The organism is Microbacterium sp. NPDC055988, from assembly GCF_042269505.1.
GTDB lineage: Bacteria > Actinomycetota > Actinomycetes > Actinomycetales > Microbacteriaceae > Microbacterium.
The window spans coordinates 1-114,483 of record NZ_JBHJXY010000002.1 but is presented as its reverse complement, the minus strand read 5'-3'; the positions used below and the strand labels follow the sequence as shown (position 1 = coordinate 114,483).

At 69.4% G+C, this 114,483-nt stretch carries 105 protein-coding genes (1 of these 105 only partly in view); 44 read left to right on the top strand and 61 right to left on the bottom strand.

Annotation, left to right across the window (positions count from 1 at the left end; genetic code table 11):
* Positions 1-73, bottom strand: partial view of a MetQ/NlpA family ABC transporter substrate-binding protein gene (locus tag ACFC14_RS17665; RefSeq protein ID WP_376107539.1) — the 5' end (the start) only. 839 nt of this gene lie to the left of the window's left edge; only the first 73 of its 912 coding nucleotides appear in the window; the start codon lies at positions 71-73; the stop codon falls past the left edge of the window.
* Between the two features lie 89 nt (positions 74-162).
* A complete protein-coding gene (locus ACFC14_RS17660; RefSeq protein WP_376107536.1) occupies positions 163-1,131 on the bottom strand; it encodes an NADP-dependent oxidoreductase in 969 nt (322 codons plus the stop codon).
* An 83-nt stretch (positions 1,132-1,214) separates the two neighbouring features.
* Here ACFC14_RS17660 and ACFC14_RS17655 point away from each other — a divergent pair, with 83 nt between their 5' ends.
* On the top strand, positions 1,215-1,637 hold the full coding sequence (locus ACFC14_RS17655; protein WP_376107533.1) for a MarR family winged helix-turn-helix transcriptional regulator: 423 nt from the start codon (positions 1,215-1,217) through the stop codon (positions 1,635-1,637).
* A gap of 38 nt (positions 1,638-1,675) precedes the next feature.
* Here the strand turns inward: ACFC14_RS17655 and ACFC14_RS17650 are convergent, their stop codons facing one another.
* Together ACFC14_RS17650 and ACFC14_RS17645 are read right to left on the bottom strand one after the other, a co-directional pair.
* Positions 1,676-3,445, bottom strand: a complete 1,770-nt coding sequence (locus ACFC14_RS17650; protein ID WP_376107530.1) for a Na+/H+ antiporter — start codon at positions 3,443-3,445, stop codon at positions 1,676-1,678.
* A 40-nt stretch (positions 3,446-3,485) separates the two neighbouring features.
* Positions 3,486-5,303 carry an ABC-F family ATP-binding cassette domain-containing protein gene (locus tag ACFC14_RS17645; protein ID WP_376107527.1) on the bottom strand — a complete coding sequence of 606 codons (1,818 nt, stop codon included), beginning with the start codon at positions 5,301-5,303 and terminating at the stop codon, positions 3,486-3,488.
* A gap of 57 nt (positions 5,304-5,360) precedes the next feature.
* On the opposite strand from ACFC14_RS17645, the gene ACFC14_RS17640 reads away from it, so the two are divergent.
* From ACFC14_RS17640 to ACFC14_RS17630, 3 genes are all read left to right on the top strand, one after another.
* Positions 5,361-6,209, top strand: a complete 849-nt coding sequence (locus ACFC14_RS17640) for a spermidine synthase (protein WP_376107524.1) — start codon at positions 5,361-5,363, stop codon at positions 6,207-6,209.
* 78 nt (positions 6,210-6,287) lie between these two features.
* Positions 6,288-7,694 carry a DUF222 domain-containing protein gene (locus ACFC14_RS17635; protein ID WP_376107521.1) on the top strand — a complete coding sequence of 469 codons (1,407 nt, stop codon included), beginning with the start codon at positions 6,288-6,290 and terminating at the stop codon, positions 7,692-7,694.
* 77 nt (positions 7,695-7,771) lie between these two features.
* Positions 7,772-8,371 (top strand): AAA family ATPase, encoded by a 600-nt coding sequence (locus ACFC14_RS17630; RefSeq protein ID WP_376107519.1) that lies wholly within the window; start codon positions 7,772-7,774, stop codon positions 8,369-8,371.
* Between the two features lie 69 nt (positions 8,372-8,440).
* On the opposite strand, the gene ACFC14_RS17625 is transcribed toward ACFC14_RS17630, so the two are convergent.
* The 4 genes from ACFC14_RS17625 to ACFC14_RS17610 form a co-directional block, all read right to left on the bottom strand.
* A complete protein-coding gene (locus ACFC14_RS17625) occupies positions 8,441-9,559 on the bottom strand; it encodes a sugar-binding protein (RefSeq protein ID WP_136041469.1) in 1,119 nt (372 codons plus the stop codon).
* Positions 9,560-9,621: 62 nt separating this feature from the next.
* Complete coding sequence (gene mmsB, locus ACFC14_RS17620) at positions 9,622-10,989, bottom strand: multiple monosaccharide ABC transporter permease (RefSeq protein WP_136041467.1); 1,368 nt, start codon at positions 10,987-10,989, stop codon at positions 9,622-9,624.
* Positions 10,986-12,506 carry a multiple monosaccharide ABC transporter ATP-binding protein gene (gene mmsA, locus ACFC14_RS17615; RefSeq protein ID WP_376107937.1) on the bottom strand — a complete coding sequence of 507 codons (1,521 nt, stop codon included), beginning with the start codon at positions 12,504-12,506 and terminating at the stop codon, positions 10,986-10,988. Before mmsA ends, mmsB begins: the two co-directional genes overlap by 4 nt.
* A 154-nt stretch (positions 12,507-12,660) precedes the next feature.
* Complete coding sequence (locus tag ACFC14_RS17610; protein WP_376107516.1) at positions 12,661-13,674, bottom strand: LacI family DNA-binding transcriptional regulator; 1,014 nt, start codon at positions 13,672-13,674, stop codon at positions 12,661-12,663.
* A gap of 182 nt (positions 13,675-13,856) precedes the next feature.
* Between ACFC14_RS17610 and ACFC14_RS17605 the strand changes: the two genes are divergently transcribed.
* From ACFC14_RS17605 to ACFC14_RS17545, 13 genes are all read left to right on the top strand, one after another.
* A complete protein-coding gene (locus tag ACFC14_RS17605; RefSeq protein ID WP_376107512.1) occupies positions 13,857-15,341 on the top strand; it encodes an amidohydrolase family protein in 1,485 nt (494 codons plus the stop codon).
* A gap of 142 nt (positions 15,342-15,483) precedes the next feature.
* The gene (locus ACFC14_RS17600; RefSeq protein WP_376107509.1) at positions 15,484-16,872 is read left to right on the top strand and encodes a serine hydrolase domain-containing protein; all 1,389 of its coding nucleotides are present in this window, start codon (positions 15,484-15,486) and stop codon (positions 16,870-16,872) included.
* Entirely contained in the window at positions 16,869-17,780 is a 912-nt protein-coding gene (locus ACFC14_RS17595; protein WP_376107507.1) for a serine hydrolase, read from the top strand. Before ACFC14_RS17600 ends, ACFC14_RS17595 begins: the two co-directional genes overlap by 4 nt.
* A gap of 64 nt (positions 17,781-17,844) precedes the next feature.
* Positions 17,845-19,440: an ABC transporter substrate-binding protein gene (locus tag ACFC14_RS17590; protein ID WP_376107504.1), complete on the top strand. Its 1,596-nt coding sequence runs from the start codon at positions 17,845-17,847 to the stop codon at positions 19,438-19,440.
* 34 nt (positions 19,441-19,474) lie between these two features.
* A complete protein-coding gene (locus ACFC14_RS17585) occupies positions 19,475-20,473 on the top strand; it encodes an ABC transporter permease (RefSeq protein ID WP_376107501.1) in 999 nt (332 codons plus the stop codon).
* Entirely contained in the window at positions 20,470-22,425 is a 1,956-nt protein-coding gene (locus ACFC14_RS17580) for a dipeptide/oligopeptide/nickel ABC transporter permease/ATP-binding protein (RefSeq protein WP_376107498.1), read from the top strand. Before ACFC14_RS17585 ends, ACFC14_RS17580 begins: the two co-directional genes overlap by 4 nt.
* A complete protein-coding gene (locus tag ACFC14_RS17575) occupies positions 22,422-23,465 on the top strand; it encodes an ABC transporter ATP-binding protein (protein ID WP_376107496.1) in 1,044 nt (347 codons plus the stop codon). The genes ACFC14_RS17580 and ACFC14_RS17575 overlap by 4 nt, the downstream gene beginning before the upstream one ends.
* Before the next feature lie 19 nt (positions 23,466-23,484).
* A complete protein-coding gene (locus ACFC14_RS17570; RefSeq protein ID WP_376107493.1) occupies positions 23,485-26,820 on the top strand; it encodes a serine hydrolase in 3,336 nt (1,111 codons plus the stop codon).
* Positions 26,820-27,953, top strand: a complete 1,134-nt coding sequence (locus tag ACFC14_RS17565; RefSeq protein WP_376107490.1) for a M20 family metallopeptidase — start codon at positions 26,820-26,822, stop codon at positions 27,951-27,953. Before ACFC14_RS17570 ends, ACFC14_RS17565 begins: the two co-directional genes overlap by 1 nt.
* 2 nt (positions 27,954-27,955) lie before the next feature.
* Entirely contained in the window at positions 27,956-28,819 is an 864-nt protein-coding gene (locus ACFC14_RS17560; protein ID WP_376107487.1) for a GNAT family N-acetyltransferase, read from the top strand.
* Complete coding sequence (menC, locus tag ACFC14_RS17555; RefSeq protein ID WP_376107484.1) at positions 28,816-29,922, top strand: o-succinylbenzoate synthase; 1,107 nt, start codon at positions 28,816-28,818, stop codon at positions 29,920-29,922. The genes ACFC14_RS17560 and menC overlap by 4 nt, the downstream gene beginning before the upstream one ends.
* Before the next feature lie 124 nt (positions 29,923-30,046).
* Positions 30,047-31,717, top strand: coding sequence for a helix-turn-helix domain-containing protein (locus ACFC14_RS17550; protein WP_376107481.1), 1,671 nt, complete (start codon positions 30,047-30,049; stop codon positions 31,715-31,717).
* A 217-nt stretch (positions 31,718-31,934) separates the two neighbouring features.
* Positions 31,935-32,396, top strand: coding sequence for an Lrp/AsnC family transcriptional regulator (locus tag ACFC14_RS17545; protein ID WP_376107478.1), 462 nt, complete (start codon positions 31,935-31,937; stop codon positions 32,394-32,396).
* A 10-nt stretch (positions 32,397-32,406) separates the two neighbouring features.
* Here ACFC14_RS17545 and ACFC14_RS17540 read toward each other — a convergent pair whose 3' ends face one another.
* From ACFC14_RS17540 to rsmA, 3 genes are read right to left on the bottom strand one after another with little or no spacing between them, the layout of a single operon-like run.
* Positions 32,407-33,339, bottom strand: coding sequence for a 4-(cytidine 5'-diphospho)-2-C-methyl-D-erythritol kinase (locus ACFC14_RS17540; RefSeq protein WP_376107475.1), 933 nt, complete (start codon positions 33,337-33,339; stop codon positions 32,407-32,409).
* Positions 33,340-33,346: 7 nt separating this feature from the next.
* Positions 33,347-34,414, bottom strand: a complete 1,068-nt coding sequence (gene mgrA, locus ACFC14_RS17535) for an L-glyceraldehyde 3-phosphate reductase (protein ID WP_376107473.1) — start codon at positions 34,412-34,414, stop codon at positions 33,347-33,349.
* Positions 34,411-35,271 (bottom strand): 16S rRNA (adenine(1518)-N(6)/adenine(1519)-N(6))-dimethyltransferase RsmA, encoded by an 861-nt coding sequence (rsmA, locus tag ACFC14_RS17530; RefSeq protein WP_136040836.1) that lies wholly within the window; start codon positions 35,269-35,271, stop codon positions 34,411-34,413. The genes mgrA and rsmA overlap by 4 nt, the downstream gene beginning before the upstream one ends.
* A gap of 67 nt (positions 35,272-35,338) precedes the next feature.
* On the opposite strand from rsmA, the gene ACFC14_RS17525 reads away from it, so the two are divergent.
* Positions 35,339-36,604: an MFS transporter gene (locus tag ACFC14_RS17525; RefSeq protein ID WP_376107469.1), complete on the top strand. Its 1,266-nt coding sequence runs from the start codon at positions 35,339-35,341 to the stop codon at positions 36,602-36,604.
* Here the strand turns inward: ACFC14_RS17525 and ACFC14_RS17520 are convergent.
* From ACFC14_RS17520 to rsmI, 10 genes are all read right to left on the bottom strand, one after another.
* A complete protein-coding gene (locus ACFC14_RS17520) occupies positions 36,583-37,476 on the bottom strand; it encodes a TatD family hydrolase (protein ID WP_376107466.1) in 894 nt (297 codons plus the stop codon). The two genes, ACFC14_RS17525 and ACFC14_RS17520, sit on opposite strands and share 22 nt — an antisense overlap.
* 33 nt (positions 37,477-37,509) lie before the next feature.
* A complete protein-coding gene (gene metG, locus ACFC14_RS17515) occupies positions 37,510-39,102 on the bottom strand; it encodes a methionine--tRNA ligase (RefSeq protein ID WP_376107463.1) in 1,593 nt (530 codons plus the stop codon).
* Positions 39,103-39,141: 39 nt separating this feature from the next.
* The gene (locus ACFC14_RS17510; RefSeq protein ID WP_376107460.1) at positions 39,142-40,683 is read right to left on the bottom strand and encodes a molybdopterin-dependent oxidoreductase; all 1,542 of its coding nucleotides are present in this window, start codon (positions 40,681-40,683) and stop codon (positions 39,142-39,144) included.
* A 183-nt stretch (positions 40,684-40,866) separates the two neighbouring features.
* Entirely contained in the window at positions 40,867-42,036 is a 1,170-nt protein-coding gene (locus tag ACFC14_RS17505; RefSeq protein ID WP_376107458.1) for a glycoside hydrolase family 1 protein, read from the bottom strand.
* Positions 42,037-42,071: 35 nt separating this feature from the next.
* Positions 42,072-43,799, bottom strand: coding sequence for an ABC transporter ATP-binding protein (locus tag ACFC14_RS17500; protein WP_376107455.1), 1,728 nt, complete (start codon positions 43,797-43,799; stop codon positions 42,072-42,074).
* Positions 43,796-44,710, bottom strand: coding sequence for an ABC transporter permease (locus ACFC14_RS17495; RefSeq protein ID WP_136040841.1), 915 nt, complete (start codon positions 44,708-44,710; stop codon positions 43,796-43,798). Before ACFC14_RS17495 ends, ACFC14_RS17500 begins: the two co-directional genes overlap by 4 nt.
* A complete protein-coding gene (locus tag ACFC14_RS17490) occupies positions 44,707-45,687 on the bottom strand; it encodes an ABC transporter permease (protein WP_021199908.1) in 981 nt (326 codons plus the stop codon). The genes ACFC14_RS17495 and ACFC14_RS17490 overlap by 4 nt, the downstream gene beginning before the upstream one ends.
* Positions 45,684-47,333, bottom strand: a complete 1,650-nt coding sequence (locus ACFC14_RS17485; protein WP_376107451.1) for an ABC transporter substrate-binding protein — start codon at positions 47,331-47,333, stop codon at positions 45,684-45,686. The genes ACFC14_RS17490 and ACFC14_RS17485 overlap by 4 nt, the downstream gene beginning before the upstream one ends.
* Positions 47,334-47,481: 148 nt before the next feature.
* A complete protein-coding gene (locus tag ACFC14_RS17480) occupies positions 47,482-48,588 on the bottom strand; it encodes a LacI family DNA-binding transcriptional regulator (RefSeq protein WP_376107448.1) in 1,107 nt (368 codons plus the stop codon).
* Entirely contained in the window at positions 48,585-49,412 is an 828-nt protein-coding gene (gene rsmI, locus ACFC14_RS17475; protein WP_376107446.1) for a 16S rRNA (cytidine(1402)-2'-O)-methyltransferase, read from the bottom strand. Before rsmI ends, ACFC14_RS17480 begins: the two co-directional genes overlap by 4 nt.
* Before the next feature lie 35 nt (positions 49,413-49,447).
* Between rsmI and ACFC14_RS17470 the strand changes: the two genes are divergently transcribed.
* A complete protein-coding gene (locus tag ACFC14_RS17470; protein WP_376107443.1) occupies positions 49,448-51,001 on the top strand; it encodes a dolichyl-phosphate-mannose--protein mannosyltransferase in 1,554 nt (517 codons plus the stop codon).
* 4 nt (positions 51,002-51,005) lie between these two features.
* Here the strand turns inward: ACFC14_RS17470 and ACFC14_RS17465 are convergent, their stop codons facing one another.
* From ACFC14_RS17465 to hisC, 3 genes are read right to left on the bottom strand one after another with little or no spacing between them, the layout of a single operon-like run.
* Positions 51,006-51,488, bottom strand: a complete 483-nt coding sequence (locus tag ACFC14_RS17465) for an Lrp/AsnC family transcriptional regulator (protein WP_376107441.1) — start codon at positions 51,486-51,488, stop codon at positions 51,006-51,008.
* Between the two features lie 3 nt (positions 51,489-51,491).
* Positions 51,492-52,883: an amino acid permease gene (locus tag ACFC14_RS17460; protein ID WP_376107438.1), complete on the bottom strand. Its 1,392-nt coding sequence runs from the start codon at positions 52,881-52,883 to the stop codon at positions 51,492-51,494.
* Positions 52,880-53,947: a histidinol-phosphate transaminase gene (hisC, locus tag ACFC14_RS17455; RefSeq protein WP_376107435.1), complete on the bottom strand. Its 1,068-nt coding sequence runs from the start codon at positions 53,945-53,947 to the stop codon at positions 52,880-52,882. Before hisC ends, ACFC14_RS17460 begins: the two co-directional genes overlap by 4 nt.
* Before the next feature lie 193 nt (positions 53,948-54,140).
* Here hisC and ACFC14_RS17450 point away from each other — a divergent pair, with 193 nt between their 5' ends.
* Complete coding sequence (locus ACFC14_RS17450) at positions 54,141-54,359, top strand: hypothetical protein (protein WP_376107432.1); 219 nt, start codon at positions 54,141-54,143, stop codon at positions 54,357-54,359.
* 2 nt (positions 54,360-54,361) lie between these two features.
* Here ACFC14_RS17450 and ACFC14_RS17445 read toward each other — a convergent pair whose 3' ends face one another.
* The 4 genes from ACFC14_RS17445 to ACFC14_RS17430 all read right to left on the bottom strand — a co-directional run bounded on the left by ACFC14_RS17445 (position 54,362) and on the right by ACFC14_RS17430 (position 58,934).
* Positions 54,362-56,164: a thioredoxin domain-containing protein gene (locus ACFC14_RS17445; protein ID WP_376107430.1), complete on the bottom strand. Its 1,803-nt coding sequence runs from the start codon at positions 56,162-56,164 to the stop codon at positions 54,362-54,364.
* 33 nt (positions 56,165-56,197) lie between these two features.
* Positions 56,198-56,767, bottom strand: a complete 570-nt coding sequence (msuE, locus tag ACFC14_RS17440) for an FMN reductase (protein WP_136040848.1) — start codon at positions 56,765-56,767, stop codon at positions 56,198-56,200.
* An 89-nt stretch (positions 56,768-56,856) separates the two neighbouring features.
* The gene (locus tag ACFC14_RS17435) at positions 56,857-57,693 is read right to left on the bottom strand and encodes an aldo/keto reductase (protein ID WP_376107425.1); all 837 of its coding nucleotides are present in this window, start codon (positions 57,691-57,693) and stop codon (positions 56,857-56,859) included.
* A complete protein-coding gene (locus ACFC14_RS17430; RefSeq protein WP_376107423.1) occupies positions 57,690-58,934 on the bottom strand; it encodes a heparan-alpha-glucosaminide N-acetyltransferase domain-containing protein in 1,245 nt (414 codons plus the stop codon). Before ACFC14_RS17430 ends, ACFC14_RS17435 begins: the two co-directional genes overlap by 4 nt.
* A 28-nt stretch (positions 58,935-58,962) precedes the next feature.
* On the opposite strand from ACFC14_RS17430, the gene hrpA reads away from it, so the two are divergent.
* Together hrpA and ACFC14_RS17420 are read left to right on the top strand one after the other, a co-directional pair.
* The gene (gene hrpA / locus ACFC14_RS17425; protein WP_376107934.1) at positions 58,963-62,937 is read left to right on the top strand and encodes an ATP-dependent RNA helicase HrpA; all 3,975 of its coding nucleotides are present in this window, start codon (positions 58,963-58,965) and stop codon (positions 62,935-62,937) included.
* 39 nt (positions 62,938-62,976) lie between these two features.
* Complete coding sequence (locus ACFC14_RS17420) at positions 62,977-63,921, top strand: zinc-binding alcohol dehydrogenase family protein (protein WP_376107420.1); 945 nt, start codon at positions 62,977-62,979, stop codon at positions 63,919-63,921.
* 21 nt (positions 63,922-63,942) lie between these two features.
* Here the strand turns inward: ACFC14_RS17420 and ACFC14_RS17415 are convergent, their stop codons facing one another.
* The 8 genes from ACFC14_RS17415 to ACFC14_RS17380 all read right to left on the bottom strand — a co-directional run bounded on the left by ACFC14_RS17415 (position 63,943) and on the right by ACFC14_RS17380 (position 72,862).
* A complete protein-coding gene (locus tag ACFC14_RS17415) occupies positions 63,943-64,551 on the bottom strand; it encodes an alkylhydroperoxidase domain protein (protein WP_376107418.1) in 609 nt (202 codons plus the stop codon).
* Complete coding sequence (locus tag ACFC14_RS17410; protein WP_376107415.1) at positions 64,548-65,165, bottom strand: CMD domain protein; 618 nt, start codon at positions 65,163-65,165, stop codon at positions 64,548-64,550. The genes ACFC14_RS17415 and ACFC14_RS17410 overlap by 4 nt, the downstream gene beginning before the upstream one ends.
* Positions 65,162-66,214 (bottom strand): putative FMN-dependent luciferase-like monooxygenase, encoded by a 1,053-nt coding sequence (locus ACFC14_RS17405; RefSeq protein ID WP_376107412.1) that lies wholly within the window; start codon positions 66,212-66,214, stop codon positions 65,162-65,164. Before ACFC14_RS17405 ends, ACFC14_RS17410 begins: the two co-directional genes overlap by 4 nt.
* Positions 66,211-67,848: a dipeptide ABC transporter ATP-binding protein gene (locus ACFC14_RS17400; RefSeq protein ID WP_376107409.1), complete on the bottom strand. Its 1,638-nt coding sequence runs from the start codon at positions 67,846-67,848 to the stop codon at positions 66,211-66,213. The genes ACFC14_RS17405 and ACFC14_RS17400 overlap by 4 nt, the downstream gene beginning before the upstream one ends.
* Positions 67,845-68,741 carry an ABC transporter permease gene (locus ACFC14_RS17395; protein ID WP_376107406.1) on the bottom strand — a complete coding sequence of 299 codons (897 nt, stop codon included), beginning with the start codon at positions 68,739-68,741 and terminating at the stop codon, positions 67,845-67,847. Before ACFC14_RS17395 ends, ACFC14_RS17400 begins: the two co-directional genes overlap by 4 nt.
* A complete protein-coding gene (locus tag ACFC14_RS17390; protein WP_376107403.1) occupies positions 68,738-69,706 on the bottom strand; it encodes an ABC transporter permease in 969 nt (322 codons plus the stop codon). Before ACFC14_RS17390 ends, ACFC14_RS17395 begins: the two co-directional genes overlap by 4 nt.
* A 16-nt stretch (positions 69,707-69,722) precedes the next feature.
* Complete coding sequence (locus ACFC14_RS17385) at positions 69,723-71,357, bottom strand: TIGR04028 family ABC transporter substrate-binding protein (RefSeq protein WP_376107932.1); 1,635 nt, start codon at positions 71,355-71,357, stop codon at positions 69,723-69,725.
* A 107-nt stretch (positions 71,358-71,464) separates the two neighbouring features.
* Complete coding sequence (locus tag ACFC14_RS17380) at positions 71,465-72,862, bottom strand: NtaA/DmoA family FMN-dependent monooxygenase (RefSeq protein ID WP_376107400.1); 1,398 nt, start codon at positions 72,860-72,862, stop codon at positions 71,465-71,467.
* A gap of 106 nt (positions 72,863-72,968) precedes the next feature.
* Here ACFC14_RS17380 and ACFC14_RS17375 point away from each other — a divergent pair, with 106 nt between their 5' ends.
* Complete coding sequence (locus ACFC14_RS17375; protein ID WP_376107397.1) at positions 72,969-73,955, top strand: Gfo/Idh/MocA family protein; 987 nt, start codon at positions 72,969-72,971, stop codon at positions 73,953-73,955.
* A gap of 2 nt (positions 73,956-73,957) precedes the next feature.
* Positions 73,958-74,938: an NYN domain-containing protein gene (locus tag ACFC14_RS17370; protein WP_376107394.1), complete on the top strand. Its 981-nt coding sequence runs from the start codon at positions 73,958-73,960 to the stop codon at positions 74,936-74,938.
* Here the strand turns inward: ACFC14_RS17370 and ACFC14_RS17365 are convergent.
* Positions 74,928-75,113 (bottom strand): hypothetical protein, encoded by a 186-nt coding sequence (locus ACFC14_RS17365; protein ID WP_376107391.1) that lies wholly within the window; start codon positions 75,111-75,113, stop codon positions 74,928-74,930. The two genes, ACFC14_RS17370 and ACFC14_RS17365, sit on opposite strands and share 11 nt — an antisense overlap.
* Positions 75,114-75,290: 177 nt before the next feature.
* Between ACFC14_RS17365 and ACFC14_RS17360 the strand changes: the two genes are divergently transcribed.
* Entirely contained in the window at positions 75,291-75,656 is a 366-nt protein-coding gene (locus ACFC14_RS17360) for a hypothetical protein (protein WP_136040466.1), read from the top strand.
* Between the two features lie 36 nt (positions 75,657-75,692).
* Positions 75,693-75,893 (top strand): hypothetical protein, encoded by a 201-nt coding sequence (locus tag ACFC14_RS17355; RefSeq protein WP_376107388.1) that lies wholly within the window; start codon positions 75,693-75,695, stop codon positions 75,891-75,893.
* A 59-nt stretch (positions 75,894-75,952) separates the two neighbouring features.
* Here ACFC14_RS17355 and ACFC14_RS17350 read toward each other — a convergent pair whose 3' ends face one another.
* The 8 genes from ACFC14_RS17350 to ACFC14_RS17315 all read right to left on the bottom strand — a co-directional run bounded on the left by ACFC14_RS17350 (position 75,953) and on the right by ACFC14_RS17315 (position 84,201).
* Positions 75,953-76,246, bottom strand: coding sequence for a Dabb family protein (locus tag ACFC14_RS17350; protein ID WP_376107385.1), 294 nt, complete (start codon positions 76,244-76,246; stop codon positions 75,953-75,955).
* 19 nt (positions 76,247-76,265) lie between these two features.
* Entirely contained in the window at positions 76,266-77,273 is a 1,008-nt protein-coding gene (locus tag ACFC14_RS17345; RefSeq protein ID WP_376107382.1) for a sugar phosphate isomerase/epimerase family protein, read from the bottom strand.
* Positions 77,270-78,133: a sugar phosphate isomerase/epimerase family protein gene (locus ACFC14_RS17340; RefSeq protein ID WP_376107381.1), complete on the bottom strand. Its 864-nt coding sequence runs from the start codon at positions 78,131-78,133 to the stop codon at positions 77,270-77,272. Before ACFC14_RS17340 ends, ACFC14_RS17345 begins: the two co-directional genes overlap by 4 nt.
* Before the next feature lie 78 nt (positions 78,134-78,211).
* Positions 78,212-79,420 carry a substrate-binding domain-containing protein gene (locus ACFC14_RS17335; RefSeq protein ID WP_376107378.1) on the bottom strand — a complete coding sequence of 403 codons (1,209 nt, stop codon included), beginning with the start codon at positions 79,418-79,420 and terminating at the stop codon, positions 78,212-78,214.
* Positions 79,421-79,422: 2 nt separating this feature from the next.
* The gene (locus tag ACFC14_RS17330; RefSeq protein WP_136040591.1) at positions 79,423-80,457 is read right to left on the bottom strand and encodes an ABC transporter permease; all 1,035 of its coding nucleotides are present in this window, start codon (positions 80,455-80,457) and stop codon (positions 79,423-79,425) included.
* Entirely contained in the window at positions 80,454-81,560 is a 1,107-nt protein-coding gene (locus ACFC14_RS17325) for an ABC transporter permease (RefSeq protein ID WP_376107375.1), read from the bottom strand. The genes ACFC14_RS17330 and ACFC14_RS17325 overlap by 4 nt, the downstream gene beginning before the upstream one ends.
* Positions 81,557-83,083 carry a sugar ABC transporter ATP-binding protein gene (locus tag ACFC14_RS17320; protein ID WP_376107372.1) on the bottom strand — a complete coding sequence of 509 codons (1,527 nt, stop codon included), beginning with the start codon at positions 83,081-83,083 and terminating at the stop codon, positions 81,557-81,559. The genes ACFC14_RS17325 and ACFC14_RS17320 overlap by 4 nt, the downstream gene beginning before the upstream one ends.
* Before the next feature lie 8 nt (positions 83,084-83,091).
* Positions 83,092-84,201 (bottom strand): Gfo/Idh/MocA family protein, encoded by a 1,110-nt coding sequence (locus ACFC14_RS17315; protein WP_376107369.1) that lies wholly within the window; start codon positions 84,199-84,201, stop codon positions 83,092-83,094.
* Between the two features lie 113 nt (positions 84,202-84,314).
* Here ACFC14_RS17315 and ACFC14_RS17310 point away from each other — a divergent pair, with 113 nt between their 5' ends.
* Complete coding sequence (locus tag ACFC14_RS17310; RefSeq protein ID WP_376107366.1) at positions 84,315-85,508, top strand: ROK family protein; 1,194 nt, start codon at positions 84,315-84,317, stop codon at positions 85,506-85,508.
* A 31-nt stretch (positions 85,509-85,539) separates the two neighbouring features.
* On the opposite strand, the gene ACFC14_RS17305 is transcribed toward ACFC14_RS17310, so the two are convergent.
* Together ACFC14_RS17305 and ACFC14_RS17300 are read right to left on the bottom strand one after the other, a co-directional pair.
* On the bottom strand, positions 85,540-86,670 hold the full coding sequence (locus ACFC14_RS17305) for a Gfo/Idh/MocA family protein (protein WP_376107364.1): 1,131 nt from the start codon (positions 86,668-86,670) through the stop codon (positions 85,540-85,542).
* On the bottom strand, positions 86,670-87,476 hold the full coding sequence (locus ACFC14_RS17300; protein ID WP_376107361.1) for a sugar phosphate isomerase/epimerase family protein: 807 nt from the start codon (positions 87,474-87,476) through the stop codon (positions 86,670-86,672). The genes ACFC14_RS17305 and ACFC14_RS17300 overlap by 1 nt, the downstream gene beginning before the upstream one ends.
* Positions 87,477-87,583: 107 nt before the next feature.
* Between ACFC14_RS17300 and ACFC14_RS17295 the strand changes: the two genes are divergently transcribed.
* From ACFC14_RS17295 to ACFC14_RS17285, 3 genes are read left to right on the top strand one after another with little or no spacing between them, the layout of a single operon-like run.
* Positions 87,584-88,201, top strand: coding sequence for a TetR/AcrR family transcriptional regulator (locus tag ACFC14_RS17295; protein ID WP_376107359.1), 618 nt, complete (start codon positions 87,584-87,586; stop codon positions 88,199-88,201).
* A 9-nt stretch (positions 88,202-88,210) separates the two neighbouring features.
* Entirely contained in the window at positions 88,211-88,864 is a 654-nt protein-coding gene (locus ACFC14_RS17290) for a DUF4166 domain-containing protein (RefSeq protein ID WP_376107356.1), read from the top strand.
* On the top strand, positions 88,861-89,832 hold the full coding sequence (locus ACFC14_RS17285; RefSeq protein WP_376107353.1) for an epimerase: 972 nt from the start codon (positions 88,861-88,863) through the stop codon (positions 89,830-89,832). Before ACFC14_RS17290 ends, ACFC14_RS17285 begins: the two co-directional genes overlap by 4 nt.
* On the opposite strand, the gene ACFC14_RS17280 is transcribed toward ACFC14_RS17285, so the two are convergent.
* From ACFC14_RS17280 to ACFC14_RS17270, 3 genes are read right to left on the bottom strand one after another with little or no spacing between them, the layout of a single operon-like run.
* Positions 89,829-90,221: a PLDc N-terminal domain-containing protein gene (locus ACFC14_RS17280; RefSeq protein WP_376107351.1), complete on the bottom strand. Its 393-nt coding sequence runs from the start codon at positions 90,219-90,221 to the stop codon at positions 89,829-89,831. The two genes, ACFC14_RS17285 and ACFC14_RS17280, sit on opposite strands and share 4 nt — an antisense overlap.
* 51 nt (positions 90,222-90,272) lie before the next feature.
* Positions 90,273-91,202 (bottom strand): aldo/keto reductase family oxidoreductase, encoded by a 930-nt coding sequence (locus ACFC14_RS17275; protein ID WP_376107348.1) that lies wholly within the window; start codon positions 91,200-91,202, stop codon positions 90,273-90,275.
* Positions 91,203-91,231: 29 nt separating this feature from the next.
* Positions 91,232-91,441 (bottom strand): XRE family transcriptional regulator, encoded by a 210-nt coding sequence (locus tag ACFC14_RS17270; RefSeq protein WP_376107346.1) that lies wholly within the window; start codon positions 91,439-91,441, stop codon positions 91,232-91,234.
* Between the two features lie 115 nt (positions 91,442-91,556).
* On the opposite strand from ACFC14_RS17270, the gene ACFC14_RS17265 reads away from it, so the two are divergent.
* From ACFC14_RS17265 to ACFC14_RS17255, 3 genes are read left to right on the top strand one after another with little or no spacing between them, the layout of a single operon-like run.
* Positions 91,557-91,931, top strand: coding sequence for a helix-turn-helix domain-containing protein (locus ACFC14_RS17265; protein WP_240745025.1), 375 nt, complete (start codon positions 91,557-91,559; stop codon positions 91,929-91,931).
* A 42-nt stretch (positions 91,932-91,973) separates the two neighbouring features.
* The gene (locus tag ACFC14_RS17260) at positions 91,974-92,366 is read left to right on the top strand and encodes an ImmA/IrrE family metallo-endopeptidase (RefSeq protein ID WP_376107343.1); all 393 of its coding nucleotides are present in this window, start codon (positions 91,974-91,976) and stop codon (positions 92,364-92,366) included.
* Between the two features lie 8 nt (positions 92,367-92,374).
* A complete protein-coding gene (locus ACFC14_RS17255; RefSeq protein WP_376107340.1) occupies positions 92,375-92,977 on the top strand; it encodes a GNAT family N-acetyltransferase in 603 nt (200 codons plus the stop codon).
* A gap of 39 nt (positions 92,978-93,016) precedes the next feature.
* On the opposite strand, the gene ACFC14_RS17250 is transcribed toward ACFC14_RS17255, so the two are convergent.
* Positions 93,017-93,220, bottom strand: coding sequence for a hypothetical protein (locus ACFC14_RS17250; protein WP_136041432.1), 204 nt, complete (start codon positions 93,218-93,220; stop codon positions 93,017-93,019).
* A 90-nt stretch (positions 93,221-93,310) separates the two neighbouring features.
* On the opposite strand from ACFC14_RS17250, the gene ACFC14_RS17245 reads away from it, so the two are divergent.
* Positions 93,311-93,922 (top strand): flavodoxin family protein, encoded by a 612-nt coding sequence (locus tag ACFC14_RS17245; RefSeq protein WP_376107336.1) that lies wholly within the window; start codon positions 93,311-93,313, stop codon positions 93,920-93,922.
* A 6-nt stretch (positions 93,923-93,928) separates the two neighbouring features.
* Here the strand turns inward: ACFC14_RS17245 and ACFC14_RS17240 are convergent, their stop codons facing one another.
* The 6 genes from ACFC14_RS17240 to nrdH all read right to left on the bottom strand — a co-directional run bounded on the left by ACFC14_RS17240 (position 93,929) and on the right by nrdH (position 99,502).
* Positions 93,929-94,429: a GNAT family N-acetyltransferase gene (locus ACFC14_RS17240; protein WP_376107334.1), complete on the bottom strand. Its 501-nt coding sequence runs from the start codon at positions 94,427-94,429 to the stop codon at positions 93,929-93,931.
* A gap of 43 nt (positions 94,430-94,472) precedes the next feature.
* A complete protein-coding gene (locus ACFC14_RS17235; RefSeq protein ID WP_376107332.1) occupies positions 94,473-95,513 on the bottom strand; it encodes a hypothetical protein in 1,041 nt (346 codons plus the stop codon).
* Between the two features lie 121 nt (positions 95,514-95,634).
* On the bottom strand, positions 95,635-96,612 hold the full coding sequence (gene nrdF, locus ACFC14_RS17230; RefSeq protein WP_017828866.1) for a class 1b ribonucleoside-diphosphate reductase subunit beta: 978 nt from the start codon (positions 96,610-96,612) through the stop codon (positions 95,635-95,637).
* Between the two features lie 47 nt (positions 96,613-96,659).
* On the bottom strand, positions 96,660-98,804 hold the full coding sequence (gene nrdE, locus ACFC14_RS17225; RefSeq protein WP_021199955.1) for a class 1b ribonucleoside-diphosphate reductase subunit alpha: 2,145 nt from the start codon (positions 98,802-98,804) through the stop codon (positions 96,660-96,662).
* Entirely contained in the window at positions 98,801-99,235 is a 435-nt protein-coding gene (nrdI, locus tag ACFC14_RS17220) for a class Ib ribonucleoside-diphosphate reductase assembly flavoprotein NrdI (protein ID WP_136041436.1), read from the bottom strand. The genes nrdE and nrdI overlap by 4 nt, the downstream gene beginning before the upstream one ends.
* Before the next feature lie 33 nt (positions 99,236-99,268).
* Entirely contained in the window at positions 99,269-99,502 is a 234-nt protein-coding gene (nrdH, locus tag ACFC14_RS17215; protein ID WP_028503264.1) for a glutaredoxin-like protein NrdH, read from the bottom strand.
* Positions 99,503-99,892: 390 nt separating this feature from the next.
* Here nrdH and ACFC14_RS17210 point away from each other — a divergent pair, with 390 nt between their 5' ends.
* The 6 genes from ACFC14_RS17210 to ACFC14_RS17185 all read left to right on the top strand — a co-directional run bounded on the left by ACFC14_RS17210 (position 99,893) and on the right by ACFC14_RS17185 (position 105,938).
* On the top strand, positions 99,893-101,101 hold the full coding sequence (locus tag ACFC14_RS17210) for an MFS transporter (protein ID WP_376107326.1): 1,209 nt from the start codon (positions 99,893-99,895) through the stop codon (positions 101,099-101,101).
* Positions 101,098-102,018: a sugar kinase gene (locus ACFC14_RS17205; protein ID WP_376107323.1), complete on the top strand. Its 921-nt coding sequence runs from the start codon at positions 101,098-101,100 to the stop codon at positions 102,016-102,018. The genes ACFC14_RS17210 and ACFC14_RS17205 overlap by 4 nt, the downstream gene beginning before the upstream one ends.
* Before the next feature lie 58 nt (positions 102,019-102,076).
* On the top strand, positions 102,077-102,835 hold the full coding sequence (locus tag ACFC14_RS17200) for an alpha/beta fold hydrolase (protein ID WP_376107320.1): 759 nt from the start codon (positions 102,077-102,079) through the stop codon (positions 102,833-102,835).
* Positions 102,832-103,992 carry an acyl-CoA dehydrogenase family protein gene (locus ACFC14_RS17195; protein WP_376107317.1) on the top strand — a complete coding sequence of 387 codons (1,161 nt, stop codon included), beginning with the start codon at positions 102,832-102,834 and terminating at the stop codon, positions 103,990-103,992. The genes ACFC14_RS17200 and ACFC14_RS17195 overlap by 4 nt, the downstream gene beginning before the upstream one ends.
* 87 nt (positions 103,993-104,079) lie before the next feature.
* Entirely contained in the window at positions 104,080-104,547 is a 468-nt protein-coding gene (locus ACFC14_RS17190; RefSeq protein WP_136041440.1) for an Lrp/AsnC family transcriptional regulator, read from the top strand.
* On the top strand, positions 104,544-105,938 hold the full coding sequence (locus tag ACFC14_RS17185; protein ID WP_376107314.1) for an aspartate aminotransferase family protein: 1,395 nt from the start codon (positions 104,544-104,546) through the stop codon (positions 105,936-105,938). The genes ACFC14_RS17190 and ACFC14_RS17185 overlap by 4 nt, the downstream gene beginning before the upstream one ends.
* 36 nt (positions 105,939-105,974) lie before the next feature.
* Here ACFC14_RS17185 and ACFC14_RS17180 read toward each other — a convergent pair whose 3' ends face one another.
* Positions 105,975-106,247, bottom strand: a complete 273-nt coding sequence (locus tag ACFC14_RS17180) for a metal-sensitive transcriptional regulator (protein WP_136041445.1) — start codon at positions 106,245-106,247, stop codon at positions 105,975-105,977.
* Positions 106,248-106,281: 34 nt separating this feature from the next.
* Between ACFC14_RS17180 and ACFC14_RS17175 the strand changes: the two genes are divergently transcribed.
* Genes ACFC14_RS17175 through ACFC14_RS17165 form a run of 3 tightly spaced genes read left to right on the top strand, consistent with a single transcriptional unit; the run spans position 106,282 to position 109,020 of the window.
* Complete coding sequence (locus ACFC14_RS17175) at positions 106,282-107,559, top strand: DUF445 domain-containing protein (protein ID WP_376107311.1); 1,278 nt, start codon at positions 106,282-106,284, stop codon at positions 107,557-107,559.
* A gap of 1 nt (position 107,560) precedes the next feature.
* Positions 107,561-108,493 (top strand): agmatinase family protein, encoded by a 933-nt coding sequence (locus tag ACFC14_RS17170; RefSeq protein ID WP_376107308.1) that lies wholly within the window; start codon positions 107,561-107,563, stop codon positions 108,491-108,493.
* Entirely contained in the window at positions 108,490-109,020 is a 531-nt protein-coding gene (locus ACFC14_RS17165; RefSeq protein ID WP_376107305.1) for an AAA family ATPase, read from the top strand. Before ACFC14_RS17170 ends, ACFC14_RS17165 begins: the two co-directional genes overlap by 4 nt.
* 7 nt (positions 109,021-109,027) lie before the next feature.
* Here ACFC14_RS17165 and hutI read toward each other — a convergent pair whose 3' ends face one another.
* From hutI to hutH, 3 genes are read right to left on the bottom strand one after another with little or no spacing between them, the layout of a single operon-like run.
* Entirely contained in the window at positions 109,028-110,191 is a 1,164-nt protein-coding gene (gene hutI, locus ACFC14_RS17160; RefSeq protein WP_376107302.1) for an imidazolonepropionase, read from the bottom strand.
* A 34-nt stretch (positions 110,192-110,225) separates the two neighbouring features.
* A complete protein-coding gene (gene hutU, locus ACFC14_RS17155) occupies positions 110,226-111,935 on the bottom strand; it encodes a urocanate hydratase (RefSeq protein WP_376107298.1) in 1,710 nt (569 codons plus the stop codon).
* Entirely contained in the window at positions 111,928-113,469 is a 1,542-nt protein-coding gene (gene hutH / locus ACFC14_RS17150; protein WP_376107295.1) for a histidine ammonia-lyase, read from the bottom strand. Before hutH ends, hutU begins: the two co-directional genes overlap by 8 nt.
* A 97-nt stretch (positions 113,470-113,566) precedes the next feature.
* Between hutH and ACFC14_RS17145 the strand changes: the two genes are divergently transcribed.
* A complete protein-coding gene (locus tag ACFC14_RS17145; protein WP_376107929.1) occupies positions 113,567-114,310 on the top strand; it encodes an IclR family transcriptional regulator in 744 nt (247 codons plus the stop codon).
* Positions 114,311-114,483 lie beyond the last annotated feature (173 nt).

Below are 114,483 nucleotides of genomic sequence, written 5' to 3'. Positions count from 1 at the left end.
CGCATCCTGCGAGCGCGACGAAGAGCGGGACCGCGGCGAGCGCGGCGATGACGGAAGTGGTGCGGCGTGACATGGAAGGGGTTCCTCTCTTGGGGGACTCGAATACGTTAGGCAGGCACCCGCGAACCTGCGGAATCGAGTCGTCACACGGCGTCACAGCCGTCACGACGAGCGCGGTGGACGCAGTGCCAGCTTTCCCACGTAGTGGTGACGGAGCGCGAGGTGACCCTGCACGACCTGATCCGGCTCGAACACCCGCGAGACGTGGGGTGCGAGGGGGCTCGACTCGATGACGTCGTTGAGGCGCTGCAGGGCCGCGCGACTGCGGTCGCCGTCGTAGAACGTCACCCGCTCGGCGAGGCCGCGCGACGGGGGCGGGTTCACCCCGCGGGGCCACGCGATCCTCCCTGCTGGTGCGACCCCCGTGAGGGCGCGCTCGGCATCGTCGCCTCCCGCGGTGACGAGGGCGCCGTCGAGTCCTCCCGACGCGAACCGCTCGATCGCCGTGAGGGCATCCTGCTGCCGGCCGTCGATCGCCGCATCGGCACCGAGGCCGCGGACGAGTGAGACGCCGTCCTCCCCCGACGCGACCGCGAGGACCCGGAGCCCACGATGCTTCGCCAGCTGGACGGCCAGATGCCCGATCCCGCCGCTCGCACCGAAGATCATCACGCTGTCGCCCGAGCGCGCATCGATCGCGTCGAGCCCGCTGGCGGCGGTCAGTGCGTCCCAGGCGAGGACGCCGGCCTGTTCTGTCGTGAGGCGATCCGGCGCCGGAGCGACGAACTCCTCGTCGACCACGGCGTACTCGGCGTAGAACCCGCCCCGCGGTACCGGCATCGATGCGGCGTAGACCCGGTCGCCCCGGGCGAAGCGAGTGACGTCGTCGCCCACGGCGTCGATGATGCCCGCGCCGTCCCACCCTAGGATGTACGGGAACGTCGAGGGAATGCCGAAGGCGCCCTCATAGTGGCCCTCGCGCTCGACTCGATCCCACGAACCGATGGCGGCGATCTCCACGCGGATGAGCACGTCTCGGGTGCCGATCGCCGGCACCGGCACGGAACGCTCGCGCAGCTCGGACTCGTCGCCGAACCGATCGAGCACTATGGCTTTCATCGTCCTGGACATCGCGCTCCTCATTTAGTTGATCGGATCAAGGACAAGCTAGCGCAACTAGTTGAATGCATCAAGCAGATTGGTAGAGTCGATGGATGGCATTGCCCAACGCGCCCGTCTCCGTTCCCACCGATGCGGAGAAGGCCATGTTCGAGTTCGTCGACGTCTACGACCGCGCCTATGAATCGGCCGCCGCAGAGGTGTCGCTCAGCGCGGCCCAGGCCTGTGTTCTGGGACGGCTGGACGAGCGACGAGGGATGACGGCGCTCGCGCGCGATCTCGGCTGCGACGCTTCGAACATCACGCGCATCGTGGATCGTCTGCAACGCCTCGACTACGTGGTCCGCGAGCCCGACCCCGACGACGGTCGAGCACGACTGCTCACCCGAACCGCGAAAGGCGACGAGGTCACCGCCCGCTTCGAGGACGCCTTCGTCTTCGCGCGGGATGCGGCCGAACGGCTGTCGACCGAAGAGCAGGAGCAGCTCGCAGCGCTGCTTCGCAAAGCGATCGGCTGAGCCGGCGCCGACGGCGTCGATGCGCGCAACAGCCGGCGTCAGTCGTACTCTTCGATCCCCTGCAGACGCACCTGCTCGAGGTCGAGGCGGGCCGAGATGCGGCGCACGACGATGTCGTCGACGGTACCGGCGCCGCGCAGCCCCAGGAGCACTTCGCGCTTGCGGTCGATGAGCGCGAGCTTCAGACGCGTATGCTCCTCGTGCCGGATCAGCGGCGAGCGTTGCGCGACGTCGACATCGGCCGAGGTCGCGATCATCTGCAGGACCGTTCCGTCGGTGGCATCGGGCACCACCACCCGATCCACTCCCCCGGTCGGTGCCGGATCCTCTGCAGCCGGATCAGCAGTACCGGCGCTCAACGGATCCGGTTCGTCGAGCATCTCATCGAGCGCCTCGGCCTCCGCATCCACCAGTGCTTGCTCGCGCGCCAGCGTCCGCGCGTTCGCGAACTCCAGCATCGCGTAGCCCTCGGTGCGCACGCGGTCGCGGACTTCCTGCCCGATGCCGTGCTCGGCGGCGAGATCGTCGAGGGCGGCGAGGGCCGCGCCCGAGATCGCCCGCTCGGCGAGCTCGTACTCCTCGTCCTCGACGTGATCGACGGGGAAGCGCGCCCAGCGCACGAGTGCGGGGAGCATCGGCCCCTGCACGAGGAGGCTCAGCAGGATGACCCCCGCAGTGACGAACACGATCTCATCGCGTCCGGAGACCGCCCCGCCCTCGGCGATCGTGGCGGGGACCGACAGCGCGATCGCGAGCGAGACCGCTCCGCGCATGCCGGCCACGGTCGACACGACCCGCGCCCGCGAGCGCGCTCCCCGCGCCGGACGTCCGCCGCTCTGGCGCTGGAAGAGCACGTTCAGCACCTGGAACACGTAGCGCACGACCAGGAGCGTCGCCCACACCGCGAGTGTGATCAGCACGAGGCGCCCGATCGCGGCTGCCGAGATCTCGTGAGCGACATACTGCACCTCGAGCCCGATCAGCACGAACAGCGCGCCGTTGAGCAGGAAGACACCGAAGGGCCAGGCCGCATCGGCCTGTCGGCGAGAGGACGCCGTGGTCACCCGCGGCGACACGTAGGCGACGATGAGCCCGGCGACGACGACCGCGAGGACACCGGAGGCGTGGATCATCTCGGCCGCGAGGAACGCGGTGAACGGGATCAGCAGCAGCGCCACGTTGATCACGATCGTCGAGGAGGTGCGCCGCAGCAGCAGGTAGCCCAGGCCTGCGATGACGACTCCGGCGGCGATCCCGCCGACGTACGAGATCAGCACGTCGAGTGTGACGGAGAGCGGAGTGATCTGGCCTCCGAGCGCGAGCGACACAGCAATCGCGTACAGCACGAGGGCCGTGCCGTCGTTGGTGAGGCTCTCGGCCTTCAGCTTCATGAACATGCGGCGCGGCAGCAGACGCCCGAGCGCCGCCACAGCCGTGGCATCCGGGGGCGCGACCGCGGCACCGAGGATGAGGGCGATCTCCCACGGCATCCCGAACAGCACGCCGATGCCGGCGACGGCGAACGCCGAGGCGACCACGAGGACCGTGCTCATGGGGAGGATGTAGCGGAAGTCGCGGCGGATCGAGCGCAGCGAGGTGGTCAGACTCTCCCAGAACAGCATCACCGGGAGGAACAGCAACAACACCGTCTCGGGCGGCAGCTGCACCTCGCGCAGCTGCGGCACGAAGCCGAGCAGCAGCCCGAAGATGACCAGGACGAGCGGGAGCGCGAGACGCACGCGCGGGGCGATCAGGGTTCCGACGAGAATCGTGAGTCCGAGCAGGACGGTTACTTCGAGGCCTTCCATCTCTACCTCCCAACAGCGTTGGAAGAAGGATATTCCTCGCTCAGCCGATCTCCTCGGTGAGTTCGAACCAGCGCAGCTCCAGTTCCTCGATCTCGGCCTGCTGGTCGCTGATCTTCTTCATGCGATCACCAAGGCCCGCGTAGTCCGCCTGGTCGTGATCGGCGAGCGCCGTCTTGGCGGCGTTGACCTGCTGCGTCAGCTTCTGGATGCGCCGCTCGAGCGACGCGATCTCCTTCTGCGCCGTGCGCAGAGCCGCACCGTCGAGCCCCGACGGGGTCGCGGTCGCGGTCGCCGCCGCGGTCGCGGTCTGCTTCGAGCCGGTCGATGCCTGCAGGTGGCGCAGTCGCAGGTACTCGTCGACCCCGCCGGGGAGGTGTCGCAGGTGCCCGTCGAGGATCGCGTACTGCTGGTCGGTGACGCGCTCCAGGAAGTACCGGTCGTGGCTGACGACCAGGAGCGTGCCGGACCAGGAGTCGAGGAGGTCTTCGATCGCGGCGAGCATGTCGGTGTCGAGGTCGTTCGTCGGCTCGTCGAGGATCAGCACGTTCGGCTGGTCGAGCAGCACGAGCAGCAGCTGCAGACGGCGCTGCTGGCCACCCGAGAGGTCCTTGACCGGGGTGGAGAGCTGGGCGGAGTCGAACCCGAGGCGCTCGAGCAGCTGCCCGGGCGTGAGGTCCTGCGCCTTGGAGCCGGCGCCCATCGTGTAGGAGGTGCGCAGCCCCGAGATGATCACGCGCACCGGGTCCTTCCAGTGCTGCGTGAGCTCGTCGAGCCGCTGCGTGAGGGTCTGCACCTTCACGGTCGTGCCGCGCTTGACCCGGCCGACCGTGGGTTCCACCGTGCCGGAGATGAGTCCGAGGAGTGTGGACTTGCCGGCGCCGTTCACCCCGAGGATGCCGGTGCGCTCCCCCGGCGCGATGCGCCACTCGATGTCGCGGAGCACGACCTTCTCGCCGCCGTCCGCCGTCGGGTAGGTCACTCCGACGTCGAGCAGGTCGACCACGTCCTTGCCGAGGCGCGAGACGGCGAGCGACTGCAGCGACACCTTGTCGCGGATCTCGGGCACGTCGGCGATGAGCTCGTTGGCCGCATCGATGCGGAACTTCGGCTTCGCGGTGCGGGCCGGAGCACCGCGGCGGAGCCACGCGAGCTCCTTCTTGGCCAGGTTCTGGCGCTTCGCCTCGGTCGCCGCCGCCATCCGATCGCGCTCGACGCGCTGCAGGATGTATGCCGCGTAGCCGCCCTCGAAAGGCTCGACGATGCGGTCGTGCACTTCCCAGGTCTCGGTGCAGATCTCGTCGAGGAACCACCGGTCGTGCGTCACGACCATGAGCGCGCCCGAGTTCGGCGACCAGCGCTTCTTGAGATGCGCAGCGAGCCAGGTGATCGCCTCGACGTCGAGGTGGTTGGTGGGCTCGTCGAGGGCGATGACGTCCCAGTCGCCGGTGAGCAGCTTGGCGAGGGACACCCGACGCCGCTGGCCACCGCTGAGCGAGCCGATCTCGGCATCCCAGGGCAGGTCCGTGAGCAGACCCTCGATCACGTCGCGGATGCGGGCGTCGCCCGCCCATTCGTACTCCGGGGTGTCGCCGACGACGGCCGCGCTGATCGTGAGGTCGTCCGGAAGGTTGTCGGCCTGGTCGAGCACGCCGATACGCGTGCCGCCGCGCACGGTGACGCGGCCGGAGTTGGGTTCCTTGATACCGGCGAGCATGCCAAGGAGGCTGGACTTTCCGTCGCCGTTGCGGCCGACGATGCCGATGCGGTCACCCTCTTCGATGCCGAGGGTCACGGAGTCGAAGACGACCCTGGTCGGATATTCGAGGTGCAGGGCTTCAGCCCCGAGAAGATGTGCCATGTTCCTTCAAGGGTAGTCGCGCGCGGTGGGCGCCGTCGTCCGACCTAAAATCGACGGGTGCCAAGTAAACGCCGGGTGTTCTCGCTCATGCTCGACGATCGCAGGGCGAAGCTGGTGCAATCGAGAAGGCGACCCGGTCGTTACGAACTCAGCGTCGATGGGATCCCGCAGTCCGTCGTCTCGATGACGGAGCCCACCGAACTCGAATACGCCTATACCCAGCACATCGCCCGGGCCATGGATGCCGCGGCCGAGCCCGGTGCACCGCTGTTCACCGTGCACCTGGGAGCCGGGGCGCTCACACTGGCGCGCTACGTCGAGGCCACGCGTGCCGGGTCGCCCCAGCTGGTGGTCGAGTTCGAGCCCGCTCTCTATGCCGCGGTGATCGACGCGCTGCCACTGCCTCCCCGCGCTGATGTGCGCGTCATCTTCGGCGATGCGCGAGCGGTCGCCGACGCGGAGACCTCGGACGATTGGGAGGATGCGCGCTTCACCGTCGTCGACCTCTGGGATGCCGCCGTCATCCGACATCACGTGGCGAGTCAGGAGTTCTACCGCCGGGTCGCCGCACGCTCCGCCGCAGACGGTGTCGTGGCGGTGAACCTGCTCGACGGGCATCCGTTCGAGTATTCGCGGCGACAGGCGGCCACGTTGCGCTCGGTCTTCGCTCACGTCGCCGTCGTGCTCGACGCCAAACCGAACGACGACGAAGGACCGCTCGGCAACGTCGTCGTCTTCGCGAGCGATGAGCCGCTGGCGGTGGTGACGAGCCCCGCTCTTCTCGGCACGCCGCGACCTCACATGCTCCACGACGGCGAGCTGACGTCGTGGATCGCCGACGCGCGCATCATGACCGACGCCGACGGCACGGACTCCCCCGACCCCGACGACCCCATCTGGGACTAGCGCTCGCAGCGATGATCGGATGCCGGAATCCTGGTGGACATAGTTTCGAATGTCGGTGGTCCGTGATGGACTGAAGTCATGACCGCACTGCTCGACGCGACCGACTCCCAGATGGCGATGCTCGCCGATCTGGTGGCGTCGCTCGAGGCGGCGGAGGCGACGCTGAGCAGCATGCAGGCCGCGCGCGACGGCATGCTCGCGATGGCCGGTCGCCTGGCGATCGACATCGCCCGCGAGGCCGCGCATCCCGATCATGGCGACATGGCGATCCGCACGGTGGCAGCCGAGATCGGCGCCGCCCAGCATCTCAGCGACCGCACGATCGAGCGACGGATGGCGGAGGCCTCCTGGCTCGTCGAGCGCTTCCCGACGGTGTGGGAGGCGCAGGGCGCGGGGCGCATCAGTGGCGCGCATGCGCGGGTGATCGTCGATGCGGGCGCCCACCTCGACGATGCCGCCGACCGCGCGGCCTACGCCGCCGAGGCGGTCGCGATCGCCGAGACCGAGTCCCCGAACCGGCTGCGGCGACTCGTGCGACGGTTGGCCGAAGGCTTTCAGGCGCGGACGGTGACCGAACGGCACAGGGAGGCCCGCAAGGGGCGCCGCGTGTGGACGAGAGACCTCGACGACGGGATGGCCGAGCTCGGCGCGCGCGGCCCCGCTGCGCTCGTGCACGGGATGTTCGACCGACTCTCGCAGATGGCGCATGCGGTGAAGAAACACAGCGCGCAACACGAGAAGGCCGAAGCGGCTGAAGAAGCCGGTTCCGACGGCCATCCGGCAGGCGACCGCACGATCGACCAGTTGCGGGCCGACCTCCTCGCCGACCTCCTGCTCACGGGAACGCCCGCGGGACACGACACGACCGACGGGCTGCTCGGCGAGATCCACGCGCGCGTCGAGGTCGCCGTGCCGGTGATGTCGTTGATGGGCGATGACCGGAAGACGGCGGACACCGTGGCTTTCGTGCGTGCGCCCGGTGATGCAGCATGCGGAATCTCCGGCGATTCCCTGCCACCCGCCCTGCTCGACGGCACGACGCCGATCGACATCACCACCGCCCGCACGCTGGCAGGCTCTGCCGTGGGCTGGGACCGCGTGCTGACGCATCCGATCTCCGGCGCGCTGCTCGCTGTCGACCGCTACCGGCCGAGCGAGCAGTTGCGGCGGCATCTTCGCGCACGGGACCAGCGGTGCCGGTTCCCCGGGTGCGGGATCGCGGCACGGAAGTGCGACCTCGATCACAATCACGCGGCCTCGACCGGCGGTGCGACTGCTGATGTGAATCTCGCCGCGTTCTGCCGACGACACCACATGCTCAAGCACCACTCCCCCTGGCATGTCGAACAGCGAGCGGGCGGCGTGCTGGAGTGGACGAGTCCGACCGGACGCACGTACGTCGACCGACCGCCGCCCCCGAACACGGTGGTGTTCACGGAGTCGGCGAGCGAGGGTGCTGCAGGCGCAGTGCCGGTGCCGTTCTGAGTGCTTGCCGTGCGTGCGCGTCGTGCAATCGCCGCACCACCGCAAACGGCGAATAGGGTGTGTGCCGGGAGGCTTCGATGGACCACGACCACACAGCAGCGGCCGGAGATCCGCTCAGGGACGACGGAGGGTGCTGCATCTTCGTCAACGGCCTCCCCGGATCCGGTAAGTCCACTTACGCCAGAGCCTTCGTGAACGCCCGACGTGGATGGCTCAACCTCGACGTCGACCTGCTTCGCGGGCTTCTCGGCACGGCGGCCGTGGACTTCGTACAAGCCGGCGCCGAGGTCCGGCCGCTCGCCCTGGCGGTTCTCAGGGAGCAGATCGCCTCCGGGGGGAACGTGATCTTCCCACAGCTCTTCTTCGTCCCCGAGGAGGCCTCCGACTTCGAGGAAGCAGTCAGGGCGAGCGGCGGAACAGTGCTGCGAACACTGCTCCGAGAGGATGTCGCCGAGTGCTGGCACCGCGTCGAGGCGCGGGCTCGACGTGCTCCCGCCGATTCGGTGGAGCGAGGAATCTTCGACCTGCTCACAGACGCCGGAGGGGTGACCGAACTGGAGCGGATCGAGGAGCAGCTGTCCGCTTGGTCAGACCTCGCGGATCCGCCCTTGATCATCACCTCGGCGACGCCCCTCGAAGAGCTCGCTGCGCGCGCGGCGGCGGCCACTCTTCGGTAAAACGACGAACCGTCCGGACCCGAAGGCCCGGACGGTTCGCGTGTCCGTGAGGACAGAGTGTCGTGAGAGTTACTCGTACGACTTCACGATCTCGAGGAGGCTCGGGACGTTGGCGTATGCCTCGGCCGCGTTCTCCTTCGTGACGATGACCGGCGGCAGCAGGAAGGCGGGAACGACCTTCACGCCGTTGTCGTACTGCTCTTCGTCGTTCACGTCGACCTCTTCGCCCTTCTGGAGCTGGCCGACCATCTTGATCGACTGCTCGACGAGGAGCGTGGTGTCCTTGTTGATCGTGGAGTACTGGATGCCCTCCATGATCGACTTCACCGACTCGACCTCGGAGTCCTGGCCGGTGACGACCGGGACGTCCTTGCCCGCACCCTGCACCGAGGTGATGATGGCGCGAGCGAGCGTGTCGTTCGGGGACAGGACGCCGTCGAGCGCCTCAGAGCTGTACGTCGACGTGAGGATCGAGTCCATGCGGCGCTGTGCGTTCTCGGCCTTCCAGCCCTCGGTCGCCGTCTGGGCGATCTCGGTCTGTCCGGACACGACCTTCAGCGTGCCGTCGTCGATCTTCGGCTGGAGGACCTCCATGGCGCCGTTGAAGAACACCGCGGAGTTCGCGTCATCCGGCGAGCCCGAGAACAGCTCGATGTTGTACGGAGCCTCGTGGCCCGCACGCTCGGCGAGACCGTCGAGGAGTGCCTGACCCTGGAGCTTGCCGACCTCGAAGTTGTCGAACGCGACGTAGTAGTCGACGGCCTCGGTGTTCTCGATCAGACGGTCGTACGCGATGACGGCGACGCCGGCGTCGCGTGCGGCCTCGACCTGCGTCGCGAGCTGCTTGCCGTCCTTGGCGCCGATGATGATGACCTTGGCGCCACCGGTGACCATCGCCTGGATCTGGTTCTGCTGCTCGGCGACCGTGTTGCTGGCCGGCGCGTACTGCACGTCGGCCTTGAACCCGGCCTTCTCGAGTCCGTCGGTGAACAGCTGACCGGCGAGGACCCAGTTCTCCGAGGTCTTGTCGGGGAGAGCGACACCGATCGTGGCGTCCGCGGCGAAGCCTGCTGCCGCCTCGTCGCCACCATCGGCTCCGGTGTCTCCGCCACGCTCCGAGGAGCAGCCGGTGAGGGCGAAAGCGCCCACGGCGACGATCGCTGTCGCCGTAAGAAGCATCTTCTTCATGTGATCTCTTTCTCTGGTGTGTGTGGGTCTCGACGCGTGTGCGGTGCGCGACTCGACCCCTACTATCCGCGCGTCTCGTCGACGGCGGGGGCTTCGTACTTCTGGTTGGTGGGGTAGTTCGCCTTCGGGTCGAAGGTGTCGGTCATCGGGTCTTCCTTGCGGCCGAAGCGACGCGTGAGGAATCCGATGATCGACGGGCGGCCCTGCTGCTTGTTCCAGACGTCGACACCGACGGCGAACAGGAGCACGAGGCCCTTGATCATCGAGACCACGTCGGCACCGGCGCCCAGCAGGGCGAGGCCGTTGTTCAGGAACGCCATCACGAGACCACCGATGATCGACCCGATCACGGTTCCGATACCGCCCGAGACGGCCGCGCCACCGATGAACACCGAGGCGATCGCATCCAGCTCCCAGCCGTTGCCGTCCTGCGGTCCGGATGCCGTCGCCCTGGCGACGTAGATCATGCCGGCCAGCGAGGCGAGCACCGACATGTTCATCATCACGAAGAAGTCGACCCAGCGGTCCTTCACACCCGACAGACGCGCGGCCTGGCGGTTGCCGCCGACCGCGTAGATGTGACGGCCGAACACGGTGTTGTTCGTGATGAACGAGTAGAGGATGACGAGCGCGAGCAGGATGATGCCCGAGATCGGGAAGCTGGTTCCCTCACGGCCGGTGGCGAACAGCCATCCCGCGACGAGGATCACGGCCGAGATCAGCACGACCTTGGTGACGCTCACCCAGAGCGGCGCCATGTCGGCACCCATCTTGTGCTGGATGCGGCGGGTGCGGATCTCCCAGAACACGATCCAAGCGACGCCCAGCAGCGCGAGCAGCATGGTGAAGACGTTGAAAGGCACCGGGATGAACGGCAGCTCCGGCAGATAGCCGGCGCCGATGACCTTGAAGCCCTGCGGCACTGGAACCGACTGCGAGTCGCCGACCCACTGGTTCGCGCCGCGGAAGAACAGCATGCCCGCCAGCGTCACGATGAACGCCGGGACCCCGACGTACGCGACCCAGAACCCTTGCCAGGCACCCACGAGCACGCCGACGCCGAGGCCCAGGAGCACGCCGAGCGGCCAGGGGAGGTTCCAGTCGGCCATGGCCTTCGCGACCACGATGCCGGTGAACGCGGCCACCGAGCCGACCGAGAGGTCGATGTGACCCATGATGATGACCATCACCATGCCGATCGCGAGGATCAGGATGTACGAGTACTGGTTGACGACGTTGATCAGGTTGCCCGACGAGAGCGTCAGGCCGGTGCCCTTGAAGATCCAGGTGAGCACCTGGAAGACGACCAGGATCACGACGAGGCTGCCCAGGATGCCGAACTGGCGGAGGGTCGACTGGCCGCCCCCGAACATCTTCGTGATGTCCTTGAAGTGGAAGCCGCGCTTCGTTGCGGTGGTGTCGGTGGTCATGCGGATGCTTTCTGGTTCGTGGAGGTCATGCTGCGCATGAGGTCCTCGGGTGTCGCCTGGTCGGCCGGGATGCAGTCGGTGACCCGACCTTCGAAGACGGTGTAGATGCGGTCGGAGATGCCGAGCAGCTCGGGCAGCTCGCTGGAGATGACGATGACGCCCTTGCCTTGAGCTGCGAGCTGGTTGATGATCGCGTAGATCTCGTACTTCGCGCCCACGTCGATGCCGCGGGTCGGCTCGTCGAGGATCAGCAGGTCGGGGTCGGTGAACATCCACTTCGCCAGCACGACCTTCTGCTGGTTGCCGCCGGACAGCTTGCCGACCCCCTCCTCTACCGAGGGCGTCTTGATGCGCAGGGCCTTGCGGTAGTCCTCCGCCACGGCGAACTCGGCGCGCGCATCGACCACACCGCGCTTGGCGATCTTGGAGAGCTTGGCGGCGACGACCGAGCGCTTGATGGTGTCCAGCAGGTTGAGCCCGAGCACCTTGCGGTCCTCGCTGACATACGCCAGGCCGTGCTTGATCGCGGACGACACGTCGTGGAGCGCGACCTCCTGCCCGTCCTTGATGAGGGTGCCGGAGAGGAAGGTGCCGTAGGAGCGGCCGAAGATGCTCATCGCGAACTCGGTGCGCCCAGCACCCATGAGCCCCGCGATGCCGACGACCTCGCCGCGGCGGACGTTGATGCTCGACCCCTTGACGACCATGCGCTCCGGGACGGTCGGATGCTGCACCCACCAGTCCTTGACCTCGAAGAACACCTCGCCGATCTCGGGCGTGCGGTCGGGGTACCGGCTCTCGAGCGAGCGGCCGACCATCCCGCGGATGATCCGGTCCTCATTGATCTCGCCGCGGGAGATGTCGAGCGTCTCGACCGTGCGGCCGTCGCGGATGATCGTGATCTCGTCAGCGATCTGCTCGATCTCGTTGAGCTTGTGGCTGATCATGATCGACGCGATGCCCTTGGCCTTGAGTCCGAGGATCAGGTCGAGCAGGTGCTGCGAGTCGTTCTCGTTGAGCGCGGCGGTCGGCTCGTCGAGGATCAGGAGCTTGACCTCCTTGTTCAGCGCCTTCGCGATCTCGATCAGCTGCTGCTTACCGACGCCGAGGGTCTTGATCTGCGCATCCGGGTCCTCGCTCAGCCCGACGCGGGCGAGAAGCTCGATCGTGCGCTCCTTCTGCGCCTGCCAGTCGATGCGGCCGCCGCGGGAGATCTCATTGCCGAGGAAGATGTTCTCGGTGACCGAGAGCTCGGGGATGAGCGCGAGCTCCTGGTGGATGATGGCGATGCCGGCCTGCTCGCTGGCGACGATGTCCTTGAAGCGCTGCTCCTCGCCGTACAGGAGGATCTCGCCCTCGTAGGTCCCGTACGGGTACACGCCGGAGAGGACCTTCATCAGGGTCGACTTCCCGGCGCCGTTCTCACCGCAGATCGCGTGGATCTCGCCGGCGCGGACGGTGATCGAGACATCGGCGAGCGCCTTGACGCCCGGGAACTCCTTGGTGATGCTGCGCATCTCCAGGATCGGGCCTGACACGGTCGGCAACGTTGCAGTGGTGCTCACGGATCTTTCCTCGCGACGTGCGGTCACCTTCGATGTGACCGTTCACATCGGTATATCGTCGTCTTCCGACGGACCCATGTCAAGTCCGCGCGGCGATTTCGTGTCGCTACCGTGATGCAGCGGATTCGCGCGCACGCAGGATCGTCTGCAGCGGACCGAACTCGGGCACCTGCTCACCCCTGATCTGGGCGAGCAGGATCCGCACGGCCCGACGTCCGAGCTCGGGGAAGTCCTGGTGCACGGTGCTGAGCGATGGAGCCACATGTGCCGCGACAGGAATATCATCGAAGCCGATCACGCTCACGTCGTGCGGGACACGCATTTCGGAGTCGCGGAACCCGTGCATCAGTCCGATCGCCATGAGGTCGTTGGCCGCGAACACGGCGGTGAAGTCGCGGCGGAGAGCGAGCTCCTTGCCCGCGAAATACCCGAAGTCCGCGGTCCAGTCGCCGCGGATCGGCGGGAACGTCGGCAGATCCGCCTCGCGCAGCCCGTCGAGATAGCCGCGCATGCGAGACTCGGCCTCGATCCAGTCCTGCGGCCCCGCCAGGTGCAGGATGTCGCTGTGGCCGAGCGAGATCAGGTGCTCCGTGGCCGCTCTGGCGCCGGCGACCTGGTCTGCGGAGAGGCTCACTCCGTCCGAGCCGGATGCCGTCTGCAGCGTGACGAACGGCATGTCGACGGACATGCCGCGCAAGACATGGAACACCCGCACCTGCGGCGCGAGCACCACGATCCCGTCCACCTGCTCACGCGACAGCTGCCGCACCGCGTTGCCGATGGCCTCCGGCGTGGTGGCCGGGAGGTTCAGCGTCGAGACCGAGTACCCCTCCTCGCGCGCCGCATCCTCGATCCCCGCGATGGACGACGTCGGGCCGAACTCGCCGATCGTCGCCGAGAGGATGCCCAGCATGTTCGACTTGCTGGTGACGAGCGCCCTGGCCGCGAGGTTCGGCCGGTAGTCGAGCACGGCTATCGCGTCGAGGACCTTGGCCTTCGTCTCGGGACGGATACTGGGGTGATCGTTGAGCACCCGGGACACGGTCTGATGCGAGACCCCGGCGAGACGCGCGACATCGCGGATGCTGGGCAGGCGCGCGCGCTCGGAGGCGGTGGACATCACTTCGCCTCCTCGCGTGTGCACGGTCACATCGTCACATTCATTATGTCTGCTGCGACGCGTGGATGCACCTCTCCGCGCCCCGTCGAGCGCGTCGCCGGTTGTACGGGGGCACGGGAAGGAGCGCGCGGTTTCGTCGAACTGCACCGGAACCGCCTCCGCCCGCATGGCATCGTGACAGCGTGGACACTCTGCTGCGCGGCGGGCGCGTCATCGACCCGAAGACCGGATCCGATCGGATCGCCGACCTCCTGATCGCGGACGGACGGGTGGCCGCCGTGGGTGACGACCTCACCGCACCGGCCGGTGCCGAGATCGTCGACGCCACGGGTCTCATCGTCGGCCCGGGATTCGTCGACCTGCACAGCCACGTGCACTCGATCGCCGGTCAGCGGCTGCAGGCGATGGACGGCGTCACCACCGCACTCGACCTCGAAGCCGGCCTCATGCCGATCGCGGAGGCCCTTGCGCGCGCCGCCGCCGACGGGCGCCCCCTGAACTACGGGTTCTCCGCGTCCTGGTCGCAGGCGCGGGCGTATGCCCACATCGACCGGGTGCCCGTCGCCGACTTCACCGCGTCGATGGACCTGCTCGGCAAGCCCGAGTGGCAGCGGGCGTCCTCCCCCTCCGAGCGTCGACGCTGGCTGGGCCTGCTCGAGGACGAACTCGGAGCCGGCGCCCTCGGGATCGGCGTGCTCATGGGCTACGCGCCCCGCTCCGATCCGGACGAATACCTCGACCTCTCCCGGCTCGCCGCAGCCGCACACGCTCCCACCTTCACGCACGTGCGCGAGCTGATCGAGGCCGATCCCCGCACCCCGATCGACGGCTCGGAGGAGCTCGTCCGCGCCGCCGCCGAGACGGGCGCCGCGATGCACCACTGCCATGTGAACAGCACCTCGCTGCGCCACGTCGACCGCGTGCTCGCCCTCCTCGACCGCAGCCGTGCCGCCGGCTCGCGCGTGACGGTCGAGGCCTATCCCTACGGAGCGGGCAGCACGGCGATCGGCGCGTTCTTCCTGGCACCGGAGAAGCTCAAAGGTCTCGGCATCGCCCCGTCCTCGCTCGTGCTCGTGGACACGGGCGAGCGCATCGCCGACGAGGCGCGGCTGCGCGAGGTGCGGGCGACCGACCCCGGCGCCACGTGCATCGTGACCTTCCTCGACGAGGCCGATCCCTTCGACCGCGCGCACCTGCACCGCGCGCTCGCCTACCCCGACTCGATCGTCGCGAGCGACGCGATGCCCGTCTCGTGGGTGGAGGCCGACGGTCGCACCGTGTACGAGCAGCGAGAATGGCCGCTGCCCTCCGGCGGGCACACGCACCCGCGCACGGCGGGGACGTTCACGAAGTCGTTGCGTCTGATGGTCGTCGAGAGCGAGACATGGAGCTGGGTCGAGGCATTCCGGCGCTGCGCCTACCTGCCGGCGCGCGTGCTCGATGAGGTCTCCTCCGGGATGCGGGGCAAGGGACATCTCTCGGTCGGCGCGGATGCCGACATCGTGGTGCTCGATCCGAACACCCTGACCGACCGCGCGACCTACTCCGACCCGACCAGACCCTCCCGAGGCATCCGCCAGCTCTACGTGCACGGCACCGCCGTCGTGCACGCCGGAGAGATCGTGACCGACGCCCTCCCGGGGCGTGCCGTTCGAGGGGACGCCTGAAGCGCTGATCCTTCGTCCTGGCGAACCAAGGTGCGCGCAAGTCTCGTCGCCGGGCACCAACGGGCCGGCGGAGCACGCGAATAGTCTCGGCCCATCGCCGTCGCCCCCCTGACGACGGCCGACTCGACGAAGAGGAGCGCACGTGTCCGACCTGAACGAAATCGACAGCTGGGTGCGGGAGAACCTTCCCACGATGCTGACCGACGCGCACATCCCCGCGGCATCCGTCGCGATCCTGTCCGGAGGCGAGATCTTCACCACTGCGGCCGGTGTCCTGAACCGCAACACCGGTGTCGAGGCCGACGTCGACTCGGTCTTCCAGATCGGCTCGATCACGAAGACCTGGACGGCGACGCTCATCATGCAGCTCGTCGACGAGGGTCTGCTCGACATCGACGCCCCGGTGCGCGACACCGTGCCCGAGTTCGCGATCGGCGACGACGCGGCGGCCAGCGCGATCACCGCTCGGCAGCTGCTGAGCCACGTGAGCGGCTTCGAGGGCGATCTGTTCAACGACACAGGGGTGGGCGACGACGCGGTGGAGAAGTACCTCGCCACGATCGCCGATGCCCCGCAGCTCTTCGCCCCCGGCGAGCGCTTCTCGTACAACAACGCCGCGTTCGTCGTGCTCGGCCGCATCGTCGAGGTGCTGCGCGGCACGCCCTACGATCAGGCGCTCCGCACGCACCTCGCCGGTCCGCTGGGACTGACGCACGTGGCCACCACGGCGTCCGAGGCGATCATGTTCCGCGCCGCGCTCGGGCACATCCCCGCAGAGGGCAGCGACGAGCCGGTGCCCGCTCCGGTCTGGAGCCTCGTTCGCTCCAACGCTCCGGCCGGATCGATGCTCGCCATGACGGCGCACGACCTGGTGAGCTACGCCCGGATGCACCTGGACGGCGGCGTCGCCTCCGACGGGACCCGCGTGCTCTCGGAGCAGAGCGTGCGGGCGATGCAGGAGCGTCAGGTCGACCTCCCCGAACTGGGGGTCATGGGCGACGCCTGGGGTCTGGGCTGGGAGATCTTCGACTGGGAGGGCGGACCGGTGATCGGTCACGACGGCGGAACGATCGGCCAGAACGCGTTCCTGCGGATGGTGCCGTCAGCCGGCGTCGCCGTCGCGGTCCTCACCAACGGCGGCCGGACGGTCGACGCCTTCCACGCGATCACCTCGAAGGTGCTCGCGGCACTGGCCGACGTCACGATGCCCGAGCTGCCTGCGCTTCCCGAGACGCCCGTCGCGGTCGACGTGGAACGCATCCTCGGCACCTACTCGTCGTCCGTCTCGGACTCGACGGTGCGTCAGGACGACGACGGCCGCATCTGGCTCGAGCGCACGATGAAGGGCATCTTCGCCGAGCTGGGCCCGGCACCGGAGCCGGTCGAGCTGGTGGGGTGGACGGCCGACACCCTCCTCCCCCGCGAGCCGCAGCACGGCATGCACATGCCGCACGCCTTCGTGGGCGACGACGGCAGCGGACGAGCCCTGTACCTGCACACGGGCCGAGCCGACCGCCGGGTCGACGCGTGAGCACGGTCACGGCGCCGGAGTCGGCGATCACGTCCGACATCCGGGAGATCTTCACGGATGCCGGCGCCACCGGTTTCCTGCACGCACGGGAGATCGGCGTCGAGGGCGGCGCGGAGGTGAGCGTCGGCGCCGACGAGCCTGTGGTGCTCGCCTCGGTGTTCAAGATCCTCGTCCTCACCGCCTACGTCCGCGCGGTCGCCGCCGGTGAACTCGACCCGACCGAGCGGACCACCGTGACGGCGCGCTACCGCATCGGCGGCGTGGGCACGGCCGGCTTCGCGGACGACGTCGTGGCCAGCTGGCGCGACCTCGCGCTGAACATGATGACGATGAGCGACAACGCCGCGACCGACGTCATCTACCACCGCCTCGGCACGGAGGCCGTGAACCGGGTGATCAGCGATCTGGGGCTCAGGCACACGCGACTCATCGGATGCTGCGAAGACCTCTTCGCCTCGGTCATCGCCGATCTGGGCGGTGCGGCCGACAGCGATCTGGATGAGCTCTTCGAGGGCGCGACGGCCGAGCAGATCCTCGCGCTCGACGCGGTGCACCCCGTCAAGACCTCGCACTCCACCCCGCGTGACGTCACCACGCTGCTGAACGCCCTGTGGACGGACACCGCCGCTCCCGCCGAAGCCTGCCGCCAGGCACGCGAGATCATGGCGCTGCAGATCTGGCCGCACCGGCTGACCTCCGGCTTCCCGCCGGGGGTCCGCATCGCGGCCAAGACCGGCACCCTCCCCACCTGGCGCAACGAGGCCGGTGTCGTCACCTATCCCGACGGCCGGCAGTACGCCGTGGCCGTCTTCACCCGCGCTGCATCGCTCGCCGACAGGCAGCCCCTCGTGGACGCCTCGATCGGTCGCGCGGCCTTCTCCGCCGTCGAGCACCTGCGCGCACTCTGACCTGCACCCGCCCCACCCCCTGCACCACCACCTGCACCATCCCGAACACTGCTGGAGGCTTCTGATGCGTTCTCGTACCCCGCTGATCGCGCTGCTGGGCGCTGCGGCGCTCACCCTGACGTCCTGTGCCGCAGGCGCTTCCCCCGGCGGCGGAGACGCTCCCGAGGGCGTCCTCGCCGACGGCAAGACCTTCACCGCGGCCGTCGCCACCGACCCGGGCACGCTCGACCCGTTCACGACCGTCATCGGCACCGCTCGACAGATCGATCGCTACCTGTACGGCCGCCTCGTCGAGGTGCAGAACGACGGCACGATCCTGTCCGGCCTCGCCTCCGAATGGGAAGCCGGCACGGAGACGGCGACCTTCACGTTGCGCGACGACATCACCTGCCAGGACGGCTCACCGCTCACGGCCTCCGACGTCGCCGCGAACATCTCCTTCATCGGCGATCCTGCGAACGGCTCTCCCCTCGCCGGCGTGCAGGTGCAGCCGGGCACCACCGCGACCGGTGACGACGCCACCGGCATCGTCACCGTCACGAGCGGACGGCCCGATGCCTTCCTCGTGGAGAACGTCGGAAGCATCTCGATCGTGTGCGGCAACGTCGTCGACGACGCCGACGCCCGAGCCGCCGGCGAAGGCGCGACCGGGATGTTCACGCTCACCGAGGTCGTTCCGAACAGCCAGTACACCCTGACCCGTCGCGAGGACTTCACCTGGGGGCCCGGCGACTGGGACCCGAAGCAGCCGGGCATTCCCGACAAGGTCATCTACCGAGTCATCCCGAACGAGACGACCGCAGCGAACCTCGTGCTCTCCGGCGAGGTCAACACGGCACTCGTGATCGGCCCGGATCGCCAACGCCTGCAGGACGCCGGGCTGTTCGTCTCCGAGCTGCCGCTGGCGGCGGGACAGCTGTTCTTCAATCAGGCGGACGGACACCCCGGCTCTGATCAGGCAGTGCGAGAAGCCCTCACGGAAGCACTCGACCTCGCCCAACTCCGGCAGGTCCTCACGAGCGGAGAGGGCACCGCGGCGAAGAGCCTCGTCACGATCGCTCCGAACCCCTGTCAGGCCGATGTGGTCGGCGATCTGCTCCCCGCCTTCGACGAGAAGAAGGCCGCCGCGGGCCTGGATGCCGCCGGATGGAAGGTCGGCTCCGACGGCATCCGGGAGAAGGACGGGACGGCGATGACGGTCACTCTCCTCACTCCCACGACCCTCGGCGACGGCGGCAGCGCGGCGGCGGAGCTCATGCAGGCATCGTGGAAGAAGCTCGGTGTCGACGTGACGATCAAGACCGTCGACGCGCCGTCCCTGAGTGAGACCCTCTTCGCCTCCGGCGACTGGGACGTCTCCGCTGCTCCGCTGGGCGTCTCGCTGCCGAGCATGCTGGTGCCCTTCTACTCCGGACCGACCCCGCCCGACGGCACGAACTTCGCGTCGGTGACGGACGACGCCTACACGGCCGCCGTCACGGCCGCCTCGTCGAAGCCGGGCGCCGAAGGATGCGCGGACTGGGGCGACGCCGAGAAGGCCCTGTACACGTCGGTGTCGGTCGTCCCGTACGCCAACAATGTGCTGACGACGTTCGGCAACAAGGTGACCTTCGCCGAGGGCGACGGCATCGACCCCGCGTCGATCCGCATGTACGAGTAAGCACGCCAGAGAACAACCGAGCCGGAGGCAGCCGATGGCCAGCACCACCGCCACACAGGCGATACTGATCAGATCCGCACGGTCGGACAACCCCTGGGTGTCCTTCCTGGTCCGTCGCGGGGGGCAGTTCGTCCTGTCGGTGTGGGTGCTGGTCACGGCTGCCTTCTTCATGATCCACCTGGTGCCGGGTGATCCGGTGCGTGCGGCACTCGGGATGAACGCCCCGGCCGAGCTCGTCGAGTCCCGTCGCGCGGCGCTCGGGCTCGACCAGCCGCTGCTCGTGCAGTACTTCCACTACATCGGCGGGCTGTTCACCGGCGACATGGGCTCGTCCATGATCACCGGGCAGCCGGTCGCCGAGATCATCTCCACCCGGCTCCCCGCGACGCTGCAGCTCGCCCTCCTCGCCGTGCTCCTCGTCCTGCTCGTCTCCGTGCCCGTCGGCGTCACGATGGCGGTGGCCACGCGCGGTGGCCGCCGCAGAGGCCTGGAGCTCGCGTTCGCCGCGATCACGGTGATCCTGGCCGCGATCCCGGAATTCCTCCTCGCCGTCGGTCTCGTCTACGTGTTCGCCGTGTCGCTGGGCTGGTTCCCCGTCGCCGGCAACACCGCGCCATTCGCTCTCGTACTCCCGGTGATCGCGCTCGCGGTCGGACCGATCGCGGTGTTCTCGCGCATCATCCGCGTCGAGGTGCTCTCCGTTCTCGGCCAGGACTTCATCCGCACCGCGCGCGCCAAGCGCCTCGCTCCGCGCCGCATCTACTCGCGCCACGCGCTGCCGAACGCGATGACCGCGACGCTGACCCTCACCGGTCTGCTGCTCACGGGCATGGTCGCCGGGACGGTGCTGGTCGAGAACGTGTTCGCGTGGCCGGGGCTGGGAACCATGATCGTGCAGTCGATCCTCACGAAGGACTATTCGGTGGTGCAGGGCATAGTGCTCGTGTACGGCATCGGCGTGCTGCTCGTGAACCTCGTGGTCGACGTCATGCTCGCCCTCCTGGATCCCCGCTCAACGATCAGGGAGGCATGATGGCCGGCACCGGCAGGAAACTGACGGCGATCGCCCGCTCACCGCTGGGCGCCACCGCGGTCACGCTCATCGTCGTCGTCGCGCTCACGGCCATCCTCGCGCCGATCATCTGGGGACCGCAGGCGGAGCAGGTGGACCCGACCGCGATCACGCAGGGTCCCAGCGCCGCGCACCTCCTCGGCACCGACACCCTGGGCCGCGACGTGCTGGCGCGCGTGCTGGTCGCGACCCGGCTCTCGGTGGTGCTCGCGGTGCTCGCGGTCATCATCGGCGTCGTCGCCGGCACGCTGCTCGGCACCGCCCCCTCCGTGCTCCCCCGGTGGGCCGGACGTCCGATCGTCGGCTTCGTGAACATCGCGGTCGCGTTCCCCGGGCTGTTGCTCGCCCTGTTCTTCGCGGTCATCTTCGGCGTCGGAGCCACCGGCGCCGTCCTCGCGATCGGGTTCGCGATGGCACCGCAGTTCGCCCGCCTCACCCAGACCCTGTCGGCGGGGATCGCCGGACGCGACTTCATCTCCGCGGCGCAGGTGGCCGGCGTCTCCCGGTTCCGCATCCTGATCCGGCACATCCTGCCGAACATCGGCGAACCGCTCATCGTGAACGCGACAGTCGCCGCCGGCTCGGCACTGCTCGCCTTCGCGGGTCTGTCCTTCCTCGGTCTGGGCGTCCAGGTGCCCGAGTACGACTGGGGCCGTCTGCTGGGCGAGGGGCTGAACCGCATCTATCTGAATCCCGCCGCCGCGATCGGTCCGGCGATCGCGGTGGTCATCGCCGGTCTCGCGTTCAACCTGCTCGGCGAGACGGCTGCGGCGGCCCTCGGCGGACGATCGGCCCGCAAGCGCTTCCGGTTGCCCGCCATCGCTCTCGCCGCTCCCCGCGTCGATGCCGCGCCTGCTCCGATCGTGGATGACGTGGTGCTCCGCGTCGATGACCTGCGCGTCTCCTTCCCATCGCCGAGCGGCTGGGTCACCCCCGTCCGCGGCGTCTCGTTCACCGTCTCGCGCGGCGAGGCGATCGGCGTGGTCGGCGAGTCCGGCTCGGGGAAGAGCCTCACCGCTCTCGCTGCCGCCCGCCTCATCGAGCACCCGGGGCACACCGACGCCGCCCGCCTGGAGTTCTGCGGCGCACCGCTGCTGACCACCCCGGAGCGGACCCTGCGTCCCCTCCTCGGCACCTCGCTCGCCATGGTGTTCCAGGACCCGATGACCTCGTTCAACCCGACCAGGCGGATCGGATCGCAGCTCGCCGAGGCCGCCTCGGAACACCAGGACATCACGCGGAAGCAGGCCATGGACCGCGCGATCGAACGGCTCCAGTCCGTGCGCGTGCCCGCGGCTTCACGACGGGCCCACCAATACCCGCACGAGTTCTCCGGCGGAATGCGGCAGCGGGCGATGATCGCCATGGGCCTCATGAACCATCCGCGCCTGATCATCGCGGACGAGCCCACCACGGCGCTCGACGTGACCGTGCAGCGACAGGTGCTGCAGCTGCTGGCCGGCGTCCGCCGTGACACCGATGCCGCGATCCTGCTCATCAGCCACGACATCGCGGTCGTCGCGCAGACGTGTGATCGCGTGCTGGTGATGTATGCCGGTCGCATCGTGGAGGATCTGCCGGCGGCCACCCTCCACACCGCCGCCCGGCACCCGTACACGCGGGCGCTGCTCGAGGTCGTGCCCGAGCTCGACGCCGACCGCCGGGAACCGCTCAAGGTGATCCCTGGTCGACCACCGGCACCGGGCGCCTTCCCCGCGGGATGTGCGTTCGCCGCCCGCTGTCCGCTCGCCACCGACCTCTGCCGGGAGACCGACCCCGAACTCGTGGCGGATGCCGAGGGGCATCGGGTCGCCTGCTGGCATCCGGTCAGCGGCGAGGCGCCGGTCCCGGTGGCCATCGCCACAGTTGCTGATGAGACGGCCGCGGAAGAGGAAGAGACGGTCCTGCGATGAGCGAGCTGCGTTTCGATCAGGTCAGCGTCCGGTACGGCACGCATCGGTCCGGCCTCACGGCCGTCGACGATGTGAGCCTCACGGTCCCGTCCGGTTCCGTCGTCGGACTCGTGGGCGAGTCGGGTTCCGGCAAGTCCACCCTCGCCCGCGCCGCGATCGGCCTCGCGCCCATCAGTGAGGGCTCGATCACCCTCGACGGCGTGGATGTGCGCAGCTTCCGCCGCCGTCGCCCGATCCAGATGGTGTTCCAGGACCCGTTCTCCTCGCTCGACCCGCGCATGACGATCGGCGAATCCATCGCCGAGGCCCTTCCCCGTGGCATCCGCGGCGCGACCGCCCGCCGCGCCGAGGTCGCCCGCCTGCTCGACCTGGTGAGCCTCGACGCCGACCGCGCGCAGTCGCTCCCGGCGGTGCTCTCGGGCGGGCAGCGTCAGCGCATCGCCCTGGCCCGCGCTCTCGCCGCCCGGCCCGAGGTCGTGATCGCCGACGAGATCACCTCGGCGCTCGACGTCTCGGTGCAGGGCTCGGTGCTCAACCTCGTGCGGGAGCTCCGCAGCGAGCTCGACCTGACGATGCTGTTCATCTCGCACAACCTGTCGGTCGTGCGCTACCTGAGCGATCACATCGCGGTGATGTACCTCGGCCGGATCGTCGAGTTCGGGCCGACCGAGCAGGTCCTCGCCGACCCGCAGCATCCGTACACGCGGGATCTGCTGCAGGCGGCGCCGACCCGGCACGGAAACCTCCTGGCGGTCGATCCGCTGGCCCCCGTCGACGTGGAGCCCGCCGATCCGCATGCGCCGCCCAGCGGCTGCCGCTTCCACCCGCGGTGCCCGATCGGCCCCGCGGCACGCCCCGACCGTCAGATCTGCGTGATCGCGGAGCCTCCGCTGCCCACGGGCGCGGCGGGCGCGGCCTGTCATTTCGCGGGGCTGCCGGCGGATGCGCCGCTCGGAACTGTGCCCCTCTCCCAAAGCACCGGCCCGGTTTCGGCCGCGCAGACAACACCAGCCGCGCTCACAGCGGACACAGTGAACTGACCATCCGATTGGAGCTCCCATGAACCGTGTCACCGTCGACGACCTGCTCTCCGTCCGCACCCCTGAGCAACCCGCACTGTCACCCGACGGCGACCGCGTCGTCTTCACCCTGCGCACCACCGACCGCGACGGCGACCGCGACACGCGCGCCCTGTGGCAGGTGCCCGCCACGGGCGGTCAGGCGGCACAGCTCACGCAGGGCACAGCCGACTCGACCCCGGTATGGAGCCCCGACGGGACGCAGCTGGCGTTCTTGCGCGCACAGGACGGCCCGGCGCAGGTGTGGCTGCTCCCGGCCGGCGGCGGCGAGGCCCGCGGGCTGACGACGCTCCCCCTCGGTGCCGGAGCACCCGTGTGGAGTCCGGATGGCACGCGCATCGCGTTCACCGCTCCCGTCGACAGCGCCGCTCTGCCCGGAGAAGGGGCGGAGACGATCCTCGCCCGCCGCTCGGCGCCGGCGGCGACCGATCGACTCGGTTACAAGGCCGACGGCGCCGGCAACCTCGGCACTCTCGTGCAGCAGCTGCACGTGGTCGACGTGGCATCGGGCGGCGTCACCGTGCTCACCCGGGGGCACTCGCATGCGAGCGAGCCCTTCTGGTCGCCGGACGGCACGCGCCTCACCTTCTCCTCGGCGGCCGCGGAGGACGCCGACCTGACGATGCGCATCACCGTGTTCACGGTCTCCGCGTCCGATCCGAACAGCGCTCCGGTGCCGGTCGGCCCCGCCGACGTGCAGGCCGCTGCCGTGGGATGGACTCCGGACGGCGCCCACATCATCGCCGCGGGCCGCACCGACACCGCGGTGGGCAACGCCGCCCTGCTGCTGTTCCCGCTCGACGGCGGCGCCGTGCGCAGCATCACGGGTGCGCTCGACCGCAACGTGATGCCGGGCGGCCCCGGCTACCCCGGCGGCATGCCGCAGTTCGACGGTGCGGGGAACCTGGTGTTCTGCCTGCGCGACAACGGATATTCGCACGTGCACCGGATCGCGATCGACGGCTCGGGCGCGACGCCGCTCGTGGCCGGCACTGCGAACGTCTCCGGCCTGTCGGTCGTCGGCTCCGCCGCCGCGATCGTTCTCGCCACTCCCGACTCCTTCGGCGACGTCGCACTCGTCGACCTCGCCGACGGCACCACCCAGACGCTCACCTCCTTCGGCGGGGTCGCCGACCTCGACCTCGTGCCCGCGGAAGAGCGGCGCTTCACGATCTCCGATGGCACGGTCGTCACGGGCTGGCTGCGCCGCGACCCCGACGCCACGGGCCCGCTCCCGCTGCTGTTGGACGTGCACGGTGGTCCGCACAACGCGTGGAACGGCGCCGCCGACCTGATCCACCCCTACCACCAGGTGCTCGCACGCCGCGGCTGGGCGATCCTGACGCTCAATCCGCGGGGCAGCGACGGCTACGGCGATGCGTTCTTCCGTGCCGTCTCCGGCGGATGGGGCATCAACGACCGGAACGACTTCCTCGAGCCGATCGACGAGCTCGTCGCCGAAGGCATCGCGGATCCGAAGCGCCTCGCTGTCACGGGCTACAGCTACGGCGGGTACATGACGTGCTATCTGACGTCGCGCGATGACCGCTTCGCCGCGGCGATCGCGGGCGGCGTGGTCTCCGACCTCTCCTCGGTCGGCGGCACCTCCGACCTGGGGCACTTCCTCTCCGGCACGGAGAACGGCGGTCTTCCGTGGCGCGATCGAGAACTCCTCGCGGCGCAGTCTCCGTTCACCCAGGTCGACAGGGTCACCACGCCCACGCTGATCCTGCATGGCGCCGCAGACGACCGCTGTCCGGTCGGACAGGCCGAGCAGTGGTTCACGGCGCTGCGCGAGCGCGACGTGCCCACGCGGCTGGTCCTGTACCCCGGCGGCTCCCACCTGTTCGTGCTGTCGGGTCCGCCCTCGCACCGCGCCGACTACTCGCGGCGCGTCATCGACTGGGTCGAGCAGTACGCCCCGCCGGCCGGAAAGCCCGTGCGCGCCCGCCTCGACGCCCGGCACTGGCAGCAGCGCCTGAGCGCGCTGGCCGCAGCGCACAAGGTCCCGGGTGCGACGCTCGGCATCCTGCGCCTCGGCGAGGAGCCGGTGTATGCGCATCACGGCATACTCAACGTGCGCACGGGCATCGAGACCACCGACGACTCCGTGTTCCAGATCGGCTCGATGGGCAAGGTGTGGACGACGACCGCGATCATGCGCCTCGTCGATCAGGGTGTGCTCGACCTCGACGCCCCGGTCGTCTCGTACGTTCCGGAGTTCTCCTCCGTCGACCCCGAGATCACTCGCACGGTCACACTGCGCCACCTGCTCAACCACACGAGTGGGATCGACGGCGACGTGTTCACCGACACCGGCCGCGGCGACGACACCCTCGAGAAGTACGTCGCCCACCTCGACGGCGTCGCGCAGAATCACCCGGTCGGCGCGACCATGTCGTACTGCAACTCGGGCTTCTCCCTCGCCGGCCGCGTGATCGAGAAGGTCACCGGCACGACCTGGGACCAGGCGATGCGCGACCTCGTGTTCACGCCGCTCGGACTCACCCACTCCTCGACCCTCCCGGAGGAGACGATCATGTTCCGGGCGGCCAGCGGTCACACCGTGGTCGACGATGACGGTCCGCACCTCGCGCCCGCCTGGATGCTCCCGCGATCGATGGGCCCGGCCGGGCTCATCAGCTCCACCACGGCCGACGTGCTCGCCTTCGCCCGCATGCACCTGGCAGGCGGACTAGCCGCCGATGGGACGCGCGTGCTGTCCGAGGCCGCCGTGGCGCGGATGCAGGAGCGCGAAGTGGACATGCCCGACCCGTACTCGCTCGGCGACGCGTGGGGCGTGGGCTGGATCCTGTTCGACTGGGACGGCCACCGTCTCTTCGGGCACGACGGAAACACGATCGGGCAGGCGTCGTTCCTGCGCATCCTCCCCGAGGAGGGCCTCGCGGTGACGCTGCTGACCAACGGCGGCAACACCCACGATCTCTACGTCGAGCTGTTCGGCGAGATCTTCCGCGAGCTGGCGGCGCTGAAGCTACCGGCCGGCCTCACTCCGCCCGACGAGCCGTTCACGGATGACTTCTCCGAGTTCGAAGGCGTCTACGACCGCTCCGGCGTGCGCACCGAGATCTTCCGCGACGACGACGGCCTCCGCATGCGCACGACGATCAACGGGCCCCTCGCCTCGCTCCTCCCCGACCCGGTGCAGGAGCATCCGCTGGTGCCGGTGCGCCGCGGCGAGTTCGTGATGCGTACCGAGGGCGAGCAGGCCTGGCACGCCGTGGTGTTCTACTCCCTCCCCACCGGCGAGCGCTATCTGCACCACGGCGTCCGCGCGGCGCCGAAGGTGTCGTGATGACCGTGCAGGCGGACGTGGACCTCGACCTGGTCCTCGCCGACATCGAGACCCTCGTCTCCTGCGAGTCGCCGTCCGACGACCTCGACGCCGTGGCCCGCAGCGCCGATGTCGTCGCCGCCCTCGGTGAGCGCCTGCTGGGTGCCGCGCCGGAGCGCATCGTGATCGACGGACGCTCCCACCTGCGGTGGCGGTTCGGTGATCCCGTGGTGCTGCTCGTGGGCCACCACGACACGGTGTGGCCGCTCGGCTCGCTGCGGCGGCTCCCGTTCCGCATCGACGACGGCGTGCTCCGCGGCCCCGGGTGCTTCGACATGAAGACCGGTGTCGTGATGGCCCTCCACGCCGTCGCCGCGCTGCCTGACCGCACCGGTGTCAGCATCCTGATCACGGGCGACGAGGAACTGGGGTCTCCCTCCTCCCGCGAGCTGATCGAGCAGGAGGCGGTCGGGTGCGCCGCAGCGTTCGTGCTCGAGGCCGCGGCCGGCGGCGGTGCCGTGAAGGTCGCCCGCAAGGGGGTCTCGCTGTACCGGATGCACGTCGGCGGCCGAGCGGCGCACGCGGGCCTGGAGCCCGAACGGGGGGTGAACGCCGCCGTGGAGGCCGCGCATCTCCTCCTCGCGGTCGCCGAGCTCGGCGACCCGGCGGCGGGCACCAGCGTCACACCCACGCTCCTGCATGCTGGCAGCACCACGAACACGGTGCCGGCCGATGCGGAGTTCGCCGTGGACGTGCGCGTCCGCACGCTCGCGGAGCAGGACAGGGTGGACACGGCTCTGCGTGCCATCCCGGCCACGCTCCCCGGCGCCACGGTGCGCGTGGAGGGCGGCCCCAACCGTCGGCCGATGGAGCCCGAGTCCTCGGCGGACCTGTTCCGCGAAGCGGTGGCGATCGCCGAGCAGGCCGACCTGACGCCGTTCGAGGGCGTCGCGGTGGGCGGAGCATCCGACGGCAACTTCACCGCGGGGCTCGGAGTGCCGACGCTCGACGGGCTGGGAGCGGTGGGGGGCGGAGCGCACGCCGACGATGAGCACGTCGTGGTGGCGATGATTCCCGAGCGCATCCGGCTGCTGCAGGGGCTGATCTCCGCGGCTCTGGCGGGTCGAGAAGCACCGGTCGGAGAAAGGGCATGAGCATGACGGATGCAGCCGCATACAGCGCCTCGCCGGAAGAGGCCGCGGACGCGGCGAGCGCCGCCGCGTCGAGGGCGGGAGTGGAGATCCGGCTGCTTACGGACGTGACCGACTTCGCCCGGGTGGCCGACCTGTTCCAGAACATCTGGACCAAGCAGGGCGAGACCTCCCCCGTGAACGTCGAGACGCTGCGGGCGCTGTCGAAGGCCGGCAGCTACGTGGGCGGCGCGTTCGAGCACGACGAACTCGTCGGCGCCTGCTTCGGCTTCTTCGCAGCTCCGGATCAGCGCGCCCTGCACAGCCACATCGCCGGCGTCTCGGCGCGGATGCGCGGACGCAGCGTCGGCTTCGCACTCAAGGTGCATCAGCGCGCCTGGGCGCTCGGGGAGGGACTCGATGAGATCTCCTGGACGTTCGATCCGCTCATCAGCAGGAACGCCCACTTCAACCTGGTGAAGCTCGCCGCGAGTCCCACGTCGTATCACCGGAACTTCTACGGGCACATGGCCGACGCGCTCAACGGCACCGACGACACCGACCGCATGCTGGTGACCTGGTACGTGCGGGATCCCCGGGTCGTCGCCGCCTGTCACGGGGAGCCCGCGCCTGCCGACGACCACGACGGCGCGACGCTGCTCAGCGTCGGCGAAGACCTCGGGCCGATGCGGCATCGCACCGAGGCACGATTCGTGCGGGTGGCGCTGCCTCGCGACATCGAGGCCCTGCGCCTCACGGAGCCTGCCCGAGCGTCCGCCTGGCGCCTGGCACTGCGCGAGACGCTCGGATCTGCGCTGGAGGGCGGAGGGCGTGTGCTCTCGTTCGACCGCTCCGGCGCGTACACCATCGACAGAGGAGAACAGGGATGAAGCTCACCGGATTCGAGCTGCGTGTGATCGAGATGCCGCTGGTGTCGCCGTTCCGGACGTCGTTCGGCGTGCAGACCGTGCGCGAGGCGCTGATCGTGCGCGCCGTCACCGACGAGGCGGAGGGCTGGGGCGAGGGCGTCGCGATGAACGATCCGCTGTACTCCTCCGAGTACGTGGAGGCGAGTGTCGACGTGATCACCCGGTTCCTGCTGCCGGCGCTCGCGCAGGTGAAGGATCTGGATGCCGGCGGTGTGGCTCCGGCGCTGGCGAAGTTCAAGGGGCACCGCATGTCGAAGGCCGCCGTCGAGCTCGCGGTCTTGGACGCCGAGCTGCGGGCCACGGGCGTGCCGCTCTCCCGCGAGCTGGGTGCCGTGCGCGACCGCGTCGACTGCGGGGTCTCGATCGGCATCATGGATTCGATCCCGGAGCTGCTCGACGCGGTCGACGGCTACCTCGACGAGGGGTACGTGCGCATCAAGCTCAAGATCGAGCCCGGCTGGGACCTCGAGCCGGTGCGTGCGGTGCGCGAGCGCTTCGGTGACGACGTGCTGCTGCAGGTCGATGCGAACACCGCCTACCACCGGGGCGACGCCCGGCACCTCGCGGGGCTCGATCCGTTCGACCTGCTCCTGATCGAGCAGCCGCTCGACGAGGAGGATCTGCTCGGCCACGCCCAGCTCGCGAAGGCCATCACGACCCCGGTATGCCTCGACGAGTCGATCGTGTCGGCGCGCGCCGCAGCCGACGCCATCGCCCTGGGCGCCTGCTCGATCGTGAACATCAAGCCGGGGCGCGTCGGCGGATACCTCGAAGCCCGTCGCATCCACGACGTGTGCGTCGCCAACGACATCCCGGTCTGGTGCGGCGGCATGCTCGAGACCGGGATCGGCAGGGCGGCGAACGTCGCACTCGCGGCGCTGCCCGGCTTCACGCTCCCCGGCGACACGTCCGGCTCCGGCCGTTACTACTCGCGCGACATCACCGAGCCGTTCGTCGTGGAAGACGGCACGCTCGCGGTGCCCACCGGGCCGGGGATCGGCGTCACGCCGGATACGGCTGCTTTGGACGCGGTGACCGTGCGCACCGAGTGGATCACCTTCTGAGAGCGGACTGACCTCCCACGTGGAGCATGACGTTCCTGTCGAGGTCGACGAAGAGTCGATACGATTTCGTCGTGCTCCACAGATCGCTCCCCGCCGGTCGCGGCCTAGCCTGGGCCCCGTGCTCATGTCCGTGACGACAAGGCCCCGCGCCAGCCTCGGCCGGGTCATCGAAGACCTCGGCAACACCCTGCTCGAGGTGGTGAGCGGCGCGGCCGACGTCGACGCCGAGATCGAGACCGTCGTGATCCACGATGTCCTGGACGACACGATGCCCATGCGCGGGGCGCTCGTGCTCGGCGTCGGCCTGAGCGATCCGGACGAGATCGCCGAGCTCCTGCAGGCCCTCGCCGCCCAGCACGCCTCCGCGCTGGTGCTGCGCGCGCCGGTGCGAGCGGAGCAGCCGGTGCGCGATGCCTCCGAGGCCACGGGGATCCCGGTCCTGGCGCTCACCCGTGGAGCCTCGTGGGCGCAGTTGGCGGCCATGCTGCGTTCGCTCATCGCCGAGGGCGATGTCGGCGATCAGGCGGCCACGACACTGGGCGGGATGCCGTCGGGCGATCTCTTCGCCCTCGCGAATGCGATCGCCACGCTGCTGAACGCCCCGGTCACGATCGAGGACCGCAACTCGCGGGTCGTCGCGTTCTCCGGCCGACAGCACGAGGCGGATCCCGCCCGCATCGAGACGGTGCTGGGTCGGCAGGTACCGGAGCGGTTCTCGCGGCAGCTGGAGGAGCGGGGCGTCTTCCAGGAGCTGTACCGCAGCGAGGACCCGATCGACGTCGGCCCGGTGCACAACACCGAGGGGCTGCCCTCGTTCCCCCGCGTCGCGCTGGCGGTACGCGCCGGCGACGAGATCCTCGGCTCGATCTGGGCGGCTGTGCAGGAGCCCCTGTCCCCCGATCGAGTGCGCGCGCTGAAAGACTCCGCCGGGCTCGTCGCACTGCACATGCTGCGGCTGCGCGCCGGTGCCGATGTCGAGCGCCGGCTCCGCGCCGACCTGCTCGCCACGATCCTCGAAGGCGGTCCCGGTGCCGCGGATGCCACCGCCCGGCTGCGCCTCAGCGACCATCGCTGCGTCGTGCTCGCGCTATCGGCGGCAGAGGAGACCGATGACGAACCGTCCGCCGGCGCCCGCGGGGTGGCCGAACGGCAGCGCATCGCCGACGCCTTCGCCGTGCATCTCGGCGCCGTCTACCTCCGCTCCGCGGTCGCCGTGATCGGCAACGTCGTCTACGCGGTCGTCGGCATCCGTCCGGAGCAGGACGACTCGGATTCCCGCCCCGAGCACAGCGATGCGGACAGCCGCGCCGCACGCGTCGCGACCGACTTCCTCGGGCGCCTGGGGGCGACCAGCGAGATCCGGATCGGTGTCGGCACCGTCGCCGGCGATGCCGCCGGCATCCCGTCCTCGCGGGCGAACGCCGACCGCGCCCTGCGGGTGGCGCGGCAGGCGCCGTCGCGCGAACCCGTCGCGCGCTTCACGGCGGTGCAGATGGAGGCCCTGCTGGTCGAGCTGGGCGACCTGGTCCGCGCCCGTGGCGACCAGCCGACCGGCCCCGTCGCACAGCTCCTGGCGCAGGACCGGGAGAAGGGCACTCACCTGGTGGAGACGCTGCGGGCCTGGCTCGACGCCTTCGGCGACGTGGCCGTGGCGGCCGGCCGGGTGTACACGCATCCCAACACGTTCCGGTACCGGTTGCGCCGGCTGTCGGAGATCAGCGGGCTGGACCTGACCGACCCGGAGGCGCGGTTCTCCGCGATGGTGCAGCTGCGGCTGCTCGTACCCGGCGACTGAGGGGACGGGGCCGGCTGAGGCTCGTGGCCCGTCGCCGTCGACACCCGGCGTGTGCGGCTTGTGGCCTTCCGTCGAGTGCGCGTGATGTCCGCTCGTGGCCGACATCCTGCGTTCTGACACATATCTCACCACGCGATGCGCATTCAGACCATAGAGTGATTTCCGATTGATCGATCCGATCAATCTTGACCGCGCGAGAAAGGCGATGGTGATCGAAATGGCTACTCTCGACGAGACCGACCGGCGGATCCTCGGAGTGCTCGACACGGACCCCCGACGGCCGGTCGCCCTGATCGCGCAGGATCTGGGCCTCGCCCGCGGCACCGTGCACGCTCGGCTGGACCGACTCGAGTCCGGTGGATACCTGCGCGCGCACAGCTCACGCATCCTCCCGCAGGCCCTGGGCCGTGGCGTCGCGGCCTCGATCCTCGTCGAGCTCGATCAGCACAAGATCACCGCCGCGATCGAAGCGCTCAGTCGCGTACCCGAGGTGCTGGAGTGCTTCGCCCCCGCCGGCGACACCGATCTGCTGCTGCGCGTCGTCGCGAAGGACCCGGACGACCTCTACCGCGTGGCCGAGGTGGTGCGCCTGTGCCCCGGCATCCTCCGCACCTCGACGAGCCTGTTCCTCCGCGAGGTGATCCCCTACCGGGTGAGCGCACTCCTGAACGCGGAGTAGCGCGCGGCGGTCAGCCGATGACGCGGGCGCCGGGGACGGGACCGTGCACGTGCAGCGGGTCGAGGCCGACCTCGCGCAGGGAGGACTGCACGTCCTGCGCCGTCTCGGGGTTCGGGCAGAGCAGCGCGACCGTGGGCCCGGAGCCGGACACGATGCCCTGGAGCGCCCCGGCGGCGATTCCCTGACGGATCGTCTCGGCGAGGTCGGGCCGCTCGTACAGCGCGGCGGCCTGCAGGTCGTTGTACAGCGTCTCGGCGAGCTGGGCCGGATCGCCCGTCCGCAGGGCCTGGAGCACCGGGATCGGCACATCGAGCGACAGCGGCGGGTCGTCGGCGAGGGCGCCCTCCTCCTCCCGAATGAGGTCGAGGCGCTCGTAGACCACCGGAGTCGAGAGACCCTGGTCACTGGGCACCAGGATCCAATCGAAGCGGCCGCGTGCGAGCGCCGGATTGAGCTGATCGCCACGGCCGGTGCCGACCGCCGTGCCGCCGTGCAGCGCGAACGGCACATCGGCGCCGAGACGGGCGGCGAGGTCGTGCAGCCGCGCCGGCGAGAGTCCCGTGCCCCACAGCGCGTCGCAGGCGACCAGAGCGGCCGCGGCATCCGCCGACCCTCCGCCCATGCCGCCGGCGACGGGAACGCTCTTGCGGATCTCGAGGGCGACGCCGCCCCGGTGGTCGACGGCGAGCGCGAGGAGCTTGGCGGCGCGCATCGCGAGGTTGCGGTCGTCCAACGGCACGGAGCCGATGTCCTCCACACCGGAGACCGTCACCGAGAAGTCGTCGGCCGGCCGCGCGATCACGTCCTCATACAGCGAGACCGCCTGGAAGACCGTCGCCAGCGCGTGGTAGCCGTCGTCGTGCCGCCCGCCGACCCCGAGGTAGACGTTGATCTTCCCCGGGGCGCGCACGTGCACGGAATCGGTGAACGCGGCGTGGCTCATGATCGGATCACAGCTCCGAGGACTTCGCCCACAGGTTGACGTCGATGGCACCCGCGAGCTCGTCGATGCGGGCCAGCTCCTCGGTCGTGAAGGCCGGACCGTTCACGGCCGCGATGTTCTCGTCGAGCTGCTCCGGACGCGAGGCCCCGATCAGCGCGGACGCGACGACCGGATTGCGCAGCGTCCACTGCAGCGCCAGCTGCGCGAGCGACTGGCCGCGGCCCTGCGCGACGTCGTTCAGCGACCGCAGGGTCTGCACGGCCTCATCCGTGAGGCGGCCGTCCGGCAGCGAGCCGCGCTTCTGCGCGCGCTCGGCCGTGCCGTCGCCGAGGTACTTGTCGGTGAGCAGCCCCTGTGCCAGCGGGGTGAAGGCGATCGCACCCAGTCCCGACTGCTCGAGGGTGTCGGTCAGGCCGTCTTCGACCCAGCGGTTCAGGATCGAGTAGGCCGGCTGGTGGATGACCAGCGGCGTGCCGAGCTCCTTCGCGACGGCGACGGCCTCGGCCGTGCGCTCGGCGCTGTAGGAGGAGATGCCGACGTAGAGGGCCTTGCCCTGGCGTACGAGCGTGTCGAGCGCGCCCACGGTCTCGGCGATCGGCGTGACGGGGTCGACCCGGTGCGAGTAGAAGATGTCGACGTAGTCGAGGCCCATCCGGGTCAGCGACTGCTCGGCGCTCGCGAGGATGTACTTGCGGCTCGCGAAGTCGCCGTAGGGCCCGGGCCACATGTCCCAGCCGGCCTTCGACGAGATGATCAGCTCGTCGCGGTACGGGCGGAGATCCTCGGCGAAGATGCGCCCGAAGTTCTTCTCGGCCGAACCGTAGGGCGGGCCGTAGTTGTTCGCCAGGTCGAAGTGCGTGATGCCGCGGTCGAACGCGTGGCGCAGCAGGGCGCGCTGGTTGTCGAGCGGGATGTTGTCGCCGAAGTTCCACCACAGCCCGAGCGAGATCGGGGGCAGGTACAGACCGGACGTGCCGACCTGGCGGTAGGAGAACTGCTGATAGCGGCTCTCGTCCGCCGCATACGGGCGGTGCAGCTCGGGGACATCGGGACGGAAGCGGGGGGAGTCGGTCACGGTGCCAGATTAGTCCCTGGTGCCTGTGCGGCGATGCGCTGGTAGTCCTCGACCGTGAGGTCTTCCCCGCGGGCCGTCGGCGCGACGCCGGCGGCGATCAGCACCTCGGAGGCGGCTGCCGAGCTGCCGAAGATGCCCGACAGCGCCTGGCGGAGCATCTTGCGACGCTGGTTGAAGGCCGCATCGACGATCTGGAACGTGCGACGCCGCTCCTCCTCCGTGCCGCGTTCCCCCTCGGAGCGGTCGAAGCCCACGAGCAGGCTGTCGACGTTCGGCACCGGCCAGAACACCTGGCGCGAGACGTTGCCCGAGAGCTTCCACTCGCCGTACCAGGCGGCCTTGACACTGGGCGAGCCGTAGATCTTCGAACCCGGCTTGGCGGCCAGCCGCTCGGCGACCTCGGCCTGCACCATCACGACGCCGCGCTGCAGGTACGCGAAGTTCTCGAGGAAGTGCAGCAGCACCGGCACCGAGACGTTGTACGGCAGGTTCGCCACCAGCACGGTGGGCTCGCCGGGCAGTTCGGTGATGCGCAGCGCATCCGCATCGACGACCGTGAGCCGGTCGGCCTCGACTCCGTGCTCGGCGGCGGTCTGCGCGAGGCGTGCCGCGAGGCGGTGATCGATCTCGACGGCGGTGACGGATGCCCCGGTCTCGAGGATCGCGAGGGTCAGGGAGCCGAGCCCCGGGCCGACCTCGACCACGCGCTCGTGCGGCTGCACACGGGCGGCCTGCACGATCTTGCGGACGGTGTTCGCGTCGGTGACGAAGTTCTGGCCGAGCTTCTTGGTCGGAGTGACGTCGAGCTCGGCGGCGAGTCGGCGGATCTCGGTGGCGCCGAGCAGGGTGACGGTCATCCTGCCATTGTCCCCTACTCTCCCGGTGTCCCCCGCCGATGTCCCCCGCCCTCTGTAGTGTTCTCTGGTGCCTTCTCTCGGTGAACTCGTCGCGCCTCGCCGCATGGGCCGCGATTTCCGCTGGCTCCTCGCGTCGTCGTGGACCAGCAACATCGGCGACGGCGTGGCACTCGCGGCTGCGCCCCTGCTGATCGCCTCGATGACCTCATCACCGATCCTGGTGGCGGCCGGCGCGATCCTGCAGTTCCTCCCCTGGCTGCTGTTCGGCCTGCACGCCGGGGCGATCGCCGACCGCTTCGACCGACGCCGCCTGGTCATGTTCGCCAACGCCGCACGAGCCGTCGTGCTCGCGGCGCTCTGCGTGTTCCTCATCACAGGCGTCGCGAACATCTGGATCGTGCTCGCGGTCGCATTCCTCTACGGCACCGCCGAGGTCTTCGTCGACACGGCGGGCAGCACACTGCTGCCGATGCTCGTGAAACCCGCCGACCTCGGCATCGGCAACGCCCGCCTGCAGGCCGGGTACCTGGTCGCGAATCAGTTCGCCGGACCGCCGCTGGGGGCCTTCCTGTTCGCCGCGGGCACCGCCTGGCCGTTCCTGCTCGAGGTGGTGTGCGTGGGCTTCGCTGTCGTGCTCATCTCGCGCATGGCGAAGACGCCGGTCCCGCCGCGTGAGACCGACACCCATCCCCCCGTGGACACCGACATCGCCGAGGGCATCCGCTGGCTGTGGCGCAACCCACCGGTGCGCATGCTGGTGATCATCATCCTGGTCTTCAACATCACCTGGGCCGCGCCCTGGGGCGTGCTCGTGCTGTACGCGACCGAACACCTGCACATGGGCGCGGTCGGCTACGGCGCGCTCACGACGGCATCCGCGGCGGGCGGCATCCTCGCCACCCTCAGCTTCGGCTGGCTGGAGCGGCACGTGTCGTTCGCGACGCTGATGCGGGTGGTGCTCTCGCTCGAAGTGCTCATGCACCTGTCGTTCGCGCTCACCACGACCGGCTGGGTGGCCCTGGTCATCATGTTCTTCTTCGGCGCCTACGCGTTCGTGTGGGGCACGATCTCCACGACCGTGCGGCAGCGGCTGGTCCCCGCCGAGCTGCAGGGCAGGGTCGCCTCCGTGAACATGGTCGGGGTGTTCGGCGGCATGGTCGTCGGCCAGGCCCTCGGCGGCGTGATCGCCCAGGTCTGGGGTCTCACGGCACCCTGGTGGTTCGCCTTCGTCGGCGCGGCACTCACCCTGCTGCTGGTGTGGAAGCCGATCTCGCAGATCGTATCGGCGAAGCCGGTGGACGAACCGGAGAGTCAGTCGGCGAACGAGCCGTAGACCCGCAGGGTGTTCTCGGCCAACTGGGCGCACAGCTCATCGACCTCGATACCGAGCTCAGCTGCCATGAAGCGCACGGTGATCGGCACGAGGTAGGGCGCGTTCGGGCGGCCGCGCAGCGGCACGGGAGTGAGGAACGGCGCATCCGTCTCGACCAGGATGCGGTCGAGCGGCGTGACCTTCAGCGCATCCCGCAGGTTCTGCGCGTTCTTGAACGTCACGTTGCCTGCGAAGGAGAGGTGATAACCGGCATCGGCGCAGATGCGGGCCATCGCGTCGTCGCCCGAGAAGCAGTGGAACACCGTGCGCTCCGGGGCGCCGACGCGGTCGAGGGTCTCCAACACCGCGTCGTGCGCGTCGCGGTCGTGGATCTGCATCGCGATGCCGTGCTTCTTCGCCAGGGCGATGTGCGCCTCGAACGACGCGAACTGCGGCGCCTGCCGCTCGGGCTCCGTACGGAAGAAGTCGAGGCCGGTCTCGCCGATCGCCCGGGTGCGCGGGTGCGCGGCGAGCTCGTCGATCACCTCGATCGCCTCATCCAGCCCCACACCGCCGAGACGGCCCGCCTCGGCGTACGTCGGCGCGTCGTTCGGATGGATGGCGACGGCGGCGAGCACGCGCGGATCGGATGCCGCGGCCTCGACCGCCCACCGCGACGACTCGATGTCGCCCGAAGCCTGGATGACGCCGGCGATGCCCACGGCCGCCGCCCGATCGAGCTGCTCGGTCAGCGACAGCGGGTCATCGCCGTCGACGATCTCCAGATGCGCATGGTTGTCGTACACCGGGACCGCGAGCGGCTCGGGGGCCGCCGGATACTTCAGATCCTTGCGTCCGTCGCCGTCACGGCGCTGCACATACGTGCCCGACATAGACGTACCCGACCTCTCCGTACCCGACCTGGCTCAGGCCGCGGACTCCACCCGCGGGAACAGCGGCGCGAGGCCGTTGACGCTGGTGCCGGGGCGCAGCACGCCCCAGGCTCCGGCCTCGCGGAGCGGCTGGTCCTGCAGACGGCCCAGGGTCTCGGCGGCGCCGAGCGCGACCCACAGCTTCTCGGTCGACTGCGGCATCACCGGCGAGAGCAGCACCGCGAGCGCGCGCAGGCCCTCGGCGCAGGTGTACAGCACGGTGCCGAGGCGCGCGCGCTGGTCCTCGTCTCCGCCGTTCGCCTGCTTGGCCAGCGCCCACGGCTCGTTCGCGGTGATGTAGCCGTTGAGCGCATCGACGATCGTCCAGATCGACGAGATCGCCTCGTCGATGCGGAACTGCGCGACAGCGGCATCCGCATTCGACGCGGCGTCCGCGACGATCTTCTGGATCGCGAGGTCTTTCTCGGTGTACTCGGCCGCGGGCGGCACGACGCCCTCGAAGTACTTCTCGATCATCGCCGTGGTGCGCGAGGCGAGGTTGCCGAAACCGTTCGCGAGCTCGGCCTGGTAGCGGGCCGACAGGTCTTCCCATGAGAACGAGCCGTCCTGGCCGAACGCGATCGCCGAGAGGAAGTAGAAGCGGTACGCGTCGGAGCCGAACACGTCGGTGATCTCGGTCGGCGCGATGCCGGTGAGCTTCGACTTCGACATCTTCTCGCCCCCGACCAGCAGCCAGCCGTGCGCGAAGACGCCCTTGGGCACGTCGAGCCCGGCCGCCATCAGGAGGGCGGGCCAGATCACCGCGTGGAAGCGCAGGATGTCCTTGCCGACCACGTGGTACGCGGGCCACCGGCGCTCGAACGTCTCCTCGTCGGAGCCGTAGCCGACGGCCGTGGCGTAGTTGAGCAGGGCGTCGACCCACACGTAGATGACGTGCGACTCGTCCCACGGCAGCGGGATTCCCCAGTCGAAGGTCGAGCGCGAGATCGACAGATCCTTGAGACCCTGGCTCACGAACGACACGACCTCGTTGCGCGCAGAGTCGGGGCGCACGAAGTCGGGCTGTGTCTTGTACAGCTCGAGCAGACGGTCCTGGAACTCGCTGAGCTTGAAGAAGTAGTTCTTCTCCTGCAGCAGCTCCAGCGGCTTCGAGTGGATCGCGCACACCTTCAGTCCCTCGAAGGGACCGGTGCCGTCGACGATTTCCGACTCGGGCTTGAACTCCTCGCAGCCCACACAGTAGAGCGCCTCGTACTCGCCCGCATAGATGTAGCCGCGGTCGTACAGGCGCTGGAAGAACGTCTGCACGTTCGTCTCGTGGCGCTCCTGCGTCGTGCGGATGAAGTCGTCGTTCGCGACGTCGAGCGTGGTCAGCAGCGGGAACCAGCTCTCGCTGACCAGCTTGTCGACCCACTCTTGAGGGGTGACGTTGTTCGCCGCCGCGGCGCGCAGCATCTTCTGACCGTGCTCGTCGGTGCCTGTGAGCATCCAGGTGTCATCCCCCGCCTGGCGGTGCCACCGTGCGAGCGTGTCGACGGCCACCGTCGTGTACCCGTGGCCGATGTGAGGCACATCGGACGGGTAGTAGATGGGCGTGGTGATGTAGAAGGATTCGCCTGCGGGCATGGAGCAATTCTAGGTGTCCGGGCGCCGGTGGTTACGCGCTCAGGCCACCGAGACGTCGATGCGATGCCATCCCTGTGCACCGTCGGGCGCGGGTGGCGCCGGATCCGACGTCTGGGTCTCTCCGTCGACGCTGAGCGCCCGGCACTCGATGGTGTGCGATCCGCTCTCCGCCGTCCAGTCCAGGCTCCACTGCACCCAGGTGTCCGTGGAGATGGCGGTCGCGAGATCGGCACGACGCCAGGGTCCGTCGTCGACGCGCACCTCGACCCCGGCGATGCCGACCTGCTGCTGCCACGCCATCCCGGCGATCACCGTGTCCCCGGCCGGGACGGACTGCCCTTGTCGCGGCACGTCGATGCGCGACTGCAGCTTGATCGGCCCGCGCTCGGACCATCCACGTGTGGTCCAGTACGCGGTGGCGCGGTCGAAGCGGGTGACTTCCAGCTGGGTGACCCACTTCGTGGCGGACACGTAGCCGTAGAGACCGGGGACCACGAGACGTGCCGGGAAGCCGTGCTCGATCGGCAGCGGTTCACCGTTCATGCCGACGGCCAGCAGGGCGTCGCGGTCGTCGGTGAGGGCCTCGATGGGTGTGGATGCCGTGAAACCGTCGGACGAGGTCGACAGCACCATGTCGGCGTCGGGGTCGACACCCGCGCGGGCGAGCAGCTCCCGCACCGGCACGCCCAGCCAGCGGGCGTTGCCGATCAGCGAACCGCCGACCTCGTTCGACACGCAGGCGAGAGTGACGTCGGACTCCTGCATCGGCAGGGCGAGCAACTCGTCCCACGTGAGGCGCACCTCGCGCTCGACCATGCCGTGGATGCGCAGCGACCAGTCGGCCGGATCGATCCGAGGAACGATCAGCGCGGTGTCGATGCGGTAGAACTCGGCGTTCGGGGTGACGACCGGAGCGAGGCCGGGGATCTCCAGGTCTGCCCCCGCGGGGATCGGTGCCGCCGTTCGCGCGGCCTTCGGCAGCCGCAGCGCATCGCGCACCGCTTCGATCGAGCGACTCGCCCCGCGCGCGACGTTCCCGACGACGAGGAGGACGAGCCCCGCGGCCGCGGCACCCGTCGTCCAGATCAGGAACCGGCGTCGGTCGACGTCATCCGCGGTGATCCCGGCGACGGGCCGGAGCCGCTGCACCAGCATCCGCAGGGCGATCACCGCGACGAGACCGGCCACGAGGCCGGGGAGCCAGGCGAACGGCCCGGCGCCGGGGCGGATCATCGCGGCCACGACGGCGAGCGCGCCGAGGGCCGCGAGGATCACGGCCCCGATCGGCGGACGCCGCAGCTCCAGGATGCCGGCGAGCGCTGCGACGACCGCGAGGACGATGGCGACGCCCACGATCAAGGCCACCTTGTCGCCGGTGCCGAACAGCGCGATCGCCGTGTCCTTCGCCCAGCTCGGCGCGAGATCGATGAGTCCGCTGCCGATCACGGCGAACGGGCTCGCGCTCGGCTCGACGATCGCCGCGACCAGCTCGGCCAGGCCGACCGCGACCACGGCCGCGACCAGGCCGGCGGCCGCGGCCCGGAGCATGTCCGATCGCCTGGCGTGCATCGCGGGGGTCATGTCCCGAGGGTAACCCCGGGGACGCGTTCGCGCGCCGCATCCGTCTCGCGCGCTTGCCTCGGCCTTCTCGCTCGCTTGCCGCGGCCTTCCGCGCTTCCCTCGGCCGAATCGCGGGGAATCGGCCGCGGGAAGCGCGTTTGTCAGCAATGGGTGCAGGCACCAGCGGACGCGGATGCTCAGAAGTCAGAGCGCGTTGCGGCGCGCGACCTCCCCGAGCCAGGCGAGCGACGGCTTCGGCGAGCGCACGAAGGTCTCGCGGTCGAAGCCGATCAGGCCGAACGTGGGGGCGAAGCCGCTGGCCCACTCGTAGTTGTCGAGCGCACTCCAGTGCTGGTACGCCCGCACATCGATGCCGTCGGAGATCGCGCGGTGCAGCCCCTCGAGCGCACCCTGCGTGTAGGCGATGCGGCGCGTGTCGTCGGCGGTCGCGATGCCGTTCTCGGTCACGAGCACCGGCACCCCGCCGCTGCGCTCCCACGCGCTGCGCACACCCATCTCGAGCGCCTCGGGGAAGAACTCCCAGCCGGTCAGCGTCGTCTCGACATCGTCAGACACCGGGCGCGGACCCTCCGGACCGATGAAGGTGCGCGTGTACGCCTGCACACCGACGAAGTCGTCGCCGGCCGACTGATCCAGGTACCAGTGGTCGCGCGGGTCACCGTACTCGGCGAGCATCTCGTCGGCGCCGGGCTCGCCGGTGGAGTGGAACGCCTGCGTGGCGATCGTCCATCCGGCCTTGACCCCGGGCACCGCATGCAGGATCTCGGAGGCACGGTGGTGCGCATCGAGCAGGGTGTCGGCCACGGCGAGGTCGGGGTTCGGGAGGCCGAAGGCCACGAGGTTCGCGGCATCCTCTCCCCCGGCGAGCATCGCAGCGATGTTCGGCTCGTTGATCGTGCACACGTACTCGACGCCGTCGAGGATCGGGAGCACGGTCTCGACGTACCGGGCGAACAGGTCGACCGCGTCATCCGCGCGCCAGAAGCCGTCTTTCTGGAACCACTGCGGCACCGTGAAGTGCATGAGCGTGACCGTGGGGTCGAGCCCGTTCTCGCGGGCCGTGTCGATCATGCGGCGGTAGTGGTCGAGCATCGCCCGGGAGACGAAGCCGCGCTCGGGCTCGATCCGCGCCCACTCCACCGAGAACCGGTAGGAGTTCAGCCCCGCGGCGGCGAGCAGCCGCATGTCCTCCGGGTAGCGGTGGAAGTGATCGGCGGCGTCACCGGAGGGCTCCACCATGGGCGAGCCGGGCGCGTGTTCCATCGCCCACCAGTTGCTCGTGGTGTTGTTGCCCTCCACCTGGTGGGCCGCTGTCGCGGCACCCCACAGGAAGCCGTCGGGGAATGCGAGCACGAGTGCTCCTTTCTTTGTGGATGAAGTCGGGAAGATCAGTGAATTCGCGCGGGGTTGGGCACGGCGTCCAGCAGCTGGATCGTGTACGGGTCCTCCGGATGCTGCAGCACCTCGGCGGTCTCGCCGCGTTCGACGACGCGGCCGCCGTTGAGCACCAGGATGTTCTGCGTCACCAGTCGCGCGCTCAGCAGATCGTGCGTGATGTAGAGCATGCTGATGCCCCATCGCTCGCGCAGATCCTCCAGCAGCGCCAGCACGCCCGCGCGGAGCGAGACGTCGAGCATCGAGACCGGCTCGTCGGCGATCAGCACCTGCGGGTCGCTCGCGAGCGCCCGGGCGATCACCACGCGCTGCCGCTGTCCACCCGAGAGCTGATGCGGCAGCTTCGCCGCGAACTGCTCCACGGGGGTCAGGCCGACCGTCTCCAGCAGCTCGAGCACCCGAGCCCGCGCCTCCTGTCCGCGCAGCTTCGTGTAGTTCATGACCGGGCGGGTGAGGGCGTACTCGACCGTGTGCAGCGGGTTGAGCGCCGCATACGGATCCTGGAACACCATCTGCACGTCCTTGCGCAGGTCACGGAGCCCCCGGCGCTTGAGCGTGGCCACGTCGGTGTCGCCGAAGCGGACCGTGCCGGAGGTCGGCTTCTCCACCCCGGTGAGCATCTTGGCGATGGTCGACTTTCCCGAGCCGGACGCGCCGACGAGCGCCAGCGCCTCCCCCGGTTCCAGCCGGAACGACACGTCGTCGACCGCCGTCACCGCTTCCTGCCCACGGCGCGGAGCCGGGTAGTGCTTCGACACCCCGTCGACCACGATCGCCGCGTCCGCACGGCGCGAATCACGCGACGACACGGTCGGCAGGGTCTCGGTGATATCGGTGCGGGCACGGCCTTCGCTGCGCCGTGTGCCGAGGTCGACGAAGCCGGGAATCGACAGGGTCTTCGCCCGCGGATCGGCGTAGTGGCTCAGGAGCATCCGCGTGTACTCGTCCTGCGGCCGCTGCAGGATGTCGATGCTGGGCGCGTCCTCCACGATGCGTCCCTCGTGCATCACCATCACCCGATCGGTGGCCTCGAGCACGATGCCGAGGTCGTGGCTGATGAGGATGGCCGTGAACTGCTCGGCCCGCTGCAGGTCCTTGATCGTGTCCATGACCGCGTGCTGCACGAGCACGTCGAGCGCGGTGGTCGGCTCGTCGAACACCATGAGCTGCGGTTCGAGCGAAAGCGCGAGCGCGATCGAGGCGCGCTGGCGCATGCCGCCGGAGAGCTCCCCGGGGTAGCGGGCGAGCACCGATGCGTCGAGCCCGACCTTGCCGATGAGCTCGCGGGCCCGCGCATCCCGCTCGCCCTTGGGCACGTGGCCGTGGGCGGCGAAGATGTCGCGGAAGTGGTTGCCCACCGTGCGCACCGGGTTCAGTGCGTTCATGCCCGACTGCAGCACCATGGCGAAACCGCCCTGACGCTGACGACGCAGCTCCTCGGCATCCAACTCGCGGATGTCGCGCCCTCCGAAGAGGATGCGGCCTCCGCTGATGCGCGCCGGCGGCTTCTGCAGCCGGGTGAGCGCGAAGCCGAGTGTCGACTTGCCCGACCCCGACTCGCCGACCAGTCCGACGAACTCCCCTCGACGCAGCGAGAACGAGACGTCGTGGACGGCGGCGACCGGCGTCGCTCCGGGTGAGGCGTATTCGACGGAGAGCCCCTGCACGTCGAGCAGGATGTCGTGGCCCGTGGTTGTCGTCTCGGGTGCCATGGCGGTCATCGGCCCTTCCCCTCTCGCAGGCGCGGATTGGAGATGCCGTCCACGCCGAAGTTGATCAGTGTCAGGCTCAGAGCCAGCAGTGCGATGCACAGACCCGGGGCGAACAGCAGCAGCCACTGACCGGTGAGCAGGGAGTTGGAGTTCTGCGCCCAGTAGAGCATGGTGCCCCAGCTGACGATGCTGGAGTCGCCGAGTCCGAGGAACTCCAGCCCCGCCTCGGCGAGGATCGCCGCCGTCGCCGCTCCGAAGAGCGTTCCGGCGATGATCGACGTCATGTTCGGCAGGATCTCGCGGAACACGATGCGCGTCCGGCTGTCACCCGAGAACTGCGCCGAGGTGACGAAGTCGTTGCCCCGGAGCGACTGGGTCTGGCTGCGGAGCACGCGAGCGCCCCATGCCCAGCCGGTCACCACGATCACGGCGATGATCATCAGGATGCCGCCGTTCTGCAGGTACGCGGCGATCACGATCATGAGAGGCAGGCCCGGGATCACGAGGAAGAGGTTGACGATGAAGCCGACCACCTCGCCGAGGAAACCGCGCATGTACCCCCAGCTGAGGCCGATCAGTACGGCCACGATGGTGGAGAGGATGCCGGCGGCGAAGCCGACCAGGAGGCTGACCTGCGCGCCGAAGATGAGCTGGCTGAGCACGTCCTCCCCCGCGGCCGTCGTCCCGAGCCAGTGCTCCCAGGACGCGTCGGCGTTGCGCTCGAAGCCGTTGTCCTTCGCGCCGTAGGGAGCGAGCACCGGGGCGAACACTGCCACCAGCACGAAGAAGGCGAGGATGCAGAGGCCGAGTCGGGCCTTGCCGTTCGACCAGAGGGTGGCGACCATGCGCCCGAAGGCGCGCCACGGGCTGGGCGCGGCGATGCGCTCGGCGGGGATCTTGACGTTCATGGTGGAAGTCATCGGCGTGTCCTCGGGTCGAGAACCCCGTAGAGGATGTCCACGAGGAAGTTGGCGATGAGCACGCTCACGGTGATCATCAGGAAGAGCGCCTGCATGAGCGGGTAGTCCTGCCCGATCACGGCGTTGAAGAGCAGGTATCCGATGCCGGGATAGCCGAAGACCTGCTCGACGAGGATCGATCCGCCCACGACACCGCCGAGCGTGAGCCCGAAGCCGGTGAGGTTCGGCAGGATCGCGTTGCGTGCGGCGTAGCGGAGGGCGATGGTGCGGCCATGAAGGCCGTTCGCCTCGCCGAAGGTGATGTAGTCCTCACCGAGCGTGTTGATCATGGCGTTGCGCATCCCGATGATCCAGCCGCCGAGGGAGGTGAGCAGGATCGTGAGGGCCGGCAGGAACGCGTGGCTCAGCAGGTCGCCGAGGAACTCCCACGTGAATCCGGGCGTCGTCGTCGCGGAGTAGGCGCCCGTGGTCGGGAACCAGTGCAGCACGTAGCCGAAGAAGAACAGCAGAAGCAGCGCGGTCCAGAAGTAGGGGAACGTGCTGAGGAACGAGCCGGTCAGCGTCGGCAGCGTGTCGAGCCAGGTGCCTCGGCGCCACGCGGCCGCCACTCCGATGAGCGTGCCGATCACGAACGCGAGGATCGTGACGATGCCGACGAGGCCGATCGTGTACGGCAGTGCGGTCGAGACCATGCTCGACACCGACTGCGGATAGAAGGTGTACGAGACGCCGAAGTCGAGTCGGACGACCTGGCCGAGGTAGGCGATGTACTGATCCCACAGCGAACCCGTCGGCACACCCAGCTGGGCTTCGATGGCGGCGCGCGTGGCATCCGACACCGGCCCGTTCTGGGACAGCTTGGCGATGGCGGCATCCGCCGGGGAGCCCGGCATCATGCGCGGGAGGAAGAAGTTCAGGGTGACCGCGGCCCACAGGGTGAGCACGAACAGGCCGAACTTCTGGAGCACGTACTTCACTTGTCGTCCTCCTTCACTCGCTCGAGCCGCGTGAAGATGCCCAGCGGCGCGGAGTCGTAGTTCTGGGGAATCATGTACGGGTCTTCCTCGCTGGGCCAGCCGGTGAACTTGGCGTCGCTGAACAGACCCCAGATCCCTCCGTAGTACAGGCCGATCACGGGCAGTTCGTCGTAGACGATGCCCTGCAGTTCCTTCACGATCTCCGCCTGGCGGGTCGTGTCGACGGTCTCGCGGTATTCGGCCAGCAGCGCATCGACCTCATCCGACCGGTAGCGCTCGAAGTTGTTCGCGGTCGGTTCTCCCGACGGCACGTAGAACTCGCTCGAGAGCAGGTTGTTGTACGCCTGGTAGACGTCGCCGTTGCCCATGCCGCCGATCGCCATCTCGAAGTCGCCGTTGCTGATCGCGCTCTGGTAGCCCGCGGGCTGCGGGAGCTTGAGCGTGACTTTCACACCGACCTCGGCGAGCTGGCTGCGCACGGTCTGCGCGGCCCTGGTCCAGTCGGTGAAGCCGTTGGCCGTGGTGAGGGCGAATTCGAGCTGCTCGCCGTCGGCGTCCACGAGCCGGTCGCCGTCGAGGGTGTAACCGGCCTTCTCGAAGGACTCGAGCGCGGCGTCCGCATCCTGGGTGATCATGCCGCCGTCGGGGATGCTCGGGTCGAGGTACTCCTCCTGGTTCGGGAGGATGAGTCCGGTCTGACCGGCCGGCTTCATGTAGCCCTCAGAGGCGGTCTCGGCGATCTCCTCGCGATCGAGGGAGAGCGCGATGCCTCGGCGCACGTTCACGTCGTCGAACGGGGCGACCTCGAGGTTCGGCATCAGCGCGATCACGCCGCCCGGCGGGAACCACCATTTGTTGTCCGGACTCGCGGCACCCCAGGTGCCCTCGACGTCGGAGATGAACGAGTAGGCCCAGTCGTACCCGCGGCTCACGGTGTCGAGCTGCGAGTTGGTGGCGGGCAGGATGATGTGCTCGATCTCGATCTTGTCGGCCTGCCAGTAATCGGGGTTGCGGTCCATCGAGTACTGCTGGTCGTTGTAGTTGCCCAGCACGAACGGCCCGGTCCCGACCGGTGTCTCGTTGCGGTACGTGGCAGGGTCCTTCACGTCGGACCAGAGGTGCTCCGGCACGATCATGGTCTGGCCGAGGATCGGCAGCGACGGCGCATCCTCGGTCTGGAGGTGCATGATCACGTCGTCGCCCTCGGTCTCGACGCTCTCCAGATGCTGCCAGGCGCCCTTGATGTCGAGCGCGGGGTTGTCCTTCAGCAGCTGGAACGTGAAGGCCACGTCATCGGGGGTCAGAGCCTCGCCGTCGCTCCACTCCACGTCGTCTCGGATCGTCATGACGATGGTGCGGGCGTCGGGCTGGGTCCATTCGGAAGCGAGCCAGGGATTCTGGGTGCCGTCGAGCGGGTTGACCAGGATCAGCGGCTCGTAGATCCACCGCGACGCCGTGCGCGTGTTGGTCAGATACGGGTTGAAGTTCTTCGTGAAGAACGGGTTCCCCTTGTCGGCGTTGATCAGCATCGTGTCGTCGCCGATCGACGGATCGGGTTGCGACGTGATCTGGATGCTGCAGCCGCTCAGTGCGACCGCTGCTGCCGCGAGGCCCACGATCGCCGCTCTGCGCCAGCGCTGGATCACGCGCCCTCTCGGTGTTCTGCCACCGGACATCTGCCACCTCATGTCGTCTCTGTCATGACCGGCGGCCCGCGCCGCCTCAGTGATTGTAAGCGCATACATTTTTCGAAAGCAACCCCTTGACACCGGAGTGGCGTCGTGCCGCGGGGCGTCAGGAAGGGCGCTGCGAGCTCTCGCGCAGGATGATCTGCAGCGGCAGGCGGGCCAGCACCGGCTCGGCGTCCACGCTCTCCAGACGCCGTGCGAGCACCTGCACCGCCGCGCGCCCCAGGTCGATCATGGGCTGGCGGATCGTGGTGAGCGGGGGGCGCGACAGCGCGGCCGCCTCGATGCCGTCGAACCCGGTCACGAGGACGTCTTCTGGCACGCGGATCCCCGCGCCGCGGAACACGTCGAGCGCGCCGAGCGCCATCTGATCGTTCGCGGCGATCAGCGCCGCCGGTGCACCGGATGCGGCGAGCTCCTCGGCCGCACGACGGCCGGATCCGCGCGTGAAGTCGCCGCGGAGGACGCTCACGTCGTCGAGGGACCGCCCCGCAGCCGTCACCGCCGCGGCGAACCCCTCCCACCGCTGCTGGCCGTCCGGCGAGTCCGCCGGTCCCGCGACGAAGGCGATCCGCCCATCCCCCACCTGGGCCAGGACATGCCGGGTCAGCTCGGCCATCGCCTCGGCGTTGCTCACGGTGACGTGGTCGTAATGATCGCCGCGCGGGGGGCCGGAGAGGACCACGACCGGGATGCGCCGCGCGAGGCGCGCCAGCACGTCGTCGGGCACACTGCTCGCGAGCACCATCAGGCCGTCGACGCGGCCGGCCATGTCTCGCACCGTCGACCGGTCGGGATCGTCGCGTCCGACGCCGACCATGAGCACGAAGCCCTGCTTCCACGCCTCCAGCTCCGCACCGCGGAGCACCTCGTCGAGGAAGAGCATCGAGGTGCGGCCGTCGTCGGCATCCGCGTCATCACGGACGAGCGCGAACGGCGGCGCATCGGCGGCGGAGAGCGCATCCAGCGGCGGAGCGTCTTCGGCGGCGTCGAAACCGGGGAAGTACAGCCCGAGCACCCCGGTGCGGCGCTCCGCGAGACCGCGGGCACTGCCGCTGGGCACATAACCCAGTGCGGCCACGGCATCGAGCACCCGCTCCCGCGTGATCGGGCGCACGGCATCCGGCGAGCGCAGCACGCGCGACACGGTGGCGATGGACACACCAGCCCGATCCGCCACGTCGTACACGGTCGCCGCCTTGCTCACGGTCACGCCCCTCCGGAGCGGGCGGCGAGCGCGGCCTGATAGAGGTCGCGGGAGGAGAGACCGGTGAGGGCTGCCACCTCCGAGGCGGCATCCTTCAGGCGGATGCCGTCGGCGACGAGCTTCTGCACCTGGGTGAGCGCGTCCTCCGGCGAGGCGTCCCGGCGGGCTGCACCCTCGACGACCACGACGATCTCGCCCTTCACGCCGTTCTCGGCCCACGCGACCAGCTCAGATGCCGTGCCGCGACGCACCTCCTCGTACAGCTTCGTGAGCTCGCGGCACACCGCGATCCGCCGCTCGTCTCCGAACGCCGCTCCCATGTCGGCGAGCGCGCTCGCGAGGCGGGCGGGTGACTCGAAGAACACCATGGTCCGCGGTTCAGCGGCGAGAGAGCGAAGGGTCGAGCGGCGCTCCCCCGGCTTGCGCGGGAGGAAGCCCTCGAAGGTGAAGCGGTCGGTGGGGAGACCGGAGATCGCGAGCGCCATCAGCACGGCGCTCGGACCGGGGATCGCGGTCACCGTCACACCCTGCGCCACGGCCTCGGCGACCAGCCCGTAGCCGGGGTCGCTCACGGTCGGCATCCCGGCGTCGCTCATCACGACGATGTCGGTCTCTGCGGCGAGGGCGGCGAGCTCGGCGGCCTTCTGCTTCTCGTTGTGGTCGTGCAGCGCGATCAGGCGCGGACGGTTCTCGATCTGCAGCGCCTTCAGGAGTCGCACCGTGGTGCGGGTGTCTTCTGCGACGACGACCTCGGCGTTCTCCAGCACCTCCACCAGGCGGCGGGACGCGTCGCCGAGATTTCCGATCGGAGTGGCGGCGAGGATGATCACCCGCCCAGCTTAGGCGCGTTGTCTAGGCTGGACCGGTGACCGCGCCCGTGCCCCTGCTCCCCGCACCCGAGGCACGGCTGACGCGCTACGGACGACTCCGCGATCGCGTGCTCCTCGACCCCGACTGGGGCCGCGCGATCCGCTGGCTCGCACCGCTGGTCATCACCGCCGTGGCCGCCGTGCTCCGCCTCATCGGCGTCGCCCATCCGCATGAGCTGGCGTTCGATGAGACCTACTACGTCAAAGACGCCTGGTCGCTGTGGACCCTGGGCTACGAAGGCACCTGGGGCGATGGCGCGAACCAGGCGTTCCCGAGCGGCGAGGATCTTCCGCTCTCCGATCAGGGGGCGTTCATCGTGCATCCGCCGCTGGGCAAGTGGCTGATCGCGCTGGGCATGGCGATCGGCGGCCCGGAGAACAGCGGCGGCTGGCGGCTGGCCACGGCCCTCTTCGGCACGGCATCGGTCTTGCTGGTGTATCTGATCGCCCGACGCCTCAGCGGCTCGGTGGTCGTCGCGAGCGTGGCCGGCACCCTGCTCGCGATCGACGGGCTCAGCATCGTGATGAGCCGGATCGCCCTGCTCGACGGCATCCTCACCTTCTTCATCCTGCTCGGCGTGCTGTTCGTGCTGATCGACCGGCAGCGGACGATCCCCGTGCTCGAGCGACGCGACCCCGACGCACCCGACCCGTTCTGGGGACCCGTCCTGTGGCGGCGTCCCTGGCTGGTCGCCGCGGGGCTCGCCCTGGGCGCGGCGTGCGCGGTGAAGTGGTCGGGACTCTACGTCCTCGCCGGCTTCGGGCTGTACGTCGTGGTCACCGACGCACTCGCTCGGCGCCGCGCGGGCGTGGTGCTCTGGCCGACCGCCGCCGCATTCCGTCAGGGTCCCGTCTCCTTCGTGCTGCTCGTCTTCCCGGCTCTCGCGGTGTACCTCGTCAGCTGGACCGGCTGGCTCGTGACCGCGGGCGGCTACGACCGCAAGAGCGACGCCAACCCCCTGCTCGCGCTCTGGAAGTACCACGAGTCGATGCTCGGCTTCCACGTCGGCCTGAGCCGCGGGCACCCCTATGCGAGCCCGGCGTGGGAGTGGCCGCTGCTGCTGCGCCCGACCGCCGTCTGGGTCGACCCCTCCCCCTCGGGCTGCGGCACGGATCACTGCATCGGCGTGATCTCCGCCGTCCCCAATCCACTCATCTGGTACGGCGGGGTTGCGGCCGCCGTCTACCTGATCTACCGGCTGGTGCGCAGCTGGATCACGCGACAGCCGGTCGGGCCGGAGCTGACCGTTCCGCTCGTGGGCCTCGCCGTCACCTACCTGCCGTGGCTGATGTTCCCCGAGCGCACGATCTTCCAGTTCTACACGGTCGTGATGATGCCGTTCCTCGTGCTCGCGCTGGCGATGACGCTGCGGATCATCGCCGGAAAGCGCGAGGACCCGTTGTACCGGCGGCAGTCCGGCGAGCGCACGGTGATGATCTTCCTCGTGTTCGTCGTGCTGGTCTCGGCGTTCTTCCTGCCGCTGTGGACCGGGATGAGCGTGCCGTACGAGTTCTGGCTGCTGCACAACTGGCTGCCCGGCTGGGTGTGAGGCGCTAGACGGGATCGTCCGTCGCGACGTGATCCACCAGCGGGAGCACGCGCCCGGAGAGGTGCGTGCGCATCGCGATCGATGACGCCGTGCGCGCGACGCCGGGCACGAGCGCGACCCGGTCGAGCACCTCCTGCAGCCGGGTGGCATCCCGCGCCACCAGCCGCAATTGCATATCGCTCGCCCCCGTGACCGTGTGCATGTCGACGATCTCGGGCACCGCGTCGGCGAGGGCCGTCGCCACCTCGTCGTGCCCGACCTTCTGATCGATCTCGACCAGGCAGAACGCGACGACGCCATAGCCGAAGCCGGACGGGTCGACCCGCGGCACGATCGCCTCGATCACCCCGCCCTCGTGCAGGCGAGCGAGACGGCTCGTCGCGGTGCCGCGGGCGATCCCGAGCCGCCGCGCGACCTCGAGGATCGGCAGCTGCGGCGACTCGGTGAGCAGCCGGATGAGCTGGGCGTCGAGGCGATCGATGCGCATCGGCTACTCCCGCGGCACGCCGGGCCGGGCGACGCCCCTGGTCGCACGGGCGACGAGGAGCAGCACACCGGTGAGCGCAAGGGTCAGCAGCAGCTGGATGCGCGCTGTCGGATCGATCATCGCGAGTGCGATCACCGCGGCGAGCAGCACCAGGCAGAGCCAGGAGAGCCAGGGGAAGCCCCACATCCGCATCGGCATCTCCTCGCCCGCACGGTCCGCGCGAGTGCGGAGGATGATCTGCGCGATCGCCGTCGCCGTCCAGATCACGAGCAGCGTCGAGCCGACGACGTTGAGGAGGGCTGGCAGGACGACGTCGGGGAAGGCCCAGTTGAGTCCCACCGTCACGAAGCCGAAGGCTACCGAGGCGAGCACGGCGACGAACGGCACCCCCTTGAGGCTCGTGCGGGTGGCGGCCAGCGGGGCGAGTCCACGCTCGCCCAGCGAGTACGCCATGCGGGAGGCGCCATAGATGTTCGCGTTCATGGCCGACAGCAGCGCGATGATCACGATCAGGTCCATCACGAGCCCGACGCCGGGCACGTTCAGGGTCTCGAGCACGGCCGAGAACGGGCCGTCCTTGACCGCGGGGTCGTTCCACGGCAGCACCGAGACGATCACGAAGATCGACCCGACGTAGAACACGAGGATGCGCACGAGCACCTCGCGCACGATGCGGCGGATGTTGTGCGCGGGGTCGTTCGACTCGGCGGCGGCGATCGCGACGACCTCGGTGCCTCCGAACGCGAACACCACGATGAGCAGGGCGCCCGCGATGCCGGCGATGCCGTTCGGGGCGAAGCCGCCGTTGTCGACGAGATTCGCGATGCCGGTCGCGGGCACACCGGGGATGAGTCCGACGATCGCGCACACCCCCACCACGAGGAAGGCGATGATCGCCGCGACCTTGATCGCCGCGAACCAGAACTCGAAGCGACCGTAGTTGCGCACGCCGAACAGGTTCACGGCGGTGAGCGCCACGACGAAGATCAGCACCCACACCCAGGCGGGGATGCCCGGCGTCCAGTTGGCCACGATCGCACCGGCGCCGGTCGCCTCGGCGGCGATCACGACGACGAGCTGGATCCAGTAGAGCCATCCGACCGCGCTGCCGGCGCTGCGCCCCATCGCCTTCTGGGCGTAGGAGCTGAATGCCCCGGAGCTCGGGCGCGCCGCGACCATCTCGGCGAGCATCGCCATGACGAGCACGACGATGCCGCCGGCGACGAGATACGAGACCAGGACGGCGGGACCGGCGATGCTGATCGCCTGCCCGGATCCGACGAACAGGCCGGCGCCGATCGCGCCGCCGAGCCCCATCATCGAGATCTGGCGACGGGTGAGCCCCGGATGCAGACCCTTGGTGGTCGTGGTGGTGGGCGGGAGTTCGGTAGTCATGCAGCAGCCTCCGAAGTGGATGCGGTGAGCGCCTGTTCGACGCGATCGATGTCGGTCGAGGAGCCGGAGGAGATGCGGATCCCCTCCCCGGCGAAGGCCCGCGCGATCACGCCTCCTGCCTGAAGCAGGTCTTCGAGCTCCGCGGTGCGATCGCCGGACGGAACCCAGACGAAGTTCGCCTGCGAGCGGACAGCGGGCCAGCCGGCTGCGGTGAGCACGTCGTGGAGGCGCTCTCGTTGCTCGATGACCTCGCCGATGCGGGTCGCGAGCTCGTCCTCGGCATCCAGCGAGGCGAGGGCAGCGGTCTGGGCGAGGTCGGTCACGCCGAACGGCACGGCGACCTTGCGCTGGTTCTCGGCGACGGCGGCCGGGGCGATCGCATAGCCGATGCGGAGCCCGGCGAGACCGTAGGCCTTCGAGAAGGTGTGCAGCACGGCCACGTGCGGGTGGCGGCGGAACAGCTCGATGCCGGCACCGCGGCTCTCTGTCGTATCGAAGTGCACATACGCCTCGTCGATCACCATGAGCACGTCGTGCGGCACGGCGGCGACGAAGCGCTCCAGCTCGTCCGCGCCGACCACGGTCCCGGTCGGGTTGTTCGGGTTGCACACGAAGATCAGGCGGGTGCGCGGAGTGATCGCGGCGAGCATCGCGTCGAGGTCGTGCACGTGGTCGGCATCGAGCGGCACGGCGACCGGCGTGGCCCCGGCGATGCGGACCAGCGAGGGATACGCCTCGAACGAGCGCCAGGCGAAGATGACCTCGTCGCCGTCGCCGGCCACCGCGTGGATGAGCTGCGAGGCGATCTCGACCGAACCCGCACCGACGGTGACCTCGGCGGGGTCGACACCGTAGCGGGCGGCGAGACGCTCACGGAGGCCTGCCGCGCTCATGTCGGGATAGCGATTGATGCCGTCGACCCGATCGCGCACGGCCTGGGCGACCGAAGGAAGCGGCGGATGCGGCGACTCGTTCGAGGAGAGCTTCGACGCACCGGCCGGGGCGGAGCGCCCCTGACGGTACGCGGGAACGGCGTCGAGTCCGGCGCGGGTGGGGAGGGGCATCGTCAGAGCATCCTTGCTGTGATCGCGGGTGGGGTCGCGCAACAGTAGAACGGATGCCGGGCACTGGGCAATCGGTTCATTGGATGCTGCGCAACCCGCGCAACCGGCGGGGCTTCGACAGCGAATTGCTGTGCAGATTGTGCACTCTGCATCGGCGAGGTCAGAGACCGCCGACGGCCGATACGCTCGCCGTATGGGTAAGCCCTCCGGATTCGAGTTCGCGGTGCGCGGTGACGACGTCGTCATCCGCCACCACGGGATCACCGCGACCGTGCTTCGCGGCGCACGGGCGCAGGAGTTCCTCGCCGAGGCCACCGAGGGCGATACGCAACTGCTGATGGCCCGCGTGACCGGGAACTACCGCCGCGGCAATGAACGTGCCGCCCGTCGGCATCCGCGTAACCAGGGCTGACCTCAGCGGGAGATCGAGACCTCCGCCGGGTCACTCACCGGCAGGCGGCACACGAAGGCGCGGCAGTCGTAGGCGCGCTCTGCGGACGCATCCTTGCCCTCGAACAGCTCGAACCCGGCGGCGGCGAACGCCTGCGCCTGCGCGGGAGTGACGACGGCGATGGCCTCGGCATCCGCGGCCCGGGCTGCTGCGGCGAGCGCACCGTCGCGGTCGGCCGTCGTCACCACGAGCTGCCGGGGCGGAAGGGCGAGGCCCACCGCCACCCGCAGCAGGGTGCCGTGGGCGAACGGCTGCTCCAGCGAACGCGACGCAAGAGCACTCACGGTCGCGACGGCGGCCGCGCGGTACCGGTCCCCCGTCCCCAGCCACCAGGCGGTGAGCGCGGCTCCGGCGACGGCTGCGGCATCGGAGGGCAGGTCGCCGTCGGTCTGGTCGGGCGATGTCGCGATGCCCTGCGCCGAGAGCAGCGGATCGTCGCCGCCGGTGCCGGCGAGCGCGTCGTCGAGGATGCCGCGTGCGGTCACGGCCCACTCGGCGTCCCCGGTCGCCAGCGCGAGCGCGAACAGGCCGTCGGCAAGGAGCCCGAGATCCGCGGGGGTCGCGACGGCGGCGGACGGGCGGCCGTCGAGCGATGTGCGCACGAGCGCACCCGCCGCGTTCCGGTTGACCCGCAGCACGTGGTCGGCGGCGGCAGCAGCGGCGTCGATCCAGCCCTGTTCGCCGTAGGCCGCACCCGCGCGGGCGAGGGCGCCGATCGCGAGCCCGTTCCAGCCCGTGATCACCTTGCCGTCGACGGCAGGCGGCTCCAGGTCCGCGCGGTCGGCGACGGGACGCAGGTAATAGCCGCCCTCGCTGCGGGCGCCGTCGATCGTCGACTCGGAATCCTGCGCGGCACCGAATCCACCGCCGTCGCGCCGCAGCACGTCGAGCAGGAAGGCGGCGATCCCGCGCACGGTCGACTCGTCCCCCGCGGCCAGCGCGATGTCGAGCAGCTGCGCGTTGTCGGTGAGCATCCGCTCGTAGTGCGGCACGGTCCAGTCACGCTGGGTGGCGTAGCGGAAGAAGCCGCCGTCGGCATCGCGGAGGTCGGAACCCGCCATCGCAGCGAGCGCGCGTGTCGCCGACCCCGCCGCCTGCGGGGCACCCTCACGCACCACCGGATGCTGCAGGAACCGCAGCGTGGTGGCGACGGGGAACTTCGGGGCGCCGCCGAAGCCGCCGTAGACGCGGTCCTCCCGCTGCGCGATCGCCTCCGCCGCCGTCGCGATCGCCACCACGTCGGGCAGGTCGGAGGGCGTGGACTCCGCTGCGCGAGCGAGGGCGTCGGTCACGGCATCCGCCGATTCCTCGGCCTGCGCGCGCCGCAGCGTCCAGGCCTCCCGCACCGCGGCGAGCACGTCGCGGAACCCGGGCATCTGACCACGGGCTTCCGGCGGCCAGTAAGTGCCGGCATAGAACGTGCGACCTCGAGGCGTCGTGAAGACAGTGAGCGGCCAGCCGAGATTCTGTGTGAAGGCCGAGGCCGCGGCCATGTAGGCGCCGTCGACCTGCGGATGCTCCTCGCGGTCGACCTTGACCGCGACGAAACCGTCGTTGATGAGGGCGGCGGTGTCGGGGTCGGCGAACGACTCCCGCGCCATCACATGGCACCAGTGGCAGGTCGAGTAGCCGATCGAGATCAGCAGCGGCACGTCGCGGCGCCGGGCCTCGGCGAACGCCTCCTCACCCCAGGGGTACCACTCGACGGGGTTGTCGGCGTGCTGGCGGAGGTACGGACTGAGCGTGTCGGCGAGCCGGTTCGTCATGCCCTCACGCTACGCCGTAGGGAGGGCGCGCGGTCAGCTGACGAGAAGCTCGACCGGGCGCGCAGCCGCGTAGCCGACCAGCGGCAGGGCACGCTCGGCGGCCAGCGCGATGCGCGCCTGCAGCACGTCCGAGGCGATCTCGTATCCGTCGAAATCGGTGTTGCTCGCGTAGACCCCGACCGGGAGGGTGAGCGCCTGGAAGAACGCGAACAGCGGCCGCAGCTGGTGCTCGATGATCAGCGCGTGCTTCTCCCCGCCGCCGGTCGCCGCGAGCAGCACGGGCTTTCCCACGAGGTCGTACTGGCCGACGAAGTCGAAGAGGTGCTTGAAGAGTCCGGTGAACGAGGCCCGGTAGACGGGGCTGCCCACGATCAGCAGGTCGGCGGACTCGATGGCCTGCAGCTGCGCCTCGACCTCGGGCGGCAGCTGGTCGCGCTGGAGCGCGCCGGCCAGGCCCGGGCCGATCTGCGTGAGCTCGATGAGCTGCGACTCGACCTCGGCACGATCGGCGATCGCGTCCGTGATCGCGCGGACGAGGGCGGTCGTCTTGCTCGGCTCGTGCAGGGATCCCGACACGGCCACGACGCGGAACGGAGCTGTCATGCCTCGAAGCTACTCACGACGACGCCCCGTGTCGCGCGGAGCGACACGGGGCGTCATGTGGGCCCGAGGGCCGGAACGGGTGACCGGGGTCAGTTGACCTCGTCCGGGTGCGAGCCCACACGGCCCGAGCCGTCGAGCGGGTCGAGGGCGTCGATCGCCGCGATTTCGGCGTCGGTCAGCTCGAAGCCGAAGACATCGAGGTTCTCGCGCAGGCGCTCGGCGCGCACCGACTTCGGGAAAACAATGATCCCCTTCTGCAGGTGCCAGCGCAGCACGGCCTGCGCGGGGGTGACCCCGTGCGCGGCTGCGGCATCCGCCACCGCGGGGGTGCCGAACAGGTCGTACTTGCCCTGACCGAGCGGGCCCCAGGCCTCGATCTTGACGCCGTTCGCGTCGGCCCAGGCGACCACGTCGCGCTGCTGGTAGGCGGGGTGCAGCTCGATCTGGTTCACGGCCGGCACGACGCCGGTCTCCTTCACCGTGCGCTCCAGGTGCGGCACGAGGAAGTTCGAGACGCCGATGCTGCGGGTGAGACCCGCCTCACGGAGTTCGATGAGCTTCGCGAAGGCGTGCACATAGTCGTCCTTGGCCGGGGTGGGCCAGTGCACCAGGTACAGGTCGACCTTTTCGAGGCCGAGCTTGTCGAGGCTCTCGCCGATGGCCGCGCGCGGCTCGTCGTCGTGGTGGCGGTCGTTCCAGAGCTTGGTCGTGATGAACAGCTCGTCGCGGGCGATTCCGGAGGCCGCGATCGCGGCGCCGACGCCCTCTTCGTTGCCGTAGATCGCGGCGGTGTCGATGTGGCGGTAGCCGATCTCGAGCGCCTCGCTCACCGCGCGCTCGGTCTCTGCCGGCGGCACCTTGAAGACGCCGTAGCCGAGCTGCGGGATGGAATTGCCGTCGTTCAGTTCGAGTGCAGGAATGCTCATTGCTCCAGCCTATGACCGGCATCCGACGTCGAGGCCGCCCGAAGGGGAAGAAGTGCCATCGCAGCCGCCCCGCGACCGACGAGTCGTTCCAGCGGTCCTCGACCGAAGAACATCGACCAGAGCGTCGTGACCACCAGCAGCCCGACGGCGGTCGCTGCCCAGAACCCGTTGCTGGAGAAGAAACCTCCGGGGCCGCCGACGAGCACGATCGACAGCACATGCGCACTGTATGCCGTCAGCGGCATGGACCCGAGCGCTCCCAGGGGCAGCAGGACCCACCGCAGCGGTCTGCTCAGCAGCAGGCACAGCGCGATCACGGCCAGCGCGAAGCCGCCGGAACCGAGCACCTCCGCCGTGCCGCCGCTGTGCGGCTCGACCGCGAACACGGCAGCGAGCACCGCGCCCAACGGGTCGGAGGCCGCCAGCGCCTGCGGATACCCCTCCCAGCCGCCCGGCATCGACAGCGCGCCGCCATCGCTCTCGACGAACGAGCTGTCGACGAACGAGCTGTCGACGAACGACGAACTGCTGTACTCCGCAGGTGTGCTGAGGCCCGCTGCCTGGCCGATCGCGCCGAGACCGTATCCGACGACCGCGAGCACGACGCCGACGGCGAGCGCGATCACGGCGGTGCGCACTCGTTCGACGTGCATCCGCCCCAACGCCAGGCCGCCCAGCACGAGGGCGAGCCACACCGTGATCGGGTAGGTGCCGTAGAGCACGAAGCCGATCCCGGTGCCGAACGGATGCAGCATCACGGCACCGAGGAACGCGAGCAGTGCGGGGCCGAGGAGAGCGAGCACGGCCGCCGCGAGCAGCAGCTGCCACGGACGCCACCGGAGGAACGGGATCACCGCGACATAGAGGATGCCGTACAGGGTGAGGATCACCGCGATCGGGGTGTTCAGCATCTCCAGGGCGAGTCCGATCAGGAAGATCACGGCCCCGCGCCCCACCAGGTTCAGGCGGATGCTCGGGAGACGCTCGGGCTCCGGCAGCACGCTGCGTCCGGTCATCAGGGCGATGGACACCCCGGCGAGGAGCGCGAAGAGGATCGACGACCGCCCGTGCACGAGGTCGGTCCACGTCGCCGGGTTCGTCCACTCGAAGGCCTCGGTCTCGCCGATGTGCGCGCCGGCCATGCCGAGGATCGCCAAGCCACGAGCGACATCCAGGCCGAGGATGCGCGGCGGGCGCCCGAAGTCGCGGAACCAGCGGACGGGGGCGAGCGCGGTGATCACCAGATGATCGTAGAGGGCGATTCCCGTCATACGATGGAGGGCTATGTCCTCCCCCGTGATCTCCTATCCCCCGGAGCTGCCCGTCAGCGCTGCCAGGGGCGAGATCGGCGACGCCATCCGCGACCACCAGGTCGTGATCGTCGCGGGCGCCACGGGCTCGGGGAAGACGACCCAGCTGCCGAAGATCGCGCTCGAGCTGGGGCGGGAGCGCATCGCGCACACCCAGCCGCGCCGCCTCGCCGCGCGGACCATCGCCGAGCGGGTCGCGGAAGAGCTCCAGGTCGAGCTGGGCACGCTCGTCGGCTACAAGGTGCGCTTCACCGACAAGGTCTCCGATGCCACCCGCATCGCTCTGATGACCGACGGCATCCTCCTCAACGAGATCCACCGCGATCGACTGCTCACGCGCTACGACACGATCATCATCGACGAGGCGCACGAGCGCTCCCTCAACGTCGACTTCCTGCTCGGCTACCTGGCCCGCATCCTGCCGGAGCGTCCCGACCTCAAGGTGATCATCACCTCGGCCACGATCGATCCGGAGAGCTTCGCGAAACACTTCGCCGCCCCGGACGGCACACCGGCGCCGATCATCGAGGTCTCGGGCCGCACCTACCCCGTGGAGATCCGCTACCGCGGTCCGGTCGAGGATGCGGACGACGAGAGCGCACCGGCCGAACCGGAGGACGAGGTGTCGGCGATCGTCGCCGCCCTCCGGGAGCTCGACCGCGAGGCACCGGGAGACGTGCTCGTGTTCCTCCCCGGCGAGGCCGAGATCCGGGACGCGGCCGACGCCGTGCGGGGCGCCTACGCGAACGGCCGCGCCCCCACCGAGGTGCTGCCGCTGTTCGGACGCCTCTCCGCCGCCGATCAGCACCGCGTGTTCGAGCGCAGCCGGGTGGCGGGCGTGCGCCGCCGCGTCATCCTCGCCACCAACGTCGCCGAGACGAGCCTCACGGTTCCCGGCATCAAGTACGTGATCGACACCGGCACCGCGCGCATCTCCCGCTACAGCAATCGCTCCAAGGTGCAGCGGCTGCCGATAGAGGCGGTCTCGCAGGCGTCGGCGAACCAGCGCTCCGGGCGCGCGGGCCGCACCAGCGACGGCATCGCGATCCGCCTCTACTCGGAGGAGGATTACGACCGGCGCCCGGAGTACACCGAGCCCGAGATCCTTCGCACTTCGCTCGCCTCCGTCATCCTGCAGATGCTGTCGCTCGGCTTCGGCGACATCACCGCGTTCCCGTTCCTCACCCCGCCCGACTCGCGAGGGGTGAAGGCCGCGTTCGACCTGCTCACCGAGCTCGGTGCGGTCGCCCTTCGGCCGGCTCAGGGACCGGATCAAGGATCCCCGCACCTCACCCGCACCGGCCGCGACATCGCGCGGATGCCGATCGACCCGCGGTTCGCGCGGATGCTGATCGAGGCGGGGCGCCCTTCGACGGGCTCAGGGACCCAGGGCGGAGGCTCAGGGACCCACTCGTCGGTGACGCGCGATGTGCTCGCGATCGTGTCGGGCATGACGATCCAGGATGTGCGGGAGCGGCCGGAGGAGCGCCGCGAGGAGGCCGACCGCCTGCACGCCCGCTTCGTCGACCCGACCAGCGACTTCCTGACCCTGCTGAACCTCTGGAACCATCTGCGCGAACAGCAGCGCGAGCTCGGATCGAGTGCGTTCCGCCGGCTGTGCCGCTCCGAGCACCTGAACTACGTGCGGGTGCGCGAGTGGTTCGACGTGCACCGCCAGCTGCGCACGCTCGTGAAGACCTCTGGCCGCGAGGGCGACGCCGGCGGCGTGAGCGACCCCGACGCCATCCATCGCGCCCTGCTGGCCGGCCTGCTCTCGCAGATCGGCATCCTCGACGAGCGCACCGCCCCTGCCGGCAAGTCGCACTCGCCGTCGAAGGAGCCGAAGGGCCGCCGCATCGCGGAGTACCGGGGCGCCCGCGGCATCCGCTTCTCGATCTTCCCCGGCTCGGGCCTGCGCAAGAAGAGCCCGCAGGCGGTGATCGCGGCCGAGATCGTCGAGACCTCCCGCACGTTCGCGCGCACGGTCGCCGCGATCGATCCGGCCTGGGCCGAGTCCCTCGCCGGCGACCTCGCGAAGCGGCAGGTGACCGAGCCGCACTGGTCGAAGGATGCCGGTGCCGCCGTCGCGTTCGAGAAGGTGACACTGTTCGGGCTCGAGATCATCCCGCGTCGCCGCGTGCAGTTCGCGCGCATCGACCGGGCGGCCTCGCGCGAGCTCTTCGTGCGCCATGCGCTCGTGGAGGGCGAGTGGGATCCGACGCGGATCGACAAGCGGGTGAGCGCGTTCTGGCGCAGCAATGCCGAGCTGCGCAAGCGCCTCGAGAAGCTGGAGGAGCGCGAGCGCCGCCGCGACATCCTCGCCGGCGACGAGGCCGTGTTCCGGTTCTACGACGAGCGCATCCCCGCCGACGTGTTCGACGTGCGCTCCTTCGAGAGCTGGTGGCGCGAGGCCATGGCGACGACGCCGAAGCTGCTCGTCATGCGCGAGAGCGACCTGATCGACGACGAGGAGCGCGCGGACCAGCGTGAGTTCCCGACACGGTGGACGCAGGGCGACCAGGTGCTGGGGCTGGCGTACCGGTTCGAGCCGGGTGCCGACGACGACGGTGTCAGCGTGGTCGTGCCGCTGCCCCTGCTCGCGCAGCTCGAGGATCGCGGATTCGACTGGCAGGTGCCGGGCCTGCGCGCCGAGCTCGTGACGGGTCTGCTGCGCGCCCTGCCCAAGGCCATCCGCCGCCACGTCGTCCCCGCCGCGGACTGGGCCGAGAAGTTCGGGGCCGAGCTGGCCGAGCAAGGGCCCGAATCGCACGGCGGCCTGCCGCCGCGCACGCTCAAGGAGGCGCTGGCCCGACTCATCCAGCCGCTCGCCAACCAGCTCGTGTCCGCCGCCGACTTCGACGACGACCGCGTGCCGCCGCACCTGCGCATGAACTTCCGCGCGGTCGATGAGCGCGGTCGGGTGGTCGGGTCCGGGCGTGACCTGCGGGCACTGCAGACGCAGCTGTCCGACCGTGCGCGCAGCAGCGTGGCCCGCTCGATCGCCGCGCCACCGAAGTCGGGGCCCGTGCAGCCGGGGGCTCTGAGCGCGCCGAAGCGCCCGCAATTGGAGCAGACCGGCCTCACGGCCTGGACCTTCGGAGACCTGCCCGAGGTGCTCGACACCCGCGTCGCCGGCGGCGTCGTGCGCGGCTACCCGGCGATCGTCGATCAGGGCAAGAGCGTGTCGGTGCGGGTCGAGTCGACCCCGGATGCCGCGGTCGCCGCCACCCGCGACGGCGTGCTGCGGCTCGTGCTGCTGGGCGTCCCCTCCCCCTCCTCGTACGTGCAGGAGCACCTGACGAGCCAGGAGAAGCTCGCGCTCGCCGCCTCGCCCTACCAGTCCGCCGCCGCCCTCATCGAGGACTGCCGCGCGGCCGTGGCGCGGCAGGTCATCGAGCAGGCGGCGCCGGGCGGCATCGTACGCAGCGAAGCGGACTTCGGGCGGGTGCGCGATGCGGTCTCGGCCGTCCTGGTCGATCAGCTCTTCGCCTGCGTCTCGCTGGTCGCCCGCATCCTCACGAAGTCCCGCGACGTCGAACGCGGCATCAAGTCGCAGAACTCGCTGGCGCTGCTCGGCCCGCTGAACGACATCCGCACGCAGCTGAGCGGGCTGCTGCATCCGGGCTTCGTCTCGGCGGCCGGCGTCGACCGTCTCGCCCACTTCCCGCGGTACCTCGAAGCCATGCTCGACCGGCTGAAGACGCTCGGGAGCGAACCGGGCAAGGACCGCGCGCGCATGACCGAGTACGAGCGGATGGCGAAGGCGTTCGAGGATGCCGGGGGCACGATCCCCCTCACCCGCGACGCTCCCCCCGCGCTCGTCGAGGTGCGCTGGCTGCTGGAGGAGTACCGCGTCAGCGTGTTCGCGCAGCGTCTCGGCACCGCGCAGCCGGTGTCGCCGCAGCGGATCATGAAGGTGCTGTCCGGGCGCTGATCCGCGACGGCGGGCGTGCGGCGCGGGTAGCCTTAATCCATGGCACGCGCGATCGTCTACACCGAGCTCGGCTCCCCCGATGTCCTGCACCTGATGGAGATCCCCGATCCCGTCGCGGCCCGCGGCGAGGTCGTGGTGCGCATCGAGGCGGCGGGGGCGAATCCCATCGACGCCAAGCTGCGCAGCGGCAAGCGGCCGTCGCCCCCGATCACAGAACCGCGTCCGGTCGGCTTCGATGGGGCGGGCGTCATCGAGCTGCTCGGCGAGGGCGTCGATGATTTCGCCGTCGGCGACCGCGTGGCGATCCGCGACGGCCACGGCACCTATGCGTCGGCGCTCGCCATCTCGACCGAGAAGCTCGCGAAGCTCCCCGACTCGGTCACCACCGCCGAGGGCGCGGCGATCGGTATCCCCGCGGGCACCGCCTACCAGGCGCTGCGCTCGCTCGGGGTGACCGAGGGCGACGTGCTGCTCGTGCACGGCGGCTCCGGCTCCGTCGGACAGGCCGCAGTGCAGTTCGCCGTGGCCTGGGGCGCGACCGTGATCGCGACGGCGAGCCCCGCCCGCCACGACCAGCTGCGCGAGCTCGGCGCGATCCCCGTTGCCTACGGCGACGGGCTGCTCGACCGCGTGCGCGACGCCGCCCCCGAGGCCGTCACCGTGGCGCTGGACTGCGCCGGCACCGACGAGGCCATCGAGACCTCGCTCGCCCTCGTCTCCGACCGCGACCGGATCGCGACGATCGTGCGCGGACCGGATGCCGCATCCTTCGGCATCCGTGCCTTCTCCGGCGGCTCGCCCGTGCCCCTGACCGAGGAGGAGCTCGCCTGGCGCGCCGAGGCGCTGCCCGAGACGATCGCCCTCCTCGACACCGGCGACTTCGTGATCGAGCTCGGCCCCCAGCTGCCGCTGACCGAGGCGGCGCAGGCCCATGAGCTCATGGAGTCCGGCGCCGCCTCGGGCAAGATCATCCTGGTCCCCTGACAGCGGGACCCTAGAGGTCGATCAGGCCGGGGCCACCGGCCGTCCGATCGACAGCATCAGCCGGTTCGCCCAGTTGAAGAACGCGGCGCCGTGGATGAGGTCCGAGATCTCCAGGTCGTCGAGTCCGGCGGCCCGCAGCCGCACGATCTCGTCCTCGCCGAACGCGTTCGGGGTGTCGGTCAGGGCGACGGATGCCGCGACGATCGCGTTCCAGCGCTCGCCGAGGTCGGCGTCCACACCCTCGTCGAGGAGCAGGTCGACGTCGTCGACACGCTTGCTGTGGTGCGCGGCGAAGCGCGAGTGCACCGAGGCGCAGAACACGCAGCCGTTGCGGCGGGAGGCCGCGGTCGCGGCCAGCTCCCGGTCGGCGCGCGGCAGACCCTCCGCGGCGTTGTAGAAGATGTCCTTGTCGACCAGCGTGCGGGCCTTCAGCACCTCGGGGTCGCGGGCCAGCAGGCGGAAGTAGTCGTTCTTCGCACGAGCGGCGTCGACGAGACCGTCGTAGTGACGCTCGGTCAGCTCGTTCTCGGCGAGGGGCTCGAGGTGCGGAACCCAGCCGACCTCACCCCGGGTGAACGCGTGCGGGTGCGGAGCGTCGTCGTGCTGCAGCACGCTCTGTTCGGCGGTCATGCGGCCTCCTCCTCGGAGTTTTCGGCGGTCAAGCCCACAGCGGTGAGCACACGGAGTCCCGTGACGACGCGCTGCTGGAAGGCGAGGAACGACACCAACTGCGACAGCGTCACGATGCCGTCCGCCGACCAGCCCGCGTCGAGCAGGCGACCGAGGTCGGCGCCCGAAGCCTCGCGGGGGCGGAACACCAGCAGGTGCGTGTGGGCGAGAGCGGCGGCGAGACGCTCACCCACGCTCGCGATGACGGCGTCGGACGGCACGTAACGCACGCCATCGGTGTTCTCGGCCTGCAACCCCAGCTCGGTGTAGGTGCCGAACGGTCCCTGGGTCGCCGCCGCAGCGGCCTCCGCAAGAACGACGGTGGCCGGCTGCGGGTCGGCCGCCTGCGCACGCGCGGCGTAGAACGCGGCGGTCGGGTCGTCGGCACCGGCGAGACCTGTGGCGAAGGCAGCCACGAGCTCGCGTTCGGCCTGCGACACGTGCTCAACGCTCACCGGACGGAAGAGGGCGTCGAAGCTCGCCTGCAGCTGCTCTCTGGTCACCGGACGGCGGCGGCGCAGGGCATCCAGCTCCGGCGTCACCTCCGCGATCCGATCCACGATGTCGTCGGTCATGCGTTCTCCTTGAGGGTGAGGTTCTGGTCGGTACTGATGCGGTCGGGTGTCGGGGTGAGCGCGTAGCCGAGGGCCGGGGCGACGTCGTCGGCGAAGAGCGCGATCGAACGCAGCACGTGCTCGTGCGGGGCGTCGACCGAGTGCACCTGGAAGGCGACCTCGGTCGCCCGGGCGAGAGTGGTGTCGGCGGCGAGCGATTCCGCCACCTGCTCGGGCGTGCCCAGGTGCGTGTCGAGCGCGGCGATCAGCTCGTCGATGCTATCTCCGGGGATCGTCTGGCCCTGACGGCGGAAGCCCTCGGCCGCCCGGCGCAGACCGACCTCGGCGAAGCGCAGCGCCTCGGCGCGGTCGTCGGCGACGAACACGGTGCGCGAGGCGGTGATGCGCGGCGCCACCCCCTCCGGCAGCGCGTCGAGGTAGGCGTCGATGATCGGATCCTGCAGTGCGGAGAGCGGTGCGTGCAGCCGGTCGGCGCTGCGCGGCTGCGTGCGCGAGAGCAGCAGACCGTGCCCGTGGATGCCGGCGCGATGCCCACCCGGAGCCGAGAACGTCGCCTGCCACACGCGGTCGGCGAGGTCCCCGGCATCCGGGTAGAGGGTGTTGCCCGCACCGACGTCACGCCCGGCCAGACCGTCGAGCAGGGTCCGCAGCTTCCGGTCGTAGGTCGGCGCCTTGTCGCGCACGTCCTCCCCGAACGGCACGAACGACGACGGGGTGCCGCCGCTGCCGAGTCCCAGATCCACGCGCCCCCCGGAGAGCAGATCGGCGACCACGGCATCCTCCGCCACCCGCACCGGATCCTCCAGCGGCAGCGTGATCACTCCCGTGCCGAGGCGGATGGTCGAGGTCACGGCCGCGACGTGCGCGAGGAACACCAGCGGCGAGGGCAGCCCACCCTCGGCCGCGTGGAAGTGGTGCTGCGCGACCCAGGCCCGTCCGATGCCGTGGCGCTCGGCCTGCTGGATCTGCGCGGTCGCGAACGCGTAGCGCTCGGCGGGCGCGGCATCGTCGAGCAGTCGGGTGAAGAAGGCGACGGTGGGTGCGGTCATGCGGGTACCTCTCTGGTGCCGGAGACTTCTCTGGTTCCGGGCACTGCGGCGAGCAGCTCCCGGGTGTAGTCGTGCTGCGGGTCGCGGAAGAGGTCTTCCGTCTGCCCCTCCTCGACGATCCGGCCGCGGCGCATCACCGAGACCGTGTGGCTGATCCGCCGCACCACCGCGAGGTCGTGCGAGATGAACAGGTAGGTGAGCCCGAGCTCGGCCTGCAGCGAGGTGAGCAGCTCGAGGATGCGGGCCTGCACCGTGACGTCGAGTGCCGACACCGCTTCGTCGAGCACCACGATGTCCGGGTCGATCGCGAGCGCGCGGGCGATCGCGACGCGCTGCCGCTGACCGCCCGAGAGCTCGCGCGGAGTGCGCCGTGCGACATCGGCGGGGAGCGACACCCGATCGATGAGGGCGAGTGCACGCTCCCGCCGCTCGGCGCGGTTCCCGACGCCGAAGTTCACCAGCGGCTCGGCCACGATGTCCGCGATCTGCTGGCGCGGGTCGAGCGATGCGAACGGGTTCTGGTAGACGAGCTGGATGCGGCGGCGGAGCACCCGCAGCTGCTCGCGCTTCGCGTGGGTCACGTCGTCGCCATCGACCTCGATGGTGCCGGCATCCGGCTGGTGGAAGCGGGTGACGAGCCGCGCCGTCGTGGTCTTGCCCGAGCCCGACTCCCCCACGAGAGCGTGTGTGGTGCCCTTGCGCACCCGGAACGACACGTCGTCGACGGCACGGAAGCGCTCGCGCCCGGCCACGCGGAACTCCTTCACGAGTCCGTCGGCGACGATCGCCCAGGGGTTCTCGGCGGCGACGGCGGCGGCATCCCGGAGGAACGGCGGGGCGTCGGGGCGACGGAAACCGGTCGCGAAAGCCGGAGCGTCGGCGAGCAGTTGCTTCGTGTACGGGTCGAACGGCGCCGCGAGCACCGCCTCGCTGGAGCCCTGCTCGACGATCCGCCCGTCTTTGAGCACGACGAGCCGCTCGGCCCGGTCGGCCGCGACGCCGAGATCGTGGGTCACGAGGAGGATGCTGGTGCCCTCCTCGCGCTGCAGCTCGTCGAGCAGGTCGAGCACCTTGCGCTGCACCGTGGCGTCGAGGGCGCTGGTCGGCTCGTCGGCGATCAGCAGCCGGGGCCGCAGGGCGATCGCGGTGGCGATGAGCACGCGCTGGCGCATACCGCCGGAGAGTTCGTGCGGATACTGGCGCGCCCGCAGGTCGGGGTCGTCGATGCCGACGCGGTCGAGCAGCTCGATGGCGCGTGCACGCCGCGACCGTCGATCCCGGTGACCGTGCAGGCGCAGGATCTCCTCGACCTGCGCGCCGATCGTGCGCACGGGATCGAGCGAGGTGGTCGGATCCTGCGGCACGAGGCCGATCTCGGGACCGCGGATGCCGCGCAGCGCACGGTCGGACCAGCCCGAGATGTCGAGGTCGCCCAGGAGCACGCGTCCGCCGTCGACGCGCCCGCCCTCGGGCAGCAGCCCCAGCAGAGCGTGCGCGGTGGTCGACTTGCCGGAACCGGACTCCCCCACGAGCGCCAGGGTCTCGCCCTCGGCGATCTCGAACGAGACGCCGTGCACGACCTGCTTCCCGGCGTACGAGATCCGCAGGTCGGTGGCGCTGATCACGGCACTCACTTCGCGCTCCTTCCGATGCGGTGGCTGATCCTGTTGGCGCTGAGGACGACGATGACGACCACGAGACCGGGGAGGGCCGTGAGCCACCACGCGGTTCCCACGTAGTTGCGGCCGTCGGCGATCAGCAGGCCCCACTCCGGCGTGGGCGGCGGCGCCCCGTACCCGAGGAATCCGAGTGTCGAGATCGCGAGGATCGCGGTGCCGAACTGCAGGGCGGCGAGCGCGACGATCGGGGTCAGCGAGTTCGGCAGGACGTGCCGGCGCAGCACCGTGAAGAACGTGCCGCCGCTGCCGAAGGCGGCTTCGACGTACTCGGTGCGTCGCACGCGGGCGACCTCCGCGCGCATCAGCCGGGCGAACGCGGCGACGCTGCCGAGACCTACGGCGATCGCGGCGTTCACGGTGCCGAAGCCGAGCAGGATGATGACGGTGAGGGCCAGGAGCAGCCCGGGGATCGCGAGCAGCACGTCGACGACCCGCATCAGCACATCGTCGACCACACCGCCGACGGCCCCGGCGATCGCACCGATCAGCGTGCCGAGCGCGAGGCCGACCGTGACGGCGATGAGCGCTCCCGAGAGCGAGTGCACCGCGCCGTGCACGACCCGGCCGAACAGGTCGCGGCCGAGGGTGTCGGTGCCGAACCAGTGCGCGGCACTCGGCGGCAGCAGCTTGTCGGCCGGGACGCCGGTGAGCGGGTCGCCCGGAGCGAACACCCCCGGGATGACGGCCCAGAGCACGGCGACCGTGACGACGGCGAAGGCGAGGTAGAGGCCCCAGGCGCGCCCGCGCAACCGTCGTCGGGGCGTGGGTTCGGGCTGAGACCCCGCCGGCCGCGTCGGCGCGGCCGGGTCAGCACCCACCACGGGGTCGATGATCACGGGAGCGGTCATGCGGTCGCCTCCTGGAGTGTGCGCCGCGTCGACGCGCGGGCGACGGTGCGTTGGCGGGGATCGATGAGCGGGGTCACGAGGTCGACCGCGAAGCTGATGATCACGAAGCCGAGGGCCGAGAGCAGCACGACACCCTGCAGCACCGGGATGTCCTGGTTCGCCACGGCCTGCTCGGTGAGGCGGCCGATGCCCGTGCGGCCGAAGACCGTCTCGGTCACCACGGCCCCGCCGACGAGCTCGCCGAACAGCACACCGGCGATGGTCAGGGTCGGCACGGCGGCGTTGCGGGCAACCGAGCGGGTGAGCACCCACAGCGGCGGGGCGCCCTTCGCCCGCACCACCGTGACGAACGGCTGCGCCTGCACCTGGTCGATCGAACGCACCAGCACCTGTGCGAGCGGAGCCGAGATCGGCACTGCCAGGGTCAGCACCGGCAGGACGAGTCCGGCCACCGGGTCGGCCCCGACGATCGGTACCCAGCCGAGCCCGAACGAGAACACCTGGATGAGCAGGATGCCGAGCCAGAAGACCGGCACCGCCACGAACAGCCCCGGCACCTGGCGCAGCCCGTCGCGCAGCCACGCGAACGGGGCGAGGGAGGAGAGCCCGGCGATGAGGACGGCGAGGATCAGTGCCACGACGAGTCCGAGCGACGCGAGCAGCAGGGTCGCGGGGAGGGCTTCGCCCAGCATCGTCAGCACCGGAGTGCCGAACTGGGTCGAGAACCCGAAGTCCCCGGCGAGGAAGCCGAGGCCCGCGTGCACGTACTGCTCCCACCACGGCAGGTCTGCGCCGTAGGTGGCGCGGATGCTGTCGAGCTGGTCCGGCGACAGCCCGAGGCTGGGGTCGGAGAACTTGATCAGGATCGCATCGCCCGGCAGCAGCTGCAGCAGGAAGAAGGTGGCCGTGAAGGCCGCGATCAGAACGATCGCGGCCTGCCCGGCTCGTCGGAGGACGAAGCTCATCGTGTCACCGGCGCTCTCAGTGCTCAGCGAGCCAGACGCCGGAGAACGTCGGCCGCCCCACCGACTCGAAGGCGACGCCGTGCACGTAGGTCGCGGTGCCGTACACCTGCGGCTCCTCGAACAGCGGGATCACGTACGCCTGCTCGGCGATGTAGTCCTGCACGGCCTGAGAGGCGGCGATTCGCTTGTCGGCGTCGGGCTCGGAGGCCACGGCGAGCAGCAGCTCGTCGAGCTTCGCGTCCTTCGAGATCAGCACGTCGCGGTTCTTCGTGAAGTACTGGCTCTTGATGACGTCGAGATCCGCACGGCCGACCATCGAGTGGTAGAAGCCGGTCTTCAGCGGATCACGGGTGTCTTCGGCCGCGCTGCCGGCGTCGCCGGGCTTGACCGAGAGCTCCACGCCGACCTTCGCCAGCTGCTGCGCGACGAGCTCGAGGGTCTGCTTCGACAGCGGCTGCGGCTTGGCCTCGTAGACCGTGATCGACAGGCGCTCGCCGTCCTTCTCGCGGATGCCGTCGGCGCCCGGCTCCCAGCCCGCCTCGTCGAGGAGCTCCTCGGCCTTGTCGGGGTCGTAGGCGTAGTGCGCGGACTCGTCCTTGTAGCCGACGGCCTGCGACGAGAGCACCGACGTCGCCACCGGGTAGTTCTCGGTGAAGAGCGTGTCGACGACCTCCTGCGCGTCCACGGCGGCGATGAGCGCCTGGCGCACGCGGATGTCGCCCAGCAGCGGGTTCTCGGGGCGCAGGGCGATCGAGTTGTTCACGCCGCGGGTCTGCGGCGCGTAGAGCGTGAAGCCGGCACCTTCGACACGGTCCTCGTCGAACGCCTGCACGTAGCGGACATAGTCGGCCTGACCCGCGAGCAGCGAGCCGATGCGCACCGAGTCCTCAGGGGTGATGAGCACATGCACGGCGTCGAGGTAGGGGCGGCCGGCGTTGTCGACGCTGTCCGGCCCCCAGTCGTAGTCGTCGCGGGCGGTGAGCGTGTACTCGGTGCCGAGCTTCTCGTCCGTGACGGTGAAGGGGCCGGAGCCGATGATCTCGGCCGCGTTGCCCGCGCCGAAGTCCTCGATCGTGCCGTCGAGCGTCTCGGGCGACAGCAGGCCCGAGTTGATGGTCGAGGTCGCCTGCAGGAAACCGGGCGACGGTGCGCTGAAGCGGAACGTCACGGTGTCCTCGTCGACGACCTCGCTGCTGGCGTAGTTGTTGATGGCTTCGGAGACCGTGAGGCCGCGGTCCGCGTCGCCCAGACCGTACGTGTCGAAGTTCTTCGCGACGGCCGCGGCATCGAGCACCGTGCCGTCCGAGAACGTGACGTCGGGGTTCAGGTCGAACGTGTACTCGGTGGCATCCGCGTTCACGGTCCAGTCCGAGGCGATCCACGGCTCGATCTCGAGCGTCTCCGGGTTCTGCCAGGTCAGGCGGGCGGCGATGTTGTTGACGATGCCGCCGTTCGGGTAGAAGCCGGCCTGCGGCGGGTACAGGTTCGTGTACGCCTGGTGCTCGAGGTAGGTGAGCGTGCCGCCGGCGACGGGGTCGCCGCCCTCGGCGGGGGCGTTCCCGGTCGCAGGCGAGGAGGCGCAGGCGGCGAGGCTGCCCGCGAGGACGAGCGGGACCGCGATGGCGGCGGCACGGATGAGACGGCGGTTCATGCGGAGGGTCTCCTGGGCTTCGGGTGTCGGGATGTGTTCACGGTAGGAATCGGAGTGGCCGTGCCGCGAGGCGGCGGACACCGGGTGTCGCGCGACGACACGTGTGGTCACGCGTCGACATACGAGGAAATGCGCAGGCGGTCGCGAAGCGTCTCGCCCGCGCCCTCGGTCGCGCCCCGCAGCAGCCCGCGGCGGCGCAGCTCGGGGGCGGCCTGCCGCGTGAACGCCTCGAACTGGGCGGGTTGGAAGGCAGACAGCACGTTGAACCCGTCCGCCGCCCCTTCATCGCGCCAGGTCTCGAAGTGATCCGCGATCGTGCGGGCATCGCCGACCACGAAGGCCGCCGGCACCGCGTTGGCGGCCACGAGGTGCCGCCAGGTGAGCGGATCGCCGCTCGCGCTCCCGGACTCGGAGACGCGCAGGCCGGCGATACCGGCGAGGCGTTCGATGAGCGCGGCACCCCGCTCCCCCAGCCGCGCGGCCTCGACGGCCGTCACAGGACGGTCGAATGCCGCCGTGCGCAGCGGGTCGTCCGCGGCGACATCGAACGCGTCGGCGAGCGCGGCCACCGTGCGGTTCGGCGGAAAGGCCGCTCGGGCGGACTGGTGCCCCTCGGCGAGCGGCACGAGCGCCAGCAGGCGTTCGACGATGCGGCGCGCGTCGGCATCCGTATCGGCGACGACGGGCAGCACCGGGGCGATCACCTTCACCGCATCCGGAGATCGCCCGGCCTCGGCTGCGATGTCCCGCAGCAGGCGGCGGGTGGCGATCGCGTCGGCGAGCGTCGGCGCGGCCGTCAGGGCGAGGTCGGCCTCGGTCGCGGCGAGCGCGCGCGACCGCGGCGACGTGCCGGCGTGCACGATCGGGATCTGCCCCTGCGGCGGGCGGGCGACGTTGAGCGGACCGGTGACCCGCACCTGCGACCCCTGCAGGTCGGCGGCGCGGAGGCCCTGGGGGTCGATGAGCACGCCGCGCGCGGCATCCGCGATCCAGGCGTCTTCGTCCCACGAGTCCCATAGGCGTCGGAGCGCCTCGACGAACTCCTCGGCGCGGTCGTAGCGCGTCTCGTTGTCGGCGTGTGCGTCGCGGCCGTGGTTGCCCGCCGCGCGCGGCTCGGCGCCCGTGACGAGGTTCACGCCCGCACGCCCACCGGTGAGCACGTCGAGCGACGCCAGCGAGCGGGCAGTCGTGTACGGGTCGGCGTAGGTGGTGTTGACCGTGGCGATCAGGCCGATGCGCGAGGTCACGCCGGCGAGGAACAGCACCGCGCTCACCGGGTCGATGCGCGCCAGCAGGTACGGGTCGCGGAACTCCAGGTCGGGGCCGGTCGCGAGCCAGTCGCCGAAGAACAGGTAGTCGAGTCCGGCGTCCTCCCCCTCGCGGGCGATGTGGCGGAGGATGGCGGCGTCGGCGGCGGGATCGCGGTGCGCGCCGGGCTGCCGCCAGCCCGAGGGGTACGCCCCCAGGGTGCGCACCATGGCGCCGATGATGAGGGGTTCGGTCATGCTCGTCACGGTAGGAGCGCATGCGCACCGCCGGCCACGCGACCGATGCCGGGGGTCATCGGGTGTAACAGTCCGTCATGCGCACCCCACCCCGTACGCTGAGACCATGACTGGTCTTCGTTGGGGAATCCTTGCGACCGGCGGCATCGCCGGCGCGTTCGCATCCGATCTGCGCACGGCGGGGCTCGACCTCGTGGCGGTGGGCTCGCGTTCTCAGGAGTCGGCCGATGCGTTCGCCGCCCGCTTCGACATCGCGCACGCACATCCCTCGTACGAGGCGCTGGTGTCCGACCCCGACGTCGACATCATCTACGTCTCCACGCCGCATCCGATGCACCACGAGAACGCGCGGCTCGCTCTCGAGAACGGCAAGCACGTGCTCGCCGAGAAAGCGTTCACGCTGAACCGCGCCGAGGCGGAAGACCTGCAGGCGCTCGCCGCCGAGAAGGGGCTCCTCGTGATGGAGGCGATGTGGACGCGGTATCTGCCGCACATGGTCCGCATCCGCGAGCTGATCGCCGATGGCACCCTCGGCGAGATCCGCGCGGTGAGCGCCGATCACACCCAGCTGCTGCCGTCCGACCCGGCGCACCGACTTAACGCCCTGGAGCTCGGCGGCGGCGCGCTGCTCGACCTCGGCATCTACCCGATCTCCTTCGTCTGGGACATCCTGGGCGCTCCCACCGACATCCGCGCCGTCGGGCGTCTGATCGAGACGGGCGCCGACTCCGAGGTCGCCACCGTCATGACGCACGAGGGCGGCGCGATCTCGACCACGCTCTCCTCCTCGCGGGCATCCGGCCCGAACGCGGCCAGCGTCATCGGCACCGAGGCGCGGATCGACATCGACCGCGTCTGGTACTCCGCCACGACGTTCCGCGTCATCCTCCCGGACGGCACCGTGCAGGAGGAATACGTGTCCGAGATCGAAGGACGTGGCATGCAGTACCAGGCCCTCGCCGCCGAGCGGCTGGTGCGCGAAGGCATTCTCGAGGGCGACATCCTGCCGATCGCCGAGAGCGTCGCCATCATGGGCACGCTCGACGAGATCAGGGCGCAGATCGGCGTCCGCTACCCCCGTGAGGAGGCCTGATCATGGCCGAGGCCACCGATGCCCGCGTCGCCGTCTACCTCGACTTCGACAACATCGTCATCTCCTGGTACGACCGGGTGCACGGGCGCAACGCCTACGGCAAAGACAGGCAGCGGATCACCGAGAACCCGAACGACCCCGACGTCGTCGAGCGTCTCAGCCGCGCCATGATCGAGGTCGGCGCCATCATCGACTACGCCGCGTCCTTCGGCACGCTCGTGCTGACGCGCGCGTACGCCGACTGGTCGTCTCCCGTCAACGCCGTGTATCGCTCGCAGCTCGTGGCCCGTGCCGTCGACCTCGTGCAGCTCTTCCCGGCCGCGGCCTACGCGAAGAACGGCGCCGACATCCGGCTCGCCGTGGATGCGGTCGAAGACATGTTCCGCCTGCCCGACCTCACGCACGTCGTGATCGTCGCCGGCGACAGCGACTACGTGCCGCTCGCGCAGCGCTGCAAGCGTCTCGGACGCTACGTGATCGGCGTGGGTGTCTCCGGCTCGACGGCCAAGTCGCTCGCCGCGGCCTGCGACGAGTTCGAGTCGTACGACTCGCTGCCCGGCGTCGTGCGCCCGGTGAAGGCGGCTGCCGCCGTCGCCGCGAAGGCCGAGGCTGTCGCGGAGCCCGCGCCGGAGACGGTGCCGGATGCGGCCGACGCGGCGGATGCCCCCAAGGCCAAGACCCCGCGCCGGGCAAGGTCGAAGGCTGCCGCGCCCAAGGTCGAAGAACCCAAGCTCGACGAGCAGGGCGAAGCGACGCAGCTGCTGGAGCGCGCCCTGCGTCTCGGCCACGACAAGGCCGATGCCGACGAGTGGCTGCACAGCTCCGCCGTGAAGACGCACATGCGCCGCATGGACCCGTCGTTCAGCGAGAAGGCCCTCGGCTACCGCTCGTTCTCCGATTTCCTCAAGTCGCGCGACGACATCGCGGAACTCGAAGAGACCGGGCACGAGCGCCTGGTGCGGTTGCGCGAGCTCACGAGCTGAGTTTCCTGGTGAGCACCGACTCCACGAATCCGGCACCCATCATGCCGTCTTCGGGAGTGGTCGGGCTGCCCTTGGGCATGACTTCCGACCGGAGCCACTTGCTGGGGTCGTCACTGTCGTAGATCACCCGTGTGATGACGCCCCTTAAAGGTTCCTGCCGGAACAGGATCGGCATCGGCCACTCCTGTCGGCGCCAACCGTCTTGGCGACCGAGAATCGTCCACGTGCCATCAGTTGTTAACCAACTCCATTTCACAGGCGACAATCTCGAGGGTGTCGGCCCCGGATGGTATGACGACAGCAGCCTATTGTCGTTGATCAATCAACACATGGATGGAATTCGAGTGTGGCCATGATCGAGAGCATCGAATCACCAGTCGCGAGTGCGGTCGTGAGGTGGCGTTCCCCCGAAGGTGGGGGGCGGAAATCCGGTCCTCCCTCGGCGCCCGTGTATGCGGCAAATTGCAGTTTTCCGGATGCACTGCCGGAAAACTCGGCAGAATCAGGTGCCGGAAGCATTTACAGCATATTCATTCAGAAAGTTCACGACTTGCCGGACGGACAGTGGCTTTGCAATCTTGATTTCATCGCGAAAGCACTGGTGGCGAAGTACCTGCTTCCCGGATCACCGATGCTCGTGATGGAGGGACCCGTCGACGTCGTTGGTGACGCGGTCGTAGTCGAGGTGTTCTCCGATCGGGAGCGAAGAACTCCCTGAATCTGGATCAACGCAGGGACGTCGTCCGCGCGTCCGGTGGTCGCCACGATCACCTTGAAGGGCTTGGCCGTCGACCACGGAACAGCGGAAGACGTCGCGGCGGTCAGTGCTGCCTTTGGTGAGGTCGCCTCGGACCATGTCTTTGCGCTGCTTTCGCAGGGGCGCCGGTATCCGATCGTTGCCGTTGCTTGCCAGATCAGCGAAAACGGCGAGGACATCTTCGACAGCCCCTTCTGATCTGGTTCCTCAAGTTTCATTGGAGAATGGCGCACGCACACGGCTCGAGCGACTGACCCTCAGTCCACGAAGTCGTACTCCTGGAACTCGGCGACCTCGGGCAGCCACCGCTCCGCGACGAACGCCCGATGCGCCGGATGGGCGTCGTAGGCGTCGTAAACGCTCTGATCGGCGAACACCATCGAGAACTGGTGTGTGAGGTCGCTCTTCGCGCTGACCTGGCGACGGATCGTGAAGTCCTCGACCCCGGGGATCGACGTGAGCACGGCGTGACCGGTCGCCAGGAACCCCTGTTCCTCCGCGGAACCGGCCGGATGGATCAGACGGAAGACGACGGTGTGCTGGATCGGCATGAGGCTCCTGTCGGGGTGGTCACTGGTTGCTGAACGCGGCGTCGAACGATGCTTCGGGCTTGGGCCACAGCAGCGACCGCACGTAGGCCAGCGCCTCAGGGGCGCCGTGTAGACGGTCCATGCCGGCGTCCTCCCACTCGATCGAGATGGGGCCGGAGTAGCCGATCGCGTCCAGCGCGCGGAACGAGTCCTCCCACGGCACATCTCCGTGACCGGTCGAGACGAAGTCCCAGCCCCGCCGCGGGTCGCCCCACGGCAGGTGCGACCCGAGCACGCCAGCCCGGCCGTTGTGCGGCCTCATCCGGGTGTCCTTGCAGTCCACGTGGTAGATCCGGTCCGCGAAGTCCACGATGAACCCGACCGGATCGATGTTCTGCCACATCATGTGCGACGGATCCCAGTTGAAACCGAACGCCTCCCGATGCTCGATCGCCTCCAGCGCGCGCACCGATGACCAGTAGTCGTAGGCGATCTCGCCCGGATGCACCTCGTGCGCGAACCGCACGCCCTCCGCGTCGAAAACGTCGAGGATCGGGTTCCATCGGGCGGCGAAATCCTCGAACCCGCCCTCGATGACGGATGCCGGAACCGGCGGGAACATCGCCAGATACGGCCAGATCGACGAGCCGGTGAACCCGACCACGGTGTCGATGTCGAGCTTGCGCGCGACGCGGGCCGCCCGCTTCATGTCCTCGGCCGCCCGCTGCCGCACGCCCTCCGCCTCGCCGTCGCCCCACACGTACTCGCGCAGGATCGCCTGGTGCCGGAAGTCGATCGGCGCATCGCACACGGCCTGACCGGCGAGATGGTTCGAGATCGCGAAGATCTTCAGGCCGTGCCGGTCGAGGATCTCCCGGCGCGAGGCCACATAGGCGTCGTCCTCATCGGCACGCCGCAGGTCGAGGTGATCACCGGAGGCGGCGACTTCCAGCCCGTCATAGCCCCACTCGGCAGCGAGGCGGGCGACCTCCTCGAACGGCAGATCCGCCCATTGGCCGGTGAACAGGGTGACCGGATGCGTGCTCATGAGGACTCCTTCGTTTCGAAAGCTCGGAGGGCGGCGATGCTGCGCGCGGCGAGTTCGTCCTGACTCGGGGCGAGCGGCCGCCACACCGAGGCCGCGACCGCGATCGTGGCGTTCTCCCCCGTGAAGCTCTCCAACCCCAGCGGGCCGCGATAGCCGGCGTCGTCGAGGGCCGCGAAGATCCCGGGCCAGTCGGTGTGGTCGTCCCCGACGGCCCCACGGTCGCTCCCGCACACCTGCACGTGGGCGATCGCGGCACCGGCAGCCCGGATCGCGTCGGTCGGTTTCTTCTCCTCGATGTTGAGGTGGTAGGTGTCGAGCGCGAGCCCGAGTCCCGCACCGAGCAGCGGCCCGAGCGCATCCAGGCTCTGCTCGACCGTGTTGAGCAGGCTCGTCTCGTAGCGGTTGAGCGGCTCGATCGTCAGTGTGATGCCCGCCTCGGCCGCCTCGGCGACAAGCGGCGCGAGGTTCTCCCGCAGCTCCCCCACGACCGCCGCCCGCTCCTCGGCATCCATCCGCCAGGTGACGCCGGTGGGCGCGTAGAACGGACCGGCCACGACGTCGGATCCGAGCGTCTGCGCCGCCGCGATGCAGGCGCGGAGGTAGGTCTGCGTCGCGGCCACATCGCCGGCTCGGGCGACTAAAGAGCGTCCGGGCCCCATGGCTCCGACGACGATCGCCCCCAGTCCCAGGCCGTCGAGCACCTCACGGGTTCGCGCGGGATCCCAGTCGCCGACGCTCTCAAGCGGCAGCTCCAGCGCGTCGTAGCCGAGGTTCTTGGCCTTGCGGGCGAGCGGCTCGAGCGACGCGTCGGTCAGCGGAGACGTCCACACCCAGGTGTTGACGGCGATCGTGCGGGGCATCATTGTCCTTGTGATCGTGAAGCGCTCCCACCCTCCCACTCCACAAAGGCGAAGCGGAAGGGTGGGAGCGGATTTCGGTTACGGGATCTGGCGCTCCTGCCACACCGTCGGGTATCCGGGGAGGTTCTCCCCGCCGAACTTGGCGTAGTGGCCGTCGGGCATGCCCTCGTTGGCCTTCAGGTAGTCGTCGAGCTCGGGCTCCGTGATCGGCTTCTGCGGGAGGACCCATTCCTTCGGAACCTCTTCGCCGGCGAAGATCATCTGCGCCGCGAGCAGCGGGGTGCGCCACTGGAAGTTGGAGTACACCGGCGCGAGACCCGTGAGCCCCGTGTCCTTCCACTTGCGCAGGAAGCTCATCTCGTCCTCACCGGTCATGACCGGGTAGTCCGCTCCGGCGTCCTCGAACGCCTCGATGGCTGCAACCGCGCCGTCACCGGCGTCCATCCAGATGCCGTGCACGTCGCCCTTGGCGAGCTCGTCGCTGATGATGCTCTTGATCTCGGCGGGATCGGCGCCCGTGAAGTGATCCACGGCCTCGATGCCGGCCTCGTCGAAGAGCTTCTCGGCGGCGGCCCAGCGGTGCTCGAGCACGTCGACACCCGGGAGGATGCGCAGAGCCACGACCTTGTCGCCCTCTTCGAGGTTGTCGATGAGGAACTCGGCGGTGTCGATGCCCCAGGCGAAGCCGCCGATCGGGTGGATGAACGTGACCGGGCAGTCGGTGTTCACACCGCGGTCGAACACGATGACCGGCTTGCCCGTCTCACACGCCCGCTCGACGGCCGGGGTCATGGCCGCCGTGCTGTTCGGCGAGATGAGGAAGACGTCGCACCCGCCCTCGGCGATGAAGTAGTCGATATCGGCGATCTGCGTGTCATCGGAGTCCTGCGCGTCGCGGGTCTCCATCTCGCTGATCGCGCCGGCCTCCTGCAGCGCCTTCAGCTGCTCGTTCATCGTGATCCAGCCGGTCTGGCGCCACGGGTTGGAGATCGAGGCGTTGGCGAAGCAGGCCTTCTTGGCCCCCTCGCTCGCGAACTCCGCCGTGTCGACCATCTCGGCGTTGATGTGCTGCAGGTACGGCTCGTCTTCGGGCCCCTGCGGAGTGACGCCGCGCTCCTCGTCCTGCTTGTCGAAGAGCTCCTGGTCGAACCACTCTGTCGTCTCTGCCGTCTCCTCGGGGTTCTCCGACTCCGCCGGCGCCACGGACGGGTCTGTCGTACACCCGGCGAGCGCGATGAGGCCGAAGAGGGCCACCCCTGCGGTGGCGATCTTCATCGATCGTCGCATTGCTAATCTCCTCTGGTTTCTGTGTTGATGGTGCGGGTTGTGGGTTCTGCAGTGACTAGATCCGATGGCAGCGGGCCGCGCTTGCGCCGTGCCCGGAAGGCGACGGCGGAGTAGGCGACCGCGGCGATGATGATCACGCCCTGCACGGCATCGCGGAGCGTCGAGGGGATCCCGGCGATGTTGAGCAGCATGAACAGGGCTTCGAGGGCGAAGGCACCGGCGACCGCGCCGACGATCCAGCCGCGACCACCGCCCAGCACAACGCCGCCGAGCACCACGGCCGTGATGGCGGTGAACTCGTATCCGCGACCGACCGAGGGGTGCACACCGGCGTATCCGACCAGGAGCACTGCCGACAGCGAGGCCGAGAGCGACGAGATGACGAACGCGCGGGTGGTGACCCAGGCGCGGCGGGCTCCGGCGTAGTCGACCGCACCGGCGTTGTCGCCGATCGCGATGAGCGTCTTGCCCAGCGGCCGCTTGGTGATCCAGATGCCGAGCCCCAGCCACACGATGAGCAGCAGCACCGCCCAGGGGATGAACTCGAGGAACGGCACGTCGCGGATGCCGCCTCGACCGATCTCGCGGAAGCTGTCGGCCGGGTTCCCGGTCGCCGCTCCCCCGGTCCACCACATCACTCCGCCGAGGAGGGCGAGCATCATGCCGAGCGTGACGATGAACGACGGCACCTTGAGCAGTGTCGTGATCACGCCGTTCACGAGGCCGACCGCCACCGCGAACACGATCATGAGCAGCAGGACCGGCACCGTGCGGGCGTCGTCCTGGCCCACCAGGTTGCCGGCGATGATGACCTGCGCCGTGATGAGCGAGCCCTGCGAGAGATCGAACTCCCCCGCGATGATCACGAAGTACTGCCCGATCGCGACGATCGCGATGGGCGCCACTCGCTGGAGGAAGCGCATGAACTGGCCGGGCTCGGCGAAGCTCGGGTTCAGGATCGTGACGGCCACCAGCAGCAGCACGAGCAGCAGGAAGACGGCCCCGCGGGGGCTCACGAGGGTGCGCAGCGCGTTCATGAGCGTCCTCCTTCCGCGGCGGTGCCGGTATCGGATGCGGTGACAGTGGTGACGTCTGCGAGCTGCGACGCGGCGGCGGCCATCTCGGGCTCCGCCGCCTTCGCGGCATCGTCCCCACCGGTGCGGGTGCCTCCGGCGCCGAAGCGCGGGCGGCGGCGGATGACCGACCGGCGGCTGTACACGGCCACGGCGGCGACGATCACGACACCGCGCACCACGTCCTTGAGGAACGGGTTGACCTGCATGACGCTCATGACGTTGTCGACGACCGCGAGGATCGCCACGCCGCCGATCGTGCCCCAGATGGAGCCGCGCCCGCCGAGCAGCAGCGTTCCACCGAGCACGACCGCCGCGATCGACAGCAGCGCGTAGCCGCCCTGCTGCCCCACCGTCGGGCTGCCGACGCCGAGGCGGCTGGCGAGCAGCAGACCCGCGAGCCCGGCGAACACCGAGCAGAGCACGTGCGCCCAGATGAGCGGCATCCGGATGCGGACCCCCGACAGCCGGGCGATCTCGGGGTCGCCGCCCACGGCGTAGAGATGGGCTCCGGTGCGGGTGCGGTTGAGGAGCACCCAGATGACCACGGCCAGCACGATCATGATGAGCGTGGAGACCGGGATGGGTCCGACGCCGGTGGCGCCGATGAGCTGGAACGCCCAGGGCACCTTGCCCGCCGCCCCCTCGAAGTTCGTGTTGAGGATGCCCTGCAGGATGAGGCCGACGCCGAGCGTCGCGATGAAGCCGTTCACCTTGAGCACGGTCACGATGAGACCGTTCACCAGGCCCACGCCGGCGCACACGAGCAGCGTGACGATCACGGCCACCGGGATGTTCGCGGCGTTGTCGTTCATCATCGTGGCCGCCAGCAGACTCGACAGGCTGATCACGTAGGTGACCGAAAGGTCGAGGGAGGCGCCGAGCACCACGAGCGTCTGCCCGATGGCGACGAGCCCGAGCACGCTCATGCCGGTCAGGATGTCGCGGATGTTGCCGGCGCTGAGGAAGTTGCGCCCGACGGTGCCGACCAGGATCGCTCCGATGACGAGGACCAGCAGCAGGATGCCGAGCACGATGACAGTGGAGTCGATCTTCAGACGCTTCATCGCGCACCTCCCTCGGTCGCGGCACCGGGATGGATGACACCGGGATCGATGGCACCGGTGGCAGCCCCGAGGATCTCGTGCTCCGCGGACCCGGCCGGCAGCTCGGCGACGAGCTCGCCGTCGTGCATGACCAGGATCCGGTCGCTCATGCCGATCACCTCCGGCAGTTCGCTCGACACCATCAGCACGGCCTTCCCCTGCGCCGCGAGCTCGCGCATCAGCTGGTACACGGCGTACTTCGCGCCGACGTCGATGCCGCGGGTGGGCTCGTCGAAGAGCACGATCTGCGGCTGGGTGAGCAGCCACTTGGCCAGCACCACCTTCTGCTGGTTGCCGCCGGAGAGGAAGCGCACCTCCTGATCGACGCCCTGCGAGCTCACCTCGAGCGAGCTCAGGATGCCGGGCACCTCGCGCCGGGAGGCGGCGGTCCGGCCGGCGAACACGCTGCGGACGACGAGGAGCGCGTTGTCGAGGACCGACTGCCCGAGGGCGAGGCCCTGCGCTTTGCGGTCCTCCGACACGAGGGCGAGGCCGGCGCGGACCGCGGCACGGGCGTTCGGGATGCGCACGGGCGCGCCGTCGATGCGCATCGAGCCCCGGGTGAAGGCCTGGATGCCGAACACCCCTTCCACCAGTTCGGTGCGTCCGGAGCCCTGCAGCCCGGCGATGCCGACGATCTCCCCGGCACGGAGCGTGAGGGACACCCCGTCGACGTAGGCGTTGCCGCAACCGTCGAGTTCGAGTTTCGCCTCCCCCACCGTCGTACCCTCGACCGCGTCCGGGAAGTACGACTGGATGGAGCGGCCGACCATGCGCCGCACCAGCTCGTCGGTGGTGAGTGCCGCGGTGTCGTCGGTCGAGACGAGCGCGCCGTCCTTGAGGATGGTGATGCGGTCGCACAGGTCGAAGATCTCCTTCAACCGGTGCGAGACGTAGATCACGGCGACGCCGCGGGAGGTGAGCCGGCGGATGATCGCGTAGAGCAGCTCGACCTCGCGGTCGCTGAGCGCGGCGGTCGGCTCGTCCATCGAGATGATCCGCGCGTCGAACGAGAGCGCCTTGACGATCTCGACGATCTGCTGCTCGGCGACCGTGAGCGAGCCGACGCGGGCGGTCGGCTCGATGAAGGAGACGCCGAGGTCGGTGAGCAGATCGGCGGTCCGGGAGTTCATGGCGCGCTGGTCGACGAATCCCCGCCGGCGCGGCTCGCGGCCGAGGTAGACGTTCTGGGCGACGGTGCGCTCCGGCAGCAGCGTGAACTCCTGGAAGACCGTGACGATGCCGGCATCCATCGCCTGGCGCGGGTGCGCGTGGTGCACCTCTTCGCCGAGATACGAGATCGTGCCCTCGTCGGCCGGCTGCACGCCGGCGATGATCTTCATGAGCGTGGACTTGCCCGCGCCGTTCTCGCCGACGAGGCCGTGCACCTCGCCGGGCCGCACGTCGAAGTCGATCCCCTTGAGCACCTCGACGCCGAAGAACGACTTGCGGATGCCCGCCACCCGCAGCACGGGCTCAGTCATGGTCGCGATCATGCCGTCACCTCCACCCATCGTCCGGCGTCTGCCGCCGAAGCGAGCACGGCCTCGGTCAGCACGGCCGAGCGGTAGCCGTCCGCGAACGTCGGCAGCCCGTCGGGTTCCGCCCCGGCGATCGCCGCATAGACGTCGGCGACGAAGCCGTTGAATGCATCCTGGTAGCCCATCGGGTGTCCCGCCGGAACCCGCTGCAGCCGCGCGGAATCCGGGTCGGCGGTGGCGGGGTCGCGCAGCAGCAGCCGGGACTCCTCTCGCATGCCGATCCACAGCTCCTCCGGCCGCTCCTGCTCGAAGCGCAGGCTCTGCCGGGAGCCGTGCAGTTCGAGCGTGAGGGCGTTCTTGCGGCCGGCGGCCATCTGCGAGATGAGCAGCGTGCCAAGAGCACCGGACTCGGTCTCCACGAGCACCGCGACGATGTCCTCGGTGTCGACCGACTGGCCGGAGCGCTCCGAGAAGACCCGACGGGTGCGGGCGCTCAGCGCGTGGATCCGCTCGCCGATCACGAACTCGATCAGGTCGCACAGGTGCGAGCCGATGTCGGCGAAGGCACGGGATGCCCCACCGGACTCGGAGCGCACCCGCCAGTCGTCGTCGCTCGACAGCAGCATCCAGTCCTGCAGGTAGGAGCAGTCGAGGGTGAGCAGGTCGCCGGCCTCGCCGCGGGCGATCCGTGCCCGGGCCTCGCGCACCATCGGGTGATAGCGGTAGATGAACGGCACGGCCGCCACCAGCCCGCGGGCCTCCGCGGTCTCGGCGAGCACCTTGGCGTCCTGCGCCGTCGTCGCGAGCGGCTTCTCGCACACGACGTGCTTGCCCGCGTGCAGTGCCTGGAGGGCGAGTTCGGCGTGCGTGGCGTTCGGCGTGCAGACGTGCACGACATCGATGTCCCCCGCCTCCAGCAGAGCCGCCGCGTCACTCTCGGCTCGACCGGCGCCGAGCGCCAGCGCGGCATCGCGGCTTCCTTCGCGGGAACGAGTGGCGACGGCGCGCAGTTCGCCGCCGGCGTCGCGGGCCGCGGTGCGATGCACGCGGGCCATGAATCCTCCGCCGAGGATGCCGGCTCGGATCGTCCCGAGACCGGTGTCAGTGACATCCGTTGTCATGCGGCGATTCTGACACAGACTTGCAGACTTTTGCTAGAGCTTCGTCAAAAGTTATCTGACGGAAATCGGAAGTCGATCGGCGAGACGCCGAAGTGCTGTGGTTTACTGACGCAATGGTTGACGTTCTCAGGCCGGCTCCGGCGATCGCATCGGGGATCGGAGAGATCTTCCAGATCCTCCGCGACGGTCACGCCAGGACGAAGGCGGAGCTCGCCATGCTCACCGGCCTCGCCCGGTCCACCGTGGCCCTGCGGGTGGACGCGCTCCTCGCCGCCGACCTCGTCCGCCCCGCCGGGGAGGCCGTCTCGACCGGCGGGCGACCGCCCGCGCGCGTGGCCTTCAACCCGCGGGCCGGGCTCGTGCTGGCCGTCGACCTCGGCGCCACGCATGCGACGGTCGCGGTCGCCGACCTCGCCGCGGTCATCCTCGATGCCCGCACGCGCACGATCGACATCGGCGACGGCCCGGAGAGCCTGCTCGACACGATCCTCGCGGACGCCGCCGACCTGCTCGACTCGACCGCCGGCGGACTCCCGCTGGTCGGCGTCGGCATCGGCGTCCCCGGCCCCGTGGAGCACTCCACCGGCCGACCGACCAATCCGCCGATCATGCCCGGCTGGGATCGGTTCGACGTTCCCGCCTATGTGCAGAAGACCTTCGACGTGCCGGTGCTGGTCGACAACGACGTCAACATCCTGGCCCTCGGCGAGCAGGCGATGAGCTGGCCGCAGGTCGAAGACCTCGTCTTCGTCAAGGTCTCGACCGGCATCGGCGCCGGCATCATCGCGGGCGGACAGTTGCAGCGCGGCGCGCAGGGATCCGCGGGAGACATGGGTCACGTGCAGGTGCCCGCCGGCGCGGGATCGACCCGCGAGCCCGGCGACGAGCGCGACCTCGAGGCCCTCGCCAGCGGCTCCGCTCTCGCGATCGCGCTCCGCGCGGAAGGACTCGACGTGCACGGCCCGTCGGATGTCGTCGACCTGGTCCGCGCCGGGAACGCCGCCGCGATCGAGGCGACCCGTCAGGCGGGGCGCGATGTGGGCGAGGTCCTCGCGACCGTCGTCAACCTCCTGAACCCGTCGATCATCGTGCTCGGCGGCAGCATCGCCCGCGCCGGGGAGCACCTGCTCGCGGGCGTGCGCGAGGTCGTCTACCGACGGTCGATCCCCCTGGCGACGCAGCACCTGGCGATCGTGCAGTCGCAGGCCGGTGACCGCGCGGCCGTGCTGGGGGCCGCGATCATGGTCGCGCGCGAGGTGCTCTCCCCCGCGAGCGTCGACCGCTACGTGGCGGCGAAGGCGCGCTGACCCGCACCCCCGCCGCCTCAAGCGGCGGCCTTCAGAGCGTGGCCTCGAACGGGTCGAAGCCGGCGTCGATCGCGCCGACCTGATCCAGCGTGCTCTCGACGGGGACGAAGCTGCGCGACTCGGCGGCCTCTTCGATCGAGAGGAGCGTGTCGAGCACGTGGTAGCCGAACTCCCCCGTGGCGACGTGCGGGCGGTCCGCGGCGATCGCGCGCGCCATGTCGAGCAGCCCGACTCCGCGGCCGGAGAGCACACCCTCCTGCGCGATGTCGACGATCTCCTGCGTCATCGGCTCCGGCGGCACGAACTGGCGCGTGAGCGGGCGCGTGATCGTGATCGGGCCCCCGAAGGTGTTCGGATCGGGGATCACGATCGTGCCCTCGGTGCCGGTGATCTCGACGATCCCCTGTCGCAGCAGCGGCGAGTCGGTGCTGTACAGGCTCTGCGCCTGTCCGCCCTCTTCGAAGTCCATCAGCACGCTGAGCGTGGAGGGGATCTCGACCGGGAACTCCTGGCCGGCCAGCTCGCCGACCTGCACGCGACGCGTCGGCGTCCCCTGCAGTCCGAGGGCGGCGACGGCGGCGACCGGCCCGAACACGTGCACGAGCGTCGACACGTAGTACGGACCCATGTCGAGCAGCGGCCCTGCGCCCTTGGCGTACAGGAACGCGGGGTTCGGGTGGAAGATCTCCGGCCCCTGCCACTGGAAGGTGGTCTGCCCGAACAGGGGGCGTCCGATGTCACCGCGCGCGATCGCCCGCTTGGCGGTCTGCACGCCCGGTCCGAGCACGGTGTCCGGGGCCACGCCGATGCGGAGGCCGGCGGCATCCGCCTTCTCCAGCAGCCGGCGCGACTCCTCGCGGCTGACGCCGATCGGCTTCTCCGTCCAGACGTGCTTGCCCGCGGCGATGATCGCCTCGGAGACCTCGACGTGCACGGCGGGGATGGTGAGGTTCACGACGATGTCGATCTCGGGGTCGTCGAGCACCACGTCGACACCACCGGAGCGCGGCACGCCGTACTTCTCGGCCTGGGCCTTCGCCCGCTCCTCGATGACGTCGGCGACCGCGATCACCCGGACATCCGGGAAGGTGGTGAGGTTCGACAGGTACTGGTCGCTGATGTTCCCGGCACCGATGATGCCGACGCCGACAGGACCCGCCATCAGCCGGCCACCTTCTCGTCGAGGAAGACGCGGCTGCGCTCGATCGCGTCGAACAGGTCGCCCTCGTAGTGGTCGAACTCGACGATCGCAAGCTCGAGCGCCGGGGCGGCGGCGATGGATTCGACGAGCGGAACGGATCCCTCACCCGCGGCCACCTGGTCGGCGGGCGGGTAGGCGCCGGCGAGCGCCAGGTCGAGCGTGCCGTCCTTCGCGTGCACCGCGATCACGCGGTCACCGAGGCGCTGGAGCAGCGCGACGGGGTCGACACCGCCGCGCGCCACCCAGTACAGGTCGACCTCGAGCACGACGCGCTCGTCGAGCAGCCCGGCGAGGACCTCCAGCCCGGTCACTCCGTCGAAGACGGCCTCCAGCTCATGGGCGTGGTTGTGGTAGCCGACGCGGACGCCGACGGTCGCACCGATCTCGGCGGCCTCGTTCAGCAGACGGGCGGTCTCCTCGATCTGCGCGACCGACTCCCAGCGGGCAGGCTCGGTGTACGGGTCGATGACCGTGTCCATGCCCAGCACCCGGGCTGCGGCGAAGACGACGTCGGGCGTGGGGACGGGGATGGTCGTGCCGCTGCCGTCCGGGTTCACGAACGACTCCGAGGCGAGGAAGGCGTGCCCCGACGGCGCGGTCAGCCCGGCTGCGGAGAGCGCGGCGGCGAGCGGCTCGGCACGGCGGACGAAGTCGTAGGGCTCCACGGCGGTGAAGCCGCGGGCGGCGACCGCCGAGAGCGTGCCCTCGAGGTCGGCCTCCAGCTGGTCCTTGATCGTGAACAGCTGCAGGGAGGTCTGAATCGTCATCGGTCGTGCTCCTTCGGTCTGCGGTGACGTGCGGGGTCACTGCCCCGTGCAGGCACGCTATCACCAAATACCTCCACGTGGAAGTTTTTGTTCGCTAGACTCACCCCATGCCCGCCGACACGCCTGAGCCTGCCGAGCGGCCCCGCCCGCGGGGCACCTACGCGAAGGGGATCGCTCGCCGACAGGAGATCCTCGATCGCGCCATCGAGGTCTTCGCCGAACGCGGCTCCGACCGCACGAGCCTGCGGGCGATCGCGCGCGAAGCCGGCGTCACGCACGCTGCCCTCACGCACTACTTCGGCTCGCTCGAAGAGCTGCTCGTCGCCGTCTACGAGGAGAGCAACGCACCGGGGCGGCAGCCGGATCCCCCGTCGCCCGACGCGACGCCGGTCGAGATGATGATCGAGTCGGCACGCTTCAACCGCGCGATCCCCGGTCTCGTGCAGCTGTACTCCACCCTCGTCGCGTCGGCGCTCGAGGAGGGACACCCGGCGGCACGCACGTTCGCCACCGGTCGATTCGCGCGTCTGCGCGACCGACTCGCCGAGACCGTGCGTCGGCAGCAGGAAGGCGGGCAGATCCGCACGGACGTCGACGCGGATGCCGTCGCTGCGCTCGTGGTCGCCGCGTCGGACGGCCTCCAGACGCAGTGGCTGCTGGATGAGACCGCGCCGCAGCACGAGGCGCTCGCTCTGCTCGATCGACTGCTGCGACCGCCCGTCTAGGCTCGAAGCGTGACGTCCGTGCCGCAATCGCCCTATACCCGGGCTCTCGGCGACCGCCTCGACGACCTGCACCCGCGTCTGCGCGCCTACTTCGCGGCGGTCCCCGACGGCGCCGTCGGCATCGGCGAGGGCGTGTTCCACGTGGTCGGCACTCCGCGGCGATGGCTCTGGCCCCTGCTCCGCATCCTCGAACGTCGCGGGGTCGTCGCGGCCGTCTGGGAGCGCGACGTCCCCTTCCGTGTCGAGAACCGCACGATCGCCTCCCGGGCCATCGGCGAGCGCACCTTCCACTTCGCCCGGGGTCCGTGGGTCATGCACGACGCGGTCGCGCTCACCCGTCACGGCCGCGTGGTGGACGGGCTCGGTGAGCCCGGGCTCATCGCTGCCTGCTTCGACGTCGAGGTGCACGACGGCGCGCTCCGCCTCACGAGTCGGGCCGTGGGCGTGCGACTCGGGCGCCTCCGGATTCGCATCCCCCGCCTGGTCTCGCCGGTCGTCCGCCTCACGGAGCGCTTCGACGACGACGTCGACCGGCAGCAGGTGGCGCTCACGATCGACGCACCCCTCATCGGCCGCGTGTACGAGTATCGGGGCGAATTCGAGTACGCCGTCCCGCACATCGCCGAGGTCCCCCGCACCGCACAGAAGGAGCATTCCGCATGAACGCAGGCCGAGTCGTGATCGGCGGATCCACGGGATTCATGGGCAGTCACCTCGCCTCCCGACTCCGCGCCGAGGGCCGTGAGGTCGTCACGATATCGCGCTCGGGCGCCGACCTCCGCTGGGGCGATCAGATCGGGATCGACCGCGCGGTCGACGGCGCATCCCTGGTGATCGGGCTCGCCGGCAAGAGCGTCAACTGCCGGTACACGCCGGAGAACCGCGCGGAGATCTTCCGGTCGCGGCTCGACACGACCGCCTCGCTGAGCACGGCGATCGCCCGCGCCTCGGCACCTCCCGCCGTCTGGGTGAACTCCTCGACGGCCACGATCTACCGGCACGCCGAAGACCGTCCGATGACCGAGTCGACGGGCGAGCTCGGCACCGGCTTCTCGGTCGAGGTCGCGAAGGCCTGGGAGAGGGCGCTGTTCGCAGACGAGCTGCCCGCCACCCGCCGCGTCGCCCTTCGCAGCGCCATCGTGCTCGGCCACGGCGGCGTGCTCGAGCCGCTGAAGAACCTCGCCAGGCTGGGACTCGGCGGTCCGCAATACGACGGCCGGTGGCCCGCGAGTGCCGCGCGGCGCCGGGCCGGGACCGTTCATCACTTCCGTGCGCGCCGCGGAAGTCAGCGGTTTAGCTGGGTGCACATCGACGACGTCGCCCGCATCATCGACTTCGTGGAGCGGACGCCGTCGCTCGAGGGACCGGTCAACGTCGCATCCCCGAATCCGGTCGACAACGTCGAGTTCATGGCGACCGTCCGTCGCGTGCTGGGCGCTCGCATCGGTCCGCCTCTGCCCCGCTGGATGCTGGAGCTCGGCGCCATCGGCATCCGCACCGAGACCGAACTCGTCCTGAAGAGCCGGTGGGTGCTGCCCGAAAAGCTCACCGCCGCAGGCTTCGAGTTCCGCTACCCGCAGCTGGAGGAGGCGATCCGCGAATCCTTCGACCGCGAAGGGGCCTCGGCCTAAGAGAGGGTTCCGGCCGAGCCGGAGGAAGCGTCCCCGTCGCGGCGACGCTTCTCGACCTCCTCGCGGAGGCGCCATTCCTCGATCTCACGGTCGAGATCGGCGATCTGCTGCTCGGTCGTGCGCGTGTCCGCCGGAGGCGAGGGGCGCACGTCGGTGCGGGTGGCGGCCGGCCGCTCCGCCCTGCGCATGCGGGGAATGGGAACGCCCGACTCTCCGTACTCGCGCCCGATCGCGAACCACAGCACGCTGCCGATGAGCGGCAGCAGGATCACGATGATGATCCACACCATCTTCGGCAGGTGCTTCACCAGGGCGCTGTCGCGGGTGATGATGTCGATCAGCGCGCCGATCATCAGGGCGATGACGAGGAGCGAGAACAGGAACGGCATGAGTTCAGGGTAGACGACGGCGTGACGGTGCCGCGCGACCCCGAACCACTTCTATGGCAGCAGGTGTCCGGCGGCGCGGAACAGCTCGTACCACTCCGGCCGGGTGAGTTCGAGGTCGGCACCCATCGCGGCCTCGCGCACGCGCTCGGGTGTGGTCGTGCCGAGGACCACCTGCATGCCGGCGGGGTGGCGGGTGATCCAGGCGGTCGCGACGGCCAGCGGAGTCACGCCGTACGACGCGGCGAGGCGATCGATCACCGCGTTCAGCTCCGGGTACTCGGGGTTGCCGAGGAACACTCCGTGACCGCGGCCGTCCTGGAACGGCGACCAGGCCTGGATCGTGATGCCGTTGATGCGGCAGTACTCCACGATGCCGCCGCCGTCGCGCACGATGCTCTGCTCGTGGCCGGCGATGTTCGCCGCGACCGGCTGAGCGAGGATCGGCGCATGGGTGATCGACAGCTGCAGCTGGTTGGCGACCAGCGGCTGCCGGACGGCCGTGCGGAGCAGATCGATCTGTCGCGGCGTGTGGTTCGAGACGCCGAAAGCCCGGACCTTGCCCGCGGCCTCCAGCTCGTCGAACGCGCGGGCGACCTCTTCGGGCTCGACGAGGATGTCGGGGCGGTGCAGCAGCAGCACGTCGAGGCGATCGGTCTGGAGCGCGGCCAGGGAGCCTTCGACCTGGGCGACGATGTGCTCGTAGGAGAAATCGAACATCCCCTGCGCCGGCACGATCCCGCACTTGGTCTGCAGCACGATCTCGTCGCGCTCGGAGGCGCTGAGCTTCAACGCACCGGCGAAGCGCGCCTCGCCGTGGTGCATGCTCCCGCCGTAGATGTCGGCATGGTCGAAGAAGTCGATGCCGGACTCTCGGGCTGCGGCGTAGAGCGCCCGGATGTGCGCGTCGTCCTTGTCGTCGATGCGCATCATGCCGGCGACGAGGGCGGGGGCGGTGGACGATCCGAACGGCACAGTCTTCATGCGGACCACGCTACTGTGCGCGGCCGATATCAGTAGTCGTCGGCGGCGGACACCGGGAGAAGCCTCGTGATCGGGATGTCGAGCGCCGTGGCGATGCCGACGAGGTCGACGACCGTGAAGTCGGTCTGCCCCTCCAGCAGCTCTGCGAGCGCTTCCGGCTCGATGCCCGAGAGCTCCGAAAGCCGAGTGAACGACATCCCGGCGTGCACTCGGGCTCCATCCACCGTCGATGCCAACATATGACGCAATCCTGTCCCCATACGCACACGGTAGTACCCCGCACGGACACTCCGCGCCTCCTCCTGCACCATAATGGCGGCATTCTGGAGTCGAGGCGCTGCTATCGTGAGCCGGGTGAAGACACCTGCCGAGGAGTTCAACGACGCCGTGGGGCGTCAGATCCGCGCGGAGATCGCCGCGTCCAGGAGCAGCATCGCGGCGATGGCGCGGACCATCGGCATCGCGCGCAGCGCTCTGGACAACTACGTCACCGGCAAGCGCGCCATCCCCGTCCCGGTCGTGTACTCGGTCTGCGACGCTCTCGGTCTCGAGCCCCACGTCCTCTTCGCCCGCGCGGAGGAACGCCTCAGAGCAGACGGCGAGACGACCGCGCGCATCACTCCGATCCGCCCCACCCCCGATGTCGCCGGTCCACGAGAAGATACCCGCGAGGTCGCTTTCGAATCCCGCACGTCGCACGACTCGGACACGGACGACCTCTACGACTAGCCGCGTCGCACGATGCCGGCGGGCACGGTGAGGAGGAGAGCTATGGACGAGCTTCTGCACCTCGCCGAGGAACAGAGCCTGCGCATCGTCGAGCGCCCCGGCCGCACGCGCGGCGGCTTCGATCCGATGACGCGCACGATCCGCCTCAGCCCGGGCATGAGCGCGCGCACGACGCGAAGCGTGCTGGCCCATGAGCTCGGGCACGCCCGGTTCGGGCACACCCCGGCTCGCCTGCCCATGGTTCGCGCGCAGCAGGAGCGCCAGGCCGACGAATGGGCCGCGTGTCGGCTGATCACCCCGCGGACCTACGCCGAGGCGGAAGAGTTCCGCGGGCCTCACCTCGCCAGTCTGGCCTTCGAGTTGGGGGTCACGATCGAGCTGGTGATCGCCTATCAGCAGCTGCTGCGGCAGGGGGCCGTGCCCGTCGCTGGTTGAATACCGTCATGGCCTTCCTCGTCACCCCCACCCCCGTCACCCTCACCGGCGAACTCGTCGAACTCCGCCCGCTCGAACGCTCGCATGTCGACGGCCTCGTCGACGCGGCGCAGGAGGGCGACCTGTGGAAGACGGCCTGGTACACATCGGTGCCGGCCCCCGACGGCATGGCCGCCGAAGTCGATCGGCGGATCTCGCTCATCGAGAAGAGCGAGATGGTCCCCTTCACCGCCTTCGGTGCCGACGGACGCATTCTCGGACTCACCTCGTACTACGACATCGTCGCTGACGTTCCGCGTCTCCACATCGGCTACACCTGGAACCGTCCCTCCGCGCATGGCACCGGCACCAATGCGGAATCCAAGCTCCTCCTGCTCCGGCACGCCTTCGAGACGCTCGGAGTCTTCCGTGTCGGCCTGACCACGCAGTGGGTCAACTTCCAGTCACGCACGGCGATCGAGCGGCTCGGCGCCAAGCAAGACGGAGTGATGCGGGCCATGAGCCGCTACCGCAACGGGGCGCTGCGCGACAGCGTGGAGTACTCGATCATCGAGCCGGAGTGGCCCGCCGTGAAGGCCAACCTCGAGGCGAGGCTCGCCAAACGACGGTGAGCGGTCCGCGTCGCACGGGGCGACGCCGACCGCGACGGATCACTCGGTGGCGTTGCCCGACCAGTTGTTCGACCGGCGGGTCGCCGAGCCGCCCTGACGGAGCATGAACGCCATGGCCAGCGTGACGAGCAGGAGGCCGCCGCAGAAGGCGAGCGCGTTGAGGGCCGGCAGCCCGAACGAGATGCCCATCAGCAGGATGCCTCCGATGAAGAGGATCATGAAGAAGAGGAAGCTGAGGATCACGGGATCTCCTGTCGTCGGTGCCGTCTACCAGGATAGCCCGGACTCGGAAACCCCCTGTCCACGTTCTTCGTCGTCTGGTCTGCTCGGAGCATGAAGACACCACTGACCGCGGTCGCCGTCTCCTGCACGCTGAAGCCGTCGCCCGCCTCCTCGAGTTCCGACCTCCTCGCGACCCAACTGCTCGACGCCCTCGCCGGTCACGGCATCACGGGCGACCTGGTCCGCGCCGTCGACCTGTCGATCAGCCCCGGAGTGCAGAAGGACATGGGTGACGGCGACGAGTGGCCGAGCGTGCGACGACGCATCCTCGACGCCGACATCCTCGTGTTCGCCACTCCCACGTGGATGGGACAGCATTCCAGCGTCGCGCAGCGCGTGCTCGAACGGCTCGACGCCGAGCTCGGCGAGACCGACGCCCGCGGGCGCCCCACCCTCTTCGACAAGGTCGCCATCGCGGGCATCGTCGGCAATGAGGACGGAGCCCACCACATCGCGGCGATCCTCTTCCAGTCGCTGAACGACGTCGGCTTCACCATCCCGGCCCAGGGCTCGGTCTACTGGAACGGCGAAGCGATGCACACCACCGACTACAAGGATCTCGACGAGACCCCGGAGAAGGTCGCCGCGGCGATCGGGACGGCGGCGCGGAACGCCACGCACCTCGCCCGGCTGCTCAAGGCGCAGGAGTACCCGGCGGGGTGATGTCGATCACGCCGTGAGGTCGAGCACCCACTCGTTCACGGTCAGCTCTGCGCCGCGGAACTCCTCGGTGAATGCGCCGGCCAGGGCGAAGCCGTTCCGGCGGCAGACGCCGTTGGACGCCGGGTTGTCGACGCCGGGGAATGCCGTCAGGAACCGCCGGTCCCCTCGATGTTCGCGGGCATCGTCGATGACCAGCGCGAGGACTCTCGAAGCCACCCCGCGCCCCTGCGCTTCGGGCCGGACGAACCAACCGGTTTCCAGCGCGGGCTCTTCTCGCCAGTCCATGCGCCAGTACCCGATCGAACCGAGCGACGCCCCTGCGCCGTCTTCGATCACGAACATCCGCGCCTCGCCCGACGCCACGAGTCGCAGGTAACGGGCCTGACGTTCGACGATCTGCTCCTCGGTCTCGGGCCCGTTGAGATGGGCCGTCATCGCAGGGGTGTTCGCGGCGTGCAGCAGTTCGAGGTCGTTCTCGGACCAGAGTCGGAGCCGGAGGGATTCCATGCTCGGATGATGGCATGAGGCACCGACGTTCTATCGGGTCAGATCACCGCTGGAAGGTGACGACTTCATCCCGGCGCGACTTCTCGAGCGTCATGCCGGCGAGTTCGAGCCGTCGGTAGACCCGCTTCGGCAACGCCGGAAGCTCGGCGGAGAGACCGCGCGGCGGCTTGGCGAGCCCGGCGACCAGAGACAGATCCGCACCGGCACCACGCACCTCGATGCGCGCGTAGTCGCTGCGGGTCCGCCAGCGCAGGAACTCCAGGTCACGGAAGGGGATCGTGTGGAGCGCGGTGCCCACTCGGACTCGAAGCTCATCGTTGCCGAAGGCGACGGTGCACGTCTCCGTGCGGCGGCGCAGGATCGTGGTGAACGCCAGGTACACGGGCAGCCCGATGACGATCCCCAAGAGGATGACGGCGATCCGCGGCCCCATCCGCATCGCGATGTCATCGAGCGCGATCAGCGCGACGACGCCGAGAAGCCCGAAGACCACGACGATCGCCACGATCGCCTGAGTGAGGGTGCGCATTCGAAGCTCGATGGCGGGGAAGCGCACGATCGACCCGTCTCCGCTCTCCTCGCGTTCCCAGTCCGGGGTCACGGGCGGCGGGCGCTTCTTCGGATCCCGGCGCGTGAGCAGATCCGTGACCCGGCTGAGGAGGCCGAGCCAGATCCATCCGACCGCGGGGATCGCCGCCATCTGCAGCACCACGGCGACACCGCGAACCGCATCGGGGAACGGGTCGAGCAGGTCTCCCCCGAACTCGATCACCGAGGCGACGAGCACACCCAGGACCACGGCCACGATCACGTGGAGGATCACGCCGTTGCGGGCGGGCACCATGTCGAAGGTCGCGTTCACGAACGCGAAGCCGAAGCACCAGCCACCCACCAGCATGAGCAGGAAGGGGAAGAAGCTCAGATCGTCACCGGCGAGCGTGAAGCCGATCGCGGCGAGCAGAAGCACCGCGCCCCAGAGGAGCGGGTTGCGCACCAGCTTGCGGGTCACGGTCGTGCGCACGCGTGCGTCAGCGGTGGTGCCCTCTGTCGTCGATATGACGCCGGTCTTCTGTGACCGGGTCACTCGCGAATTCATGGGTCCGATCGTACAGCGGAGGTCGCGACGAAGCCCCGGTCCGGAGGTCGATGTGACCGCCGAACCGGGGCGAGATGTTGGCGGCGAGTTCGTCGCCGACCAGATGTGCCTAGAAGTCCCAGTCGTCGTCTTCCGTGGCCTCGGCCTTGCCGATGACGTACGACGAGCCCGACCCCGAGAAGAAGTCGTGGTTCTCGTCGGCGTTCGGCGAGAGCGCCGACAGGATCGCCGGGTTCACGTTCGTGACACTGGAAGGGAACATCGCCTCGTAGCCCAGGTTCATGAGGGCCTTGTTGGCGTTGTAGTGCAGGAACTTCTTCACGTCTTCGGTCAGGCCGACACCGTCGTAGAGGTCCTGCGTGTACTGCACCTCGTTGTCGTAGAGCTCGTACATGAGCGAGAACGTGTAGTCCTTAAGCTCGTCGCGACGCTCCTGGGTCTCGTTCTCGAGCCCCTTCTGGAATTTGTAGCCGATGTAATACCCGTGCACGGCCTCGTCGCGGATGATGAGGCGGATCAGGTCGGCCGTGTTCGTCAGCTTCGCCTTCGACGACCAGTAGATCGGCAGGTAGAACCCCGAGTAGAAGAGGAACGACTCCAGCAGGGTGGAGGCCACCTTGCGCTTGAGCGGGTCGTCTCCCTGGTAGTAGTCCATGATGATCTGAGCCTTCTTCTGAAGGTTCGGATTCTCAGTCGACCACCGGAACGCCTCGTCGATCTCCTTCGTCGACGCGAGGGTCGAGAAGATCGAGGAGTAGCTCTTCGCATGCACCGACTCCATGAACGCGATGTTCGTGTACACGGCCTCTTCGTGAGGCGTGATCGCGTCGGGGATCAGCGACACCGCACCCACGGTGCCCTGGATCGTGTCGAGCAGGGTGAGACCGGTGAACACCCGCATGGTGAGCAGCTGCTCGTCGGGGGTGAGCGTGTTCCACGACTGCACGTCGTTGGACAGCGGCACCTTCTCCGGCAGCCAGAAGTTGTTCACCAGACGGTTCCAGACCTCGAGGTCCTTGTCGTCCTGGATGCGGTTCCAGTTGATCGCCTGCACGCTGGAGACCAGCTTGAGTCTTTCAGGAGTCATTTTCTTCGTCGTCTCTCGGGGTTCAGCTGTGTTCTCGGGTCAACGGGTCAGAGCATGCACGAGACGCACTCGGCCATGTCGGTGCCCTCGAGCGCCAGCTGACGCAGGCGGATGTAGTAGATCGTCTTGATGCCCTTACGCCATGCGTAGATCTGCGCCTTGTTGATGTCACGCGTGGTGGCGGTGTCCTTGAAGAACAGCGTCAGCGAGAGGCCCTGGTCGACGTGCTGCGTGGCAGCCGCGTACGTGTCGATGACCTTCTCGTAGCCGATCTCGTACGCGTCCTGGTAGTACTCCAGGTTGTCGTTCGTCATGAACGCCGCCGGGTAGTAGACGCGACCGAGCTTGCCTTCCTTGCGGATCTCGATCTTCGACGCGATCGGGTGGATCGACGACGTGGAGTTGTTGATGTACGAGATCGAGCCGGTCGGCGGGACGGCCTGCAGGTTCTGGTTGTAGATGCCGTGCTTCTGGATCGACGCCTTCAGCTCGGCCCAGTCGTCCTGCGTCGGGATGTGCTTGCCGGCGAAGAGCTCCTTGACCTTCTCGGTCGCGGGGACCCACGCCTGGTCGATGTACTTGTCGAAGAACTCCCCCGACGCGTACTTCGAGTCCTCGAACCCGTCGAACGTGGTGCCACGCTCGATCGCCAGGTTGTTCGACGCACGCAGCGCGTGGAACAGCACCGTGTAGAAGTAGATGTTCGTGAAGTCGATGCCCTCTTCCGAGCCGTAGTACACGTGCTCGCGAGCGAGGTAGCCGTGCAGGTTCATCTGGCCGAGGCCGATGGCGTGCGAGCGGTCGTTGCCGTCCTCGATCGAGCGCACCGAGCCGATGTGGCTCTGGTCGCTGACCGCGGTGAGGGCGCGGATGGCCGTCTCGACGGTCTGGCCGAGGTCGTCGGCATCCATCGACAGCGCGATGTTCATCGAGCCGAGGTTGCAGGAGATGTCCTTGCCGATGTTGTCGTACGACAGGTCGTCGTTGTACGTGGTCGGCGTGTTCACCTGCAGGATCTCGCTGCAGAGGTTGGACATGTTGATCCGACCCTTGATCGGGTTGGCCTTGTTCACCGTGTCTTCGAACATGACGTACGGGTAGCCGGACTCGAACTGGATCTCGGCAACGGTCTGGAAGAACTCGCGCGCGTTGATCTTGGTCTTCTTGATGCGCGGGTCGTCGACCATCTCGCGGTACTTCTCGGTGACCGAGATGTCGCCGAACGGCACGCCGTAGACCTTCTCGACGTCATACGGCGAGAACAGGTACATGTCCTCGTCGTTCTTGGCGAGCTCGAACGTGATGTCGGGAACCACGACACCCAGCGACAGCGTCTTGATGCGGATCTTCTCATCGGCGTTCTCACGCTTGGTGTCGAGGAAGCGCATGATGTCGGGGTGGTGGGCGTTGAGGTACACCGCACCCGCACCCTGACGGGCACCGAGCTGGTTGGCGTAGCTGAAGCTGTCTTCGAGGAGCTTCATCACGGGGATGATGCCCGAGGACTGGTTCTCGATCTGCTTGATCGGCGCACCCGACTCGCGGATGTTCGAGAGCAGCAGCGCCACACCGCCACCGCGCTTGGAGAGCTGCAGCGCGGAGTTGATGCCGCGGGCGATCGACTCCATGTTGTCTTCGATGCGCAGCAGGAAGCAGCTGACGAGCTCGCCGCGCTGCGCCTTGCCGGCGTTGAGGAAGGTCGGGGTGGCCGGCTGGAAGCGACCGGAGATGATCTCCTCGACGAGGGCGACGGCGAGCTTCTCGTCGCCGTCGGCGAGACCGAGGGCGGTCATGACGACGCGGTCCTCGAAGCGCTCGAGGTAGCGCTTGCCGTCGAAGGTCTTCAGCGTGTAGCTCGTGTAGTACTTGAACGCCCCGAGGAACGTCTCGAAGCGGAACTTCTTGCCGTAGGCGAGGTCGTTGAGCTTCTGGATGAACTCCATCGAGTACTTCTCGATGACGGCGCCCTCGTAGTACTCCTTCTCCACGAGGTAGTCCAGGCGCTCCTTGAGCGAGTGGAAGAACACCGTGTTCTGGTTCACGTGCTGCAGGAAGTACTCCCGCGCGGCGCGCTTGTCGGCGTCGAACTGGATCTTCCCGTTCGCGTCGTACAGGTTGAGCATCGCGTTGAGGGCGTGATAGTCGAGTCCCTCGTAGGAGGGGTTCGCCTTGAATGCCACTGTCTCGGTCACTGAAGCTGCCACCGTCGTTCCAATCCGTCGCTCACGCGATCCACATCGTCTTGTGTGCCGAAGATCTCGAGCCGATACAAGTGAGGCACGTGGCACTTGCGGCTGATGATGTCACCGGCGAGGCAGAACGCATCGCCGAAGTTGGTGTTGCCCGCGGAGATCACTCCGCGGATGTGGCGCCGGTTGCGCTCGTCGTTGAGAAACCGGATCACCTGTTTGGGGACGGCGCCCTTCTCGACGCCGCGCCCCGCACCCCCGCCGTAGGTGGGGGTGACCAGCACGAAGGGCTCGTCGATGACGAGGTCTTCTTCGTGACGGTGGAGGGGGATGCGTCGGGACGGGAGTCCGAGTTTCTCGATGAAGCGCGCAGTGTTACCCGACACGCTCGAGAAGTAGATCAGGAGCGGCGCTGCGGTCGCGACTAGGTGCATGATTCACCCCGGTTCCTGAGCGACGCCGAAGGATCACGCCAGACGGGAGGCGAGCTCGTCGATCTTGTCGGGACGGAAGCCCGACCAGTGGCCCTCGTCGGTGACGACGACGGGTGCCTGCAGGTAGCCGAGCGCCTTGACCTGCTCGAGCGCCGTCGGGTCTTCCGACAGGTCGAGGATCTCGTACTCGATGCCCTTGGCATCGAGGGCGCGGTAGGTGGCGTTGCACTGAACGCAGGAAGGCTTTGTGTAGACCGTGATCGACATCTTTTCGTAACCCCTCAAATCTCTGGCCTGCTGCTAATCAGGCGTTTTCCCGGTAGACCCCCTGCCGGGACTTCAATACTACATATGGGGACCGACATTGGGGGCGACCACAAGGGGTAGTAGTTACATCCGTGTAGTTATCCACCGTTCTCTACAGATACAACACAGGTTCTCCACCGTTTCTTCCACAGGCCGAGACCCCTTCGCGCGGCTCCCGAACCCCGAGAAATCGCGGCTGGGAAGCCCCTGTGAACGATCCATCCACAGGGGGCACGCTACGACGCCCCTCGGACATTTCGTTTCCTGTGGAATCGCACCTTCGGCGTGTCGCGGGCGTGTCGTCGCACACCGTCTTCCACGACCACCCTCGAGGCCCGGTACCGTTGTCTGGTGGCGGGATATCGGGACCTTCTTCGCACGCCCGGAGTGGCGCGCATGATCGCGGCTCAGCTGACCGCGCGCTTCCCCAACGGGATGATGTCCCTCGCGATCCTGCTGCACGTCGAGCAGCAGACCGGATCATACGGCTCCGCCGGCCTCGTCCTCGCCGCGACCAGCGTCGGGCAGGCCGTCGCCGGCCCGATCACGAGCCGGTGGATGGGCGTCTGGGGCATGCGGCGGGTGCTCACCCTCACCCTCTCGGTCTGCGTCGTCGCCGTGCTCGGACTCGCGCTGCTTCCGCTCGACGTGCCCGGCTACATGCTGCTCGGCATGGTCGCGGGGCTCTCGACCCCGCCGGTGCAGGCCGCCGTCCGCACGATCTACCCGAAGCTCGTGAACTCCTCGAACCTCACTCCGCTGTTCTCCCTCGACGCCTCGCTGCAGGAGATCATCTGGGTGCTGGCGCCGGTCGTCATCACCCTGGTCTCCACCCAGATCGGCACGCCGGAGGGCCTGCTGCTGGTGGCGATCATCCTCGTCGGCGGCGGCGCCTGGTTCATCCTCTCCCCCGAGGTCGGCCGGGTGCGCATCCCGCGCAGCCGCAATGCGCTCGGCAAGGTGGTCCTCAAACCCCCCGTGCTGCTGGCGACGGTGATCGGCTTCCTGCTGATCGGGGCCTGTTCCGCGGTGGAGGTGGGCGTCGTCGCGACCTTCGAGCACGGAAGCCTCGCCGCCGGTCTCGTGCTCGCCGTGTTCTCGGCGGGGAGCCTCGCCGGCGGCCTGGCGTTCGGCCACATCCCGATCGGGCCGTGGGCCATGGCACGCCGCCTGCTGATCGTCACGATCGGGCTCGGCCTCACGATGGTCATGCTCAACGTGTTCTGGCTGGGCGGCACCCTCATCCTCGCCGGCATCGGCATCGCCCCCGCCCTCGCCGTGCTCTTCGCCATCACCTCGGCCAGCGTGAAGTTCAGCGAGACCGCTGAAGCCTTCGGCTGGGCCGGCACCGGGCAGCTCATCGGCGCGGCGGCAGGATCCGCCGTCGCCGGTTTCCTCGTCGATGTCAGCGACTGGCGCGGTGCCTACCTCGCCGCCACGATCTTCGCCGCGGTCGGCCTGCTCGTCTCCATCGTCTTCGTCCGTTCCTTCCCCGACCTGCGTCATCGCGACGCGAGCCCGCATCCCGACACCGAACCCCTGGCGGTCACCCCCTCATGAGCTCCACCTCCTCCCCCGTCTCCGCACCCGAGATCGTCTGCATCGGCGAGACCATGGCGCTGATCACACCGACCGACGCCGCACTCGCGACAGCCGGTCACGCGACGATCGGCATCGCCGGCGCCGAGTCGAACGTCTCCGCCGGGGTCGCAGCGACCGGGCACCGCGTGGCCTGGGCCTCCCGCCTCGGCGCCGATCCGCTCGGCGACCGCATCGCGTCGGAGCTCGAGCGTCGCGGCGTGGAACTGTGGGTCGAGCGCGACGACGCCACGCCCACCGGCGTGATGTTCAAGGATCCGGGCACCGAGTCCTCCTCCGTCTACTACTACCGCCGAGGATCCGCGGCCTCGCACATGGAGGCGGGGTTCCTGCCGAGAGAGCGGCTCGCGGGCGTGCGCATCGTGCACACCACCGGGATCACGCCCGCGCTCTCCGCATCCTGCCGCCAGATGGTGGACCGGCTCTTCGTCGACGCACGCACGGCCGGTGCCCTCGTCTCCTTCGACGTGAACGACCGCCGCCCGCTGTGGAGCCGGGAGGACGCGTCCGAGACCCTCGCACGACTGGCCGACGCCGCCGACATCACCTTCGTCGGACGCGACGAGGCCGAACGCATCTGGGGAACCGTGACCCCGGCGGAGATCCGCGCCTTCCTGCCGAACTGCGCGCTGCTGATCGTCAAGGACGGCGACGTCGGCGCGACCGCGTTCGACGGCGATGCCGAGCCGGTGTTCGTCCCCGCGCCGGTGGTCGACGTGGTCGAGCCGGTCGGCGCGGGCGACGCCTTCGCCTCCGGCTTCCTGGCGGCGACCCTCGACGGCGCCGACCTCGCCGCACGCCTCTCCGCGGGTCACGCCGCGGCCGAGAGGGTGCTGCTGATCGCGGCCGACCTGCCGGCGCTGCCGCCGCTCGGCTGACGCGCGGATGCCGCCCGTGCAGGGCCTGCGGCGCTCCGCCCGGTCGTAGGCTGGTGCCATGCCTGCACCGCTCACGCTGCCCCGCCTCTCGTGGGGCGCTCCGTCGGCCTCTCGACGAGCGCTTCTGGTCCACGGTCTCGGCTCTTCGGGCGCGCTGATGTGGCGCCTGGGTGACGCTCTCGCCGACGCCGGATGGCATGCGACAGCCGTCGATCTCCGGGGTCATGGTGACGCCCCGCGCTCCCTCGACTACTCCGTGGCCGCGTTCGGCGCCGACCTCGCTGCCACCCACCCGGAACACGGCGGAGCCTGGGACGCGGTCATCGGCCACTCCCTCGGCGGCGCGGCGAGCACGGTCGCGGCGGCATCCGACCCCGACTGGACGCGACGCCTCGTGCTCATCGATCCTGCGATCCACGTCGACGGGCGCGACGCGGCCATCGTCCGCCGGAGCCAGGAGCGCGCCTTCGCCGACACCCGGCTCGAGGTCGTGCAGCAGGAGCATCCGCACTGGCATCCGCAGGATCAGGAGCTCAAGGTCGATGCCGTCCTGCGCGCCAGCGCGTGGGCGGTAGAACAGACCAGCGTCCAGAACCAGCCGTGGGATGTGCGGGCCGACGCCGCGCGCCTCACCGTGCCGACGCATGTGATCGGCGCCGACCCCGCGGTGTACAGCATCTTCACCGGCGCCCTCGCCGCGGAAGTCCTCGCCGCGAACCCGCTGATCACCCTGTCCGTCGTCGAGGGCGCAGGGCATTCGCTGCACCGCGATCGCCCGGAGGAATCCGTCCGACAGCTTCTGGAGGCACTCGCATGAGCACGTTCGACCCCACGGCCTTCCTTCCCGACGACCTCCTCGAGCGGATCAGGGAGCGCGCGCCGATCCACGACCGCGAGAACACGTTCCCCCAGCAGGATCTCGATGAGCTGCGTGACGCCGGCTACCTGTCGATCCTCGTGCCGACCGAGCGCGGCGGTGCAGGGCTCGGGCTCGCCGAGGCCGCGATCCTGCAGCAGCGTCTGGCGGGCGCCGCGCCGGCGACGGCGCTGGCCATCAACATGCATCTGGTGTGGACCGGCGTCGCGAAGGTGTTCTCCGACCGCGGGGTTCCGGGCCTCGAGTTCGTGCAGGACGGCGCGGTCGCCGGCGAGGTCTTCGCCTTCGGCATCAGCGAGGGCGGCAACGACCTGGTGCTGTTCGGCAGCGACACCACCGCCGTGCCCGACGGGAACGGTGGCTACGCCTTCACCGGCACCAAGATCTTCACCTCGCTCGCCCCGGTGTGGACGCGGCTCGGACTGCACGGGCTCGACACCACGAGCCCGGATGCGACGAAGCTCGTGTTCGCCTTCGTGGAGCGGACGGATGCCGTCACCACCTCCGACGACTGGGACACCCTGGGCATGCGGGGAACGCAGAGCCGCACCACGCGGCTGAACGGCGCCGTGGCGGATGCCGCGCACGTGGTGCGGCGCATCGACCCCGGCCCGAGCCCCGACCCGATCGTGTTCGGCATCTTCTCGGTGTTCGAGATCCTGCTGGCCTCGGTCTACACCGGCATCGCCGGGCGGGCGCTCGAGCTGGCGGTCGCGACCGCGCAGAAGCGGCACTCCAAGAAGACCGGCCTCGCGTACAGCCAGGATCCCGACATCCGCTGGCGGATCGCCGACATGGGGCTGGCCTACGACGCGCTGCCTCCGCAGATCGCGGCCCTCGCCCGCGACGTGGACGACCGGGTCGACAACGGCGCACGCTGGTTCCCGCTGCTCTCGGGCGTCAAGCACCGCGCGATCACGATGGCCAAGCACGTCGTCGACGAGGCGATGCTCGTCGCGGGCGGCGGCTCCTACTTCTCCGCCAACGAGCTGTCACGTCTCTACCGCGACGTGCTGGCCGGCGCGTTCCACCCCTCCGACCCCGAATCGGCGCACTCCACCGCGGCGAGCGCGTTGCTGGGGCCGATCGAGGGCTGAGCAGCTTTTCCGCCGATTCCGCAGATGAATTGCTGCAAGACCACCGAATCGGTTGCCTGACGCCAGGACGAGTGCCAGGATCGCAGCATGGGTCCGGTCAAGAAGAATCCCCCACTCGACGCGATCGCCAAGACCATCATCGAGCTGCTCCAGGAAGACGGGCGCCGCTCCTACTCCGACATCGGCCGGGTGGTCGGCCTGAGCGAGGCCGCCGTGCGGCAGCGAGTACAGCGGCTGACCGAGACCGGCGTGATGCAGATCGTCGCCGTGACCGATCCGATGCAGTTGGGTTTTCCCCGGCAGGCGATGATCGGCATCCGTGTGGCCGGAGACACGCGGCACGTGGCCGAGGCCGTCGCCGCGATCGATGCGATCGACTACGTGGTCATCACCGTCGGATCGTTCGACGTCCTCGCGGAGGTGGTCTGCGAGGACGACGACCACCTGCTGTCACTGATCAACGACGTCATCCGTCCGATCGACGGCGTCCTCTCCACCGAGACCTTCATCTACGCCAAGCTGCAGAAGCAGCTCTACAACTGGGGGACCAGATGAACACCGCACGCACCATCCCGCCGGAGTCCGAGCTGCAGACGATGGCCAAGGATCATCTCTGGATGCACTTCGCCCGGCAGTCCACGATGGCCGAGTCGGGTGTGCCCATCATCGTCAAAGGCGACGGACACCGGATCTGGGACGCGAAGGGCAAGGAGTACTTCGACGGGCTCGCCGGCCTGTTCGTCGTGAACGCCGGACACGGTCGGCGGCGACTCGCCGAGGCCGCTGCGGCGCAGGCATCCGAGCTGGCGTTCTTCCCGCTGTGGTCGTACGCGCATCCGGCGGCGATCGAGCTGGCCGACCGTCTTGCGGACGAAGCTCCGGGCGACCTCAACCGGGTCTTCTTCTCCACGGGCGGCGGCGAGGCCGTCGAGACCGCGTTCAAGCTCGCCAAGCACTACTGGAAACTGCAGGGCAAGCCCGCCAAGCACAAGGTGATCTCCCGCGCGGTGGCGTACCACGGCACCCCGCAGGGAGCGCTGGCGATCACCGGCATCCCGGCCATGAAGTCGATGTTCGAGCCGGTCACCCCGGGCGGTTTCCGCGTGCCGAACACCAACTTCTACCGCGCGGCCGAGATGGGCGGGCCGGCCGACGACCTCGAAGCGTTCGGACGTTGGGCGGCCGACCGCATCGAGGAGATGATCCTGTTCGAGGGCGCCGACACGGTCGCCGCGGTGTTCCTCGAGCCGGTGCAGAACTCCGGCGGGTGCTTCCCGCCGCCTCCCGGATACTTCGCCCGGGTGCGCGAGATCTGCGACCGACATGACGTGCTGCTGGTCTCGGACGAGGTCATCTGCGCGTTCGGTCGCCTCGGTCACACCTTCGCGTGCAGCGGCCTCGGCTACGTGCCCGACATGATCACCTGCGCCAAGGGCATGACGAGCGGCTACTCCCCCATCGGCGCGACGATCATCAGCGACCGCATCTACGAGCCGTTCTCGAAGGGTGACGTCTCGTTCCCGCACGGCTACACGTTCGGTGGACATCCCGTGTCTGCCGCTGTCGCCCTGGAGAACCTCGCGATCTTCGACGAGGAGGGGCTCAATGCCCGCGTGCGCGAGAACTCGCCCCTGTTCCGCGCCGAACTCGAGAAGCTGCTCGACCTGCCGATGGTCGGCGACGTGCGCGGAGACGGGTACTTCTTCGGCATCGAGCTCGTGAAGGACAAGGCCACCAAGGAGACCTTCGACGAAGCCGAGTCCGAGCGGCTGCTGCGCGGGTTCCTCTCCCCTGCACTGTTCGAGGCGGGTCTGTACTGCCGCGCCGACGACCGCGGCGACCCCGTCATCCAGCTCGCGCCCCCGCTCACCGTGGGGCCGGCGGAGTTCCGCGAGATCGAGCAGATCCTCCGGGACGTTCTGACGCGGGCGCAGTCGGTGCTGTAACGGCTCGAGGCCGCCGCGGGGGGCGGAGGAGAACGGCTACTTGGAATCGAAGTCGAACGCTTTGAGCAGTTCGACCACGGCCTTGTCGCGTTCCTCTCCGCCCGCATCGAACATGTCGGTGACGTGCGTGCGGAGGTGGTTCTCCAGCAGCAGTCGGTTCAGCGACTCGAGGGATCGCTGGATCGCGCGGGACTGCGTGATGATGTCCATGCAGTACTCCTCGTTCTCGATCATCCGCGCGACGCCGCGCATCTGACCCTCGAGGATGCTCGTGCGGTGCAGGGCGCGCTTCTTGATGTCTTCGATCACGTCTCGAGGCTACCGCGCGTGAAAGGATGACGTCATGCCGCGAACACCGATGACGCAGCTCTCGCCCGCTGACCAGGAGCGCCTCCGCGCGCTCCGCAGGATGAAGGCCGTCGCCCTCGGAGCTCTGGTCTTCATGGCGGTCGTCTTCGTGTTCGCTTTCGCCTTCCAGCAGCGGGTCGACTGGCTCGGCTACGTCCGCGCCGCGGCGGAGGGCGGCATGGTGGGTGCGCTCGCTGACTGGTTCGCCGTGACCGCGCTGTTCCGTCGTCCGCTGGGGTTGCCGATCCCGCACACCGCGATCATCCCGAGCCGCAAGGACGAGATCGGCCGGAGCCTCGGCGAGTTCGTCGAGACGAACTTTTTGGCGGGCGACGTCGTGCGCACCAAGCTGTCGAGCACGCACATCGCCCTCCGCGCCGGCGAGTGGCTCCGCGAGGCTCCCCATGCCGAGCGCGTCGGTACCGAGGGTGCGACGATCGCGACGGCGGTGCTCAATGCGCTGAGCGACGACGACGTGCGCGACCTCATCACCGACCTCGCCCGCGAGCACCTCGTCGCTCCGGAATGGGGCCCGCCCGCGGGCGCCTGGCTCGAGAAGATCGTCGAGGCCGACGCCCATCACGGCGCCGTCGATCTCGCCGTCGACAGCATCGGACGCTGGCTCGAGGCCAACGCCGAGTCGTTCTCGGGGCTCGTCTCGCGGCGCCTTCCCGGCTGGGTGCCGAAGCTCGCGCATCGCTTCGTCGACGACACCGTGTACAACGAGGCGATCAAGTTCGTGCACGCCGTGCAGGCCGATCCGCGGCACCCGGCCCGCATCGCCATCGACGGCTACCTCGGCCGCCTGGCCGACAATCTGCAGAACGACCCCGCCACGCGCGCCAAGCTCGAGAACGCGAAGGCGTCGCTGTTCGACAGCCCCCGGGTCGGCGCCCTGGCCGCCGAGGCCTGGAACACCGCGAAGAACGGACTGCTCACCGCCCTCGCAGACCCCGAGAGCGGCCTGCGCCGACGCGCGGTGCAGGCGCTGCAAGAGGTCGGAGAACGACTGACGACGGATGCCGCGCTGCAGACCCGGGTGGACACCTGGGTGTCCGATGCCGCCGTCTTCCTCGTCGACCGCTACCGCCACGACATCGCCTCGATCATCACCGACACCGTGGAGCGCTGGGACCCGGCCGAGACGACGGAGAAGATCGAACTCATGGTCGGCCGCGACCTGCAGTACATCCGCCTGAACGGCACGTTCGTGGGTGCCCTCGCCGGCCTCGCCATCTTCACGATCGCCCACGCCCTGATCCCCGGAGTCTGACATGACACCCGCATCCCGACAGTTGAGTCACGACCCGCTCTGGCCACGCGCCGGGTCCTGGCCCGCCTTCAGCGGCGCGGCCGATGCGGTGCTGCTCGGCGTGCCCACCTGGCGCACGTCGCTCTCGCCGACGGGTGCCCATGCGACGCCGACCGCGATCCGCGAGGCCCTCCCCCGGTATGGAACGGCGTTGATGGGCCCGCCCGCGATCGAACTCGACGAGGTGCTGCGCATCGCTGACGCGGGCGACGTGACCGACCCCGACGGGTCCGCCGGCGAGGCGAGGGTCATCTCCCGCGTGCGGGAACTCGCCGGTGCCGCCGACCTCGTGATCGCGCTCGGCGGTGACAACTCGCTCACCTACCCTGTCGCCCTCGGCGCCGAGGCGACGGGACTGATCACGTTCGACGCGCACTTCGACCTTCGCGACGGCATCTCGAACGGCACGCCGGTCCGCCGCCTGGTCGAAGACGTGCCTGCTGCGTCGCCGCTCGACACCCTGCGGATCGATCCGTCGAGGATCGTGCAGATCGGGATCGCCGACTTCGCGAACTCCGCCGCCTACGCCCGACGTGCTGCCGAGTGGGGCATCCGGGTGGTCACCCTCGAGGAGCTGCGCCGTCGCGGCATCGATGACGTGGTCGCGGAGGCCGTCGAGATCGCAGGTGCCGGCGAGGACTCCCACGTGCATCTCGACATCGACGTCGATGTGTGCGACCGCTCGGTAGCGCCCGGCTGCCCCGCGAGCGTGCCGGGCGGACTCCAGGCGTGGGAGCTGCGCGCGCTGACCCGCGCCGTGGCCTCGGATCTCCGCGTCGTGAGCGCCGACATCGCCGAGGTCGACGCGACGGCCGATGCCGAGGATGCCCGCACGGTCCGGCTCGCGGCGCTGTGCGTGCTCGACCTGCTCGCCGGTCTCGCGTCGCGCCGATGAGGATCGTCGTCACCGGCACGCACGCGAGCGGGAAGAGCACATTGATCTCGGACTTCCACGCCGTGCACCCCGAGTACCGCACGCTGGGCGACCCCTTCGAGGATCTCGATCTCGAAGAACCGGCCGGCGAGGCCGGCTTCGCCGCCCAACTGCGGATCTCGACCGTGCGCCTGCAGGAGCTGTCCGCCGATGACGATGTCATCGCCGAGCGCGGGCCGCTCGACTTCCTCGCCTACCTCATCGCGTTGGAGCGACTGGGGCGCAGCGACGGAGCACTCATCGCGCGCGCATCGAGGATCGTCGAGGAGTCGGCGGAGAGCATCGACCTGATCGTCGTGGTGCCGTTGGACGGTGAGCGTCCGATCCATGTCCCCGACGATGAGGATCCTGAGCTCCGCGAAGCGATGGATCAGGCGCTGCAGGAGATCGCAGACGACCTCGAGCACGACGACGTCGTCCGCGTGATCACCGTCGGCAGCGACGCCGCATCACGACTGCGCGCGGTGCTCGCGGCCGTCGCCGGCTGAGCGTCCGTCATCCGACGGTCGCGCCGTCCTTCCACACCTGACGCACCAGGGGCACGCCCGGACGGTACGCGAGATGCACGCGGGTCGGGGCATCGAGCAGCACGAGGTCGGCGCGGGCACCAGGGGCGATGATCCCCACGTCGTCGCGCCGCAGCGCGCGAGCGCCCCCTGCGGTCGCCGCCCAGACGGCTTCGGCCGGAGTCAGGCCCATGTCGCGCACAGCGATCGCGATGCAGAACGGCATCGACGAGGTGAAGCTCGATCCCGGATTCGTGTCGCACGCGAGGGCCACGGTGACGCCCGCATCGATCAGGCGGCGCGCATCGGGGTAGGGCTGTCTGGTCGAGAACTCGACTCCCGGAAGCAGGGTCAGCACGGTGGAGCTCTGAGCGAGGGCGTCGATGTCGGTGTCGGTGAGATACGTGCCGTGGTCGATGGATGCTGCGCCCAGCTCGACCGCGAGGCGCACGCCGTCGCCCGGTCCGAGCTGGCTCGCATGGACGCGGGGTGCGAGTCCACGCGCGATCCCCGCCTCGAGCACCCGCCGTGATTGGGCCACGGTGAATGCGCCGGTCTCGCAGAACACGTCGATCCATTTCGCGTGCGGTGCGCAGGCGTCGAGCATGGGGCCCGTGACCAGGTCGACGTACTCATCGGGGCGGTCGGCGTACTCCGCCGGAACGACGTGCGCACCGAGGAAGGTCACCTCCGGTGTGGCCTCCGCCGCCAGGCGCACGAGCCTCTCCTCGTCGGCGACGCTCAGCCCGTAGCCGCTCTTGATCTCGACGGTGGTCGTCCCCTGTGCGAGCATCTCGGTGAGGAACCCGCGAAGTCGACTGCGCAGCTCGTCGTCACTCGCTGCCCGGGTGGCGGCGACGGTGGAGCGGATCCCGCCGGCGGCATACTTCTGTCCCGCCATGCGCGCCTCGAACTCCGCGGCACGGTCGCCGGCGAACACGAGGTGGCTGTGACTGTCGACGAACCCGGGGAGCACGGCCCGGCCACCGGCATCCACCATCTCGTCGGTCGCCGGCGCATCCGCCGCCGCACCGACCCAGGCGATCCTGTCGTCCTCGATCACGACGGCCGCATCGCTCAGGGTTCCACACGGGTCGCCGTCGGTGGCGACGTTGGTGGTGAGTTCTGCGATGTTGGTCAGCAGCGTGCGCATCGCCGTTCCTCCCGTTCGAGATCCTTCGAGTGTGTCAGAGCATCGGGATGTTCAGGCCACGCTCGCGCGCGACCTCACGGGCACGGTCGTACCCGGCATCCACGTGGCGCATCACACCGGTGCCTGGATCGTTCGTGAGCACGCGTTCGAGCTTCTCCGCGGCGAGGGCCGACCCGTCGGCGACCGTGACCTGGCCGGCATGGATCGAGCGGCCGATGCCGACACCGCCGCCGTGGTGCAGCGACACCCAGGAGGCGCCTGACGCAGTGTTCAGGAGTGCGTTGAGCAACGGCCAGTCCGCGATGGCATCGGAGCCGTCCTTCATCGCCTCGGTCTCGCGGTACGGCGACGCGACGGAGCCCGAGTCCAGGTGATCGCGTCCGATCACGATCGGTGCCGAGAGCTCGCCCGATGCGACCATCTCGTTGAACTTCAGCCCGGCGAGGTGTCGCTCCTTGTAGCCGAGCCAGCAGATGCGCGCAGGAAGGCCTTCGAAGTGCACCTTGTCGGCGGCCTTCTCCAACCAGCGGTGCAGCGCCGCATCCGCCGGGAAGAGCTCGGCGATGGCCCGGTCGGTCTTGTAGATGTCCTCGGGGTCTCCGGAGAGAGCCGCCCAGCGGAAGGGGCCTCGCCCCTCTTCGAACTGCGGACGGATGTAGGCCGGCACGAATCCGGGGAAGGCGAAGGCCCGGTCGTAGCCGCCCAGCTGTGCTTCGGCTCTGATCGAGTTACCGTAGTCGAACACCGCGGCCCCGGCATCCTGGAACGCCACCATCGCCTCGACGTGCGCAGCCGTGGATTCGCGTGAGCGGCGGGTGAACTCCTCGGCGTCGCGCTCGGCCTCCTGTTTCCACTCCTCGACTCCGATGCCGACCGGCAGGTATGCGAGCGGGTCGTGCGCGCTGGTCTGATCGGTCACGATGTCGATCGGCACACCGCGGCGCAGCAGTTCGGGGAAGACCTCGGCCGCATTGCCGACGACGCCGACCGAGAGGGCCTCGCCGGCCTCCTTCGCCGCGACCACTCGGGAGACGGCGGCATCCAGATCCCTCGTGTACTCGTCGAGATAGCCGTGCTCCACGCGACGGGCGAGACGCGATTCGTCGACGTCGACGATCAGCACCGCGCCGTCGTTCATGGTCACGGCGAGCGGCTGGGCACCGCCCATCCCACCGGCACCGCCAGTGAGTGTGAGGGTGCCGCGCAGGGAATCCCGCCCGAGTGAGCGCGCCACTGCGGCGAAGGTCTCGTATGTCCCCTGCAGGATGCCCTGGGTGCCGATGTAGATCCACGAGCCCGCGGTCATCTGCCCGTACATGATGAGGCCGAGTTCTTCGAGACGGCGGAACTCCGGCCAGGTCGCCCAGTCCCCCACCAGGTTAGAGTTGGCGATGAGCACGCGCGGAGCCCACTCGTGGGTGCGGAAGACACCGACCGGCTTGCCGGACTGCACGAGCAGGGTCTCATCGGGTTCGAGCTCGTCGAGGGTGCGCACGATCGCGTCGTATGCCTCCCAGCTGCGGGCAGCCTTGCCGGTTCCGCCGTAGACGACGAGGTCTTCCGGGTGCTCGGCCACTTCGGGGTCGAGGTTGTTCATCAGCATGCGCTTGGCCGCTTCGGCGCCCCAGCTCTTCGCGGTGCGGGTGTTGCCACGCGCGGCGCGGACGATGCGGGGTCCTGCGGCGGTGCTCTCAGCCGCCGTGTTCTCAGCGGTCGTGTTCTCAGCCGTCGTGTTCTCAGCCATCGATGTGCTCCTTTGCGACGCGGGCGACGTCGCCCGACTGGACGAGGACGGTGACGGCTTCCATCTCCGGGGAGAGGAAGCGATCGGCACCGGGGCCGGCGGCGACCGTGCGAACCAGGTCGCGCACAGCACCGGTCGCGGGTCCCGCCTGCAGCGGAGACCGCAGATCGAGGGCACGGGACGCCGTGAGGATCTCGATCGCGAGCACGCGCCCGAAACCGTCGATCGCCCGGCGCAGCTTGCGGGCCGCGGCCCATCCCATCGATACGTGATCCTCCTGCATGGCGGACGACGGGATCGAGTCGACCGATGCCGGCACCGCGAGGCGCTTGAGCTCGGAGACGATACCCGCGGCCGCGTACTGCGCGATCATGAGACCGGAGTCGACACCCACCTCGTCGGCCAGGAACGGCGGGAGGCCGTGGTTGCGTGCCGGATCCAGTGCGCGGTCGGTCCGGCGTTCCGACACCGAAGCGACATCGGCGACGGAGATGGCGAGGAAATCGAGCACGGCAGCGACCGGCGCCCCATGGAAGTTGCCGTTGGACTCGATGCGTCCATCCAGGGTGATGACCGGGTTGTCGATCACGCTGGCGAGCTCGCGGCCGGCGATCATCGCTGCGTGGGCCATGGTGTCGCGGGCCGCTCCGTGCACCTGCGGCGAACACCGCAGTGAATAGGCATCCTGCACGCGCCCGTCCTCGGGACCCTTGTGGCTCGCGACCATCGGGGAGTCCGCGAGGAACGCGCGGAGGTTGTCTGCCGATTCAGCTTGACCCGTCTGCGGCCGCAGCGCCATGAGGTCGGCGGCGAACACGGCATCGGTGCCGAGCTGGGACTCGATCGACATCGCCGCAGCGACATCGGCGGTGAGCAGGAGCGCCTCGAGATCGTGCAGCGCAAGCACCAGCATTCCGAGCATGCCGTCGGTGCCGTTGATGAGGGCGAGCCCCTCCTTCTCGACGAGCACGAGGGGAGCGATACCCGCTGCCGCGAGGGCTTCAGATGCCGGAAGGAGAGCGCCGGATGCATCGCGCACATCGCCCTCACCCATCGCGGCGAGGGCGATGTGTGCAAGCGGTGCGAGATCGCCGGAACACCCGAGGGAACCGTATTCGCGGACGAGCGGAGTGATCCCGGAGTTGAGCATGGCCGCATACGTCTCGACGACGACGGGCCGCACACCGGTACGCCCGGAGCTGAGCGTCTGCAGGCGCAGCAACTGCAACCCGCGGACGACCTCGCGCTCGACCTCGGCGCCGGTGCCGGCGGCGTGGGAACGGATCAGGCTGGCCTGCAGCTGCAGGCGCCGGTCGGGTGCGATGAAGGTGGTCGCGAGCGCACCGAACCCGGTGGACACGCCGTAGTGCGGGTGCGGGTCTGCGGCGAGGCCGTCGATCACGCGACGGGTTTCGGCGACACGACCGAGAGCATCCGCATCGATCTGCACGGGCGCATCGTGACGGGAGACGGCGACGACATCAGCGGGCGACAGCGGGGCCGCACCGACGACTACGGGGACAGGAACAGTCATGACTCGATTCCACACCCGACGTGTCGTGAGCGGCACCCGTTCGTGCGACACTGTGTCTGTGATCCCAGACAAGCACCATGCTTCGCAGGCCGGCGGTATGCAGGTACCTGCGGCGGAGAACACCCTCCGCATCCTGAGCTTTCTCGCCGCACGTCCCGCCCCGGTGGCCGCCTCGGCCATCGCGCGCGAGCTCGAGCTGCCGCGATCCACGGTGTACCACCTGCTGACGACGCTCGCCGCTCACGGGTTCGTGCTGCACCTGCGTGAGGAACGACGGTGGGGACTCGGTGCCTCGGCGTTCGAGCTCGCCGGCGGGTACACGCGACAGCAGCCACTGGCCCGGAGGGGTCGGCCGCTGGTCGCCGCGCTCTCCGACCGCTTGGGCGAGAGCGCTCACCTCGCCGTGATGAGCGGCGGCGATGTGCTCTACATCGTCGAGGAGCGTGCACCGCGACGACCGGCCCTCGTGACGGACGTCGGCGTGCGGCTGCCCGCTCACCTCACTGCCTCGGGGCGGGCGATGTTGGCAGCACTCCCCCGCGAACAGGTGCGGGCGCTGTATCCAGACCTGTCGGCGTTCCCCGACCGCACCGGCGTCGGCCCTCGGACACCCCGAGAACTACGGGAGCTGTTGCGCGAAGTGCGCTCGCGCGGGTATGCGACCGAGAACAGCGAGATCGCTGATGGGCTGCGCAGCGTCGGCGCCGCGGTGCTCGATGCTGCCGGGTGGCCGGTCGCCGCCGTGGCCGTCACGTGGGGGCGCCGAGATCTGGACGAGGAGCTGCTGGCCGCAGCTGTGCAGGAGTGCGCGGCAATGCTGGAGTCGCGCCTCAAACGCTGAGGCGTCCCCGCGTTCGGTGGCTTAACGCAGGAGAGCCACCCCGTATGGGATGGCTCTCCTGATCTTCTCCAGCACAATGCAAAATGGCCACCCATCGATGGGTGGCCATTTTGTCTAAAAGGAGTCCGGCGGTGTCCTACTCTCCCACAGGGTCCCCCCTGCAGTACCATCGG

Coding starts and splice junctions, on each gene's coding strand:
- ACFC14_RS17660 (WP_376107536.1), bottom strand. CDS start 1,131: ATGTCCAGGACGATGAAAGCCATAGTGCTCGATCGGTTCGGCGACGAG.
- ACFC14_RS17655 (WP_376107533.1), top strand. CDS start 1,215: ATGGCATTGCCCAACGCGCCCGTCTCCGTTCCCACCGATGCGGAGAAG.
- ACFC14_RS17650 (WP_376107530.1), bottom strand. CDS start 3,445: ATGGAAGGCCTCGAAGTAACCGTCCTGCTCGGACTCACGATTCTCGTC.
- ACFC14_RS17645 (WP_376107527.1), bottom strand. CDS start 5,303: ATGGCACATCTTCTCGGGGCTGAAGCCCTGCACCTCGAATATCCGACC.
- ACFC14_RS17635 (WP_376107521.1), top strand. CDS start 6,288: ATGACCGCACTGCTCGACGCGACCGACTCCCAGATGGCGATGCTCGCC.
- ACFC14_RS17630 (WP_376107519.1), top strand. CDS start 7,772: ATGGACCACGACCACACAGCAGCGGCCGGAGATCCGCTCAGGGACGAC.
- ACFC14_RS17625 (WP_136041469.1), bottom strand. CDS start 9,559: ATGAAGAAGATGCTTCTTACGGCGACAGCGATCGTCGCCGTGGGCGCT.
- mmsB (WP_136041467.1), bottom strand. CDS start 10,989: ATGACCACCGACACCACCGCAACGAAGCGCGGCTTCCACTTCAAGGAC.
- mmsA (WP_376107937.1), bottom strand. CDS start 12,506: ATGCGCAGCATCACCAAGGAGTTCCCGGGCGTCAAGGCGCTCGCCGAT.
- ACFC14_RS17610 (WP_376107516.1), bottom strand. CDS start 13,674: ATGTCCACCGCCTCCGAGCGCGCGCGCCTGCCCAGCATCCGCGATGTC.
- ACFC14_RS17590 (WP_376107504.1), top strand. CDS start 17,845: ATGCGTTCTCGTACCCCGCTGATCGCGCTGCTGGGCGCTGCGGCGCTC.
- ACFC14_RS17585 (WP_376107501.1), top strand. CDS start 19,475: ATGGCCAGCACCACCGCCACACAGGCGATACTGATCAGATCCGCACGG.
- ACFC14_RS17580 (WP_376107498.1), top strand. CDS start 20,470: ATGATGGCCGGCACCGGCAGGAAACTGACGGCGATCGCCCGCTCACCG.
- ACFC14_RS17575 (WP_376107496.1), top strand. CDS start 22,422: ATGAGCGAGCTGCGTTTCGATCAGGTCAGCGTCCGGTACGGCACGCAT.
- ACFC14_RS17570 (WP_376107493.1), top strand. CDS start 23,485: ATGAACCGTGTCACCGTCGACGACCTGCTCTCCGTCCGCACCCCTGAG.
- ACFC14_RS17565 (WP_376107490.1), top strand. CDS start 26,820: ATGACCGTGCAGGCGGACGTGGACCTCGACCTGGTCCTCGCCGACATC.
- ACFC14_RS17560 (WP_376107487.1), top strand. CDS start 27,956: ATGACGGATGCAGCCGCATACAGCGCCTCGCCGGAAGAGGCCGCGGAC.
- menC (WP_376107484.1), top strand. CDS start 28,816: ATGAAGCTCACCGGATTCGAGCTGCGTGTGATCGAGATGCCGCTGGTG.
- ACFC14_RS17550 (WP_376107481.1), top strand. CDS start 30,047: ATGTCCGTGACGACAAGGCCCCGCGCCAGCCTCGGCCGGGTCATCGAA.
- ACFC14_RS17545 (WP_376107478.1), top strand. CDS start 31,935: ATGGCTACTCTCGACGAGACCGACCGGCGGATCCTCGGAGTGCTCGAC.
- ACFC14_RS17540 (WP_376107475.1), bottom strand. CDS start 33,339: ATGAGCCACGCCGCGTTCACCGATTCCGTGCACGTGCGCGCCCCGGGG.
- rsmA (WP_136040836.1), bottom strand. CDS start 35,271: ATGACCGTCACCCTGCTCGGCGCCACCGAGATCCGCCGACTCGCCGCC.
- ACFC14_RS17520 (WP_376107466.1), bottom strand. CDS start 37,476: ATGTCGGGCACGTATGTGCAGCGCCGTGACGGCGACGGACGCAAGGAT.
- metG (WP_376107463.1), bottom strand. CDS start 39,102: ATGCCCGCAGGCGAATCCTTCTACATCACCACGCCCATCTACTACCCG.
- ACFC14_RS17510 (WP_376107460.1), bottom strand. CDS start 40,683: ATGACCCCCGCGATGCACGCCAGGCGATCGGACATGCTCCGGGCCGCG.
- ACFC14_RS17500 (WP_376107455.1), bottom strand. CDS start 43,799: ATGACCGCCATGGCACCCGAGACGACAACCACGGGCCACGACATCCTG.
- ACFC14_RS17495 (WP_136040841.1), bottom strand. CDS start 44,710: ATGACTTCCACCATGAACGTCAAGATCCCCGCCGAGCGCATCGCCGCG.
- ACFC14_RS17465 (WP_376107441.1), bottom strand. CDS start 51,488: ATGCGCATCGATCGCCTCGACGCCCAGCTCATCCGGCTGCTCACCGAG.
- ACFC14_RS17460 (WP_376107438.1), bottom strand. CDS start 52,883: ATGACTACCGAACTCCCGCCCACCACCACGACCACCAAGGGTCTGCAT.
- hisC (WP_376107435.1), bottom strand. CDS start 53,947: ATGCCCCTCCCCACCCGCGCCGGACTCGACGCCGTTCCCGCGTACCGT.
- ACFC14_RS17450 (WP_376107432.1), top strand. CDS start 54,141: ATGGGTAAGCCCTCCGGATTCGAGTTCGCGGTGCGCGGTGACGACGTC.
- ACFC14_RS17445 (WP_376107430.1), bottom strand. CDS start 56,164: ATGACGAACCGGCTCGCCGACACGCTCAGTCCGTACCTCCGCCAGCAC.
- msuE (WP_136040848.1), bottom strand. CDS start 56,767: ATGACAGCTCCGTTCCGCGTCGTGGCCGTGTCGGGATCCCTGCACGAG.
- ACFC14_RS17435 (WP_376107425.1), bottom strand. CDS start 57,693: ATGAGCATTCCTGCACTCGAACTGAACGACGGCAATTCCATCCCGCAG.
- ACFC14_RS17420 (WP_376107420.1), top strand. CDS start 62,977: ATGGCACGCGCGATCGTCTACACCGAGCTCGGCTCCCCCGATGTCCTG.
- ACFC14_RS17415 (WP_376107418.1), bottom strand. CDS start 64,551: ATGACCGCCGAACAGAGCGTGCTGCAGCACGACGACGCTCCGCACCCG.
- ACFC14_RS17410 (WP_376107415.1), bottom strand. CDS start 65,165: ATGACCGACGACATCGTGGATCGGATCGCGGAGGTGACGCCGGAGCTG.
- ACFC14_RS17405 (WP_376107412.1), bottom strand. CDS start 66,214: ATGACCGCACCCACCGTCGCCTTCTTCACCCGACTGCTCGACGATGCC.
- ACFC14_RS17395 (WP_376107406.1), bottom strand. CDS start 68,741: ATGACCGCTCCCGTGATCATCGACCCCGTGGTGGGTGCTGACCCGGCC.
- ACFC14_RS17390 (WP_376107403.1), bottom strand. CDS start 69,706: ATGAGCTTCGTCCTCCGACGAGCCGGGCAGGCCGCGATCGTTCTGATC.
- ACFC14_RS17385 (WP_376107932.1), bottom strand. CDS start 71,357: ATGAACCGCCGTCTCATCCGTGCCGCCGCCATCGCGGTCCCGCTCGTC.
- ACFC14_RS17380 (WP_376107400.1), bottom strand. CDS start 72,862: ATGACCGAACCCCTCATCATCGGCGCCATGGTGCGCACCCTGGGGGCG.
- ACFC14_RS17375 (WP_376107397.1), top strand. CDS start 72,969: ATGACTGGTCTTCGTTGGGGAATCCTTGCGACCGGCGGCATCGCCGGC.
- ACFC14_RS17370 (WP_376107394.1), top strand. CDS start 73,958: ATGGCCGAGGCCACCGATGCCCGCGTCGCCGTCTACCTCGACTTCGAC.
- ACFC14_RS17365 (WP_376107391.1), bottom strand. CDS start 75,113: ATGCCGATCCTGTTCCGGCAGGAACCTTTAAGGGGCGTCATCACACGG.
- ACFC14_RS17360 (WP_136040466.1), top strand. CDS start 75,291: ATGATCGAGAGCATCGAATCACCAGTCGCGAGTGCGGTCGTGAGGTGG.
- ACFC14_RS17350 (WP_376107385.1), bottom strand. CDS start 76,246: ATGCCGATCCAGCACACCGTCGTCTTCCGTCTGATCCATCCGGCCGGT.
- ACFC14_RS17345 (WP_376107382.1), bottom strand. CDS start 77,273: ATGAGCACGCATCCGGTCACCCTGTTCACCGGCCAATGGGCGGATCTG.
- ACFC14_RS17340 (WP_376107381.1), bottom strand. CDS start 78,133: ATGCCCCGCACGATCGCCGTCAACACCTGGGTGTGGACGTCTCCGCTG.
- ACFC14_RS17335 (WP_376107378.1), bottom strand. CDS start 79,420: ATGCGACGATCGATGAAGATCGCCACCGCAGGGGTGGCCCTCTTCGGC.
- ACFC14_RS17330 (WP_136040591.1), bottom strand. CDS start 80,457: ATGAACGCGCTGCGCACCCTCGTGAGCCCCCGCGGGGCCGTCTTCCTG.
- ACFC14_RS17325 (WP_376107375.1), bottom strand. CDS start 81,560: ATGAAGCGTCTGAAGATCGACTCCACTGTCATCGTGCTCGGCATCCTG.
- ACFC14_RS17320 (WP_376107372.1), bottom strand. CDS start 83,083: ATGACTGAGCCCGTGCTGCGGGTGGCGGGCATCCGCAAGTCGTTCTTC.
- ACFC14_RS17315 (WP_376107369.1), bottom strand. CDS start 84,201: ATGACAACGGATGTCACTGACACCGGTCTCGGGACGATCCGAGCCGGC.
- ACFC14_RS17310 (WP_376107366.1), top strand. CDS start 84,315: ATGGTTGACGTTCTCAGGCCGGCTCCGGCGATCGCATCGGGGATCGGA.
- ACFC14_RS17305 (WP_376107364.1), bottom strand. CDS start 86,670: ATGGCGGGTCCTGTCGGCGTCGGCATCATCGGTGCCGGGAACATCAGC.
- ACFC14_RS17300 (WP_376107361.1), bottom strand. CDS start 87,476: ATGACGATTCAGACCTCCCTGCAGCTGTTCACGATCAAGGACCAGCTG.
- ACFC14_RS17295 (WP_376107359.1), top strand. CDS start 87,584: ATGCCCGCCGACACGCCTGAGCCTGCCGAGCGGCCCCGCCCGCGGGGC.
- ACFC14_RS17285 (WP_376107353.1), top strand. CDS start 88,861: ATGAACGCAGGCCGAGTCGTGATCGGCGGATCCACGGGATTCATGGGC.
- ACFC14_RS17280 (WP_376107351.1), bottom strand. CDS start 90,221: ATGCCGTTCCTGTTCTCGCTCCTCGTCATCGCCCTGATGATCGGCGCG.
- ACFC14_RS17275 (WP_376107348.1), bottom strand. CDS start 91,202: ATGAAGACTGTGCCGTTCGGATCGTCCACCGCCCCCGCCCTCGTCGCC.
- ACFC14_RS17270 (WP_376107346.1), bottom strand. CDS start 91,441: ATGTTGGCATCGACGGTGGATGGAGCCCGAGTGCACGCCGGGATGTCG.
- ACFC14_RS17260 (WP_376107343.1), top strand. CDS start 91,974: ATGGACGAGCTTCTGCACCTCGCCGAGGAACAGAGCCTGCGCATCGTC.
- ACFC14_RS17255 (WP_376107340.1), top strand. CDS start 92,375: ATGGCCTTCCTCGTCACCCCCACCCCCGTCACCCTCACCGGCGAACTC.
- ACFC14_RS17245 (WP_376107336.1), top strand. CDS start 93,311: ATGAAGACACCACTGACCGCGGTCGCCGTCTCCTGCACGCTGAAGCCG.
- ACFC14_RS17240 (WP_376107334.1), bottom strand. CDS start 94,429: ATGGAATCCCTCCGGCTCCGACTCTGGTCCGAGAACGACCTCGAACTG.
- nrdF (WP_017828866.1), bottom strand. CDS start 96,612: ATGACTCCTGAAAGACTCAAGCTGGTCTCCAGCGTGCAGGCGATCAAC.
- nrdI (WP_136041436.1), bottom strand. CDS start 99,235: ATGCACCTAGTCGCGACCGCAGCGCCGCTCCTGATCTACTTCTCGAGC.
- nrdH (WP_028503264.1), bottom strand. CDS start 99,502: ATGTCGATCACGGTCTACACAAAGCCTTCCTGCGTTCAGTGCAACGCC.
- ACFC14_RS17205 (WP_376107323.1), top strand. CDS start 101,098: ATGAGCTCCACCTCCTCCCCCGTCTCCGCACCCGAGATCGTCTGCATC.
- ACFC14_RS17200 (WP_376107320.1), top strand. CDS start 102,077: ATGCCTGCACCGCTCACGCTGCCCCGCCTCTCGTGGGGCGCTCCGTCG.
- ACFC14_RS17195 (WP_376107317.1), top strand. CDS start 102,832: ATGAGCACGTTCGACCCCACGGCCTTCCTTCCCGACGACCTCCTCGAG.
- ACFC14_RS17190 (WP_136041440.1), top strand. CDS start 104,080: ATGGGTCCGGTCAAGAAGAATCCCCCACTCGACGCGATCGCCAAGACC.
- ACFC14_RS17185 (WP_376107314.1), top strand. CDS start 104,544: ATGAACACCGCACGCACCATCCCGCCGGAGTCCGAGCTGCAGACGATG.
- ACFC14_RS17175 (WP_376107311.1), top strand. CDS start 106,282: ATGCCGCGAACACCGATGACGCAGCTCTCGCCCGCTGACCAGGAGCGC.
- ACFC14_RS17170 (WP_376107308.1), top strand. CDS start 107,561: ATGACACCCGCATCCCGACAGTTGAGTCACGACCCGCTCTGGCCACGC.
- ACFC14_RS17165 (WP_376107305.1), top strand. CDS start 108,490: ATGAGGATCGTCGTCACCGGCACGCACGCGAGCGGGAAGAGCACATTG.
- hutI (WP_376107302.1), bottom strand. CDS start 110,191: ATGCGCACGCTGCTGACCAACATCGCAGAACTCACCACCAACGTCGCC.
- hutU (WP_376107298.1), bottom strand. CDS start 111,935: ATGGCTGAGAACACGACGGCTGAGAACACGACCGCTGAGAACACGGCG.
- hutH (WP_376107295.1), bottom strand. CDS start 113,469: ATGACTGTTCCTGTCCCCGTAGTCGTCGGTGCGGCCCCGCTGTCGCCC.
- ACFC14_RS17145 (WP_376107929.1), top strand. CDS start 113,567: ATGCAGGTACCTGCGGCGGAGAACACCCTCCGCATCCTGAGCTTTCTC.